76 protein-coding genes (2 of these 76 only partly in view) are annotated in these 115343 nt (G+C 65.2%); 19 read left to right on the top strand and 57 right to left on the bottom strand.

Annotated elements, in window-relative coordinates:
• From JS531_RS02550 to JS531_RS02520, 7 genes are all read right to left on the bottom strand, one after another.
• Positions 1-1166: the start of a S9 family peptidase gene (locus tag JS531_RS02550; RefSeq protein ID WP_240541989.1), read on the bottom strand. The gene continues 1543 nt to the left of window position 1, outside the view; the window shows 1166 of its 2709 coding nt (coding positions 1-1166); the start codon lies at positions 1164-1166; its stop codon lies off the left edge, out of view.
• Positions 1167-1329: 163 nt separating this feature from the next.
• A complete protein-coding gene (locus JS531_RS02545; protein WP_240542001.1) occupies positions 1330-2502 on the bottom strand; it encodes a phosphatase domain-containing protein in 1173 nt (390 codons plus the stop codon).
• Between the two features lie 68 nt (positions 2503-2570).
• Positions 2571-2975: a glycine cleavage system protein GcvH gene (gcvH, locus tag JS531_RS02540; protein ID WP_214312166.1), complete on the bottom strand. Its 405-nt coding sequence runs from the start codon at positions 2973-2975 to the stop codon at positions 2571-2573.
• A 179-nt stretch (positions 2976-3154) separates the two neighbouring features.
• A complete protein-coding gene (locus JS531_RS11230; RefSeq protein WP_214312164.1) occupies positions 3155-4933 on the bottom strand; it encodes a L,D-transpeptidase in 1779 nt (592 codons plus the stop codon).
• Positions 4934-5201: 268 nt separating this feature from the next.
• On the bottom strand, positions 5202-6323 hold the full coding sequence (nudC, locus tag JS531_RS02530) for an NAD(+) diphosphatase (protein ID WP_214312162.1): 1122 nt from the start codon (positions 6321-6323) through the stop codon (positions 5202-5204).
• A gap of 115 nt (positions 6324-6438) precedes the next feature.
• Positions 6439-7275 carry an alpha/beta hydrolase gene (locus JS531_RS02525; RefSeq protein ID WP_214312160.1) on the bottom strand — a complete coding sequence of 279 codons (837 nt, stop codon included), beginning with the start codon at positions 7273-7275 and terminating at the stop codon, positions 6439-6441.
• A complete protein-coding gene (locus tag JS531_RS02520) occupies positions 7272-7889 on the bottom strand; it encodes an NUDIX hydrolase family protein (RefSeq protein ID WP_214312314.1) in 618 nt (205 codons plus the stop codon). The genes JS531_RS02525 and JS531_RS02520 overlap by 4 nt, the downstream gene beginning before the upstream one ends.
• Positions 7890-8048: 159 nt before the next feature.
• Between JS531_RS02520 and trxA the strand changes: the two genes are divergently transcribed.
• From trxA to JS531_RS02495, 5 genes are all read left to right on the top strand, one after another.
• Positions 8049-8417: a thioredoxin gene (gene trxA / locus JS531_RS02515; protein WP_214312158.1), complete on the top strand. Its 369-nt coding sequence runs from the start codon at positions 8049-8051 to the stop codon at positions 8415-8417.
• A 145-nt stretch (positions 8418-8562) separates the two neighbouring features.
• The gene (locus JS531_RS02510) at positions 8563-10221 is read left to right on the top strand and encodes a hypothetical protein (RefSeq protein ID WP_214312149.1); all 1659 of its coding nucleotides are present in this window, start codon (positions 8563-8565) and stop codon (positions 10219-10221) included.
• A gap of 321 nt (positions 10222-10542) precedes the next feature.
• Entirely contained in the window at positions 10543-11151 is a 609-nt protein-coding gene (locus tag JS531_RS02505) for a hypothetical protein (RefSeq protein ID WP_214312147.1), read from the top strand.
• A gap of 135 nt (positions 11152-11286) precedes the next feature.
• On the top strand, positions 11287-11859 hold the full coding sequence (locus tag JS531_RS02500; protein ID WP_214312146.1) for a hypothetical protein: 573 nt from the start codon (positions 11287-11289) through the stop codon (positions 11857-11859).
• Entirely contained in the window at positions 11856-13415 is a 1560-nt protein-coding gene (locus JS531_RS02495; RefSeq protein ID WP_214312144.1) for a hypothetical protein, read from the top strand. Before JS531_RS02500 ends, JS531_RS02495 begins: the two co-directional genes overlap by 4 nt.
• A gap of 28 nt (positions 13416-13443) precedes the next feature.
• Here JS531_RS02495 and JS531_RS02490 read toward each other — a convergent pair whose 3' ends face one another.
• The gene (locus tag JS531_RS02490) at positions 13444-14805 is read right to left on the bottom strand and encodes an ATP-binding protein (RefSeq protein WP_214312142.1); all 1362 of its coding nucleotides are present in this window, start codon (positions 14803-14805) and stop codon (positions 13444-13446) included.
• A 534-nt stretch (positions 14806-15339) separates the two neighbouring features.
• On the opposite strand from JS531_RS02490, the gene JS531_RS02485 reads away from it, so the two are divergent.
• The 4 genes from JS531_RS02485 to JS531_RS02470 all read left to right on the top strand — a co-directional run bounded on the left by JS531_RS02485 (position 15340) and on the right by JS531_RS02470 (position 19877).
• Positions 15340-16338: a hypothetical protein gene (locus tag JS531_RS02485; RefSeq protein WP_214312140.1), complete on the top strand. Its 999-nt coding sequence runs from the start codon at positions 15340-15342 to the stop codon at positions 16336-16338.
• A 230-nt stretch (positions 16339-16568) separates the two neighbouring features.
• Positions 16569-17657, top strand: coding sequence for an acyltransferase family protein (locus JS531_RS02480; protein ID WP_214312138.1), 1089 nt, complete (start codon positions 16569-16571; stop codon positions 17655-17657).
• Between the two features lie 48 nt (positions 17658-17705).
• On the top strand, positions 17706-18692 hold the full coding sequence (locus JS531_RS02475; protein ID WP_214312136.1) for a DUF6625 family protein: 987 nt from the start codon (positions 17706-17708) through the stop codon (positions 18690-18692).
• 27 nt (positions 18693-18719) lie between these two features.
• The gene (locus JS531_RS02470) at positions 18720-19877 is read left to right on the top strand and encodes a glycosyltransferase (RefSeq protein WP_214312135.1); all 1158 of its coding nucleotides are present in this window, start codon (positions 18720-18722) and stop codon (positions 19875-19877) included.
• 20 nt (positions 19878-19897) lie between these two features.
• Here the strand turns inward: JS531_RS02470 and JS531_RS02465 are convergent, their stop codons facing one another.
• From JS531_RS02465 to JS531_RS02455, 3 genes are all read right to left on the bottom strand, one after another.
• Positions 19898-21418, bottom strand: coding sequence for a lipopolysaccharide biosynthesis protein (locus JS531_RS02465; RefSeq protein WP_214312133.1), 1521 nt, complete (start codon positions 21416-21418; stop codon positions 19898-19900).
• A gap of 5 nt (positions 21419-21423) precedes the next feature.
• On the bottom strand, positions 21424-23220 hold the full coding sequence (locus tag JS531_RS02460; RefSeq protein ID WP_214312131.1) for a thiamine pyrophosphate-binding protein: 1797 nt from the start codon (positions 23218-23220) through the stop codon (positions 21424-21426).
• A 66-nt stretch (positions 23221-23286) separates the two neighbouring features.
• The gene (locus JS531_RS02455) at positions 23287-24465 is read right to left on the bottom strand and encodes a polysaccharide pyruvyl transferase family protein (RefSeq protein ID WP_214312123.1); all 1179 of its coding nucleotides are present in this window, start codon (positions 24463-24465) and stop codon (positions 23287-23289) included.
• A gap of 105 nt (positions 24466-24570) precedes the next feature.
• Between JS531_RS02455 and JS531_RS02450 the strand changes: the two genes are divergently transcribed.
• Positions 24571-25548, top strand: coding sequence for a glycosyltransferase (locus tag JS531_RS02450; RefSeq protein WP_214312121.1), 978 nt, complete (start codon positions 24571-24573; stop codon positions 25546-25548).
• Between the two features lie 73 nt (positions 25549-25621).
• Here the strand turns inward: JS531_RS02450 and JS531_RS02445 are convergent, their stop codons facing one another.
• The 10 genes from JS531_RS02445 to JS531_RS02395 all read right to left on the bottom strand — a co-directional run bounded on the left by JS531_RS02445 (position 25622) and on the right by JS531_RS02395 (position 38745).
• Positions 25622-26665, bottom strand: coding sequence for a glycosyltransferase (locus tag JS531_RS02445; protein ID WP_214312306.1), 1044 nt, complete (start codon positions 26663-26665; stop codon positions 25622-25624).
• The gene (locus JS531_RS02440) at positions 26662-27780 is read right to left on the bottom strand and encodes an acyltransferase (protein WP_214312119.1); all 1119 of its coding nucleotides are present in this window, start codon (positions 27778-27780) and stop codon (positions 26662-26664) included. The genes JS531_RS02445 and JS531_RS02440 overlap by 4 nt, the downstream gene beginning before the upstream one ends.
• A gap of 3 nt (positions 27781-27783) precedes the next feature.
• Positions 27784-28887, bottom strand: coding sequence for a glycosyltransferase family 4 protein (locus JS531_RS02435; RefSeq protein WP_214312117.1), 1104 nt, complete (start codon positions 28885-28887; stop codon positions 27784-27786).
• Complete coding sequence (locus tag JS531_RS02430) at positions 28884-29486, bottom strand: serine acetyltransferase (RefSeq protein ID WP_240541999.1); 603 nt, start codon at positions 29484-29486, stop codon at positions 28884-28886. Before JS531_RS02430 ends, JS531_RS02435 begins: the two co-directional genes overlap by 4 nt.
• A complete protein-coding gene (locus JS531_RS02425; protein WP_214312115.1) occupies positions 29486-30670 on the bottom strand; it encodes a hypothetical protein in 1185 nt (394 codons plus the stop codon). Before JS531_RS02425 ends, JS531_RS02430 begins: the two co-directional genes overlap by 1 nt.
• Complete coding sequence (locus JS531_RS10945; RefSeq protein WP_240541988.1) at positions 30667-32475, bottom strand: glycosyltransferase; 1809 nt, start codon at positions 32473-32475, stop codon at positions 30667-30669. The genes JS531_RS02425 and JS531_RS10945 overlap by 4 nt, the downstream gene beginning before the upstream one ends.
• Entirely contained in the window at positions 32472-33656 is a 1185-nt protein-coding gene (locus tag JS531_RS02410; RefSeq protein ID WP_346427750.1) for a glycosyltransferase, read from the bottom strand. Before JS531_RS02410 ends, JS531_RS10945 begins: the two co-directional genes overlap by 4 nt.
• Positions 33653-35158 (bottom strand): polysaccharide biosynthesis tyrosine autokinase, encoded by a 1506-nt coding sequence (locus tag JS531_RS02405; RefSeq protein ID WP_214312113.1) that lies wholly within the window; start codon positions 35156-35158, stop codon positions 33653-33655. Before JS531_RS02405 ends, JS531_RS02410 begins: the two co-directional genes overlap by 4 nt.
• A 171-nt stretch (positions 35159-35329) precedes the next feature.
• Positions 35330-37300, bottom strand: a complete 1971-nt coding sequence (locus JS531_RS02400) for a DUF4012 domain-containing protein (RefSeq protein ID WP_214312097.1) — start codon at positions 37298-37300, stop codon at positions 35330-35332.
• Positions 37301-37305: 5 nt separating this feature from the next.
• Positions 37306-38745: a sugar transferase gene (locus tag JS531_RS02395; protein ID WP_214312299.1), complete on the bottom strand. Its 1440-nt coding sequence runs from the start codon at positions 38743-38745 to the stop codon at positions 37306-37308.
• 480 nt (positions 38746-39225) lie between these two features.
• Here JS531_RS02395 and JS531_RS02390 point away from each other — a divergent pair, with 480 nt between their 5' ends.
• Entirely contained in the window at positions 39226-40227 is a 1002-nt protein-coding gene (locus JS531_RS02390) for a phage tail tip lysozyme (RefSeq protein WP_214312086.1), read from the top strand.
• A gap of 689 nt (positions 40228-40916) precedes the next feature.
• Here JS531_RS02390 and JS531_RS02385 read toward each other — a convergent pair.
• Entirely contained in the window at positions 40917-41846 is a 930-nt protein-coding gene (locus JS531_RS02385; protein WP_240541987.1) for an endonuclease domain-containing protein, read from the bottom strand.
• Between the two features lie 298 nt (positions 41847-42144).
• Here JS531_RS02385 and JS531_RS02380 point away from each other — a divergent pair, with 298 nt between their 5' ends.
• Positions 42145-42588: a hypothetical protein gene (locus JS531_RS02380; RefSeq protein WP_214312084.1), complete on the top strand. Its 444-nt coding sequence runs from the start codon at positions 42145-42147 to the stop codon at positions 42586-42588.
• A 167-nt stretch (positions 42589-42755) separates the two neighbouring features.
• Here JS531_RS02380 and JS531_RS02375 read toward each other — a convergent pair whose 3' ends face one another.
• The 14 genes from JS531_RS02375 to JS531_RS02315 all read right to left on the bottom strand — a co-directional run bounded on the left by JS531_RS02375 (position 42756) and on the right by JS531_RS02315 (position 72373).
• A complete protein-coding gene (locus JS531_RS02375; RefSeq protein ID WP_346427751.1) occupies positions 42756-44015 on the bottom strand; it encodes an Nramp family divalent metal transporter in 1260 nt (419 codons plus the stop codon).
• 335 nt (positions 44016-44350) lie between these two features.
• Positions 44351-45187, bottom strand: a complete 837-nt coding sequence (locus JS531_RS02370) for an HNH endonuclease family protein (RefSeq protein WP_214312082.1) — start codon at positions 45185-45187, stop codon at positions 44351-44353.
• Positions 45188-45269: 82 nt separating this feature from the next.
• A complete protein-coding gene (locus JS531_RS02365) occupies positions 45270-46124 on the bottom strand; it encodes an aldo/keto reductase (protein WP_214312074.1) in 855 nt (284 codons plus the stop codon).
• Between the two features lie 285 nt (positions 46125-46409).
• The gene (locus JS531_RS02360; protein WP_214312072.1) at positions 46410-53111 is read right to left on the bottom strand and encodes an Ig-like domain-containing protein; all 6702 of its coding nucleotides are present in this window, start codon (positions 53109-53111) and stop codon (positions 46410-46412) included.
• A 540-nt stretch (positions 53112-53651) separates the two neighbouring features.
• Positions 53652-56375: a glycosyl hydrolase 53 family protein gene (locus JS531_RS02355; protein ID WP_214312066.1), complete on the bottom strand. Its 2724-nt coding sequence runs from the start codon at positions 56373-56375 to the stop codon at positions 53652-53654.
• Positions 56376-56587: 212 nt separating this feature from the next.
• Positions 56588-59392: a family 43 glycosylhydrolase gene (locus tag JS531_RS02350; protein ID WP_214312064.1), complete on the bottom strand. Its 2805-nt coding sequence runs from the start codon at positions 59390-59392 to the stop codon at positions 56588-56590.
• Positions 59393-59705: 313 nt separating this feature from the next.
• Positions 59706-60761 carry a LacI family DNA-binding transcriptional regulator gene (locus JS531_RS02345; RefSeq protein ID WP_214312062.1) on the bottom strand — a complete coding sequence of 352 codons (1056 nt, stop codon included), beginning with the start codon at positions 60759-60761 and terminating at the stop codon, positions 59706-59708.
• A gap of 65 nt (positions 60762-60826) precedes the next feature.
• Complete coding sequence (locus tag JS531_RS02340; protein WP_214312060.1) at positions 60827-62965, bottom strand: beta-galactosidase; 2139 nt, start codon at positions 62963-62965, stop codon at positions 60827-60829.
• Between the two features lie 190 nt (positions 62966-63155).
• Positions 63156-63281 carry a hypothetical protein gene (locus JS531_RS11225; RefSeq protein ID WP_276313098.1) on the bottom strand — a complete coding sequence of 42 codons (126 nt, stop codon included), beginning with the start codon at positions 63279-63281 and terminating at the stop codon, positions 63156-63158.
• Positions 63278-64267: a carbohydrate ABC transporter permease gene (locus JS531_RS02335; RefSeq protein WP_214312052.1), complete on the bottom strand. Its 990-nt coding sequence runs from the start codon at positions 64265-64267 to the stop codon at positions 63278-63280. Before JS531_RS02335 ends, JS531_RS11225 begins: the two co-directional genes overlap by 4 nt.
• 55 nt (positions 64268-64322) lie before the next feature.
• Complete coding sequence (locus JS531_RS02330) at positions 64323-65246, bottom strand: sugar ABC transporter permease (RefSeq protein ID WP_214312293.1); 924 nt, start codon at positions 65244-65246, stop codon at positions 64323-64325.
• 296 nt (positions 65247-65542) lie between these two features.
• Positions 65543-66892 carry a sugar ABC transporter substrate-binding protein gene (locus JS531_RS02325; RefSeq protein ID WP_214312050.1) on the bottom strand — a complete coding sequence of 450 codons (1350 nt, stop codon included), beginning with the start codon at positions 66890-66892 and terminating at the stop codon, positions 65543-65545.
• A 394-nt stretch (positions 66893-67286) separates the two neighbouring features.
• Positions 67287-69635, bottom strand: a complete 2349-nt coding sequence (locus JS531_RS02320; protein WP_214312048.1) for a beta-galactosidase — start codon at positions 69633-69635, stop codon at positions 67287-67289.
• A 212-nt stretch (positions 69636-69847) separates the two neighbouring features.
• On the bottom strand, positions 69848-72373 hold the full coding sequence (locus tag JS531_RS02315; RefSeq protein ID WP_214312046.1) for a glycosyl hydrolase 53 family protein: 2526 nt from the start codon (positions 72371-72373) through the stop codon (positions 69848-69850).
• Positions 72374-72490: 117 nt separating this feature from the next.
• Here JS531_RS02315 and JS531_RS02310 point away from each other — a divergent pair, with 117 nt between their 5' ends.
• Positions 72491-73426 carry an AraC family transcriptional regulator gene (locus JS531_RS02310; protein ID WP_214312044.1) on the top strand — a complete coding sequence of 312 codons (936 nt, stop codon included), beginning with the start codon at positions 72491-72493 and terminating at the stop codon, positions 73424-73426.
• A gap of 123 nt (positions 73427-73549) precedes the next feature.
• Positions 73550-75760: a sugar porter family MFS transporter gene (locus JS531_RS02305; RefSeq protein ID WP_214312036.1), complete on the top strand. Its 2211-nt coding sequence runs from the start codon at positions 73550-73552 to the stop codon at positions 75758-75760.
• Between the two features lie 127 nt (positions 75761-75887).
• On the opposite strand, the gene JS531_RS02300 is transcribed toward JS531_RS02305, so the two are convergent.
• The 7 genes from JS531_RS02300 to JS531_RS02270 all read right to left on the bottom strand — a co-directional run bounded on the left by JS531_RS02300 (position 75888) and on the right by JS531_RS02270 (position 87749).
• Positions 75888-79811, bottom strand: a complete 3924-nt coding sequence (locus JS531_RS02300) for an ATP-binding cassette domain-containing protein (protein WP_214312034.1) — start codon at positions 79809-79811, stop codon at positions 75888-75890.
• Between the two features lie 102 nt (positions 79812-79913).
• Positions 79914-80789 carry a dipeptide/oligopeptide/nickel ABC transporter ATP-binding protein gene (locus JS531_RS02295; RefSeq protein ID WP_214312032.1) on the bottom strand — a complete coding sequence of 292 codons (876 nt, stop codon included), beginning with the start codon at positions 80787-80789 and terminating at the stop codon, positions 79914-79916.
• Positions 80786-81808: an ABC transporter ATP-binding protein gene (locus JS531_RS02290; protein WP_214312030.1), complete on the bottom strand. Its 1023-nt coding sequence runs from the start codon at positions 81806-81808 to the stop codon at positions 80786-80788. Before JS531_RS02290 ends, JS531_RS02295 begins: the two co-directional genes overlap by 4 nt.
• Complete coding sequence (locus tag JS531_RS02285; RefSeq protein WP_214312028.1) at positions 81808-82713, bottom strand: ABC transporter permease; 906 nt, start codon at positions 82711-82713, stop codon at positions 81808-81810. The genes JS531_RS02290 and JS531_RS02285 overlap by 1 nt, the downstream gene beginning before the upstream one ends.
• Positions 82710-83678 carry an ABC transporter permease gene (locus JS531_RS02280; protein ID WP_214312026.1) on the bottom strand — a complete coding sequence of 323 codons (969 nt, stop codon included), beginning with the start codon at positions 83676-83678 and terminating at the stop codon, positions 82710-82712. The genes JS531_RS02285 and JS531_RS02280 overlap by 4 nt, the downstream gene beginning before the upstream one ends.
• A 112-nt stretch (positions 83679-83790) precedes the next feature.
• Entirely contained in the window at positions 83791-85365 is a 1575-nt protein-coding gene (locus JS531_RS02275) for an ABC transporter substrate-binding protein (RefSeq protein WP_214312024.1), read from the bottom strand.
• 749 nt (positions 85366-86114) lie between these two features.
• Positions 86115-87749, bottom strand: coding sequence for a sugar porter family MFS transporter (locus tag JS531_RS02270; protein WP_214312017.1), 1635 nt, complete (start codon positions 87747-87749; stop codon positions 86115-86117).
• A 369-nt stretch (positions 87750-88118) separates the two neighbouring features.
• Here JS531_RS02270 and JS531_RS02265 point away from each other — a divergent pair, with 369 nt between their 5' ends.
• Positions 88119-89942: an AMP-dependent synthetase/ligase gene (locus JS531_RS02265; RefSeq protein ID WP_214312015.1), complete on the top strand. Its 1824-nt coding sequence runs from the start codon at positions 88119-88121 to the stop codon at positions 89940-89942.
• Between the two features lie 489 nt (positions 89943-90431).
• Here JS531_RS02265 and JS531_RS02260 read toward each other — a convergent pair whose 3' ends face one another.
• Entirely contained in the window at positions 90432-92975 is a 2544-nt protein-coding gene (locus JS531_RS02260; RefSeq protein WP_214312013.1) for an InlB B-repeat-containing protein, read from the bottom strand.
• A 521-nt stretch (positions 92976-93496) separates the two neighbouring features.
• Between JS531_RS02260 and JS531_RS02255 the strand changes: the two genes are divergently transcribed.
• Complete coding sequence (locus tag JS531_RS02255) at positions 93497-94330, top strand: gamma-glutamyl-gamma-aminobutyrate hydrolase family protein (protein ID WP_346427749.1); 834 nt, start codon at positions 93497-93499, stop codon at positions 94328-94330.
• 245 nt (positions 94331-94575) lie between these two features.
• On the top strand, positions 94576-95376 hold the full coding sequence (locus JS531_RS02250; protein WP_214312009.1) for a hypothetical protein: 801 nt from the start codon (positions 94576-94578) through the stop codon (positions 95374-95376).
• An 18-nt stretch (positions 95377-95394) separates the two neighbouring features.
• On the opposite strand, the gene JS531_RS02245 is transcribed toward JS531_RS02250, so the two are convergent.
• The 12 genes from JS531_RS02245 to JS531_RS02190 form a co-directional block, all read right to left on the bottom strand.
• Positions 95395-96351 (bottom strand): CTP synthase, encoded by a 957-nt coding sequence (locus JS531_RS02245; protein WP_217625615.1) that lies wholly within the window; start codon positions 96349-96351, stop codon positions 95395-95397.
• 450 nt (positions 96352-96801) lie between these two features.
• Positions 96802-98319 (bottom strand): L-arabinose isomerase, encoded by a 1518-nt coding sequence (gene araA / locus JS531_RS02240; RefSeq protein WP_214312007.1) that lies wholly within the window; start codon positions 98317-98319, stop codon positions 96802-96804.
• Positions 98320-98487: 168 nt separating this feature from the next.
• A complete protein-coding gene (locus JS531_RS02235; RefSeq protein WP_214312005.1) occupies positions 98488-99180 on the bottom strand; it encodes an L-ribulose-5-phosphate 4-epimerase in 693 nt (230 codons plus the stop codon).
• Between the two features lie 164 nt (positions 99181-99344).
• Positions 99345-100988, bottom strand: coding sequence for an FGGY-family carbohydrate kinase (locus tag JS531_RS02230; RefSeq protein WP_214312003.1), 1644 nt, complete (start codon positions 100986-100988; stop codon positions 99345-99347).
• Between the two features lie 389 nt (positions 100989-101377).
• The gene (locus JS531_RS02225; RefSeq protein WP_240541986.1) at positions 101378-102493 is read right to left on the bottom strand and encodes a LacI family DNA-binding transcriptional regulator; all 1116 of its coding nucleotides are present in this window, start codon (positions 102491-102493) and stop codon (positions 101378-101380) included.
• Between the two features lie 260 nt (positions 102494-102753).
• On the bottom strand, positions 102754-103509 hold the full coding sequence (locus JS531_RS02220) for a ribonuclease HII (protein ID WP_214312002.1): 756 nt from the start codon (positions 103507-103509) through the stop codon (positions 102754-102756).
• 87 nt (positions 103510-103596) lie between these two features.
• The gene (gene lepB, locus JS531_RS02215; protein ID WP_240541985.1) at positions 103597-104475 is read right to left on the bottom strand and encodes a signal peptidase I; all 879 of its coding nucleotides are present in this window, start codon (positions 104473-104475) and stop codon (positions 103597-103599) included.
• A gap of 228 nt (positions 104476-104703) precedes the next feature.
• Positions 104704-105078, bottom strand: a complete 375-nt coding sequence (gene rplS, locus JS531_RS02210; protein ID WP_214312000.1) for a 50S ribosomal protein L19 — start codon at positions 105076-105078, stop codon at positions 104704-104706.
• Between the two features lie 300 nt (positions 105079-105378).
• Positions 105379-106209, bottom strand: a complete 831-nt coding sequence (locus tag JS531_RS02205; RefSeq protein ID WP_214311998.1) for a hypothetical protein — start codon at positions 106207-106209, stop codon at positions 105379-105381.
• Positions 106210-106706: 497 nt separating this feature from the next.
• Positions 106707-107213: a DUF1893 domain-containing protein gene (locus JS531_RS02200; RefSeq protein ID WP_214311996.1), complete on the bottom strand. Its 507-nt coding sequence runs from the start codon at positions 107211-107213 to the stop codon at positions 106707-106709.
• On the bottom strand, positions 107206-107793 hold the full coding sequence (locus JS531_RS02195; RefSeq protein WP_214311994.1) for an ECF transporter S component: 588 nt from the start codon (positions 107791-107793) through the stop codon (positions 107206-107208). The genes JS531_RS02200 and JS531_RS02195 overlap by 8 nt, the downstream gene beginning before the upstream one ends.
• 31 nt (positions 107794-107824) lie before the next feature.
• A complete protein-coding gene (locus tag JS531_RS02190; protein WP_214311993.1) occupies positions 107825-108754 on the bottom strand; it encodes a DUF362 domain-containing protein in 930 nt (309 codons plus the stop codon).
• A gap of 677 nt (positions 108755-109431) precedes the next feature.
• Between JS531_RS02190 and JS531_RS02185 the strand changes: the two genes are divergently transcribed.
• Positions 109432-112137 carry an alpha-L-arabinofuranosidase C-terminal domain-containing protein gene (locus JS531_RS02185; protein ID WP_214311992.1) on the top strand — a complete coding sequence of 902 codons (2706 nt, stop codon included), beginning with the start codon at positions 109432-109434 and terminating at the stop codon, positions 112135-112137.
• 56 nt (positions 112138-112193) lie between these two features.
• On the top strand, positions 112194-113243 hold the full coding sequence (locus JS531_RS02180; RefSeq protein WP_214311990.1) for a LacI family DNA-binding transcriptional regulator: 1050 nt from the start codon (positions 112194-112196) through the stop codon (positions 113241-113243).
• Between the two features lie 428 nt (positions 113244-113671).
• On the opposite strand, the gene pgi is transcribed toward JS531_RS02180, so the two are convergent.
• Positions 113672-115343: the 3' portion of a glucose-6-phosphate isomerase gene (gene pgi / locus JS531_RS02175; protein WP_214311988.1), read on the bottom strand. 29 nt of this gene lie beyond the right edge of the window; the window shows 1672 of its 1701 coding nt (coding positions 30-1701); the start codon falls outside the window, past its right edge; its stop codon occupies positions 113672-113674.

The following is a 115343-nucleotide window of genomic DNA, read 5'->3' as shown; positions in this document are numbered from 1 at the left end:
TGTTCGAAGCGTGCGAAGCTCACGTCGTATTCGACGCCGTCCTTGCGGGGGATGAACGCGCGGAATTCGCCTTCGGGGTCGTCGGCGGACAGCATGAGCACTTCGGTGGTGGTCTTGGATCCGGTGCCGATGACGATGTTGCGTTCGTCGAAGCTGAGGCCCACGCCCAGCCAGAAGCGTTCGTCGGCCTCCCGGTACACGCACGCGTCGTCCTCGACGGGCGTGCCGACCTTGTGCCGCCAGACGGCGCAGGGACGCCAGGCGTCGTCGACCTCCACCCAGAACACGTAGCGTCCGTCGGGGGTGAGGCATGCGGAGCCGACACCGTCGAAGCGTTCCGGCAGGTCGGCGGACGCGTCGGACACGAGCGGACCGGCTGGCTGGCCGTCGCCGCCGACTCGCGTCATCGCGTCCAGGTCGCGGATCCGGTAGTCGTAGCGTTCGTCGCCGTCGGTGTCGACGCCGTACAGCATCCATCGGCCGTCGCGGCTCAGGTCCATGCCGCCGAGGCGGAAGAAGTCGTGGCCTTCCGCCTCCTTGTTCATGTCGAACACCACTTGTTCGCCGGGCAGGGAGCCGGGTTCGGCGGCCGGGTCGACCTTCGGCGGATCCCAGTCGTCGACGCCGCGCACGGGCACGCGGCACTGCACCGCGTATTGGCGTCCTTCGCGCGTGCGCGCGAAGTACCAGTAGTCGTCCATGCGCACGGGCACGGACATGTCGGTCTCCTGGACGTGTGCCTTGAGTTCGTCGAACAGGGTGTCGCGCAGGTGTTCGAGGTGCGCGTTGCGTGATGCGCACAGTTCGTTCTGCGCGTCGATGTAGGCGCGTACGCGCGGCGACTCCTTGTCGCGCAGCCATTCGTAGGGGTCCATGAACACGTCGCCGTGGTGTTCGCGCCGCGTGGGTTCGCGCAGTGCCTGCGGCACCAGCGGCGGCAGGGTCAGGTCGACGTCGTCGCTTTCCCGTTGCGTCTGTTCGTGGCGTTCGGCCGATTCGCGGGCGGCTTCGGCGAGTTCGCGCACCGCCTGCGGCATGTGCGCGATGCCGTCCGATGCGGGCGTTCCTCCGGTTTCGTTGGTCTCGTTGGTTCCGGTCGTCCCGTTGGTTTCGCCGGTTCCGTTCGATTCGGCCGTTCCGATGGCGTCGGCGCCGTTGCCCGTCATGCTCTTCTCATCAGTCATAACGGCGATTATAAGCCGACCGCAATCGTTTGCGCACCTTGGGGTACACCGCGGTACCGCATGGAGCCGCGACGCGCCGGAACAGGCCGGCACACGCCGGAACGGGTCACGACCGCCGTTCCGGGCGGCGTGGCCGTCGGCCCCGCTATCCGCGGTGCGCCTTGAGGTACGGGAGCATCGTCTTCATGAGGTTCGCACCGGTGGGCCCGGTGAACACCGGCACGTCGGTCACGGGCGTGGGCTGCGTGGGCGTCATGCCGGAGGGCATGACGATCGGTCCGGCCTCGCGCGGGGTGAGCTGGCGGATGGCGATGGCGAGCACGCGTCCCGGGTAGCGCCGGGCGATCGTGGCGTACGTGGTGGGGTCGCGTTGGCCGTCGTCGCCCACCAGGATGAACTTCATGTCCGGGAAGTCGGCCATGAGCTGTTCGGCGAACTCGAGCTTGTGCTGCGGGCCGGAGGGGATGAACGTCTTCGGTCGCGGGTCGAGGTCGCGCAGGAGCAGCGGCCCCTCCGGGAACCCGTGGTTCTCGATGAAGTGGCGAATGGAGCCTTCGACGTTCCACGGTGAGGTGGACAGGTAGAAGAACGGCGCGTCCGGGTACAGGTCGGCGAGCTTGGTGAACAGCACGCTCATGCCGGGCACAGACGCCTTCTTGTCCGGGTTGAGGAACAGCAGGTTCCAGGCGGCCTTCCACAGGACGGGCGCCTGGGTGATCATGATGGTGTCGTCCACGTCGGAGATGACGCCGACCTTCGCGTCCTTGGGGATGGTGAACAGCTTCGCACGCACCGGCTTGCGTCCGTTCACCCGGTAGGACACGTTGTGCACGCCGGATTCGAGCCGGTGTTCGGCCACGAGGTCGAGGTAGCCGGAGGTGTCGGAGATCGCGTATTCGCTGTCCATGTCCGGATGCGCGTCCACGGCGTCGTACCGTTCGGAGGCGCCCACTTGGACGGTCTCCAGCGGCACGCCGTCGATGCGGATCTTCACCTGCGTGTGGGGCGAGGGGATGGCGAGCATGCCGCGGATGCCGCGCATGGCCGCGCCGTACATGCTGTGCTCGGGCGCGTAGACGGTGCGGCAGATGAGACGGGAGTAGTCGTTGGTGCCGTACCCCACGTAAGGGTCGACGCGGGGGAACCAGTCGAGTTTCCTGGCGCCGCGCGTGGCGAGGCGCACCCACGTGTTGAACGTGCGCGTCACCACGCGTCGCATGAGACGCTCGAGGGGCGGCTGCACCTCGAAGCGTTCGCGACGGGAGGCCGCGTCGAACGTGGTGACGGCGTGGCGCGCCGGAATCGGCACGGTGGGCATGTCGTCCGCCGCGCCGGCCGTGGCGTCGGGGCCCCGCACCGCGGCGTCGTCCGGTTCCCTGCGGTCGGTCATCGGACGACCTTCGCGTATTCCTCGGCGCTCAGCAGATCGGGCTCATCGTCGTCGAGCTCGATCTTGAGGATCCAGCCTTCGCCGTAGGGGTCGGAGTTCACGACGCTCGGATCGTCGGCGACCGCTTGGTTCACGTAGCGGATGGTGCCGGCCACGGGGGCGATCAGCGGCTCCACGGCCTTGGAGGATTCCAGTTCGAGCACTTCGTCGCCCGCCTCCACGCGGGTGCCGGGCTCGGGGAGGTCCACGTAGACGAGTTCGCCGAGCTTCTCCGCGGCGTAGTCGGTGATGCCCAGCACGGCCGGGTCGAGCGTGGTGTCCACCCAGACGTGGTCCTGCGAGTATTCGAGGTGTTCGGGCACGTCGAGGTTCAGCGGCTTGTCATCGAATTCATCACTCATGGCACCAAGAGTACCAACCCTCGCCGGACACGTCCTCCGCCCACGGGATGAATCGGACGTCGCATCGCGGAACGTCGCCGGAACACCCTACGGCACGACGAGGCCCCCGACGCGTCGGACGCGTCGGGGGCCTGAATCGGACGGAGGCGCACGCCTCGCAGGCGGTGACGGAACGGACGTCAGCGCACGGCGCTGGTCGGCTGGGAGCCGACGACCTGCACCACGGCGCCGTCCGGGATGTTGGTGTAGATCCAGTTGGCGTCATCGTCGTACATGTTCACGCAGCCGTGGGAGCCGTGGTTCACCGGATCGCCCCTGGCGATGGCGCTGTAGTTCCACGGGGCGGAGTGGAAGCCCTCGCCGCCGTTGAAGTAGGTGACCCAGCGCACGTTCGGCGTGACGTAGTCCTCGCCGCGCATGGTCTGCGTCTTGTACTTCAGATAGACGTAGAAGGTGCCGTTGTCGGTCTGGGTGCTGGCCTTTCCGGTGCACACGTTGAAGGTCTTCACCACGTTGCCGTTCTGGTAGACGGTGACGTTCTGCGCGCTCTTGTCCACCACGAGACGCCATTCGCTGACCTTCTGCTTGGTGTCGAACTTGGTGACGTCGGCGTCGACCTGCACGGTGGCGCCCTCGCCCTTCTGGAGGGCGGCGAGCACGGCGTCGGCGGCCTTGTCGGTGTCCTTGATGGTCACGCCGTTGACGCCCTTGGTCTCGGCGGCGATGATGACGGTGCCGTTGTTGTCGACGATGTCGGTCTGGGAGACCATCTCCTGGTTGAGCTGGCCGGGCAGCTGCTGGGACAGGTACTGCCTGATGGCGTCCGCGTCGTAGCCGAGGGTGATGGTGCCCTTGGCGGGTTCGCTTTCGGCCTTGATCCACTTGGCCACCTCGTCGACGGGCAACTCGACCTGCTTGGCGTCGCCGTTGGTGAGGACGATCTTGTTGTTGAGTCGCGCGTTGGCCTGATCGGCGGTCTGCTGGGCCGTCTCGAGGGAGATGGGCGCGTCGACGGTCTTGTCGGCGATGGTCACCGTGGCGGCGGCGCCCGGCTGGGCGACGGCCTGCTTGACGGCGGCGACGGCCTTGGTGGCGTCGGGCGTCTTGCCTGCGGTGCCTTCGGACGCTTCGAACGCCTTGGTCTCGGCGTTGTAGGCGATGGAGGCGGGCACGGCGCGCTCGTTCTCCGCGATGAGCTGTTCGGAGAGGTAGTCGGCGAGCGCGGCGTCGTCGGTGGTGGCGGCGAGCGCGACGTCGGCGTGGCTCAGCGGGTTGACGCGGGAGACGTCCTCGAGAAGGTTGGAGGACGATTTCGCGTTCATGAGGGCGTCGACGGTCTTGTCGACGTCGATGCTCACGCCGAGCTGTTCGAGCGAGGCGGTGGTCTTCTGGCCGCTGGTGGAGTCCTTGACGGTGATGGCGGTGTCCTTGATGGCCTGCTTGACGCTGGCCTTGGCTTCGTCGCGGGTCTGGCCGGCCATGGTCACGGAGCCGAAGCGCACGCCGGGGGCCACGCGGTCCGCGTAGTACCAGCGAGCGCCGAAGAACGCGCCGATGAGCGCGACGAGCAGCACGCCCGCCACAATCAGCGTGATGATGAGGCCCTTGCGGGAGCGGCCCTTGGCCGCGGTGTGGCCGCCGGTCATGCCGGTGTGCGCGCCGGCGACCGGGGTGAACCCGTCCGCGGGCGAGGCGGTGAACGTCGGTTCGGCCGTGATCTTGGCGGCGGTGGTGAAGCCACCCTTCGCGGTCGTTCCCGCGGCGTCGGTGGCTCCGACGAGTCCGGCCAATCCATTGGCGCCGGCCTCCGCGCCGGGCACGCGCACCTGCGCCGAGGGCCCGGTCTCCCCCATGCCGAGGGGCGCCATGGTCTGCGTGGCTTCGAAATCCTCACGCATGGCGCCGTATTCCGGCCGCATCGCGGGCCGCTGCGGCTGCTGTCCCTGTCCGTCAGTCATTTCTGTTCCTTAGCTCTACTGCCGTCACCCCTGTGGTGACTACTGCTCCGGTAACGAACTGGACGCCACTGTACAGCACCTACCCCCCATAGCCGGTTACGTGAATCCGCATGATTCCAGTGCATTTCCCGAAAACGGCATGTCCTGTGACCAATATCACGAATCGATATATGTCTTTTCGTCACTTTCGCCGCCGACGCCCCTGACGACACGCCGGGCGTACGGCCGGGCGTGTCGTCACGTCAATCCAAGCCTTTCGACCCGCACGTCACGGCAGGTCGTGCCCGAGCCACTCCTCGATCATGTACCGGGCGATGGTGGCCCTGCCCGGAGCGGCCATGCGCCCGGAGATGAGCGCCTGCGTGTATTCCTCGGGGCTCACCCACACGGCCTCACGGGTCTCCACGCCGTCGACGTGCACGTCGGTGGTGAGCGCATGGGCCTTGAACGCCACCATGAGTGAGGCGGGGAACGGCCACGGCTGGGAGCCGAGGTAGCGCACCTCGCCGAGTTCGATGCCGACCTCCTCCTTGGCCTCGCGCCGGGCGGCGTGCTCGAGGTTCTCGCCGGCCTCGACGAATCCCGCGGACACGGAGTACAGCGTGGGGTTCTTCCACGCGTTGTTGTGCTGCATGAGGGCGCGGCCGGCGGAGTCCACGATGATGGTGATGACGGCGGGCTCCACTCGGGGGAACAGGAGGCGGCGGCCGTCGGCCGGGTTGGTGCAGCGCTGCGCCCAGCCGCCGTTGGCGGTCTCGACGGGCGCGCCGCAGGTGGGGCAGTGCCGTTGGCGGGTGTGCCAGATACTCAGGGAGATGGCGGTGGTGGCCTGTCCGGCCTCGCGTGCGCTGGCGTGGGGCGCGAAGCCGCGCAGGTCCACCCAGTCGAACCGGTCGATCGACTGTTCGAGCAGGCCTCCCCTGCGTGCGGCGCCGCGGCCGGTGCCGGCCGCGGAGGTGAGGACGCCGCCGTCGGTGCCGTCCTCGGGTTCGTCAAAGGCGGCGTCGGCGCCCTGTTCGTCGGTGTCGCCGATGCGCGTGATGCGGGTGACGTCGACGGCCACGACGTGTTCGTCGCGGCGTCCGCCGTAGCTGCCGAGGAACATGGGGACGACCTCGGGGTGGGCGGCGAGTTCGCCGGCCACGTAGGCGCCCGGCAGGGTGGCGAGGCGCAGTTTGACGTTCTGGTAGTCGACGAGTTCGCCCTGGCCGCGCGGCACGGCGATCTTGCCACCGCGGGTGAGGATCACCTTGGTGGCGGGTTCGGCGAGCGTGTCCGCGATGACGCCCGGTTCCGTGCGGCGTTCGGTCTGGTAGTCGATGTCGCCCTGTGCGAGCGGCAGGAACGGCAGCGTCTGCGTGAGCGCCAGCGGATTGAACGAAATGGTCATGTCTTCTCTTCCCTACATTGTTCGCGCATTGTTCGCGCACTATTCGCGCACCGTTCACGCACGCCCCGCGCAGACGGCACGCCCCCACGCCGGCCGGGCCGGCGCGGGGCACCGGTCAGACGCGCCTGACGAGGTCCACCAGGGCGCGGGCCACCACGTCGGGGTGTTCCACGGCGCTGAAGTGGCCGCAGTCCGGGATGGCGGTGAACGCCGCGCCGGGGATGCGTTCGGCGAGCGGCTTCATCACCGTGGGGTTGCTGGTGGGGTCGAGCTCGCCGGAGACCACGGCCACGGGCACGCGCATGGTCTCGGGCACGCCGGCCAGTTCGGGGCGCCCGTAGGTCATGCGCTGGCGCCAGGCGAGGCCGGCGGGGTTCTGGTCATTGATCCACCGGGTCATCTTCGCGATGAACGTGGGGCTGCGCTTCACGGTGGAGTCGCCTTCCGAGGGCTTGGCGAAGTGCATGACGGGCTCGACGCTGTCCGTGGATTCGCAGGCGTCGGAGGTGGCGAGGCGGGCTTCGCCGCCCACGCCGTCGGATGCGGCCATGGTGTCGCACAGGGCCACACCGGCCACGGCCTCCGGATGCAGGCGATACAGGTCGGTCACGAGGTAGCCGCCCATGGACAGGCACACCCACACGGCCTTCTCGTGTCCGGCGGCGTGGAGCAGGGCCACGTACGATTCGGCCATGCGGTCCAGCGCGTCCGGGTAGGAGCCGTTGGCGGCGCGACGGCCGGAGGCTTCGTCGCCCGGTGCGGGCGAGAGGCCGGAGCCCGGCATGTCCGGGGCCCAGATGGGGAATGGCGGCAGGCCGGCCTCGTCGGCGAGCGCCATGATGTGTCCGGCGCACTCCTCCCACATGCGTCCGTCCACCGGATAGGCGTTGACGAGGATGAGCGGGGTGCCTGCGCCCTTGCGCAGGATGCGGTTGTGAATGTCGAAGGTCATATCGCGATCCATTCCAATGCTTTGCGGACGATGCGGTCGTGCCCGTTGCCCATTTGGGCGAGGAACGTGTCGAGCACGTCGGAGTGGGGGTCCACCCATTCCACGTCGAGCGTCTCGTCCTGGGGACGGCAGTCGCCGGCGATGGGCACCACGTAGCACAGCGCGATGGCGTGCTGGCGCGGGTCGTAGTATTCGCTCAGCCCGGGCGTGGGGAAGAATTCGGCCACGGTGAAGGGCTGGAGGTTGAGGGGCAGGATGGGCAGGGCGATGTCACCCAGGTCCTTGGCCACGTTGCGGGCGATGGCCTCGCGCAGCGTCTCGTGGAACAGCACGCGTCCGGAGATGAGGGCGCGTTCCACGGACCCGTCCTCGGTGACGCGCAGCAGGGATCCGATCTGGTTGACACGTCCGAATTCGTCAGTGCGCACGGGGACGATCTCCACATAGGCGATGGGCATCTGGCTGCGCGCGCGGTTGATGTCCGCGGGGTCGAGCCATCCGGGGGGATTGCCGTGGCCGGAGCCGCGGATGAAGTCCTCCGGGGTCACATGGTCGAATTCACCGCGCCGACGGCCGGCGTCGAAGTCGCCCTCGTCGGGCACCTCATCATTCATCACTGGCATGCGTCCCATTATCGCGCGCGTTCCTGACGGCGCAACGGGCGTCCCACGCATCCGAATCAGCCGTGGGCCCAACCCCTTGCCTTTGTTCGCCCATGCTGGTTTGCTGGACCTCAGCAGTTTCGCCCATCAGCGTCAAGGAAGGGACTCCCCATGGCAACCACCACCATCACCTCGGCCGAGTTCGAGAAGACCATCACCGACAACGAGCTCGTGTTCGTCGATTTCTGGGCCACCTGGTGCGGCCCGTGCCGCGCGTTCGGCCCGATCTACGAGGCGGCGAGCGAGCAGCCGGACAACCAGGGCATCGTGTTCGCGAAGGTCGACATCGATCAGAACCAGGATCTGGCGGCGGCCGCCGGCATCCAGGCCGTGCCCACGCTGATGATCGTCAAGTCCGGCCAGGTGGTGTTCCAGCAGGCGGGCGCGCTGCGCGCCGAGGACCTGGACGACCTCATCGGCCAGGCGAAGAAGCTGGATGTGAAGGCCGCGCAGGCGCAGGCCGCCCAGTCGCAGGAGTGAGCCCTGCACGAACAGCGATGAGCCGTGACGGCCGCCGGGGATCGGCGGCCGTTTTCCGTATCATGCCGCTTTCCGCACGGCGACGCCGACACTATGATGGTCTGTGGTTTTCGAGGGGCAACATCGCAGAGGGGTCGGATCACGCATGGCTGAATCGAACATCGAACCACATACCAAGCCTGACGCCGCATCGGACGGAAGGGATCCGCGCGGACGGGACACGCGGACGGACGGACACGTCTCGTCGCTGCTCAACGCCGGACAGGACACCGATTGGGACATCCCGGAGCTCACGTTCCCGAGGCTCGGGGACGCGCACGCGCCCACGTCAGGCGCGCCGGACGTCAACGCTTCGTCGCACGGCGCCGTCGCAGGAGCAGGCGCGGGAACCGCACCGGTGCCGACGCCTCCCACGGACGCCGGATCGCAGACCATGGTGCTGCCGTTGTTCACCGACGCGGCGGAGGCCCGCGCGGACGAGGCGGCGGGCACGCGCGTCATCCCGCCGATCATCGGGTCGTCGGACCATATCTCCGCGGCCGCGGGTTCCGCAGGACGGGATTCCGTGGAGGACGAGCTGGCCGACGTGGCCGACCTCACCGAGGAGGAGACGCTTGCACTCGGGCCGGGCGTCGGCGGTGGCCCGGCCGCCGGTCCGGCGAAGGCCGGGGCGGCATCGGACGCGCCGACCGTCGTGGGCATGGCCGGTACCGGCGGATCCGCATCGGACGGAACGGACGCCAAGGAGCCGTCGCACAGGACGGACGACGGACGCGAGCCCCGCACGACGTCGAAAGGCCGCACACGTGCCATCGGACGCAAGCCAATCATCATCGGCGTGGCGGCCGCATTGGCGGTCGCCGCGATCGCCGCGGGCACGGCGCTCGTCGTCCGGCATCAGAACCAGGTCACGTTCGACAACGCGCTCACCAGCTGCCGCGAGGCGGCGCAGTCGGCCCGCAAGGCGGACGCCACGCTCAAGGCGGCACTCGACAAGGCGGACAAGGACGGCACGCTCGCCACCTCCGACGTGGCGGACGCGAAGACGCTCAGCGACCTCAAGACCACGGTGGCGCAGGCCCGCCGGGCCGGCGCGCCGCAGTCGTGCGGCGCGGACCTGTCGCTCAACGAGCTCAATGCGCGCGTCACACGCAACGGCACGCTCACGGACACGCTGAACGCGCAGGCCGCCGCGGTGGACAAGGCGGTCAAGGCCGTGACGGACAGCCGCGACGCGAAGACCAAGGCGGACACCGAAGCCGCACGCTCCGAACTGGCCACGGCCGTGACGGACGCGCAGACGCTGCTCGACGAAAGCGCCGGCCAGGTGGCGGACGATTCCACGCGGCAGACGCTGCAGGAGGCCATCGACGCGGCGAACGCCCTGACGGGCGGCACCGGAGCCTCGCTGGAGGACCTCAAGGGAGCCATCGAATCGCTGTCCACGGCATCCGGCGCGGTGCACGAGTCGATGGACGAATACACGTCCTCCCTGTCCAGCCGAGGCACCGGCTCGAACGGATCCGGCTCGTCGTCCGGCTCGTACGGCACGTACCGGCGCGGCACCGGCTCGACCGGCGGCACGGCCGGAAACGGACAGAACGGACAAAACAGCCAGAACGGTCAACACGGGCAGAACGGCGGGCAGACCGCGCAGCCCTCCACGCCGTCCACCGGTGATGGCGGGCAGGGCGGCCCGGGTAACCAGGGAAGCCAGTCCACGCAGCCGGGTCAGGGCGGGCAGAACACGCAGAGCGGGCAGAACACACAAAGCGGGCGGACCGCGCAGACCGACATGTCGTGAGCGCTTACGACACGCGCAGGCGCAAAGCGTCCCCGCCGACGTCATGACATCACCCCGAATCCCCCTCGGCAACCCCCGTCATCCACGAGATTCCAACGATTCCCGCGATTGTGACACAATCGGCCGCATGCCGGTGCACTCGAGCGGCACGCCGATACCGCCGCGCACGCGCGGAGACAGACGAACGCACAACATCGGGGGTATCTCCATCGAGGGTGTAGAGTAAGGGCCTGCCGCAGGACGAGAAGAGGCCGGCATCGGACGCGCCCGCGCGACGCGCTCATGTCCTGCACCGACCAACCGCTCTGCAGGAGGTAAGAGATGAAGAAGCAGTTCATGGCCGCTTTGGCCGCCATCGCCGCCGTGCTCGGATTCGGTTTCGCCGCCGACGCCGCGCTGGCGGCCGACGCCACCTACGCGCCGACCATCGTCACCAGCGGCGTGCGCTACAACCCGACCACCGGCGTGCTCACCGTGCCGATCGACGCCGACGAGGCCGTGGCCCACGACTACACCTACGTGTACGCCGGCTACGACAAGGAGCAGGTCTCCGACGTCAAGTTCGCCGCCAACATCAACACCGTCAAGTACGTGGGCCATACCGACAAGGGCGACTTCAACCTCGGTCTGACGCTCACCAAGGCCGCGCGCGAGACCGCCGGCACCGTCAAGCTGCAGGTGTTCCTCACTAAGGACAAGGTGGACGCCTCCGAAGTGCAGGGTCTCGCTGACAAGTACGTCGTGACCGCCGACGGCTCCGACTATCTGGACTACCGTATCCCGGCCACCGGCGACGGCTCCGACGCGACCACCGGCGCGAAGATCGCCAAGACCGGCGCCGCGCTGATGCCGTACATGATCGCCGTGGCCCTGCTGGCCGCCGCCGGCATCGCCCTGTTCGCGGTGCGTGCCAAGGGCCGCCATCGCTGAGACGCCTGGCGTCACGTCATGACGTGATGTGACGCGACGCACCGATTCGGGGATCCCGCCCGCGCGGGGTCCCCTTTCCGTATCATCGCCGTATCATCGCCATATCATCGCCTGCAGAAAGGTTGAGGGTTCCATATGCGCGTTCTGTTCGTCTGCCACGGCAATGTATGCCGTTCCGCGTTGGCCGAGTATCTGCTGCGTGACGCGCTGCACGCGCGCGGCGTCGCGGCTTCGGCCGTGACCGTCTCCAGCTGCGGTCTGCTGCGATTGGACGGGTATCCGATGGATGAGCGGTATGTGCGGCTGCTCGCCGCGCGCGACGTCGACGGCACCGTGCACCGTTCCACGCCGTTCTCCCCCGCGTTGGCGTTGGACGCGGATCTGACGCTGGTGTTCACCAGGGACCAGGCGGACGAGCTGCTGGGATATGCGCCGGCCGTGGCCCGACGGACGTTCCTGCTGGACGATTTCGCGAACCTGTGCGCCGCATGCGTAAGGGACGGCGACCTCGAGGACGTCGCCTCCCCCGACGACCGCCTGCGGGCGATGCTGCTGGCCGCGCCGTTCAAACGTCCGCTGCTCCCCCGCACGCAGGACATCCAAGACCCGCACCGGCAATCCGACGAGGTGTACGCGCAGGTGGCGGACGAGATCGCCGCGCGCGTCGCGGTCGTCGCGGACGCGCTGGCCGGAGCCGCCGCGGCATGAGCATCGCACGCGCGCAACGTGGGTCCGGACGGTTCCGTATGACGTCGCCGGACCGTAAGAACGCGCACGCGCCGCACGACCCGACGGACCTGCTGTTCTACGCGGCGCTCATCACGTTGCCGGTGGACGGCACGGTGTTTGGCGTGCAGATGCCGTACTACTCCCCCATCTCGCCCGTGTTCTTCGCGTTGTACGCGTTGTGCAACGCACGGCGGCTGCCGGCGCTGTTCCTGCGTCTGACGCGTCCGATGCATCCACGCACGGATACGGCCTCTGCAGGCTCCACAATCTCCACTGTCTCCCTGTCCGGATCCCCGATGTTCCCGCATACGCTTGCGCTGCTGGCCGCACTGTGCGCGGTGAGCGTGTTCGGCTGGGTGACGGTGGGTCTCGACGCGACGTACGCGCCACGCACGCTCATGGCCGTGGGGTTCGCGTTCGCCACACTCGCCTCGTTCGGTATCGCGTGGTCGGTGAAGCGGCTGCCCATGCGTATGGCGGTGACGGTGTTGGTGGCCGCGTATGCGGCGGCGTTCCTGTTCGGCGTGTTCACGTGGGCCGTTGAACCCGCACATCTGACTGCGTTGTCCGAGACGTTGGGAGGCTGGTCATCCGGATTGGCGGGCAAAACGGTCGCCGAGGCGACGTCCGTCCTGTCCGGTGCGCGCAACCGGCTGTCGGGCGTGTTCCTGCGCCAGTACTTCGTGACGCGTCCACAGTTCCTGTTCGCGGAGCCCAGTTATATAGGTATGCACTTGTTCGGCGTGCTGCTGCCGGTGTATTGGCTTTCGCGCGACAGGCGTCTGCCGTCGCTGATCGCGGTGTTCGCGGGTGGTTCGGTGCTGATGGGTTCCGGCGTGCGCATCGTGTTGGATACGGCCGTGGCGTGCGTGCTGTGGGTGGCGGCGGATGTGCCGTGGGGACGCGTGTGGCGTGACATGCGATTGCGGTGCGCGACGTTCGGTGCGGCGGCGGTCGCGTGTACGTCCGGTGCGGCGGTGTTCGTCACGCAGCCGCGGCTGCGTGCGTTGGCTGCGGATGGCCTGTTCGCGGGCGACGCCTCGATGTCCGCCCGATTGTTCCGTTCGGTGGCGCCGTTGGATGCGGGATTGCATGACGTGCCGCATCTGTTGTTCGGTTTCGGCGCGGGGAGCGTGGCGGAGGCGATGCGCCGTAGGTATGCGGACGCCTTGGCCTGGTACGCGGCGCATGGCGGCGTGATGACGGCGGAGATCGGCGAGTTGCGCAATCCGTTGGGTCCGACCGGCAATCTGGCGGGCAACGCGTTCACGATGAACGCGTACGTCTCGTTCGTCACCGAGTTCGGCCTGGTCGCGTTCGTTGCGGCGCTTGCGCTGCTGCTGTGGCATATGACGCGGAATCGCGCGTGGAGCCGGCGGACCGTGTGCTGGCTGCTGCTGCTCGCCTACCTGTACGTGCAGTTCGAGGCGTACGCGTTCCCCGCGTTCGCGTTGTTCGTGTGGGCGACGGCGAGGGAACGGGACGGACGGCCGAATACGCATGCAGCTTCCATGACGGACGGAATGGCTGACTGAGGTTCGAAACGGTCCATTCGATGACGCTCTACTGGCGTAGGAACCATTTCCAGGCAGGCACCTGTCTGATGACGGCGTCACCCCTTCGATACTCGCGTTCCTCTCCTTCACCCACGATGAGGGTTCCTTCGGCCAATTGCTGTTCCTCCATGAGCTCCCAGAGAGCTCGCGTCTCGCGTTCCGCCGTTGCGGCGTCGTCCATGCGGACCGTAACCTGAATCGGTTCGTATTGCTCCTCTTCGAGGGCATCTCCCACTACGAAGTCGACTTCATAGCCATGCGTCTTGGTCCGGCATGACGATATACCGTCTCGACGGAACCCCACCGTTCTGCGCCGCAGCTCGAGATATACGGCATTCTCCAACCGTTGCCCGTCATCCCGAACACTTGCGGTGCTTGTCGCCGCTGCCAATCCGGGATCGACCGCATAGACCTTCGGCATGGAAGTGGATCTTTCCCTGAGCGACATGGAGAATTCGCGCACCCGGAACAGCAGATACGCGTCTTCGAAATATTCCATCAGGTCTCCTAGCATCTCCCTACTGGTGTTCAGACCAATCGACCGCATATCGTTTTCGATTCTGCGGATGGACAAGGTCTTGCCATTGCAGCCAAGCGCGCGTCTTGCAAGCGTCGATGCGACTCGAGGCCGCGTGATGTCATGACGTTCCACGACATCACGGGAGACCACACGCTGCACATACGACTGCAGCAGCGACACCCGCTGCGGGACCGGCAGCCCCTGGACCGCGGGGAAGCCGCCCTCTTCCAAGTACGCGCGCATGGCGGTCGACAACATCACCCGCTCTCTTGTGGAGTATCCCCCGGTCTCATCCCGGTCCAACAGGTCCTCCCCGACGAGTCCGTTCGCATGCAGGTACTCGCGGAAGGAGAACGGCAGCAGTTCGAAGTCCAGAGCACGACCACGGAACTCGGTGGAGATCTCCTTCGACAGCATCTTCGACGAGGAGCCGGTCACGTAGATCGTGGCCTTGGTGGTGTCAACGATCCGCCGCAGCCATGCACCCCATTCACACATCTCCTGCAGTTCATCGAAGAACAAGTACAGTCCTTCATCCAAGGCCTCCGGATGCATTGCGATGAATGTCTCAATCGCATCGTCGCCGACCGCCGGCGTGACGTCGCCCAATCTGTCGTCTTCGAAATTGATGTAGCAGATACGGTTCCAGCCGATTCCGGATGCATTCAGGGACTCCATCTCCTGAAACAGACGATAGCTCTTGCCGCTCCGTCGCATGCCGACAATCACCTTCACCAGATTCCCCACCTTGGGCGGCAACGGTCTGCCCAAATCCAATTCACGCGGCGTGATTGGTTGATAGTCCTCGATTCGGAAACCCCGAAGCTTCTCCGCAATAATCGGGTTCATGGCGTCACCTCCACAACTGGTAAGAGCATTTTACCAGTTTTTTCGTTTTTGGTAGCACGTCCAAGCCAGTTGACATAAATGGCATACGACACAAAACCAGGTCACATCAAATCTTGCGGGCAACGTGTTCTCGGCGTTGACGCCCGACGGTGGGGTTTCAGGTTGGCGCAGTTGCGAATGCCCTTGCGGGCATCCCCCGGTGTCTGTTGGCTACCCTGTCGTCCTTCACAGCCACGGTACGGGCCCGAAAGGCACGTCCATCGTTCTTTTGCTTTTAAAAGCAAAAGAAAAGCATAAGAACACACAAGAGGTTTTCGTTGGAAAATGGCCATTCCAGTGCGGCAACCACCACTGTGGACCCTTCCCGAGGCAAATGACAGGCAAATGAACGGACAGGGCACGTACGCGCCACGCTCTCCACCGCGACACGCTACGGATTCAGGTACCACCTACGTTGTTTTTCTGAGAAGATTACTGGGCATCAGCTGGAAAGAACCAGCATACGGCCAGCGACACCACAGAAAGAAAGAGAAGATGAGCAATCCCGAGATGCCGCCGACACCAGATGACGCCGTCCGACACGACGAGCCCGGCCCTTCGGCACCGGACAGCCAGTCGAACGCATATGCCGCACCGGCGGCGAGCGCCGCGGAACCGTCGACCTGGAGCGGGACGACCCCGCCCCAGAACCCCGAACAGCTGCACCCGGAATCGCAGACGCCTCAGCAGCCAAATCCGCAGGCTCCACATCAAAGCGCACCCCTACAGACCATCCTCCCTCGCAACACCATAACCTTGAAGAAGTCGGCATTCGCCACAATGATTGGTGCGATAATACTCGCGCTCATCAGCGGTTTCTTCATGGGCAGCAGTTTCATGGTGAATCAGTCCAATGCCGATATCCAGGCGGCACAGGCCTCCGCAAAGAAGTGGAAGAAGCAGTACGAGCAGCAGAAGGCGTACAACGAACTGAGGGACATGGGTATGCCGGGACCGAACGATTCCGATGACACGGGAACCGACTCCGGCACATCCTCCGACGACGACGCCAACAGTGTCACCGGACTCAACAAGCCCGCCGTCAACGGCGGCATCGAGATGAAGGTACTCGAGGCCAGCGAACAGGCGACCATCAGCTACGATACATGCGGCGATGGGTGCAGCAACCACGAGTACGCGCCCAAGTCCCCAGATACGAACACGAAGTATTGGGTCGTCAAGGTCGAAGTCAAGAACAACACCAGCAGTCCTCTCGACATCACATGCGGCTACCCGTACGAGATAGTCGCGTTCAACTCAAAGAGCCAGCAGTACACCCCCATCAGAAGTCTCTACCAAGTCGAAGGCAATCCGGAATGCAACGCGCAGCTGCAGCCGGGTCTTACGAGTACAGTCACCTACCCATTCCAGACACCGGCCGACGCGACGATGGTCGGCATCGGATTCCGTGATGTCGGCGACATTCTTAATGGCAAGGCCGGCGAAGACGACCCCACCTACATCATTACCGACGACAACTACACAATCAACTGACGCAATATGGCGCCACCGGCGGAACTGTCTATTTGATGTGTCTCGGTTCTTTCCCACCTCATTGCGGGTAGGACGGGAATCGGGACATATCAATTTCAGGACAGTACCGGCATACTTATCCAATACCCCCTATAGAATGGCCGACCGCCCCCGATAGGGTGATGCAACGAGGGTGACGCAACGTCTCCACGCCGGAATACACGACAGAAAGATGAGCGCCGGAACCGCCTATGCCGAAACGACGTAACTCCAGCCTCGAGCTGCTGCGCCTGCTAGCGATGCTCGCCATCGTGTTCCATCATGCCATCGTGCATAACGGCGATGGCCTCGATATGATCGATAGTGTCCCAAGTCGCGTTTTTCTCGAATTCGCAGGCATCTTGGTCGGCAAGACGGCGGTCTGTCTATTCTTCATCATCAGCATCTGGTTCCTCGCGGACCGTCAACTCACGTTCAGGGGTTCATGCCGCCGGGTATGGATTCTGGAACGTGAGATTCTGTTCTACAGCGTGCTGTGTTATCTCGTCTGCGCCCCGATGCTGGGGACCTTCTCGCCCACGACATTCGCCGCCCGTCTCTTTCCCGTGATTACGGGTGAATGGTGGTTCGTCAGCGACTACGTGCTGCTCATACTCGCGCTGCCGTTCCTCGTTACCGTGCTGAAGGCGCTACCGGCACACGAACATGGCGTACTCGCCATCTTTCTGGCTGTGTTCTTCGGGTTCGTGCAGTATCTGCCGTATGTCGGCTGGGCCTTGAAGGATTCCTCCGACATCATGGGATTGCTGGCATTGGCCACCCTCACCTGCTACATCCGCTGGTACGCCTGCAGGACGCAACGACCCAGCTCCTGCGTCCTGCTGGTCGCAGGAGCGCTGTCACTGGCATTGCTCATCCTCCTATACGTCTTGCGCATGGACGTCCGCATAGCCGGTCGTCTTTGGACGCCCATGCAGGATTGGCATAGTCTTCCTGTCATCGTTCTGTCCTTCGTCATCTTCCTTGGCGTCAACCGGCTTACGCCACATCATTGGCCGATTATCGACCGTATGGCCTCAGGAACATTCGCCATCTATCTGATCACGGATACACCTGAAGCCGAGTTCCTCCTTTGGACGAAGCTGTTTCCGCTCCACCGCATCGCAGATACGCCGATGCCAATCGCCATCATCACACTCATCAGCATCGGTCTGTATACGGCTTGCATCGGTATCGATCTAATACGTCAGACACTGTTCCGTGCAACCATCGATCGGAATCCAGGAGCATGGTTCGACATAATCGCTCCTCAATCTTTCGAACGGCACGGCGCATCTTAAACAATCTTATCAGCATTACGCAATACAACTGCCAAAAGGACGACCCCAGTGAATAAATGCGCATTCATCATTCCTTACTACGGTAAGTTCCCCAACTATTTCCAGCTTTTTCTGGACAGTTGCGACAAAAACTCGGACTATGACTGGCTCATCTTCACCGACGACCACACGGATTACAACTACCCGGATAACGTGCATGTCCACTATGAGACGTTCAAGGATATGCAGGAACGCGCACGACGATGCTTCGACTTCCCCATCAGCTTGGAAAAGCCTTATAAGCTCTGTGACTACCGACCGGCATACGGGCTGCTCTTCGCCGATTATCTGACCGAATACTCGCACTGGGGGCATTGCGACTGTGACCTGATCTTCGGCAAGCTCAGCGATTTCATCACTGACGATATGCTGGATCGGTACGAGAAAATCTTCGCGCAAGGACACTGTTCCATCTACAAGAACGATGACGACGCCAACAAGGCATTCATGCTGCCGCTGAATGGCGAACTAATCTATCGCAAAGTGCTCGCAGAGAATCGGGCATTCACGTTCGACGAAAGCTATCTGCCGACGAACGTGAATCGTATCTTCGACCAGAACGGCCTTCCCATCTTCAAATGCGATTTGTCCGCAAACACCGACTCTCGCAGCAGCATATTCCAGCTGACCCATTACGATGCAACGTTGGATGCCTACATGACGGAGCGTCCAATGCGCGCGGTCTACACATGGAAAGACGGTGTGCTCAGCCGCTCATACTATCGTCTTGGTGAATTCAGGACGCGCGAACTCATGTACATGCATCTGCAACGTCGCCATATGGACGTCGACCCCACATTGGCTCGCAGGAGGGGGGGGGATGCGGTAATCCAGATTCTGCCCGGTCTGTTCACCGTTCTTCCGGTCAATAACGTGACCAAAGACAATTTCAAAACCATCAAGTGGAAACACCGCACCAATCATCGGAGAACTATCCTCATCGGCGATTTTAAATTCCAATATCGTCGCATCAGGCGCAAGCTCTTCCACAAATAAACAATTAATCATGTGAAAGGCTCTTTCATGTCCACCTCCGCACCCGTTCGAATCCTGCAATGGGGGATGCTGTCCGGTCTTGGCGGCATCGAAACATTCATGATGAACCTCTACCGGAACATCGACCGGTCGAAGGTGCAATTCGATTTTCTCGCCAACCACGCGGCATCGCCTCTTGCGTTCGAGGACGAAATCCTCTCCATGGGAGGACACATTCACCGGGTGATGTACACGGCCTCGGAGAAACCATTCGGAGCGAACAAGGCCTTGCTTGAATTCTACCGTTCCCACCCGGAGATAGCCGGTGTGCACGTTCACGCGAATTTTCCCTATGCCACACCGCTCGCTGTGGCCCAAAAGGCCGGCATTCCGTTGAGGATCCTGCATTCACATAATGGTGGCAGCCTTGATTTCACTTCCGGTCAATCAGCGTTGCATCGGTTGAAAGCCGGGTTGCATACGATAATCGCCAATCATGAGATCAGGGCCGACGTCACCGACTATTTCGCGTGCTCTGACACGGCGGCGGAATTCATGTTCCCAGGCAAGCCCTACACGTGGATCAGGAACGGCATTAACACCAAGCACTTCGCCTTCGACACGGCGACGCGCGACTCGATTCGTGCCGAATGGGGAATCGGCGGGAACACCACGGTCATCGGGTATTGCGGCCGGTTGAAAGAGGAGAAGAATCCCCTGTTCCTCATCGACGTGTTCGCCGAATATCATGACATGAATCCCGATTCCGCACTCGTCGTCGTCGGCGATGGCATACTATGCGATCAGGTCACGCAGCGCATCGCCGAACGGCACCTCACCGACCATGTGAAGATGCTCGGAGGGAACCACAAGGACGTCGCACCGTACTATCAGGCCATGGACGCCTTCATACTGCCCTCCCTGCATGAGGGATTCCCCGTCGTACTGCAGGAGGCGCAGTGTTCCGGCCTCCCCTGCCTCGCCTCAACCAATATGACTGCCACGGCGAATACCGTGGATCTTGTCACGTTCAGGAATCTGGATGACGGGGCAAAGGCGTGGGCCACCCAACTGCGCGACATTCTGGCGTCCGTGCCGCGCACCGACCATTCAGCACAGCTGCGGGAGGCGGGATTCGACATGGTCGATGTCGCACGTTCCATGGAACACTTCTATCTGGAGAAGGCCGCGGTCAGGCGTGGGTGAGGGCAGCCAATCCGCCGACTTCACCCACGCCTGCGGCGGAGGAACCCGAGCAACCGCTTGCGTTCCTCCCTGTTCAGCATGATGAGGCAATTCACCGCCAAGGCGACCGACATGCAGACCGCCGCCGCGATGAAGAAGTCCAGCCAGCTCGTCACCGCGAAGATCTGCTCGTACACCATGCAGATGAGCACCACGGGAATCAGGCACAGCGTGCTGCGGGTCAACGTCCAGAACATGCGCGGGAACGCGTAGTCCAGGCATCTCGCCGCGTACCACGGCAGGAACAGGAAGTTCTTGAGGGTGTCGAGTATCGCCTGCACGAGGATGATCGCCCAGATGCCCGCATCGGTCCATGCGAGCAACGGAATGACGATGACGATGTTCAGCATGCCGCACACGAGGAACGCCAAGGCAGGCACTTTGAGCTTGCTCGTGACGATGAACACGTTGTTCAGCACCATGCCGCCGCAGGAGAACAGGGTGGGGATCAGCGTCAGCACGGACATCCATTGCAGGAACCCCACGTTCTGGCCGGGAACCCACAAATCGAAGAACGACGTACCGAAGACGATCAGGAAACCGACCGGCAACGTGTACATGGCCGCCGTTGTCTTGAGGGAGAACGCCATGAACCGGTGAAAATCCTCCTGCCGGTCCTTGGCATAGTACTGCATGAGCTGCGGCGCGAATACACCGACCATGGTGCTGCCCAACGACACAAGCACGCTGGGGACCATCTTCGCCAGCGAATATTCGCCTCCGATCTGCGGACCGACGAATAGATTCGCCAGGTACAGGCTCAATGTGACGAGCAGCGTATAGCTGAGTGAGTCGATGGAGTTCCACACGCCGGACGACAGCAGTTCCTTGACCGCCTTGCCGCTGAACCGACCTTTGCGCACGCCGAGTTCCGGCGTCAACGTCCTCGTGTAGTGGATGTTCGCCACGCAATTGTATACGGTGACGATCAGCATCGTGGCGGTGATGTAGTAGATCTTCGGCTGGAGCGCCGCGAACAGACCGATCAGAACCGCCGCGCGCAACAGGTTGGATTCGATGTTCCTCAGGGAGGATTTCTCCAACCGGTTGCGTACATAGTAGACGCAGCCGAACACCGATAGCACGAGCGAGATCTCCGCTCCCAGCATGGAGAAGAGGAACGCCCACCGTACATCGTCCAGCAGGTTCGCCGGCACGTTCATAATCCACTGCGGGAACGCGGAGAACAGGAATCCCGGCACGGCCAGTACGACGGCGAGCAGCGAGTTGGCGATGAACACCGACTTGAAGTACATGTTCGCCTTGTCCATGTCATCACGGTTGTATGCCAAGGCGATGTACCGGCTCGCCATGGAGTTCAGCGCGGTGGTAAGAATCGTCGTGTAGCCGATGATGTTGTTGATCAACGGCACGAACCCGTAGGCGGTCGTCCCCAGCGTGCTGACAATGTACGGTGTCAGGAAGAAGTTGACGCCGAACTGCACCGCAAAGGCGATGGCCGTGGCCGCCATGTTCACGGCCAATCGTTTCTTCTCACCCATATCGGCTACTTGATGGCCTTCTTCAGCTGACGCAACGCGTTCGTGGGGAGCACCTTCTTCAGCGCCTGCTTCGCCTCCCCCTTCAGTGTGCGCGTATTGTCGATATGCAGCACCATCTCATGCGCGGCGTCCTCGTCCGCCGCCGTGGTGAAACATTCGAACAGAATCGGGCGGTCGCCGTCCTCGGCAAGGAACTCGTCGCTCACGGCGAGGAACTCCTCCTTGCTTCCGGCCGACAGGTAACGGAATCCAAGCGACTCGGCCCACGCCTGCGCCGGCGACGGACCATGTCCCGGCTTGCCTCGGGTGAGACGATCCTCGAAATGATCGATGTTATGCCGTCCTGCGGCGATGAAATCATCGGTCTGTTCGCCGAACTGGGAGCCGATGTGGGTGGATACCTTGAATTCCGCACCGACATTGTTATTGACGAGCAGAACTCGGACATTTCGTCCCACGTAACGATTGCCAAGCGAATTCATATCATAGAAGAACGCGAGGTCTCCCAGTACCACGAAATGCAGTTTATCGGGACGAGCAAGGTTTGCTCCGATGAGTGTGGATAATGCCCCATCGATACCAAAACCGCCGACATTGCAAGCCGTCTCGACGGAAGAATCAAATTCGAAGTTGTTCCATGACCGTGCCGAGTTCAGAATACCGAAATGGACGACGCTATTCGATGGTATCTTACCGGACAGTTGCTTGCCAATCCACAAATTCGAGAAAGGAAAGTCCGGAATCGTCTTACGCAGTCTCTCATCGTATTGTCTCCACGAAAACTCATACGGATTATCCGAGAAGCTATCGCCCTGAGAATAATGCTCAAAGAAGGTTTCCTTGGAGCACTGGAACACCGCATCAAGCCGCTTGAATCGTCTCCTGAATTCACCATCATCGGATACGCGCCATACCTTAATCGGTTTGCCATCCAGATAACCCATGATCTCATACGAACTGCTTTGTTCCCCCAAGTGAATGATAAGATCCGGAAGCAGTTCCTGCGCTTTCGGATTACCTTCCACAAGCTGCTGACAGGCAAGCGCGCCACGGACAGCATGCTTCCCACGGTAACCGCTCACATTGTTAGTCAGGACAACGGCGTTATGGTGCTCCACGAAAGCGTCGAGCACCGCCTCCTGCTGTTTGCTATAGGCACGCTCGGCTCCCATCACAATCGCGATTCTGCTATTGGAATCCAATTGTGGCCACTCGTTCTCCATGGTGTACCGCATGATCCTGCGCACCAACGGAAGTGTGGTAGTGGTGAACGTCGCTGCATAATTGCTGATCAACTGGATATGAACGGGACCGCCACCATTACGTGACAATTCGGAAAGGGCACGGTTGACCAGCAGTTCTGCATAGGAAGCGTCGGCAACATTATTCACAGGGTCGAGATTCACCGAATACTTGGCGATGTCATGCGGAATCTGAGAACGATCCAGAGTCTGCTCAGTGAGGTTGCCGACGTTTCGGGAAGAATTCATTGAGGTAACCGCCAGAACCGGAAGTTTTCGGTAATAGGCTTCGGTCAATCCCGGCATATAGTTGCGGGAAGCGGTGGCGCCAGTGCATGAGAGCACCACAGGTTCGCCCGATTCATTGGCAAGACCGCAGGCCATATATGCCGCGGAACGCTCATCATAGGCGGAATACGTCTCGAAATACGGGTCGTTCTGGATGCTGCCGGACATCGGGATATTGGTGGTTCCCGGCGAGAGAATCACCTTGCGGATGCCGTATTCCTTCAGGAGCGCAATCAGGATCTGCGCGTTTCGTTCATCCGTATATCGGACCATTGTCGTTTCCTCCGTCTCTGCCAATTGAAATGTCTTATTGGTTACAAGCACGCACCTCATCCGCTGTCAGCGAAGCGCCTGCTCCAACCACGTGCGGGAGATGGTGCGCTGCCGGTACAGTTCAGCGCTGATGCGCGCATAGTCGAGTTCCGGCATCGTCACATCCGCTCCGCTCTCGATGGACGCATCGAGATCGAACAGACGGAACAGCGTCTCCATGCGCGAGTTCATCTTGTCGTTCTGCTTGATACCTTCGCGCGCGAATACGCGGAACGGCTTGTCGAACAGCAACGAGAAGCAGCAGGCGTGATAGGAGTCGGTACACACATACGCGGCCTTGGAGAACAGTTCGACAAAATCCTGCGGTCCGGCGATATACGTCTCGGGATCGGACGGATCCAATATCCTGCGCACCGTGCAACCGTGCGCCTTGGCGAACGCCTCGATGGCGGCGCCACGCTCCTTGGAGATGCCCCCCAAGAAGTATGTGAGCACATAGCGCTCACCCTCGGGAACGAAGCCGCGCGTGATTGTCCGCCACTGTTCGGCGGGAACCATCAACGTCGGGTCAAGCACCACGGTGGCTTTCCTACCGGACAATTCCTCCACCAGTTCCTTCGCACGGAATTCACGCACACCAATCATCGACATGCGTTCCAATGCCAGACGGAAGATGCCCTCGTTCTCCTCCCTGACATGATCGACGCCGAAGCTGGCCGCATACGACATCACCCGTTCGGACGGGGCGAACATACCCAGACGAATCTTCAGATCCGCTTGGGACAGGTGACGGTCGTTCCACACCTGATCGGAGCCGAGTACGATCTTGTCGAGATCCCTTCCATTGGGGGAAAGCCCCTTGGCCTGCGAGATCGTCACCGGCGATTTGCCGATGTACTTCGCGGTGAATCTGAGTTCCTCCCACCGCCGCCGGTATTCCAGATTAGCGGGATTCGGCACATGCCCCAGCACCGCCTTCTTCACTTCCGACAGGTTCCTGCGCGCACTGATCTTCGCAAGAGAACCACCGTCCGCCGCATCCAGATAATGCTGGATCGTCGTCGCCGTGCCGTAGCTGGACAGCAACGTCTCCAACGCGTAGTTCTGGAGACGGTTGCCGTAGTTACTCGCGGTATCATTGATGGTTAGAATTCCGTATCGTTTCGCGGTATCAATCAGAGCCATATGAGTCTTGTCCTTTGAGAAACAGGGGCAGGGCTTGTGCGGCCGAAGACCGTCCTTCAATATATCTGACACCCCCTACAGCCACCACGCCCCATCCCCGTCCATCCCCCCGAAGACCATGGTTACCTGCAACAGTTATGACCCCGCTGGTAAAAGGAGCCAACCATGTCGCAGTCCCCTTTGATTTCAATCATCGTCCCCGTATACAACGTCGAACGGTATCTGGATGCGTGCATTTCCAGCATCGTCAATCAGACATATCGGAATCTCGACATCATCATCGTCGACGACGTCTCCCCCGACCACTGCCCCGAACTGTGCGACCGGTGGGCCACGAAGGACACACGCATCCGTGTGATTCACCGCGAACGCAACGGCGGCCTCTCCGCGGCCCGCAACAGCGGCATCGATGCGATGAGGGGCGCATACGTCTCCTTCGTGGACAGCGACGATGTCATCGCGCCGGAGATGATCGAGACGCTGGTGTCCGATGCTCTCGCGCATGACGCGGATATCGTGTCCTGCGGCGCCAACAAGGAGACAGAGGATCTCGGAACCGTCATCGCCCCGATGGTGCCGCCGACCCGCACCCTCACCGGCGAACAGGCCTTGGACGAGTTCCTCCACTGCACCGGGAACATTCTGGATTGCGCATGGGGCAAGCTGTACCGGGTCACGCTGCTGGAACGGTCCGATGCTCTCCGGTTCCCCATCGGACTCAACAGCGAGGACTTCTATTTCAACGCCATCGCCTTCCATCTCGCCAATCGGGTGCATGTCGAGGGCAAGGCCCTCTACCAGTACCGCATGCGCCCCGGATCCATCACCAACGGCACATTCTCGCAACATTCCTTCGACCGCATCACCATCGGCGAGATGATCGTCAAGCAGCTTCGTACTCTGGGATGCGCCAATACCGCGGGTATGGCCTACTACCGCATGCAGAAGCATTATGACGTGCTGTTCTCGCTGGTGCGGTCGCACCGTCCCAAAACCCAGATCGGCGAGTACGCCGCACGGCTACGAAAGACCGCCGGCCCCGTCTATCGCGACACGAAGGTGACGTTCGCGCGCAAGGCGCGCATCTTCTGCTTCAGCCACTGGCCCCGCGCCTATTACGCGCTGAATCGGCGCATCCGCTAAACGCGGCATCTCGCAGAGCCGGTGGCCCGCGGGGAATGGACGCCCGTCATCCACCGGCTTCGATGTCGCCCCATCATCGGCGTCGAAGCCGTTTCAGTGTGGCGATCGACCAGCCGTAGAAGCGGCAAGGCACGGTTCCGCCGCGCAGGCACATCGCCGCCAGCTTGTTGCGCGATCCGATGGGTCTGACTTTGCGCACGAAGTCCCTCACCGTGGCATCGTCCGCGATGGCGCGCACCTGCCCGCGCCGATACCGGCCGCTGCGGGAATGATCCTCATACAGGAAGTTCAGGCACAGTCCCACTCCCCCCCCCAGAAACAGGTTGTCGAACACGACGGCGAACGGGGGGTTCCATCGGGCGATAATCGGCGAGACATACTCCCATACGGCTTTATGGCTGTCGAACAAGGCCGGCTGATAATGTCCGGCGGCACTTCCTGAACGCACCACATAATGGTAGAGCCGATCCGGCACCACGCTCACCCGTTCGACGGCGGCGTATAGGGGGAAATCGAAATAAGAATCCTCGTCGGCCACCACACCCACGGGAAACCGTGCGCCGACCGTGCGCACGAAATCCGTGCGGAACAGTTTGTTCCATGAGGGATACGCGTAACGCTCCGCGGCGAGTTCCGCGAATCCCGCCGCGAAAACCGTGTTCTCCGCGAATGTCAGATTGAACGAACGCGTCTCGTCGGTCTTCGTCAAAGAACCGTCCGGCTGCAGCGTATTCGTCTCGTACCCACAGAACACGATCTGTGCGTCGTCAGCGATGGCTCGTGCGACCAGTGTCTCGACGAGATCCGGTTCCACGAAATCATCGGCGTCCACGAAATACAGGTATTCGCCGTGCGCCTCGTCGATGCCGTGGTTGCGTGCGGCGGACACGCCGGCGTTCGTCTGATGAATCACCGTGACACGCACATCCTTCGCCGCCCACTCATCGCACATCCGCGGGCAGCCATCCGGCGATCCGTCGTCGACGAGGATAATCTCCAGATTGCGGTATGTCTGGTCGACGATGCTGCTCACACACCGGTCGAGATACCGTTCCACGCCATATACCGGCACGATGACGGACACCAAGGGCTGCTGCTCACTCACATGGCAGTTCATACGGTCTCCTTGCGATTCGCGAATCGTGCGTCGATAGCGCCGGTCAGCTTGTCGAACCATTTGCCCCTGTTTCTGTCCACGGTCACGCGGAACAGCAACCCGCGCGCCTGATCCAGCACCATGCAGGCGAGGAACACCACGCACCCCGCGCCGACGAGTGCGGGAATCAGCGCGATTGGATGGTCTGCGGCGAGCGCGGCGAAGTCAAACAACGGGTTGTGCCAAAGCCATTGGCGCACCGTCGGGTATTCGGAGATGAGGTACACGCCGAACGTGGAGGACGCAATCGTGTTGACCACTGCGTTATGGAACTCGTGCCGTTCGAACAGCACGAACAGCGCCAACCCGACCACGAGCACAGGCAAACGGAACTCCACCTTGCCGAGATACACCTGCAGCACCTGCAAACGGCCCGTCATCGCATACAGGACGCCGCCGCCAACGGCTCCGGCGGCGATGAGCGCGTAGCCTCCACCGAGCATCCACCATGCGGTGACGTCCCGCATCGGTCTCATATGCCAGCGGTAGTACGTGATAATCACATAGATGTAGACGAAGCTCAGATAGTTGCCGCCGGGCAGTCCCACGGCGGACAGCGGCATGACCATGTCAAGGCCGGTGAACAGCACGAACATCACGATGGCCAACGCACCGTGCGCGGTCTTATCCAACGCGCGCAGTCCGGCAACCAGGAACGGGAAGAACAGCAGGAACACCGCGTAGGCGGCCGGATACCACCACAGTCCGGTGATGGTGGGGAACAGCGAGGAAGTGGCCAATCGGACACCGGCCTGCGACCGGTCGAACGCCACCGTCGCCGCGAGCAGCACGAGCGACCAGAACAGCATCTCCCGTTCCAGAATCCATACGCGACACAGTCCTGCCTTCACTCCCCCGGCTTCGGACAGGTACCATGCAGAGATGGCGAAGAACGCGACCACGCCCACCTTGCCACCGGAGTACAGGAACGTCTCGATGAGCACCTTGTTCACGCCGAACGGCAGTGCGAGCGCATCAAGGTTCGTGAACATCACGCAATGGCTGGTGACGATCATCAGCATGGCAAGGATGCGCAGCGTCTCGATGCTGGAGTTGCGTTGTGAGTGTGACGCCATAGGTCACCTACCTTCCGCGACGAGTCGGGACAGCAGATCATGCCATTGGTCGAGGATCTCGTCCATGCTGAACCTGTCGGCGTCGTCGAGAGCGTGGGCGGAGTAGCGTTCCCGCCTGTCCGCATCGTTGATAAGACGGTTCACAGCCTTCGCCGTGGCGTCGATATCCCCTTCCGGCGTCAGATCGCCGTTCACGCCGTCGGTCACGATCTCCGCCGGGCCGGTCATGCAGTCGAAGCTCACGATGGGCAACCAGTACGCCTTGGCTTCGAGAAGCACCATCGGCAGGCCTTCGAAGCGGGAGGTCATGACGAACATGGCGGCCTTGCGGTAGTAATCGGCCATGTTGTCGACGCGCCCCTTGAGAACGAGCCGACCGCCGAGTCCTGCCGCAGCGATCTTCTCCTCCAGCATCGGGCGATCTTCGCCTTCGCCGAGGATGAGCCACCGCCAGTCAAGATGCTGCGGCAGCACCTTGGCCGCCACGTCGACCAGCATGTCGAAGCCCTTTTGGTAGGTGAGACGCCCTGAACTGATGATGGTACGGGATTCCACGTCATACCGCGGTTCCGGGGTGACGGTCCTCATCGGGTTGGGGATGGCGATGACCGGGCACTTCGGGTGCGCATTGCTCTCATAGAGCTGCTTATCGGCCTCAGTTAGCGTGACGATGGCGTCGGCCTTACGTGCGGCCCACCTGCGGGTGAGCTTGCGGTACGGTACACCCGGATTCTGCAGATAGTTGAAATGCTCCCAGGAGACGACCTTCACACCGGTGTGGCGCCTCAACGGCAGCGAATACATATCGAGGATGCCGTCGATGTCAATGAGTACGTCCACGTGATGGTCCGCGACCAGTTGGTGCAACCGCTTCACCGTATCGAAGTAATGCTGGATGCCGTGGGTGACGGTCGAGTACACCGTACAGCGTGCGATCCGCGGATCGATGGCGAAGAACGGCTCGTCGGTCTCCTCGAACAGGCTGATGAACGAATACCGCATGTCCGCATCGGCCTGCGCGGCCAACGCATTGGCGATCAAGATGGAGACGTTCTCGGTGCCGCCGGAACGGGTGATGTCCCCGGAGAAGAATGCGACATGAGTCATCGTGCACCTCCATCCATCACCGAGTACTCCTCGTCGGGAACAAGGTCCGACACCTGATTATGGCAGTAGCCTTCCGTCGCGTTCTCGCGGTGAATCACGCGAGCCGGATTGCCGACGACGATGCTGTGGTCGGGAACGTCGAAGTTCACATAAGCGTTCGGCGCCACCAGCACATCGTTGCCGATGTGAATGCCGCCGACGATGACCGCGTTGGAGCCGACCCACACCCGGTTGCCCAGTTGCGGCACTCCCTTACGGCGGCCACGGTTCTCCTGTCCGATGACCACACCCGGACTCAGGTTCACATTGCTGCCGAGACGGGCCTCGCCGTTGACAATCACGGTGCCGCGATGACCGATGAACAGGCCGGTACCGATGCGGGCGCCATAGCCGATCTGGAAGCCGGTCTGCTTCGACATCCGCAGCAATCGCAGCCTGTACCAGTAATGCAGGAGACCACCGCGATGGGCCTGTGCCTTGCGCAGCACGGTGGTGTAGCGGAATCCCATCTGCATGAGACGCTGTTTCGCCATGGTGCTCCACGACGATTGCGCCGCATAGCGGAAGCAATCGGAACGAATCAATTTATTCACGTTCATCACACACCTCCATCAATCAGCACACGTTCCTTCTGGGTGAGCGGAATTTTCTGATAACGGTTGAGCACCAGCAGATGCAGTACCGGGAACGTGGCCGCCTCATGACGTGTCCAGGAACCGAAATCGGGTTCGAAGATGAACGAGCCCAGCATGTAACCAAGGAACACACACACCGCAAGGAACAACGTCGACTCGTCAATCCGGTTAATCTGACGCAGCAGGTTCACCATGTAGGCGGTCACCATGCACTGGAAGGCGAAGAACGGCAGATAATACGCGCCGCGCATCGTCAGCTCCACCGGAATCATCATGCGGAACGCGTTGATGACATAATTCACCATGAACAGCGGAAGGCCGTCTCCCGGAATCAGATTGAGAATCAACGTGGCGGAGTCGGCGCTGTCGCCGAATGCGGTGTCATATCCGGCACGCAGATTCATGATCTGCTGATACTCGGACGGCATGATCCGTTGAGCGGTCATCATCATCGCGTAGATCACCGCGAACAGCAGCACGATGATGAGCAGCACCGATCCCACGCCCAGTTGGCGACGGCTGCGGAAGAACTCTAGAATCACGTACACGGCGAGAATCAGTGCGGCAATGAGGATGTAGTACTCGCGGAAGAACGTGCTCTCGTAATACAGGATGCCGGCGCTCAGCAGCACCTTCACCAGCGCGTTGTCCAATGGGAGCAACAGCACCACGTACACGGCGAAGAAGAACGCGAACTGGATGATATCCTTGCCGATTGTGAATATGTAGATGTTGAGCAGACCCACGGTCGCCAGGATGAACAGCGACTGCAGCAGGTCCGGCGCTTCGGCCCGCAGAATCATGAACGCCACCAGAGCGGTGAAAATGATGCCCAGGCAGATGGACCAGTCCACCATGGTCTCCAGGTCCGCAAAGTTCAGACTGCGGAACAGGTCCGCGGCGATCTCGTAGCTGCCGCCCCACGCGTTGTCGCCCGCGGTGCCCAGCATCATGGCGAGCATGCGGTTGTTGTCATAGAAGTACTTCGGCGGCAACAGGTACGCCACCATGACCTTGGCGGCGATCATCACCGGGAGGATGAGCGCGAGCAGCGCGTTCTTGTTGCGCAGCTCCATCGCGAGACGACGCTGGCGACGCTCCTTGCGGCTCATCCTCGCCGCGCGTGCGGCGGAAACGGTGCCGTTCATCGGACATCACCCGCCTTCACACGCACGGTATCGCCTCCCGAAGCCTTCGCGAGCGCATCCAAATAGAAGTCCTGCAACCATGCCGCGTTCTTCGTGATGTCGAAGCCGGCCTTCGTCACCAGTTCCGGTCCTTGCGTACGATCGGCGATCTTCGGCGCAGCGGCCTGCGCCAGCACGCGCTTCGCCCACTCGTCCGGGTTTGCGGCGAGCGGCACGATCTGCACGTTGCCGGTCACGTCGCACTGCTTGGGCACGCGGTCGGAGATCGTGCACGGCAGACCGGAGGCCTGCGCCTCGATCATCGTGAACGGCAGACCTTCGAACAGGCTCGGCAGGATGAACGAATCCATGCCCTGCATGATGCGGTTCACATCGGAACGCACGCCGAGGAAGCGCACCGCGTCATGCAGGCCGAGCCCATCGGCCTTCGCACGGATGCGGTTCTTGAGCTCGTCGTTCAACTCGCCGCCGCCCACCAGCCACAATTCGCTGTCCGGACGAATCTTGTGCAGGGCGGCGAAGATATCGATGAGGAACTCGTGGTTCTTCTGCGGGAAGAACCTGCCGACATGCCCGAGCACGAACGCGGAATCCTTCACGCCGAACTCCCCACGCACCTCGGCGCGCACTGCCGGATCGAAACGGTACAGGGACGTGTCGATGGCATTGCGCTGCTGGATGACGCGGCCACGGTTCTTCACGCCGAACAGCCAATCGCCCGCCTCCTCGCCGCACGCGAACATGTGCGTCACATACCTGGGCAGACGCAGGCGGAAGTATTCGCGGAACACGGACTTCACATCGAAGCCCACCGGACGGTTGTGCGCGTGCGCGATGCGCACCGGCACACCCAGCTTGTACGCCTCGCGCAGGCCGAAGTAGCTGCGCTCCTCAAGGTTCGAGTGGATGATCCGGTATTCCGGATGCGCCTTGAGGAATTCACGGAACTCCTTCTTGTACCGGCCGAAATACTGGGGGTACATCGGGCACATGCGGTAGATACGCCCGCCGAGACGTTCGATCTCGTCCTCGTAGGCGGCGTGGTAGTCGCGGTTGACGAGGAAATCGTACGTGACCTTGCTGCGGTCCATGTGGCGCAGATAGTTCATCATCATGGTCTCCGCACCGCCGCGGTCCATCACCGTATCAAGCACGAGCACGCGCACCGGACCGTCGCCGGGAACGTTCGATTCTATAGAATCGGACGCAAGACCGGACTCAGCACCGCCGAAACCGACGGATTCTATAGAATCGGACGCCACGACGGACGTACCAATCACCTCGCCGGAAACCGCCGCGCCACTGGAACCCGCCGCCTTGCGGCGAATCGGCGTGACGGACAGCGCGGCGTCCATACGAACCACGGAATCGGCCGGAATGTCGCCGGAGATCACGCAACCAGCGCCGATGACCGTGTTGTCCCCGATATGTGCGCCCTTGAGGATGGTCACGTTGGAGCCGATCCAGCAGTGGCGGCCGATCGTCACCGGCGCCTCGGAATACCCCTGGTCCTTGATGGCGATCGTCGGGTCGGCGAAGCGGTGGTTGTGGTCGTACACATGCACGTTCTCACCGAAGATGGTCTCATCACCGATCGTGATGGACTTGCGGGCGTGCAGCCCACACCCGTTGTTGAAGAACACGTTGTCGCCAAGCGTAATCACGCCGCCGTTCTCCACGGTGGCCTGGAATCCCCTGCGCATGTGGAAGCCCCGACCCCAGCGCATATGACGGCCGTAGATTGCACGGTACAGGGCCTTGAGCATGAGACCGGTGAACCGGTACCAGACCTTGATGAGGATCATGCCGGCACCTCGCCCTCATACCGCGCGGCGATCGTATCCAGCATGCGGTCCAACGTGAACCGTTTGAGATACGTGCCGCGCACCTGTTCGGACGGCAGCGGGTCCGCGAGCAGATCCAGCACGGCCCTGGCTCCGGCCTCCGCATCCCCCACGGGGAACAACGCGCCGTTCACGCCGGGCGTCACCACCTCGCTGTTGCCGGTGGTGTCCGTGGCGGCGATGGGCACGCCGGCACGCAGCGCCTCCACCAGCGAATACGGCATGCCCTCGTACAGGGAGGTGAGCAGATACACGTCGAACGCGGAGACCACATGCTCCGCATCCGAGCGGTAGCCGAGCAGATGCACGTGGCCGGCGATGCCCGCCGACTCGACGGCCTCACGCACGGTATCCTCGAGATCGCCGTCGCCCACCATCACCAGGTGCGCGTCCGGACGGGAGGCGACCACCTTCGCCATCACGGCGACGGCCGTCAACGGATCCTTCTGCTCCACCAGTCGGGCGGTCACACCCACCACGGGAGCCCCGGACGGGACGCCCAACTTGTCCAGGCCGAGCAGCGCACGCGCCTCGGCGCGGGACGGCACCGGAGCGTCGGCCACGCCGTTGTACACCACCTCGAACTTGCCGGGCTCGTCGAGCCGCTCGGCGAGCGCGGCCTCTCGCTCCCCCGCGCTCACGTTGAACGTGAGCGCGGTGGCGTGGCGGCTCATCCACCGCTCCAATCCCACGAACACGAAGCGCTTCCTGCCGCCGAACTCCGGCGCCTGGAAGGAGTAGGCGTGCGGCGTGTAGAACACGCGGCGCACCCCGTAGCGTCGCCCGCACAGACGCACGGCCATGCGGACGATCACGCCGGCCTTCGAGCTGTGGCAGTGCACCACTTCGGGACGGACCTCGCGCATCACGCGCATCACGGCGCGCAGCGCGCGCAGCTCGCGCGCAGGGCTGATGGGCCGCACCAGATCGTCGCAGGGGATGAGCCGGGCGTGCTCGGCCATGCGCGGGATCGCGGCACGGTAGTAGTCGTCGATGCGGGAGGTGCCGTACATCACCGTGACGTCGAACCGTTCGCGGTCGAGTCCGGTGACGAGGTCCACCACGTGACGGCCGCAGCCGCCCATGGCCTCCTGGATGATGAGTACACGTCTGGGTACACGGCTGGGTACAGGTCGGGTCACGCGCGCTCCTTCCTGCCGCCCTTGCCGCCCGAATGGCCCGGACCGGCCTTGGCCGTCCTGCCGCCCTTGCCGTCGCCCGCGTAGTCGCCGTAATAGTAGTAGCTGTTCTTGCCGCGGCGGACGTGGTCGTTGTTGAACACGGTGCCCACCGGCTCCACGCCAATCATCGTGAACTCCTGCATGATGTCCCTGAGCTGCTTCTTGACGGTCACGCCCTGGCTGGCCACGAGGATGAGGCGCGCGCCCTCCTTCGCGAAGACGGCGGCATCGTTGGCCACGCGCATGGGCGTGGTGTCGATGATCACGTGGTCGTAGGAGGAGGCCACCTGACGCATGAGCTCGCGCATGGCGTTCGAGTTGATGAGGATGCTCGGGTTGGTGGTCTGGTCGCCGGCGGGCAGCACATGGAAGTTCGCCTTCCAGTACTGCTGGATGGCGTCCTCGGAGGACGCCTGTCCGGCGAGCAGGTGGCTCAGGCCCACCTTGCCGTTGATGTTCAGCGCCTTGGCCACGGAGGGGCGGCGCAGGTCGGTGTCCACGAGCAGCACCTTCTCGCCCTTTTCGGCGAGCGCGGCGGCGAGGTTCACGGCCACGGTGGTCTTGCCTTCGTGCTGGCCGGCGGAGGAGATGACGATGACATTGGACTGTTCGGTGCGATCCGGCGCGATGAACATGAGGTTCAGGGCGAGGCGGCGGATGCTTTCCGCGGCGCTGCCGGAGGGTGCGGAGATCGCCACGGGGGCGCTGGCCTGGAACGCGTTGTCCTTGAGGATCACGCCAAGCGTGGGGGCGTCGGTGATGCGCTGCAGGTCGGCGATCTGGCGCAGGCGCTTGTCCGCGGCCTCGATGGCGAGCGCCGCGCATGCGGCGGCGACCACGCCCACGAGCGCCATCTTGAACATGAACGACTTCACGTTCGGCGAGCTGGGATTCTGCGGCACTTCGGCCTGACGCACCACGGCGAGGTTGAGCAGGCTCAGCACATACGTCTTTTCGGAGGCGTACGAGTCGTCGGAGATCTGCTCCTTGAGGCTGCGGCTCACCGCGTTGGCGGTCTTCGCGGCGCGCTTCGGGTCCGTGTCGGTCACGGAGACGTTCACGAAGTACGTGTTCTGCGCGGTGACGGCGATGCGGGCGCCCAGCGCGTCCACAGACGTGTCGAGGCCGAGGTCGTCGATCACCGGCTGGAGTACGGCGGGCGTGGTGACGAGCGTGGGCAGGGCGCCCACCTGGCCGGAAATGTAGCTGGTGTCGCCGGAGGCGTCGGCCGTGGGGCTGGATTTGGCGGAGGATCCGTCGCCGTCGGATCCGTCGCCGGACGAGGCGTTGGACGAGCCGTATGCGGCGGAATGGTTCACGCTGGCGAACATCTGCGTGGTGGCGGTGTATTGCGGCGTCTGCCGGCTGACGTAGGCGTAGCCGCCGGCCAGGACGGCCAGCAGCACGACGAGTTCCACGGCGAGGTGCTTGCGCAGCGCCTCGAGGATGTCGGCTACGGTCATGGTCTGCTCCTTACTGGTCGCGTGTGCTGTGGTGTGCCTCTGGTGTTTCATGCGTTGCGTATGGTGTGTTCTGCTTGGTACGGGATAGGGGCGTTGTGGCCGCTTCCGGTTCGTTTCTTTCCGATGGCCGATCGGATCGGGTGCGGCCGTCCGATCGCGACGGCCTTGCGTTTATTCGTCCCTGATGCGCGGCGTCTGGCGGATGGCGAGCCCCCGGTCCGCGGAGGCGGCCGTGCCGTCGGCGGCCATGGTGGAGGTGCGGACGCGCACGGTGGCCTCGAACGTCTCGCCGGGCGTGAGCTCCACGCGTTTGACGGCCACGGTGAGGCCGTCCAGGGTGACGAAGTTGTCGAACTCCGATCCGTCCGCGAGCGTCCAGGAGACGAGCCGGCCGTCGGCCGGCGCCGTCACGTACAGGAGGGTGGCATTCGTGCCGCCGGTGAGGCTGTCGATGCCGTCGCCGAGTACGTACTTCGGGGTGGAGGCCGCGTCGGCGGCGTCGAACGTGTTGGTCATCGTGATGTGCACGTCGTAGTCGCGGCTGCCGTCGGCCCGCTCCCCCACGTAGGTGGCGGTCGTCTCGCGTTCGAGATACCAGTCCATCTTCGATTGGGAGGCGTTGTTGACGTACACGCCCACGGTGGGCGTGCCCTCGGCCGTGCCGAGCGCGCCGCCGAGCGTCGTGTTTCCGAGGTGGCGTTGCAGCCCCTCGTCCGCCAGCCACAGTTTCACGTGGCCGTCGCCGGCCGTGGAGGACAGGGTGGTGAGCAGCCGGCTCAGGTCCAACGCTCCCGAGGTCATGGCCTTGCGGAACGTGGAGGAGGCGGCGTCCGCGAAGAACGCGTCCTGTTCGGCGTAGTCGTCGGTCCGATGGTATTCGTCGTGCAGCAGCATCCGCACGGTGTTGGAGCCGTCCAGCGTGGTGCCGTCCGTGAGCGTCACCGGTCCGGTGATCGTGAGGAGCCGCTGGAGGAACACCGGGTCGACGGCGAGCACGCCGTCCACGGTCCGCCCCTGCGTCCGCTCCCACATGGCCCGGGCGATGCGCCCGGTGCGGGTGAAGTCGGGGGTGATGTTCACGTCGTGCGCGATGGTGGCGAGTTTGTCGCCGAACAGTGACCGTTCCTCGTCCGTGAGCGGTATGACGGGTTCCTGCTGCTGTTCGATGGCCGTGTCCGAGATGAAATCGGAGATGGAGACGACGCCTCCGTCCACGGTCATGACGCCCCAGGAGGCGGGCAGGCCGCCGCTGGCGCGCACTTCGGCGTTGTTCTCGCCGATGATGAGGTACGTGCGCGGGTCGGATCCGTCCAAGTCAAATGCGGAGGGTGCGACCTGCGCGAACCGGCTGATCGTGTCCGTCACCGTGGCCACGTCGTCGAGCCGGTCCTTCGCCGTGTCCAGCATCGCGGTGAGCTGCGGCACGTGCGTGCCGCCGAGCCGGCGGAACTCCGCATCCGCGCGGGTGATGGTCTCGTTCGCGAGCCGCAGGTCGTCGGCGGCGTCCTCGAGCCCCGGCAGCGACACCTTGCCGTCGCGTATGCCGAAGTCCTTCACCTGCATGGTGTCCATGGCCGTCTGCAGCTGCGGCACGGCGTTGTCGGACACGTCCGCCATGATGCGCACCGCCTCGCGTACGGCCTTCACGTCGGACCCGTAATAGGGGATGAACTCCAGCGGCTTCCACAGCGGGTTGCCGGTCTGTGCGTACGCGGCGTCAACGTGTCCGGACAGCCGTTCGAGCGTCGCGTCCACGGCGTCCGTGTCACCGGACGTCATGGTGGCGCCCAATCCCGATGCGGAGGCGACCGCCGCCTGCAGCTCACGCTTGGCCGTCACGGCCGAATAGGCGAGGAACGCGGCCCACGCCGCCAGCAGCGCCACCGCCACCAGCAGGGCCAGCAGGATGCGGTGCCGACGACGCCGACGCTTCAGCCGAGCGACGCTCTCCTCGCTCATACGCCGCCGACGCCCACGATGGGAGCCTTCGGGCACATGGCTCAGATCGGGCGCCACCACGAACGACGGCTCGGAGGAGCCGGTGGCGGAAGTCTCGGGAACGGGCGAGGCCGTGTTCACGGAATCGGAGACGGAGCGTCCGGGCTTCCGCTTCGGAATACGGTTGGGAGACTCGTTCGTCATGGGGATCAGTACGCCCCCTTATGGCCGAGCACGGCGCCGACGGTACGGAACATGAGCACGACGTCGCCGCCGATGGACCAGTTCTGCACGTACGCCACATCCAGACGCTCGCTCTCCTCCGCGGAAAGGTCAGACCTGCCGGACACCTGCCAGGGGCCCGTGATGCCGGGCTTCACCAGCATGCGCGTGGCGTACACCTGGTTGTATCGGGCATGCTCCTCCGGCAACGGCGGGCGCGGGCCCACCACGGACATGTCGCCCCTGAACACGTTGAGGAACTGCGGCAGCTCATCGATGGAGAACCGGCGGATGAACCGGCCGACCGGTGTGATGCGCGGATCGTTCTTCATCTTGAAGATGAACCGGTCCTCCTGGCCGGTCTGCTCGGCCAGCTTCGCCTTGAGCTCGTCCGCATTCGTCACCATCGAACGGAACTTGATCATACGGAACGGACGCCCGCGCAGGCCGATGCGCTCCTGCGTGTAGAACACCGGACCACCGTCCGTGAGCTTGATGGCCAACGCAACCGGCAGCGTGACGATCAGCGAGCACAGGATCGCCAGCGACGAGACCACCAGATCGAACACGCGCTTCACCATGCGCACCGCCGGAGAATACTGGGACAGACGGATCGTGAGAATCGTCGTGTCCTGGATGGAACGCACCTGCGTTTCATGGCCCGCCACATCCGCGGCGGAGGAGATCAACGCCAGTTCAAGACCCAACGACTCCATGCGCACGGAGAACGTGTTGAAATTGTCCGAGAAGCGGCGGAACACGTCCGCCACCATCACCGTCTGGATCTGACGGCGCACGAACCCCTCGGCGAGCGCATGGCCATCATCGTACCTGATCAGCTCCACGCCACGGCCGGCTTCGGGCACAAGCGCGCGCAGACGCTCCACGTCATCGTCCGCCACGATGAGGTTCGTCTCCGGATCGAACCTCACCGGGCACACCGCCACAGGGCGGTAGTTCAGCTGCTCGCGCTTGTTCAGGAACCGCATCACGCGCTGGATGCCCTCCGGGGAACCCACCACCACCGTGGCGTACGCGTACGCGCCGTTCCCGCGATCGCGCGTGATGAACGCACGCGCCACCACACGCTCCGCCATCGTGAGCAGCGCACCGAACAACGCCACCAAGACGACGCCCACCAGCGTGAACCGCAGGTCGAGGAAGAACGTGGCGGTGCACAGGCCCACCCAGCAACGGCACAAGCCGGCGAACAGCTTCATGTTCAGCTGGTAGCCGTCGCCCATCACATGGCGGTGGTACACGCCGGAAAGCCGCAGACACCACACCCAGACCGCCGCCGCGACCACCAGATACGGCGTGAGCCCCACATCGAAGCCGAAACGCTCGGAATAATAAGGTCCCACCTCATCACGGACGTTCAGCACGGTCGCACCGGCGATGATGAACATGGACGCATCGCACAGCATCAATGCCAGATTGACGAAGAAGCGCCAATACAGCACACGGGACAGCTGCGCCTGGCGCAATATCGCTCAACTGTCTGACGGCATCGCTTGCGGTCTTCTCAGCCAGAGGGACGGTCTGACTCATCGGGCCTGTTCCACCTTTCTCCTTGCGTGTCTCCCACACGCAGCCCCGATAACCTCCACGGGGCGCAAGGCGACCATGGTACCGGGGTCGGGGGAACAAATACCCCCTATCGCGTGGCGAAAGGGCTTACAACGGCCGTACGGTGCCATCGGGGGCCACGACGACGAACCGGCCCCTCGCAGCGGAACCACGGCAGGCCGCACCACCTTCCCCCATCGGTTTCACGGACCCAGCCAATGTTCATCTTCACTACTACAATGGTGGATTAGTGAGTGCCAAGTAGTCGAACAATCGAATAGTCGAATGCGACGGACGCCGGACGCGGCGGACCGGACAAGGCTCAAGTAAGGAGCAACATGGCGAATCATCGCAGGAACACGCCCACGCTGAAATCCCTGAGCAAACGCCAGTGGATGCGCGCAGCGGGAGTCGTGGCCGCAGTGGGACTGCTCGTGGGGGCGGGCTTCGTCTCACGTGATTTCTACCAGCAGTCCCAGCATGACAATCCCATCACCGCATACTCCGCGACGGACGCCAACGCGCTGGACGTCTCCCGCGGCGGCGCACGCGGCGCCATCGACGGCAAGACCACCTACGTCACCGTCAAGATCAACGGCAAATCCCGCACCGTACTCGGCTCCGGCTTCACGGACGTGAAGTCCGTGCTCGACGCCGGCGAGATCGTGCTCGACCCGAACGACACCGTCGAACCGTCCCTCACCAGCAAAGTCACCGAATCCACGGTCATCACCATCGAACGCGCCGGCGCCACGCTCGAGACCTCGGACAGCGAAATCGCGTTCAACACCGTGAAGAAGGAGACCGACGCGCTGCCCAAGGGCCAAGAGAAGGTCGAACAGGAAGGCAAGGCCGGCACCATGGAGACCACCAGCCTCGTCACCCGCGCGGGCGGCAAGGTCGTCTCCTCCAACGTGTTCGCCTCCTACGTGAAGGAAGCCCCGACGGACAAGATCGTGCTCGTCGGCACCGGCTCCACCTCCTCGTCGTCCTCTTCCTCGGCAAGCGGCTCGGCCTCGCTCGGCACCACCGTGCCCGCCTCCGAAATGCAGTCCTGGGCGCACGACTACCTCATCTCCAACGGCTACAGCGAAGAGGACTTCACCGCCGCCGTGTACATCATCAACCACGAATCCGGCTGGAACCCGCAGGCCACCAACGCCTCCTCCGGCGCCTACGGCCTCCCGCAGGCACTGCCCGGCAGCAAGATGGCCTCCGCAGGCGCGGACTGGGCCACCAACTACCAGACCCAGTTCAAGTGGTTCGTGGGCTACTGCAACGGCCGGTACGGCGGCATCACCAAGGCGTACAACTACTGGCTGACCAACCACAGCTACTGATTTCACGTACTGATTCCTCGTACTGATCCGTTCGGCTGCGGCGCAGTCGGCACCATCGCCCCGTGGAGATCTCCGGATTCCACGGGGCGATACCGTATCATGCGCCAGACGATGCCCCGGACACATCTCCCTCCTTCGGTTCGCGGTCCTCCCAACCGAGGCCCTCCAGGAAATGAATCATGACACGGAGACCCGCCACGGCACCATGGCAGGCCTCCCTCCGCTCCACATGAGGACCACGCGCACCGGATTGTCCGTACACCATTCGAGCTTTGCGGGAGAAAACGGACGATGATGGCAAAAACCCGCGCCACCATTCCGGATTTTCAAGGATAATCGACAAATCGCGACGGGGACCAATCGGCATTCCTTCACCCGCCGACATTCCCGCAATACAAAACCCTTGGAATATCAAGGATTCACGCGCGGAGCCGCCGGCTCGGCGATGCCATCATAACCCGTTTCAGCACCACAACCCAAAATGCCGACGACATCGCAGTCGGCATTTCATGGAAAAACCCTGAAACGCGGAACGCCGACACGGATTCATGCCATCATTCCACTGGATCCTTCGAATCAGGCGAATGATGTACACGCATCCACGGCCGTGCACACCACATCCGCGGCCACGCACAGATACACTCCAGCCGACCACATCGGAACCACACCCAATCGGGCAGAGGCGATACTCACCGCAACGCACGGGCGGCAAGTCTGGACAACCGTTCCAACGGCATGGCGACGACATGGAAGTCGAACACCGCACCGCGCGTCGCAAGGGCCCGGGCGACATGGAACGAGAATTCCGCCTGCGAGGCCTCGTCGGCGAACGTGGAGGCATTCGCCTCCAGAATGATCCAGCCCCGACCGCGCAACGGATTGCGTTTCGCCTGGTCTCGCCGCCATTGCCGCTTGTCCACGCGATGCTGGTCGCCATCATACTCGACGGCCACACGGTGTTCCGGCCACGCCACGTCCAGGGTCATGGCGGCTCCGGATTCGAACCGCATATCCGGCACCACATAATTGGTCCGCATCACGGGGATGCCATGCCGGCGCAGCATGAGATGACCGCGCGATTCCTGCGGCGACGCCACGTTCGGCATGATCAACGGCAATGCGAGCCGGCACCTCGCGATGCCGTTGAAATGCGTCATGCCGTCGACCAACGTCACGAACGACCGATGCGCATCACCAGCGTCGGCATCATGGGCGGCCAGCCGCTTGGCCTCGATCACGGAATCACCGAGAACGATCAGGTCTTCGAGGGAGACATGGACCGCCATCTGCGCCCACGTCTGAAACAGATCCAGCGCGTAGACGTGCCGGTTGATCCTCACGATGGCGTCATCGCCGACGCCCTTCCATACGTGCGCCTGGGCGTACGGCGTCTTTACCCGGTTCCTGCGCCGCTCCGAGCTCGACACCGTGTGCAGCATCCGCGGGTCGAGGTCGAAACTCGCCGGCACCGGCACCTGCTGCAGCATCAGCGATGTGGTCATGCCGAACAGCAGCCGCCGGTCGAGACGCATCGCCTCTTCGACGCACAGCCTTGTGACCTCGCGCTTGCGCTGCGCCAGGCTTTCCTGCATCGACGCCGCAGCATCGACGGTGTTCATGTCATCCATATTCGGACCGTATCGGTTCGCCGCCATCCATCATGATGATTTCAACGAATGTGGATAGAGCCCTCGTAAATCTTCACAATTCGGTTGACGGCCTGAACCGGATGCCATGTGCCTCGAAGGCACCACCCCCCGGAGACACCGCCCCTTAAATACCCACCCGTTAGCACTGAATACACGAGACAAAAACCATGTATTTAACAGACAATATTCCATCCATATATGCCATCATCTGATATACAATTAGCCTTGTAATTACTTAGGAAATAGACAAACAATCAGGGAGACTATTATGGCATCCGCATTGCAGGGATTCGAGGAAGTGCAATTGGTCAAGCCGATCGGCAAGACCGTCATGACCTTCACCAGCAGCGCCATCCGCTTCAACAAGGCCACCGCGGAGATTCTCGGATACCCCGCCTACGTGAAGGTGCTCGTCAACGAGAAGACCCGTCAGGTGGCGATCGTCCCCACCACCGCCAAGGCGGAGAACGCGGTGAAGTTCAGCAAGCCCGAAGGCAAGCAGGCCAGCTCCGTGAACGTCAAGGATTCCGCGCCGATCGCAGCCCTCGCCAAGTTCTTCACGCTGCCCGAGGCGCCGGAGGGTGAAATCGCCTACCAGCAGGTCACCGGCACGTTCCATGCGGACGACAAGGCCGTCATCTTCGACGCGGACGCCGCCGTGGCCGGCACGATGAAGCGCCGCGGCCGCAAGAAGGCCTCTTCCGCCGCCTGATCGGAACCCACCCAATACCACAAGTATGACTGTTGCCCGCCGACGCAACCACGCCGGCGGGCAACGGTCGTAAAGCCCCGGACATCCGGCCTGTGAACCGCACCGGCCTGTGACACATCCGGCCCATGAACCGTACCGCCCCTAGGCCGCCCCTAGGCCACACCGAATCACGCCATGCCGGCGAACGTCAGCCCGATGAGCAGCACATTCAACGCCACGATCAGCGCGGCCACACCCACGAAGATCGCATGCTTCGCCGGCCCATCCACGTACCGGCCCATGAGCTTCTTGTCATGCGTGTACCGCAGCAGCGGGATGATGGCGAACGGAATGCCGATCGAAAGAATCACCTGGCCAATCACCAACGCCTCCGTGGGGTTCGGCGCGAACCACAGCACCACGAGCCCCGGCACGAGCGTGACCACGCGGCACGCCCACATCGGCGCCTTGATGCGCAGCAACCCATGCATGATCTCCGAGCCGGCATACGTGCCCACGGATGTGGAGCTCAGCGAGGAGGCAAGCAGTCCCACGGAGAAGATGGTGCCGATCACCGGGCCCAGCACCGAGACGATGGCCCGCTGCGCCCCCTCGATGGAATCGGTGCCCTGCACGCCGTACAGGGAGTTCGCGGCGAGGATGAGCAGCGCCAGGTTCACGGTGCCGGCGAGCAGCAGCGCCCACACCACATCGATCTTCGAACCGTGCAGCAGCTCGCGCGTGGTGGGCCGTTCCTGACCGCCCGCGTAATGGTCGTTCACCAATGTGGAATGCAGGTAGATGGCGTGCGGCATGACCGTGGCACCCAGCATGGACGAGGCCATGAGCACCGAATCCGTGGTGGTGAACCGCGGAATCAACCCGCCCAGCACATCCGTGGGGTTCGGCGGCGCGATGAACAGGCCGGCGATGAACCCGAACGTGATGACGAGCAGCAGCGCAATCACCATCTTCTCGAACATGCGGTGCGTGCGACCGCCCTCGAACATGAGCAGCACGGTGGACACGGCGCCGATGACCAGACCGCCCACGAACAGCGGCAGCCCGAACAGCAGCTTCAACGCGATGGCGCCGCCGATGAGCTCCGCCAGATCGGTGGCGATGGCGATGACCTCCGCCTGCATGAAGAACATGAACCGTCCGCCGTCGCTCATGCGCTCGCCCAGCAGTTCCGGCAGCGATTTGCCGGTGACGATGCCGAGCTTCGCGGACTGGTATTGGATGAGCACGCTCATCGCATTGGCCACCACGAGCACCCAGACGAGCAGGTAGCCGTATCGTGCGCCGGAAGTGACGTTCGCGGCCACGTTGCCCGGGTCCACGTAAGCGACGGCCGCCACGAACGCGGGCCCCAGGATACTGGCGAGCGAATGTCCGTGACGGACCACGCCGGCCTCATGCCGCGCCGCCTGCCGTTCCTTCTCGATCTCCGATTCCACCCGTTCCGGCCCGCCGGCGAGCACGTAGTCGCGGTGCTTGTCCGCGCTATGCCGGCGCCCATAGCCTTTACCGGCGGCCCCCGTGGCCGCGGCACGCACCGCGTGCCCACGCCCGTAGCCCACGCCCTGACGTCTCGCGTTCGCGATGGTCGGATCGTTGGTGTCCTTGGCGCCTTCCACCACACGGTCGTCGTTCAGTCTCTGCTGTTGCTTCTGCACGTCCACATCCCCTCATGTATCCGCGCAACGGTATAGCGCACCCGTGTTACCGGACGCAACCGACGGACCATCGCACATCGCACGACGCGACGCGACGTGCGGCGTCACTGGTCCTTCGGGACCTCCTCGCCAGGGCAGCCGTGCAACACGGCGAGCATCGCATCCTTCTCGGCGGTCGTGACGGACAGGCCGTACTTGGCCTTCACGCCGATCTGACGCGCCACGTAATCGCAACGGTAGTCGCCGTTCGTCGGCAGCCAGTACGCGGCGGAAGCCGACCCCTTCTCCTGGTTGGCCGGACCGTCCACGGCGAGCAGATTGTACGGGTCGTTGCCGTACCGGTAGCGTTTCGCCGTGTCCCAGTCGCGCGCGCCGGACTGCCACGCGTTCTCCAACGCCACCACGTGGTCGATCTGCACGGCGGTGGACGTGTGCACGCCGCGCGTGAATCGGATGGTCTTGCCGGTGTATGGATCGTCGAGCGTACCGGATTTCACCGTGCATGCGTCGTGTCCGGTCAGGCCTTTGAACGTGACGTCCTTGAGGTCGCGTGCGAGGATGTCCTCGCGGATGTCGCAGCCGTTGCCGTCGTCGTCGGTCTCGCGATAGCCGAACGCGTCGCGGTCGTAGCCGGACGCGTTCTGTCCGTCGTCCACGGCGAGCGTGTTCAGCACGTCGACGGCGGGGCCGGCGGCGGCCGTCTCCCCCGTCACCTTGGCGAGGGTCGGGCTGATCTTCGGCAGCCCGATGCCGGCGCTCACGCCCGCGATGACGGCGATGACGAGCAGGATGAGCAGCCGTTCCGTCAGGCTCGTGCCGGTGAAGCGGCGACGGCGGAAATGCGTGCGGCCGCCGCGCGGGCCGTACGAACCGTACGTGCCGCGGCTGCGGGAACTGCGGGAACGGTAGGAGTTGCGGTAATTACGCGAGTTACGGGGCATGGTTCCTTGACTGTAGGCGTAGAGGTGTCCTGAACGACGTGCGCCCCGGACGGGACCGGGGCGCACGGAGGTGAATGATACGTCACGCGTAGGTGAAGGTGAGCGGATCGTGGCCGGCGCGGGTCGGGCCGTCGAGCTCGTCGATGGCGGCGTGCTCCTCGGGCTCGAGCACGAAGCCGAACAAGTCGAGGTTCTGCTTCTGACGGTCCGCATGCACGGACTTGGGGATGATGATGGTGCCGTTCTCGATGTGCCAGCGCAGGATCACCTGCGCCGGGGTGACGCCGTGCGCTTCGGCGATGCGTTCGATGGTGCCGTCGCCTGCGTTGAGGTCGGCGCCGCGCGCCATCGGAGAGTAGGCTTCGACGGCGATGCCATGCGCCTTGCAGAACGCGACGACCTCGCGCTGCTGCCACGTGGGGTGCAGCTCGATCTGGTCGACCGACGGCCATTCGCCGGTCTCCTCATGCAGACGCTCGAGATGCTCGGGCAGGAAGTTGCACACGCCGAGGGTCTTCACACGCCCCTCCTCACGGAGCTTCGTGAACGCCTTCCAGGTCTCGCCGCTGCGCCAGTCGAACGGGGTGGGCCAGTGGATCATGTACATGTCGACGTAGTCCACCTGGAGTTTGGCGAGGGAGTCATCGAACGCCTTGAGTGCGGAATCGTAGCCCTGCTGGGAGTCACGCAGCTTGGTGGTGAGCCACAGCTCCTTGCGCCGCTCGCCCGTGTTGTAGCCGGTGGCGGCGAGTGCGCGGCCCACGCCGGCCTCGTTGTTGTAGCCGGCGGCGCCATCGATGTGGCGGTATCCGGCGGCGAGCGCGCTTTCGACGACGGGCGTGACGCCGTCGTCGTCGATGCGCAGCACGCCGAGACCGATCTGCGGGATGAGATGTCCGTCGTTGAGGGTGATGCGAGGCACATGGATGGTGGTCATGAGAACTCCTTAGGTCTTGTGCTGCATATGACTGTACTGCATCGGACGGTCAGCGCCTGCCAGCACCCCATTGGCGAAACAACCAGTCAACAATCCGCCAGCCTGCTTCGCGGAATGGCTCCCCAGCGAAACGACACGGACATATGATGACGGCCCGTTTCGCGGAGATTCCTCCCCGCGAAACGGACCGTCATATCAGTGCCGGAGCGAATCGGCAATGGGCCCGGCGACTGTCAGACCAGTCGCCGATCAGCCCAGCCAACCGCCAATCAGGCCAGTCGCCGATCAGTCCAACCGACTGTGACCACGGCGACGCACCGCCAGCGCGGCACCGCCAACGGCAAGCGCAGCCAGCACGAACGACGCAACGCCTATCACGGACGCGCCGGTCCTGGACAGGCCGGCCGGACGTTTGCCGGCGTCGGTCTTCCCATTCGCACCGTTGCTCGAGCCGGAACCGCTGCCGCCCGAACCGGCCCCACCGCCGGGATTGTCCGTACCGGGCTTATCCGTACCGGGCTTATCCGTACCGGGCTTATCCGGATCCGGATCCGTCCCGGACTGCCCGTCCTTCGCCTTGACGGTGACGGTGCGCTTCGCGGTGGCCTTGTTGCCGGCCTTGTCGGACACGGTGTAGGTCAGCCGGTATTCGCCGGCGGTGGCGGTATCCACCGCGCCCTCAACGGTGATCGAGCCGGTCAGGTCGCCGTCCACGTCGTCCTTGGCACTGACGCCGGCGAGCGGATCGAACGCCGCGCCGACCTCGATGGTCGCGTCATCCACGCCCGTGAACACCGGCGCGGTCGTGTCCTTGTCGGACGGATCCGGCTTATCCGGATCCGGCTTATCCGGGTCGGGATTATCCGGGTCGGGATTATCCGGGTCCGGCTTATCCGGATCCGGATCCGGCGTCGCATCGTCCTTGACGGTCACTTCGAACGTGGCGGACACCACGTGCTTGGCGTCGCCGCCCACGGCCATGGACACGGTGACGGTCTGCGTCCCCGGCTTGGACGGGTCGTAGCCGCTGTACGTGAGCTCGCCGTCCGTGGCGGACAGGGGCGCGGTGGTGCCGCCTTCGAGGAGCCGGCGCACGGCGATGCCGTCCGTGGAGAGTTCCTCGCCCTTGGCGTATTCGGTCTTGGTCGGGCCGCTGACCAGTGTCAGTCCGGTCACGGCGGAGTCCGGGGCGTCGACGCGCACGAGCGAGAAGTCGTCGAGCACGGCCCATCCGCCGCCGTCCTGCTTCACGCTGAAGCCGACGGTGACGACGCCGTCCTCGCCCACGTGCACGGGCTGCATGGTGGGGTTCTTCCACTCATATCCGCCGTTCACCTGGCCGGGCAGTTCTGCGCGCACCGCGTCGCCCAGGGGCGAGCCGTCGGCGGATTTCGCGTACAGGCGGATGTCGTCGTTCTTGCCGGTATCGCCGGTGAGCCAGCCGGAGAACACGTACCAGCCTTCGGCCAGTCCGGTCACCTGCTGTTCCATCGTGAAGTCCATGGCGGAGGCGTTCCATGCGTCGAGGCTCTTCTTGCCTTCATGCAGGTTGTTCGCCTTGTTCTGGGCCTTCACCCTGACGGAGCCCTGCTTCTGGTTCCACGTGGGCGTCCAGGAGTCGAGGTCGTTCTCGAAGCCGCCGTTGGCGAGCAGGTTGTCGCCGGGCAGCGTGGGGTCGGTGACGGTCACGGTGAACGTGGCGGTCTTGCCGGCGGTGTCCGCGGCCTTGGAGGTGACGGTCACGGTCTTGTCGCCGGGCAGGTCGGCGTCGAAGCCGCTCACCTCGTACTGGTCGTCCGCGAGCGTGCCGAGCGTCTTGCCGCCGGCGGTTTCGGAGACTTCCAGTCCGGCGGTGTCGAGCCTGTCGCCGATCACGTACGCGGTCTTGGAGGGCTGCTTCGTCACGGCGATGCCGTCGGCGGCCGCGGGCGCGTCGCCGGTGACGGTGACCTCCACATCGGCTTCGAGCGGCTTGTCGCTGTTGTAGAGCGTGGCCTTCACGTGGATGGTGGCTGTGCCGCCGGCGAGCGCCTTGACGACGCCTGTCGTCTTGTCGACCTGTGCGACCTTGGGCGCGTTGGTCGTCCATTCGACGGACTTGAGCAGCACGTCGCCGTCGCCGCCGGTGCTCTTGGCGGTGAGCGCGAGCGTGTCGCCCACGTTCAGGTTCGCCTTGCCGCCGGTGAGGTCGTTGCCGTCGCCGTCGGTGACGACGAAGAACTCGGAGGCTCCGGGCGTGTTGGTGATCTCCACGGCGATGTCCGCGTATACGTTCGGCGACTGCTTCGAGGCGACGCGCACGGTGGCCTTGGCGGGTTTGACCGCGTCGAGTCCGTCGTAGTACGTGACGGGCGCGATGACGCCGTCCGCACTCACGGTGACGATGTCCGGGTTCAGCGACGTGTAGGTCACGTCCTGGCTGTATCCGGCCGGTTCCACGGTGGCGGTGACCTTGTGCGTGGCGCTGAGCGTGTCCTTGATGGGCACGAGCTTCACGCTGGTCGCGCTGGGTTTGACCGCACTGGCGGTGGGCTGGGCCGCGTAGACGGCGAGGTTGTCGAGCCTGGTGGTCCAGTTGAGCGTGCCGGCGCCGCGAGTGCCCCACAGCTGGATGCCGGCGAGGGAGCCGTCGTAGTCGATGCCTTCGGCGAACGGCACGGTGTGGGTGGCGGTGAGTTTCGCGTCGCTCTTCGACGTGACGGTGAACGTGATCTTCCGTGCGGCGAAGTCGAGTTCGACGTGCACGTTGTACCATGTGTCGTTCTTGTCGAATCCGCTGCCTACGGCGGTGGCGTCCGTCAGCGGGCTGTTCGTGTCCTTGGTGGACGACTGGCCGCCGGTGGCGTAGACGAGTTCCGCGCCCGCGTTGGTCTGCAGGCTCAGGTAGCGGTGGTTGGAGCCGTCGACGAGCGTGAGGAACGCGCCCTTGGAGCCGGCGGGTGCGCCCACGTTCCAGTCGGCGTCGAACACGACCTTGTCGTTGGAGACGGCCGTGGCGAACGTCTTGGACGTGGCGCGGCCGCCGGAGCCGCCGCCGGAGATCTCAAGCACGTGGCCGGAAGCGTCGTCGGAGTCCGCGGAACCGTCGACGACCTTGGCGCCGAGCTGGCCGCCGTAGTTGGCGAACCTGCCGAATCCGGCGTTGCTGCCCGCGTCGCGGTTGTCGAAGCTTTCGGACACGGTCGGGACGTAGACGGTGGCCTTGTCGCTGTGCTTGCCGTCCTTCGTGGTGGCGGTGATGACGGCGACGCCGGGCTTCGCCGCGGTGACGATGCCGAACGCGTTGACGGTGGCGACGGATTCGTCGCTGGACGTCCAGTCGACGTCGGTTTCGGTGGCGTCGTCGGGCGTGACGGCGGCGGTCAGCTGCACGGTGGCGGTCTTGCCGTCGGGCTGTTCGCTGAACGCGTCGGACTTGAGCCACACCTCGTGACGGTCGAGCGTGACGCCGGTGGCGGCGACCGCGTCCTTCTGCACCTTGACGACGAGACTGTCGGTGTAGCCGCCGTTGACCGTGGTGACGGTGACGGTGGTCTCGCCGATCGCACGGCCGGTCACGGTGCCGTCGGCGGCGACGCTGGCGATGGACGGGTCATCGGACTTCCAGGTGACGGACTTGTCGTCGGCGTCGTCGGGCGTGACGAGCACGTCGAGACGCTTCGTACTCCCCTGCTGGAGGGTGAGCTTGTCGCGTCCGAGCGAGACGCCCTCCACCTGGACGGGCACGGCGTGGACGAGCACGCTGGCCTTCGCGTCCGGATTGTCGTCGGACGTGACGGTGACGGTGGCGTCGCCCTCGCCCACGGCGGTGACGTTGCCGTCCTGGTCAACGCTGACCGCGTCCGGATCGGACGAGCTCCACGTGACTTTGTACAGGGTGGCGTCCTTCGGGTTCACGGTGGCCTTGAGCTGCGTGGAGCGGCCGTGGCTGAGCGTGATCGGGTCGGTCTTGTCGAGCGTGACGGACTCGACGGGCGTCTTGGTGGCGTCGACGGTGAACGTAAGGCTCGCCTTGCCGTCCGCGGAGGTCACGGTGACCTTGGTGGAGCCGGCGTTCTTCACGTCGAGCTGCACGACGGAGCCGTCGTCGACGCGCTGCTCCATGCGGCCCTTCGCGGTCTGCCAGGTCTCGCCGAAGAACGTGGCGACGTCGGTGTCGGAGGAGGTGAACGCGACGTTCCGGTCGCTCACGCCGTCGGCGAGCGCGGCGGACATGTCGACGTGGTCGAGGGCCTTCGCGGCGACGACGTCGCCGTCATGCACCTGCTTGCCGCCGACGGTGACGGTCAGGTCGTCGGCGGACGCTTCGGTCGCGTCCTTGACGGTGACGCGCGCGGTGGCCTTGGCGCCGCCGATCGTCGCGGTGACGGTGGCGGTGCCGGCCTTCACGCCGGTCACGAAGCCCTGCGGCGAGACGGTCGCGACGGACGGGTCGCTGGACGCGTACGCGATCGCGTCGTCGGACAGCACCGCGCCGGTCGGCTGGACGGTCGGCTGGAGACGCCGGGACATGCCGCCCGCGGTGAGCGTGAGCTCGGATTCGTCGAAGCCGATGGCGGTCGCCTTGGCGGGCGTCACCTCGTAGCGGCCATCGGCGTAGCCGTTGTCGTTGCTCAGCGGCGTGGTCACGTCCGCGGTCTTCGTCTTGGCGACGCCGCGGATGAGGTACGCGTACATGGAGTCCATCATGTCGCCGGCCTTGCCGGCCTCGGCGCTGCCCATCTCCTTGATGTTCGGGTCGCCGTTGTTGAACATGATGCGCTGGTTGACGTCGGCGGAGCTGCCGTCGGCGCTGGCGGCGCCGGGCGTGGGGATCCAGTCGGTCTCCCAGTAGTAGAATCCGCGCGTGCGCCCGTACGGGTTGGCGGTGTCGAGCGGGGCCTGCATGTAGTCGAGCAGCCAGTTGTACTGGCCGTTCGGGCTGCCGTCGTAGGCGGCCTGCGTCATCTGGCTGGTCTGCTGGTCGAACGTGGCCTTGTAGCGGGTGAAGCTGTAGCCGGCCTCCACGTTCACGTAGTCGTGCCGACGGTGGGCGTCGCTCGCGTTCATCGCGTTCGAGAACTTGATGATGTTGCCGCTGGAACGGCCGCCGTACAGGGAGTGCGCCTCGCCGTCGTATTCGGCGCCGTTGGCGGACAGACCCTCGTACAGGTTGAACGCGTAGGTCGGATCGTAGCCGTTGTTGGTGTGCACGTACGTGGGGATGCCGGGTGCCACGTCCTTGATGGCCTCGTAGGAGGCGGTGATGATGGCCGCATGGCCTTCGCTGGTGGCGCCTTGGGCGACGGGCCTGATGAGGCCGCCGTCCTGCTCGTTGCCGGTCTTCACACCGGCGAGGTTCACATGCCTGTCGACCAGTTCGGTCATGAAATCGTGCACATAGTTGTACACGATGGCCTTCATGTGCTTGAGGTCCGAGTTGGTGTAGGTGCCGTCATAGGCCTTGTTGAGCCATTCGAGCGGCGTGTACGCCTTGGCGGCGCTGATCCAGGAATCGGAGTAGTGGAAGCTCGGCAGGTAGCTCATGCCGAGTTCGGTGGCGCGCACGCCCAGTTCGGCGGAATGCTCCTTGTCGAAGTAACCGCCCTGCACCATGCGATACGGCATGGGGTTGCCGTCCGGGCCGTTCCAGCTCTGGTACATCTTCTGGGGCTTGGCCGTGCTCGTGTAGGTGTCGTTGCCAGCCTGCACGAAGATCATGTTGGTGATCGAGTTGACGCCGTGGTTGGCGAGGATGTTCAGGCAGTCCTGCTGGACGCCGTTGGCGAAGTACTTGCCGCCCTTGTCCTCGATGATCGGCAGGAACGAGACGTCCGCGCCCTTGGCGACGTTGGCGTCATGCATGGTGAACAGGTCGAGGTTGTCCACCCACGCGCCGTCCTGGCCGTTGCCGGTCCACGGGTCCTCCACGTACGTGCCCTTGCTGTTGTGCAGGGTGACGGATTTCGTGTACGCCTCGTCGTGCACGGTGTTCGCGTACACGGTGACCTCGTCCGTGTCGCCGGTGGTGAACACCACGCTGACGAGCGAGTAGCCGGTGGTGCCGGAGGGCGCCTGGCGGAGCACCGTGCCGTCCGCGCCCTTGACGCCGATGTTGATGCGGTCGCCGGTGGATTCGCGGTTGACGAGCAGACCGTCCTGGCCGCGCCAGTTGCTGTGCGTCTCGGTGGAGAACGTGTCCTGCCTGTCGACCTTGGTGCGTGCGGTGAGCACGTACTTGGTGTTCGGCGTGACCTTCACGGTCTGGGCGAGGGTGGCGCCGGCGCCGAGGCGCATGGCCTTGGAGCCGGTGTCCGCGTCGGTCTTGTCCGCCACGGTCACGTCGCCGGTGGTGGTCCAGCCGTCCGCGCCCTGTTCGAAGTCCCAGTTGCTCACGGTGTTGGAGTCGTCGGAGTCGAGCTGGAGGTTGAGGGCGTCGACGGCGAGCGCGCTGCCGCCCGCGGTGATGGTCACGGTCATCTGGCCGTTGTACACGAGCACGTTGCGGTGCGAGGTGGCGGTCCACTGGCCGGCCTTGAGGTAGGCGTCGAGCTTGAGCACCGAGTTGGGGCCGCCGGTGTCCGAGACGGTGAGGTTGGCGGTGTTCCTGCTCGCCGAGCCCTTGACATTGAGGTTCAGCGAATAGCTGCCCTGCGGGATGCCGGTGATGGTGCGGGTGATGGAGGCGCCGGCGGCGAGGTCGGCGTAGTGGTCGCCTTCGGAGGCGCCGCCCTCCACGGTCTGGACGTCGCCCTTGGCGGTCCAGCCGTCCAGGCCGGATTCGAAGCCCATGTTGTCGACCGGGCGGACGGTGGCGCCGGCCGCGGTGTTGGTCACGTCGGCGTTGGCGTTGGCCGCGGTGCCGACGGCGAGCATGGCCAGCGCGGTGGCGGCCGCGGCGATCACGCCGATCGCCTTGCGGGACATGCGCGGCGCGGCGGCGATGGCGCTGGTGGCGGCGCCGTGGGTGGTGGCGTGCGGAGCGCCTCCGCGGGTTGATGCCGCCACGCCCGATGCCGATGCGTGGTCGTGGCCAGATGGCGCGGACGCCATGAAGCCCGTCGCATTCCCGATCCGCCGTCTGATGTCGCGCAGCCAACCTCCCGATCGACTGTGTTTGGGTGTTCCGTTCATTGCTTGTCGCTCCCTCGTCGTCGTGCCCATAAGGTGCGTCATGAACCGGCTCGACACCGTCATGTATGTCCTGATTCCCTTACGAGCTCCTGTTGCTCTCCTCCGATGCACCCGGCGGTCACTGCATTGCCCGTCAGGTGGTACAGCTGTGTACCATACGGGACTTCACTCTAGCAGGGCGACGCCTTAAGGTCAACCGGTGTACCACCGTAGCGATTCACAGCCGCCAAGCCTCCCCAGCGAAACAACCCGTCACAACCCGACCAGCCTGCCTCGCGAACAGCCTCCCAGCGAAGCAACCCGGACATACGATGACGGTCCGTTTCGCGGAGACCACTCCCCGTGAAACGGACCGTCATATCAGCGCCGGAACGAATCGGCGATCAGCCCAGCCAATCGCCGACCCATCAACCGCTACCGGCTGCGGCCGCGACGACGCAGCTCCAGCGCAGCACCGCCGGCCGTGAGCGCGGCCACCGCGAACACCACGGCGCCCGTCACGGACGCACCGGTCCTCGAAAGCCCCTCGCCCTTGGCGGACGGCTTCTTCCCGGCGGACGGCTTCGGCTTGTTCGCTTCGGTATCCGAACCGTCACCCGAACCGTTCTCACCCGAACCGGAACCATCCGTACCAGAACCGTCCGAGCCCGAACCGGACTTGGCGACGACCTTCACCACATACGATTCGGACACGTCCGGGTTCGACTTGAGCGTGACGGTGACCTTCGCGGCGTCGGAGGCGGCGGAGAAGTCGTACGAAAGCAGGAACTCACCGGAGCCCAGCTCGACGTTGCCCATGCCGGCCGGATAGTTGCCGACGACCTTGAGGTCCTTCGCCGGGTCGATCGCCGCACCCACCGTGTATTCCGTCTTGGACGGCGTGACGGTGAGGCTGGTGATCTCCTTGGTGGAGAGCGAACCCAACGCGGCGTCGACGAGCGCGGTCACGTCGGCCACGTCCTGCGCGGTGTAGGCGCTGCCGGCGAGCAGCACGTCCGCGGCGGCGAGCGCCGCATCCAGCTTGGCGAGCGACTCGTTGGTGTACCGGTCGCGGTCCACGGCCTTCGCCTTGGCGACCGCTGCGTCGAGCGCCGTGGTGTCCGGCTTGGCCGGGGTTTCGACCTTCTTGACGAGCGACACCTTGTCGACGTTGCCCCACGCCTCGGCGGGCAGGTCGCCCTTGATGGCGACGGTCACGGTGCCGTCGGCGCCCACGGTGACGGGCACGGTGGCGGTGTCGAACTTGATCCAGCCGTTGAGTTCGAGCGCGTCGGACGTGGTCTTGCCGCCGGTCGTGGCGGACAGAGTCAAACCGTCCGTGATGGACGAGTTGTCCTCGGCTGCGCCCTGGCTCATGGCGCTGAGCACGTATTCGCCGGGTTCGAGGCCGGTGATGGTCTGGGATGCGGTGAACGAGAACGCCTTGTCGGCCCAGAATTTGAGCGCGCGGGTGCCGTCGGCGGTGTTGCCGGTGTCGGTCGTGATGGAGGCGCCGGTGCCGGTGATGGTCCAGTTCTTGTCGTTGGCGGGGTTTTCGAAGCCGCCGTCGACGATGTAGTCCGTGGCGGAGGCGGCGGTCACGGTGATGGTGGCCGTCACGTCATGCCCGGCGTTGGTGATGCCGGACACGGTGTACGTGCCTGCGCCGCGGATCCAGTCGAGCGCGTCGGCCGACCAGGTGACGGTTTCGGTCTCGCTGACGCCGTCCTTGTACCATGCGGTCACCTCCTTGGGGAGGCGCGCCTTGATGTCGGCGACGGGGTCCGTGTCGGCCGCGACGATCGACACCGGATCGATCTTGGAGAACACGTGGTCGGTCACGGCGCCGGTGTGGATGTAGCTGAAGATGGGCAGGGAGGCGAGGGCCCTGCCGTCGAAGTCGAACAGCGCCTGGTTGTCCACGCCGGAGCCGCCCCAGTATTTGCCGGCGTCGTTGGGATCGTATTCGCCGGCGGCCTTGGTGGCCCAGCCACCGCCGTACGTGTTCCACTTGGCGACGAGGTCGGCGTTGTCCTTGCCGCCGGTGCCGACGGGCACCCAGGCGGGCTCCCAGTAGAAGACGCCGAGGCCGTCGTTGGCGCCGTCGCCGTCGTTGTCGCCCACGTTGTTGACCGCTTCGGCCACGGCGCGGATCTCGTCGGCCTGGCCCTGCGGGCTGATGTCGTACTTCTTCAGGTCGGCGGCGGCGACCTTCTCGGGCACGGTGTTGGAGTCGCCGTCGCCGTCGTCGAGCGTGTACGCCCAGGAGGTTTCGGCCACCATCACGTCCTTCTTGTATGTGGAGGCGACCTGCTTGAGCACCTTGGTGAGGTTGTCGGTGGTGCCGTGCCAGAATGGGTAGTAGGAGCTGGCGAACACGTCGTAGTCGACGTTGTGGCTGTCGAGCTGCTTGGCGTATGTGGCGTAGGTGCCGGCCTTCTCCGGGTTGGTGAAGTGGATGGCGACCTTCGCCTGCGGCAGCACTTCGCGCACGGCCTTGGATCCGGCGGAGAACACCTTGCTCATGCCGTCCCAGCCGGAGATGCCGGCGATCTTGGCGGTGGTCTCGTTGCCGACCTGCACCATGCCGACGTCGACGCCCGCGTCCTTGAATTCGGTGAGCGTCTGCTTGGTGTAGTCGTAGACGGCCTGGGCGGTCTTGTCGGCGTCACCTTCGAACGACTTCCATGCCTTGGGCGCCTGCTGTTTGCTGGGGTCGGCCCAGAAGTCGGAGTAGTGGAAGTCGACGAGCACCTTGAGGCCGGCCTTGGTGGCGCGTTTGGCCATGACGAGGGCGCGCGCGGCGTTGACGTTGCCGCCGCCGTAGCCTTGCCCGTCGGCGGTGAACGGGTCGTTCCACACGCGCAGGCGCACGTAGTTGACGCCCGATTCCTTGAGGAGGGTGAAGAGGTCCTCCACCTGTCCGTCCGCATTCTTGAAGGTGACGCCGCTTTCCTCGAGCGAGAGCATGGAGGAGACGTCCATGCCTCCGATGAAGTCGTCGCTCAATCCGTCGATGGCTTTGACGGTCACGTCGGCTTTGACGGGTCCGTTTTCGGCGGCGTTGGCGGGCAGGATGGCGAAGGCGCCGCCCGCGCAGAGCGTGGTGGCGGCTACGGCGGACGCGACGATGCGTCGCCATGTGGTGCGTTGGTTCATGGGGTTCCTTTGGTGCGTGATGGTTGTCGGGTTGTCGATGGCTGACGACGGCCGCCAATGGTCGCCGTCATCAGGCAGTTGTGCAGGGGTACGGGCCGTACGCCCGTGAGGTCTCCGATTCGGATGGCCCGGTTGGTCCGGCCGCAGGAGGACCGGGTTCCGGACCGTCCGTCATCGGGCGGTCCGGAATCCGGTTCTTCGGTTGGCTGATGTCAGTCGCGGACGCGACGACGGGCCACCAGCGCGACGCCGCCTGCGGCGAGCGCGGCCATCGCGAACGCCACAACGCCCGTCACGGACGCGCCGGTCTTCGGCAGGCCCTCGCCCTTGGCGGACGGCTTCTTCGACGGCGTCGGCTTGGCCGCGTCGTCGGCGGAACCGTCGCCCGCGCCATCGCCGGAACCCGGCTTGGACGGGTCGGTAGAACCGCCGTTGTCGCCGGAACCATCACCGGTGCCGTCACCCGAACCGTCGCCGGAACCGCCGTCGGACTTCGCGGCGACCTTCACGGTGAACGTGACGGTCTTGGACGGATCGGCCTTGGACGCGACGGTGACGGTCACCGCATCGGACACCGCGGAGGAGTCGAAACCGGACACCGTGTACTCGTCGGAGGCGAGCGGCAGGCGCACCTCCTTGCCCTGGCCGTCGAGGTAGACGGCGGTGACGGCCAGACCGGACGGGTCGAACGCGTCGCCCACCGTGTACTCGGTCTTGGAAGGCTTGGACGCGAGCTCCAGCGCGGAGACGGCGGGTGCGGCGACCTGCTTGAGCGAGAAGTCGTCGAACGACGCCCACGCGCCCTTCGTGGCGGTGCGGACCGACAGACGTGCGGTCAGGTCGCCGCCGGCGAAGTACACCATCGTCTTGGACTGGCCCCACACGTACGCCTTGGGGTTGGACGGGTCGGTGCCGGACAGCGCGACCTTCGAGGAGCCGAGCACGTCCTCGCCGTTCAGCAGGTCCAAGGTGATCTCGTCGAACTGGGCCGGGTCGCCCTCCGACCAGCCGGACAGCTCGTACCAGCCGGCGGGCAGGTCCTTCGCGGTCTGGGTGAGCGCGTAGTCCTGCGTGCCGGAAGTCCAGGAGCCGAGCGCGTAGCCGCCGTCATGGGCGTCCTTGTTCTTGACGCCCACGGCCGCGTTGTTGACGCCGTTGCGGCCCGTGATCGTCCATGCGCCGTCGCCGAGCGAGCCCTCCTCGAAGCCGCCGTTGACGAGGCGTTCGCTGGAGTCGATGGACGGGGTGTCCGGATCCGGGTTGTCCGGGTCGGTGGTGCCGCCGTTGTTGCCGTTGTCGCCGCCGTTGCCGTTGTCGCCGTCGGAGCCGTCGGCGCGCACGAGAGTGACGTCGTCGGCGCGCAGCAGGTCGCCGGCGTTGCCGTCCACGCTGATGCCGACGACGGCCTCGCCGCCGGAGACGGTGACGGGCACGCTGGTCTCCACCCACTTGCCGCCGGTGGATTCGGCGAGGCTTGTCTCATAGGTCTTGCCGCCGGAGACAGCGTACAGCTTCGCCTCCTTGAGGTTCTTGGTGCTCATGTGCTGCACGGACAGCGTGTATTCGCCGTCGGGGAACGCGAAGCGCGCGGGTTTGACGGTCTGCTCGATCTTCGCGGTGTACGCGGAGGCGGAGTTGAACTGGAGGTTGTAGTCGCCCACGCGACCGGCCTTGTCGGCGTCGTTGTAGACGGCGGCCGGGTTGGTGCGCGTCCATCCGGCCAGGTCGGGGATGTTCTTGCCGTCCTTGTCGTTGTAGCCGTTCACGCCGAGCGGGACGCGGTCGGCCTCGAACGAGCCGTTGAGCACGTAGTTGTTGTCCTTGCCGACGGCCCATTCGCCGGTGGCGGCGTCAAGCGACCACTGGCTCATCGAGTTGAAGCTGGGCGTGCCGTCCGCGGAGAAGGAGAGCGGGTTCCACTGGTTGTAGCCGAGGCCGTTGCCGGCGAAGTCGGCCCAGCGGTCGCCCGCATGGATCACGGTCTCCTGCTTGCTGCCGTGCACGGTGTAGTAGAAGCCGGTCTGGATGATGTGGCCGAAGTCCTCGCGGCTACCGTCCATGATGACGGTGCTGTTCGTAGGCGTGTAGGGGCCGTAGATGTTGTCCGCCACGAGGTAGTGGATGCGGGAGGAGTCCCAGCCAAACAGGTCGGAGGACGCGTAGTAGTACTTGTTCTTGTACTTGAACATGGCGTTGCCTTCGCGGCCCCTGCCTTGGTAGACCTTCGTGGGGTTGAGGAGGTCAACGCGGCCGTCCTTCTCGCCGATCTGCGCCACCCACTGGGAGCCGCGTCCGGAGCCGTACGAGTAGATGAGGTAGCCGGTGCCGTCGGTGTCCTGGAAGACCGACTGGTCGCCGGTGTTGGTGGTGCCGAGGCCGTAGTCCTTCATGTCGAGGCGGCGTTCCGCGGTGAACGGGCCGGTGGGCGTGTCCGAGGTGGCGAGGAGGACCTTCTTGTCGAATTTCTTGCCGGAGTCGTCGGTGGGCATCTCATGCTGGATGAGCATGGCGTACTTCTTGAGCGACTTCACGTAGGCGACGCCCATGCGGCACACCCAGCCGGCCTTGCGGCCGCCGAAGTCCGCGGAGAAGGCGTCGGCCTGCTCGCGGGTGAGCGCCTGGCCTTCGTTCTTCCAATTGACGAGGTCGGTGGAGCTGTAGACGTCCACGGACACGAACGTGTTGTTGTTGATCGGGTCGGTGGGCTTGGCCGCGTAGGTCTCGGCCTCCTTGAAGTGGACGCCGTACCAGTAGTGGAGGGTCTTGCCCGTTGCGGGATCGGTGAAGTCGAAGATGCCGCCGCCCTGCGAGTAGATGGGGTTGCCGTCCGTGTCCTTCCAGAACGTGTCGTTGGTGATGGTGGGCGATGCGGTGGCTGCCGTGGTTGCGGCGGCGGCTGCGGCGGCTGTCGCAGATGCGCCGCTTTCGGCGGCCGTCGCGGCGCCGGCGCCGGCGAACGCCATGCCCGATGCGATGGCGAGCGCGGTCACCGCCTTCATGAGATGCCGTAATGTCATGGTGTGATTGCTCCTTCGCGCACGATGGCGCGGTTCTCCTCCGAACACCCGGCCGGGAGCGCCTCTCACTGCATTGCGAGGCACCTCCGGTCGAGTGGTACAGCTGTGTACCATACGAGATGGAATCCTAGCAGTCCCCGCCTCTATGGTCAACCGGTGTACCACCGTGTTGCGCAGCCCTGCCGAATCAACACGTCACGAAACCGACCAATTACCTCGCAAAACCGCCCCTCAGCGAGGCAAGTAGGACAGAATCGACCGAACCGTTTCGCGGAGAAGGTACCCAGCGAAGCAACCCGTCAGCCCACCGCACCTACCGCGTCGAGGCGCGAGCCACCACACCGGACTCACCGGTGATGAGCTGCGGCTTCACCACGTCGCCGCGAATGCGCCCGAGGATGCGTTCCACGGCGGTGGGCGCGATCCATTCCAAGCGGGAGTCCATGGTGGTGAGCGGGATCTGCAGGTATTCGGCCTCTTCGGAGTTGTCGAATCCGATGATCTGCACGCTGCCCGGCACGTCGATGCCGGCGGCGCGCAGCGCGGCGATGGCGCCGATGGCGAGCTGGTCGTTCAACGCCACGATGCCGTCGAACGGCACGCCGGAGTCGATGAGCCGCTGGGTGACGCGCGCACCCACGCCGATGGTCCAGGTCAGGTCGGTGGCGCCCACGAGGCGCGGGTCGAGCGTGATGCCGCGTCGCATGCTCTCTTCGAGAATGCCGCGCAACCGCTGCTGTGCGTTGCCTTCCTTGGCGGCGAGCAGGGCGGCCTCGTCGTAGTCGCCGCGCGCGCCGACGACGGCGAGTCGTGTGGAGCCGCGGTCGTACAGGTATCCGGCGGCGGTGGCGGCCGCGGCCACGTCGTCGGTGGTGACGCGGTCGGCGAGCCCCCATGTGGTGCGCGAGCCGACCACGACGAGCGGGAAGCCGACGTCGAGGTCGTCGGGGGTGATGGTCTCCACTTCGCTCATGGAGAGGATCATGCCGTCGGACACGGTGGTGTTGAACCGTTCGAGCAGGTTGCGCGCGCCTTTGGCGGAGCCTTCCGCGTAGGTGGTGACGTACACGGAGTAGTCCTGCCGGCGTGCGGCGTCGATGACGCGGTTGGCGAGTTCGGCGAGGTATGGGGGCGTGAGGGAGGGGACGGCGAGGGTGATGAATCCGGTGTGGTCACGGTTGAGGTTGCGTGCGGCCACGTTGACACGGTAGTCGAGGTCTTTGATGACGCGCTCGACTTTGGTGCGCGTCTCCTCGCTCATGCGCCCGGTGTGGTTGATGACGTTGGAGGCGGTTTTGAGCGAGACGCCGGCGGCCTGCGCCACGTCGCGCAGCGTGACGCGCTTTCTGGCCGTCTTCGTCTCACCCATGCCGTTCGCCTCCATTGTTCTCGCACCGAACATCGGACCACGCCATTCTACCCGTTCGCAGGCCGTCAGCCTAGGGGCGTCGCGGTTTTGGTGACGAGCACGCCGTTGCGTCCGATGACGTAGGCGCCGGATGCGTCCGGAGCGTTCTCACAGGGTTCGCTGCGGTGGGCGACGACCGGTTCACCGGCGACGCCGGTCACGGTGACGGGCCGTCGGGTGCGGTTGACGCGGAAGTCGAAGCGGACGGAGCCGTCCGGCGACACGCGTGTGGTGTGGATGATCTGCGCGGCGAGGTCCACGCCCGTCGCATCGTCGCCTGCGACGAGGCCGCGCACGTCGGCCTCGTCGAGGAGACGCGCGATGTCGTGGCGGTCGAGGTCGCAGCCGACGTACAACGCGACGCCGTCGCCGTAGGGGTGGCGGACGATGGCGGGCGTGCCGTCGAGCTCCCATTCGTCGGCCGCGTCGCCGGCGTAGGCGGCGATGACGGTGGCGTCGGGCGCGACGGAGGTCACGTCGTTCTGCCAGAGTCGGGTGGTCAGGCCGTTCGTGAGGGTGATGGCGTCGGGTTCGCCTTCGGCTTCGGGCCCGAGGATGTTGCATTCCTCGGAGCGGATGCCGAGCATGCGGCGCAGGAGGCCGTCGCCGGCGCCCGGGTAGCCGCCGAGCCAGGTGCGGAAGTGTTCGTCGATGAGTCCGGTGGCGTAGCCGACGACGACGTTGCCGCCCTGTTCCGCGAACCGTGCGATGCGTCGCGCGTCTTCGGCGGACAGGACGAGCACGGTGGGCAGCACGATGGTGCGGTAGCCGCTCCAGTCGTAGGCGAGCGGGACCACGTCGGCGCGCAGGCCGGCGTCGAGGAAGCCGCGGTACCAGTCGCGCACGTCGTGCCAGTGGTTGAGTTTCATGCTGGGCAGGGTTTCGGAGCGGGTGGCCCATTCCGATTCGGCGGAGAAGAGGATCGCCGTGTCCGCATGTTCGAGTTCGGCGCCTTGCAATCCGGCGGCGGAGAGGGCTTCGAGCGCCTGCCCGAGTTCGCATACGCCGCGGAAGACCTTGCTGTCCTCCCCCGCGTGCGGGAGCATGGCGGAGTGGAACGCTTCGGCGCCGGAGGCGGATTGGCGCCATTGGAAGAAGTTGATGGCGTCGGCGCCCATGGCCACGTGGGCGAGGGCGTCGCGGACGAGTTCGCCGTGGCGTTTGCGCGCGTTGAGCGGCTTCCATTGGACGGCGGACGTGGAGTGTTCCATCACGTACCAGGGTTTGCCGAGTGCGAGGGAGTCCATGAGCGCGTCGGAGCAGGCGAGTTCGTCGAGGTGGGATTCGCCTTCGTGGAAGTAGTGGTCGTTGGAGACGAAGTCGACCTCGCCGGCCCACTGCGCGTAGTCCATGGTGCACTGGTCGGTGGAGACCATGAAGTTCGTGGTGAACGGCTTGTCGGGGCAGATGGCTTCGATGGCGTCGCGTTCGGCCTTGTAGAAGTCGAGGAGCATGTCGTTGCCGAAGCGTTCGTAGTCGAGCTGCTGGGCGGGGTTGACCATGCTGTCGCCGCCCATGTGGCGCGGCAGGAGGACCTCCTGGAACGTGTTGGCGTGCTGGGACCAGAACGCGGTGCCCCATGCCTGGTTGAGCGCGTCGATGTCGCCGTATGTGCGTTCGCACCATGCGCGGAAGGCTTGGAGGGCGTTGTCGGAGTAGTCGTAGCGGTTGTTCCAGCCGTATTCGTTCCCCATGTGCCATGCGGTGACGTAGGGGTTGTCCTTGTAGTGTTCGGCCATCTCGCGGCACAGGCGCAGCGCGTACTCCTTGAACACGGGACTGGTGGGCTGCCAGGATTGGCGGCTGCCTGCGTTGACGACGTGGCCGTAGCGGTCGATGGGGAGGACTTCCGGGTGCGTCTCGTACAGCCAGAGGGGCGCGGAGGCGGTGGCGGAGGCGAGGTCGACGGCGATGCCGGCCTTGCCGAGTTTGTCGATGACGCCGTCGAGCCAGTCGAATGTGAATTCGCCGTCGCGCGGTTCGATGCGGTCCCAGCTGAAGATGGCGAGGGCGACGGTGTTGACGTGCGCCTGCCGCATGAGGCGGATGTCGTCGTCGATGACGTCGTCCGGCCACTGGTCGGGGTTGTAGTCGCCGCCGTATGCGATGCCTGCGCCGTTGGGGGTGAGCAGCGCCGGCCAGCGGAATGCTCTGCGGGTTGTCATGTCGTGTCCTTCGTGTGCGCGTGACGTCTCCGGGGTCCGATGCGTTTGGTCCGGCGGGGACGTGCGATGCGTGTGTGGTACGGGAGTGCGGCGCCGAGGCCGTGCGTCTCCGTGCGATTGGTGGTCCGATGGCGTGGGGCCGTCGCCTTGGCGGCGGCCCCACGCTGCGGTCCGATTGTGTATTGTGCGGTCATTCCTTGACGGCGCCGGCGGCGAGGCCGAGCCGTGCAGCGGACGGTCCGGTGGACCGTCCGCCGGCGAGGGGGCCGATGGCGCCCATCGGCCCTTGACTGCTGGCCCGCGTGATGTCCGTCATTCCTTGACGGCGCCGGCGGCGAGGCCGGACTGCCAGTACTTCTGCAGGCACAGGAACGCGATGACCAGCGGGATGATCGTGATGAGGGATCCCGTGATCACGAGGTTCTGGATCGCCTGGCCGCCGGCAGTGCTGGCCTGGTCCTTCCACTGGTTCAGTCCGATGGTCAGCGGATACCAGTCCGCGTCCTTCAACATGATCAACGGCAGGAAGTAGTTGTTCCACGTCGCCACGATCGTGAACAGGGCCGTCGTCACGATACCCGGCGCCAGCAGGGGCAGGCTGATCGTCCAGAACGTGCGGAACTCCGACGCCCCATCCACGCGCGCGGCCTCCAACAGCTCGGTCGGCACGGCCTGCTCCGAGAAGATCCACATCAGGTACAGGCCGAACGGCGAGATGAGGCTCGGGATGATCATGGCCCACGGCGTGTTCGTCAGGCCCAGCTTGGCGAACAGGAGGAACTGCGGGACCGCCAGGGCGATGCCCGGCACCGAAATGCTGCCGATGATGACCGCGAACACGGCCTTACGCCCGGGGAACCGGAACTTCGCCAACGCGTACCCGCCCATGATCGCCAGCAGGGTCGCGCCGCCCGCGCCCACCACCACGTACAGGATCGTGTTGATGAGCCAGCGGCCGAAGATCCCGTCCTGGTAGGTGAACACGGTCGCGATGTTGTCCCACAAGGCGAACGAACGGCCGAACCCGAGACCGAACGTGGACGTGAAGTCCGCCTGGGTCTTCGTCGCGTTGATCATGAGGTACACGAACGGGAACAGGCAGTACACCGCGAAGATCGCGCACACGACCGTCATCCACGTACTGCGGCGCGGATTGTTCACGTTCGCGAACCCGCTCTTCTCCGCGCGCCTGCGCTCCGCCGCCTCGTCACGGGCGACGCGCTTCTGGCGCGCCTTCTCCGCCTTCCTGGCGGCCCTCTCCTGCTCGCGCAGCGACTGCGCGGAAGTGGTTGCAGCACTCATGTTCACAGCTCCTTACCCATCGACACCGTCATCGAAACCAACAGCACGGGACCCGTCACTTCATCTGCTCCTTCATGCTGTTCAGCTGCACCGCGTACGCGATCGCCATCGTGATCACCGCCATCACGATCGCCAACGCCGCAGCATAATTGCTCTGGTTGCCCGAGAACGACAGGTTGTACGCGTACATGTTCGGCGTGTAGTACGTCGTGATCGCATTGCCCGGCACCATGTTCTGCAGAATCGAAGGCTCGTTGAACAACTGGAACGAGCCGATGATCGAGAAGATCACCGTGATCGCCAGCGAACCCTTGAGCTCCGGCAGCTTGATGCTCTTCACGATCTGCCACTCCGACGCGCCGTCGATCGACGCCGCCTCATACAGCGAATGCGGGATCGTCGACAACGACGAATAGAAGATCAGCATGTTGTAGCCCGTGAACTCCCACGTGTTGATGTTCCCGATCGACGCCAACAGCACGTTCGGGGCGAACATGTCCAAATGAGTGCCCAACGCGCCGTTCAGGGAGCCCACCAGACCATACTTCGCGCCATACACGAAACCCCAGATCAACGTGGACACCACCGCCGGCACCGCATACGGCAGGAACGTCGAGATACGGAAGAACTTCGTGCCATGCAGCTTCATCGAATCCAACGCCAACGCCATCGCCGCCGCCAGGAACAACATGATCGGCACCTGCACAACAGTGAACAACGCCACACGACCCACCGACGACCAGAACTGCTGATCACCAAGCAGACGCGCGTAATTCTCCACGCCAACGAACCGCGTACCACCGATCATCTGCTTCTTGAAGAAACTGATATAGATGGCGTACACGATCGGGATGATGAACACGAACACGAACACCACCGCGAACGGCCACATGAACTTCCAACCACGCCAATCCGCCTTATGCCTATTCTCTCGGGCCGCGGCGGTGTGCCGGTCCGCTTGTGCGGGCAGGACGCCCATGGGGGCCGTTCCTGCGGTCGCTGTCTGTGCTGACATGATGGTTCTCACTTTCTGGAGGCCGGTCCCGTCATGTCGTTCACGGAGCCGGGGTAGTTGATGATGGCGGCGGGAACCGTCGCCGGGCATGACGAGGCGGGGACACCCCTTTGGGGAGCATCCCCGCCTTCGGGTTGTGGAACGTGCCGGCGTTGTCGGCGGTACGGGAAGGAGGACGACCGGAGGGAGAGGAAGGAAGGTGTGTTGGCCCTCCGGTCGCATACCGTGCCGATTGGAGCGGGCGCCGGCCCGTCACGTCGTTACTTCACGGTGACGGTGTAGCCCTGCTGTTCGCCCTGCTCGGCAAGCTTCTTGCCGTAGTTGGTCAGGGCCTGCTCGAGGGTGATCTCCTTGGTGTAGGCCTTGGAGACCTCATCACCGTAGGCGGACTGCGCGAACGGGTTGTACGGCAGGTACTGGAACTTCTCAGTCGGACGCTGGGCCGCTTCGGAGAGGACCTTGTTGACGTTCTGGCCGCCGAAGTAGTCGTTGGTCTTCTTGTTGCCCTCGGTGGTCGGGTCGGTGAAGGAATCGGACTGGAGGATCTTCTTCAGGGACGGGAAGGTACCGGTGTCGGCCATCTCCTGGGCGCCATCGCCGTGGGTCATGTACTCGACGAACTTGTAGGCGGCGGCCTGGTTCTTGGAGAGCTTGACGACGGAGAGCGCGGAACCGCCATCCTCGGCGGAGACCTCCTGGCCCTCCTCCCACTGCGGCAGCTGCGCCACGCGCCAGTTGCCGGCCTGGTCGGGGGCACCGGTCATGAGGTTGATCGGCATCCAGGCGCCGATGGTCAGGGAGGCGAGCGTGCCGTCGTTGAGCTCACGGTTCCAGTCGTCGGACCAGTTCGGGGTCTTGGTGTCGACGAGGTCCTCGTCGATGAGCTTCTGGACGAACTTGATGTAGCGCTGCATGCCCGCGTCCTTGGTCATGTTGATGGTGATCTTCTCGCCATCGACCTTCCACGGCTTGGCACCGGCCTGCCAGATCTGCGCGGTGAACGGCTGATAGTCGCCGGAGGTGCCGGCGAGGTTGGTGATGTAGGAGCCGGTGGCGCGGATCTTCTTGGCGGCCTCGTAGTAGTCGTCCCAGGTCTTGATGGACTCGCCGTCCACGCCGGCCTTGTCGAACACGGCCTTGTTGTAGAAGAACATCTCCGGGCCGGAATCGATCGGCAGCGCGTACGGCTTGCTGTTGTACTGGAGCTTGTTCCACGGACCGGCGGCGAAATCGTCCGCGAGCTTGTCGGCGCCGAACTCGGAGAGGTCGACGAGTCCGTCGGTGACGGCGAACTGGGTGACGGTCGGGTCCTCGAGCATGACGACGTCCGGGGCGCCGTTGCCGGCGGCGATCGCGTTGGAGAGAGCCGTGGAGGTCTTCTCGGCAGTGCCGGTGTTGTTGAACTTGACGGTGATGCCGGGGTTGGCCTTTTCGAATCCGGAGATGATCTTCTTCATCGAGTTGCCGGAGTCCCATCCCCAGAACACGAGTTCGGCCTTGTCGGCGTCGCCCTTGTTCGCGTCGGCGCCGTTGCTGGAGCCGCAGGCGGCGAGGCCGACAAGGGTGGCTACGGCCGCGGTGGCCGCCACGATCTTCTTGATGTTGCGCATGATGTGTTCTCCTCCGTGAACCTCGGGCCTCCGCCCCGCCGCCGTCCGTCGCGCTTCCGTGCGCTCCGGTGCCGGTGCGGCCGATGTCCTTGGCTGACTTCTTTGTGTTTGTCCGGGTGTCTGCTGTGGTACACCCGTGTACCAACAACTCCTATGATACAACCGTGTACCAATTTGTCAAAACAACGCGACACGCCCGAATTTCCAAGGATTTCGCAGCTTTTCCCACATTCGTCACCACATAGGAATCGACATGCATCATCGAAAAACGACAACCATGAACCTCGTCCCCACCATGCGGAACGCCCATACCCAGGCCCCTCCCCCGATACGACGATGTCCGACGCACCAGCCTGAGCCGGTTCGCCGGACATCGTTCACCGCATCGCCCCGATCACCGCCGGAGCACGTCATCCAACGGCGCCTGATACACGGGCACCAAGTCGACCCGCTGCAGAGCACCCGTCAACCGCTCGACACGTTCCATGCGCGCGGCCATCGCCGATTCCACATCGACGGTGACGCCCTCCTTCACCGGGGTGATGGTCAGCACCATGCGGCCGCCATGCCGCGCCAGGATCCGCGCATGCTCGCGCAACCCGACCTCCCAGACGTCGCCGTTGGAGAAGTCGTCATCCACCAGCGTTCCGCCGCACCACAGCCATCCGACGTCGCCGGCATAACGGATGCGCAGACGCGCATCGACGACGTCCCCTGCGCCTTCCGCATCATCGGAACCCGTCAGCGCATCCACCACCCCTTCGGGCAGCGTGATCGCATACCGGGTGTCGGACAGACGCTCCACGGTCGGAGCGGCGTCCGCCGCAAGCCCGCCCCGAGAGAACCGGAGGACGGAGGAACGCGTCACGCCGCCGGCCGAACACACGCACGCCCCCACATCCGGTTTCACGGATTCGACCACAAGACGTCCGTCGGACGCGAATACCGCCGCGGCATCGTTGGCGATGGTGCCGTCCCGCATGTCGCGGAACGCGTCGGCGTCGACGAACACCAGCCTGCCATCGCCGTCCACGCTCATCGCCTCGGCGTACGCACGCGACAGGCAGACGACGTCGACCGTCCCATCCCCCTCGCGGACCGTGAAGCGGTCGATGTCGCGATCCGGCGGCACGACATGCGTCAGCCCGTCCGCGAAACGGAACCAACAGCGGTCCATGCCCTCGGGACGCAGGAACACGGCGGTCCGACGGCCCGCAACGGCCTCGTCGACGACGGTGACCGGCTGCGCGGTGGCGGCGTCCAACGTGACGCCGCCCAGGTCGAGATTGAACGGCAGTATGCAGTTCTCCCCCGAAGCGAGGCCGACGCCGTCGAAACGGATCGTGCGTCCGGAAGCAAGCGTCACCTCGATGGTCTCGCCGTGCTTGGCCGGCGCATCGGCGTGATCCTGGAAGTTGCAGATGAAGACGAAGCCGCGTTCGCCGTCCGAGCGGACGCACCAGCGCAACGGCTCCACATCCTTCGGGACGATGCCGCGCTGGTCGTCCGGCACCACCGTCGGCAGCGGGCAGAGCCGCTCGCCGAACGCGGCGGCGAACCGGTGCAGCGGCTTCAACCGTCGATACGATTCGCGCGTCTGACCATACGAACCGAGTGCGGCCTGGAAGTCGTAGGAGATCTTCGTCGTCTGGCTTTCGTTGAGGTACACGCCGTCGCCGATGGGATTCGTACCGCCGTGGAACAGGTAGTAGCCGAGGAAGTTGCAGCCGGACGCCATCTTGATGTTGGCCATCGCGTCCACGGACCGCATCGGCAGCACGAACCGGTACCGGTAGGAGCTGAACATGCCGCCGCCCATCTCGCAGCAGGCGTAGGGCTTGCTTTCCGGCTCGTAGGCGGGATCGAACTCCTCGTTGCGCGGGCAATCCGCCGCGTTGAAATCACGGTACAGGTATTCGTCGGTCACCGGATGCTCGCCGGGGCCTGCGTAGAACAGCCACGGCCGGTACGGGTATCCTCCCCACAACGGCAGCACGTCGTCCGGCACCGCCGCGCCGCCCCACGCGGTGGCGGTGAAGAACGGCACCGCCACGCCCTCGTCGAGGGCGATGCGGCGCAGCGCGTCGATGTAGGCGACGCCGTCATGCCCTCCGGGAACCCACTCGTCGGAGGTACCGGTGGTCATCTCCCACGGCGCGGACGAATGCATGTACTCGTTGTCGAGCTGCGCGGCGATGACCGGACCGCCGTCCTTGAAATACAGCCCCTCGAGCTGACCTGCGATGTGCCGGTACCAGTCCCGCACCCGTTCCAGGAATCCCGGATCCAGGGAACGCACCTCATACGGCTCGCCGTACAGCCAGTCGGGCAGACCGCCGTTGCGCGCCTCGCCGTGCACGAACGGGCCGATGCGGACGATCACCTTCAGCCCGTGGCTCGCGCAGAGTTCGACGAACCGGCGCAGGTCGCGGCGTCCGGTGAAGTCCCATACGCCCTCGTGCTCCTCATGGTGGTTCCAGAACGCGTAGGTGGATACGACGTTGACGCCGCCGGCCGCCATCTTGGCGAGTTCGGCGTCCCATCCGGCGGGATCCAGACGAGAATACTGGCATTCGCCGCTCACCACATACCACGGCCTGCCGTTGAGGGTCATGTACCGGTTGGTGAATCCGATGACGTCACCGTCGGGAGCGGTGGCATACCTCGGATCCACGATGGGGAATGCGGAGATCCGTGTGCCGGTGGCACCGCGGAGATCGCAGGTATGGATGGATTCGGACATGATGATCACACTTTCCTTGTCGTTGTGCTCGTTGCTGCCTGTCATCGCATGGACCGCTCGCCGTCCTGCGCATGCCGTGCCATACAACCCAGGGCGGGCGCCCTCGTCGGATGACGAAGACGCCCGACCTGGGGATTCGGTCGGCGACCGACCTGCCGGTACCCGATCGGCGCGGAACCGATCAGCGCGTCGCCCGACCGGTGCGGAACCGATCAGCGCGTCGACCGGCGCCTGCGCCAGGCCATCAGGACGAGACCTGCCATGGCCGACAGCCCGCATGCGGCGGCCACGAGCGCGACCGTGGCACCGGTGCGCGACAGCTCCTTCGTCCCGTCGGTCTTGTGCTTCGGGTCCGCGGTGACGGCGCCGCCGGAACCCTCACCCGCGGAGCCGTTACCGGAACCATCCTCGGAACCGGGCTTCTGCGTGTCCGTGCCCGGACCGGGCGTCGGATCCGGCGTCGGCTCGGGATCGGGGTCGGGGTCGGGCGTCGGCGTGGTGGAGACCAGCGCGTCGAGCGCCCCATTCACCAGCGTGGTGGCCTTGGCGATCGATTCGGAGGTGGCGGCGGATCCGGCCGCGACGACCTTGGCGATCTCGACCGCCTCGTCGAGCTTGGTGAGCGATTCGGCGGTGTATCCGTCACGGTCGATGCCTTCGGCCTTGGTGATGGCGGCGTTCAGGACGTCCATGCCTTCCGGCTTCGAGGCCTGGGTGAGGGTGAAGTCGTCGATGGTGCCGTACAGGCCGCCGGCGAGCGCGGCGTCGAGGGTGATGGTCACGGTGCCGGATTCGCCCACGACGATGTTCGTCACGGTGGCGGTGGAGTCGAGTTCGGTGTTGATGGCGGTCATCGGATTGCTGTAGTCCTTGCCGTCGGCGCTGGCCTTGAGGGTCATGGCGTCCGTGTCCGACATGTCGGTGCCGCGCACGGTGGCGGTGAGCTGGTAGGTGCCGGGCTTGAGTCCGGTCACGGTCTGCGTGGCGCTGAACTTGGCGCCCGCGCCGCCGTCCTTGCCGGACCAGTAGTACAGGCCGTAGCTGCCGTCGGAGGAGTTGCCGCTCTTCTTGCGGAGGAATTGGGCGTCCGCTTCGGAGGACGGGTCGAGCGTGACGGTCCAATTGGTCATGTCGTCGTCCTCGAAGCTCGGGTTGGCGAGATGGTTGGTGGGGGTCACGGTCACGACGGCCTTCGCGGTATGGCCGGATGCGGTGATGCCGGTCACGGTGAACGTTCCGGAACCTTGCGCCCAGTCCAGCGACTTGCGCCAGGTCACGTTCTCCTGCTCGTCCTTGCCGTCCTTGTAGGTGAGGGTGACCTGCTGGGGCAGGGTGACGGGTTCGCCTTCGGCGACGGTGATGTTCGTGTCCTCGACGCCGAGGAACGTGTGCGGCGCCGCGGCGCCGGTGCGGATGTAGTTGAATGCCTGGAGGGATCCGAGCGCGTTGCCTTTGGCGTCGAACAGGGCCATGTTGTCCCATCCGGAGCCGTCGGTGGTGCCGGCCCAGCCGCCGGACTTGTAGTAGCCCTTGGCGTATTCGCTGATCCAGCCGGAGCCGTACTTGCGCCACTTCTCGCGGTTGGCTTCGATCTGTTCCGGGGTGTCGGCCGGGCCGACGGCGATCCATGCGGGCTCCCAGTAGAAGAAGCCGAGGCCGTCGTCGTGTCCGTCGCCGTCGTTGTCGCCGATGCCGTTGACGGCGGCGGCGACGTCGTGGATGTTGTCGGCCTGGCCTTGGGCGCTCACCGGGTAGGCCTTGAGCTTGTCGGCGTTGTGGGGGCCGTAGTTGTTCTTGTAGCCGTCGGTGTCCGCGATCTGGTAGGGCCAGGCGGTTTCGGCGATCATGACGTCCTTGTGGTGGGTCTTGGCCACGGTCGTGAGCACGTTCGCCACCTGCGCGATGGTGGTGGAGCCCCAGGCGTAGAAGGACATGGCGAAGACGTCGTAGTCGATGCCCTGCTGTTCGAAGTTGTCCGCCCAGGAAGCCTTGGCCTTCTGGTTGAAGTGCAGCGCGACCTTGGTGGTGTGCTCGCCGTTGGCGTCGGTTTCGGGGTAGACCTCGCGGACGGCCTGGCTGCCGGCCTTGTAGATCTTGGCCATGTTGTCCGCGCCGGAGATGCCGGTGATCTTGTTGTTGGATTCGTTGCCGACCTGCACCATGCCGACGTCCACGCCGGCGGCCTTGAACTTCTCCAGGGACTCCTTGGTGAAGTCGTGCACGGCCTGGGCCATCTTGTCCGGTTCGGAGACGTACTGCTTCCACGCCTTCGGCGCGGGCTGGCCGTCGGGCCAGAAGTCGGAGTAGTGGAAGTCGACGAGGACCTTCATGCCGGCGGCGGTGGCGCGCTTGCCGATCTGGATGGCCCGGTTGACGTCCACGTTGCCGGCGCCGTAGCCGTTGCCGTCCGCGTCGAACGGGTCGTTCCACACGCGCACGCGGGCGTAGTTGACGCCGGCGTTGCGCAGTATCGTCACCGCATCCTGCACCTGTCCCTGCGGGTTGCGATAGGTGACCCCGCTTTCCTCCTCGCTGAGCAGCGAGGAGAAGTCCGCGCCAGCGATGAAGTCGGATCCGAGTCCTTCGACCTTCTCGACGTTCACTTCGCCTTCCGGCACCGCGTCGGCCGCGAAGGCCGGGAGCGCCGTGCCGGTGAACGCCATCGCCGCCGCGACGGCGGCACCCAGGGCGCGTCCCCATCCCGTGCGCCGTTGCCGGTTTGCTGTCCGTTGTGTCATTGTTCCTCCGTTCCATTCCTTCCGCATAGATGCACCGGTGTATCTATCGCGGTACAATCAATCACACACGCATCGACGCCGCCACACACGCACCATCACACCGCAAAAGAGACAACAATGACCAAGAAAGCGACAACCGCCGCATCGGCGCATACGGCGCCGACGATCATCCATCCAGTGGAGCAGGGCGTCATCCCCAAGGAATCGACGCTGCTCATCACATCGCCCGGCACCGACGCCAGACGCACGCTGCTCTACCCGCTGCGCATCGGACGGTTCACCTACCGTCCGGGGTTCCGCCTCGAACGCCAACGCTTCGACAGCTTCCTGCTCGGCGTGGTCACGGAGGGCACGCTGCACGCGACCATCTGGGCGGACGACGTCCCCCACCACTACGACGTCGCCCCGGGCCACGTCTTCCTCTTCGACACCTACCTCCACCACGAGGGACGGGCGGACACGCTCACCCGCACCAGCATGATCCACTTCGACGGGGCGCCGGCCCGCACCTACTACGAACGCATCACCGCATCCTCCGGCAACGTGTTCCCCATCGACAACCCCGCCGCGTTGGAGAACACCATCGACGGACTGCTCGACGCGTACTCGAGCGGTTCCGGGAACATCGACCTCATCGGCGCACGCGTCCTCACCGACCTGCTCACCGACCTGGCCATACGCCGGACACCCGGCGAGAGCGACGCCCTGTCCGCCGTGCGAGAGACGCTCACGTTCCTCGCCGAGCATTACGCCGAGGACGTCACCGTCGACGCGCTCGCCCGCCGCGCCATGATGAGCTCGAGACAGTATCTGCGTAAATTCAAGGCGCTGACCGGCACCACCCCGTACGCCAAGCTGACCGGCATCCGCATGGACCATGCGCGGGAGCTCCTCACCCGCACAACGCAGCCCGTACGGCAGATCGCGAAAAGTGTCGGATACCCCAATCCGAACGCCTTCACCACCGCATTCAAGAAGAGCGTCGGCATGACGCCGGCACGATACCGAAGCATCGAAAGCGACACGGGCGGCGACGCGCGGCCGCTTCCATGATCGGGTGGCGACGGACCGTATCGAATTCGGCAGCCGTGCGTGAAATACGCAATGACGAAACAACCTCTCCCCGCTAGTATGGGCGGTAATCCCCCATCGCTGTGTTTTTGAGAGGAAGAGCATATGGCGGGTCTGTTTCATGCTGTCTCGAAACAGCAGAACCCCCTGGGAACCGCGATCCAGATGAACGGCTCCGGCCGCTACACCTTCGGCCTGGCGCTCAGCGCCGGCCTCGCCGGCCTGCTGTACGGCTACGACACCGTATCCATCTCCGGCGCCATCGACTTCCTCCGCATGCGATACTCGCTGAGCACCACCATGGAGGGCCTCGTCATCTCCTCCATCATCATCGGCGCCGTGGCGGGCGCGGCGAGCGCCGGCTTCCTCTCCGACAGGTACGGCAGGAAGCGCATCCTCATGCTGGGCGGCATGTTCTTCCTCGTGGCCGCGCTGTGGAGCGCGTTCACGTACGGACCGTACGACCTCATCACCGCACGCGTCGTCGGCGGCTACGGCATCGGCCTGACCGCGGCGCTGGCCGTCACCTACATCACCGAATCGGCCCCCACCGGCATCCGCGGCACGCTGGCCTTCTCCTACCAGCTGCTGGCCGTGTGCGGCATCTTCATGACGAACGTCATCAACTACATCATCGCCTCCTACGGATCGTTCTTCTGGGACATCGGCTTCGGCTGGCGCTGGATGCTCGGGCTCGGCGCCGTGCCGGCGGCCATCTTCCTCGCCGCCATGTGGCATGCGCCGGAAAGCCCCCGCTTCCTCATCCAGAACGGCCATCCCGAACAGGGCTTCGCCATCCTCGAGCAGATCATGGGCACGGAGAAGGCGCGCGTGCGCACCGACGACATCCAGGCGTCCGTGCAGCTCGAGAAGGAGATGTCCAACGAGTTCACCGACCTGTTCCGCCCGGGCCTGCGGAAGGCGCTCGTCATCGGCGTCTTCCTCGCCGTGTTCAACCAGGCCATCGGCATGAACGCGATTTCCTACTACGGCCCGGTCATGTTCTCCCGCATGGGGTTCGGCGGCGACACCGAATTCCTGGCCTCCGCGTGCGTGGGCGGCGTGGAGCTGGTCTTCACCGTGGTGGGCCTCTATCTCATCGACTCCGTGGGCCGCAAGAAGCTCCTGGAGTACGGTTCGATGCTCATGTTCCTGTTCGCCATGGGCATCGCCGGCTCGTACTTCTCCGGTCGTTCACTGCTCACGCTCGTGTTCGTCATGCTGTTCACCTCCGCGTTCGCCATCTCCATGGGCCCGATCCCGTGGATCGTCATCCCGGAGCTGTTCCCCACGTTCCTGCGCGGCCGCGCCACCGGCCTGTGCGTGATGTGTCTGCTGGTCACCAACGGTCTCATCGCCCAGTTCACGCCGCTGATGATCGACCGGCTCGGCGGGGGCGTCACGTTCCTCATCTTCGGCGTCATCGACCTCCTGTGCCTCATCGGCGTGCTCATCCTCGTACCGGAGACGATGGGACGCACGCTCGAGGAGATCGACCACCTGTGGCAGCCGCGCACCCCGCTGGCCGCCGCCAAGTACACGCTGAGCTCCGCGGACGCGAACATCCGCCATGCGGAGGCGACGCTGGCCCGCGTGGAGAACGAACGCCTGCAGGCCATGGGCATCATGGAGGCCGCGGAACGGTCGCGCATCAGCGCGCAGAAGACCATCTTCGCCATCGAGGCGGAGGAACGCGAGCAGGCGGAGCGTCTGTCCGCCGCGCGCCGCGCCGAGGACGCGCGCCGGGCCGCGCACACGGTGGTGGACGACACCACCTCGCAGCCGGCGCCGTACCCGGAGTCCACGGCCCTGCACCGTGCGACGCGCGCCGTGCACGACAGCGCCGGCGTGGACCTGTCCAGGTATGGCGACGACCAGGACACGCTGCTGTCCGGCCCCATCCTGTTCGGCCGGCGGGATGACGCGCAGACCGTCACGCCGGCGTCGGCCACGCCATCCGCCGCACCGGCCGTTCCGGCGCCCGCATCCGCCCAGTCCGCGGCGATGCCGCCCGTCCCCATGCCGGACGCCGGCGCCCACTCCACGGACGGCGACGCCGCCCCGGTTCCCGCGCCGCCCGTGGAGGATTGGCCCGACGACGGCCGCGTGCCGGACCTGTCGGGTCTGCCCGACATGCCGGTGCCGTCCTCGCGCAGGACGCGCACGATCCCCGATTCGGCGATGCCGACGATTCCGTTGCCCGTATCCGTACGCCGTCCGGCGATGTCGGCCGCGGCGAGCGCCGCGGAGGATGCGCGCGAGGCCAAGGCCATCGACGACGCGTTGGACACGCTCGACGCGCTCATCAAGGACTGACAGACATCGTCGCCCATCCCGACGGCCCTGCGCTTGTGCCTGCCGGCCGCCGTACGGCCGCCATATATGTGAAACGCCCCGACGCATCAGCGTCGGGGCGTTTCACGTCCGTGACCGGAAACGTCCGTCACATGCGGACGACGGCATCGGCGATGCGCATCGCGGATTCGCGGTGCGAGACGAGGACGACGGCCTTGGGCGTGGATCCGGCGGCGTCCACCGTCCCCTCGGCATTCCCTCCCGTCGCCAGGTCGCGGATCGACCGGAGGATGACGGCCTCGTTCAACGCGTCGAGACGGCTCGTCGGTTCGTCGAAGAGGACGAGATCGGCGTCGCGCAGGAACACGCGCGCCAGACCGATGCGCTGGCGTTCGCCTTCGGACAGGCGGTCGCCGAGCTCGCCGACGGCCGTGTCGAGGCCGTCCGGCAGCGATTCGACGAAGTCGAGGACGGACGCCTTGCGGCAGGCCTCACGCAACGTCGCGTCGAGCGTTTCGGCCGACGTGGACGCGATGCGCTCCTCCGGCAGGGCGATGAGCAAGTTCTCGCGGATGGTGCCGTCGAACAGGTGCGTCTCCTGGCCCATGAGCGCCTGCACGCGGCGGCGGTGATGCGCGTCCACTGCGGGCAGCGGCGTGCCGGACAGGAGCACGGTGCCGGAACGCGGATCCCAGTAACGCATGAGCAGTTTGAGCATGGTGGACTTGCCGCAGCCGGACGGCCCCTGCACGCCGAGGATGCCGGCGCGCGGCACGTCGAGCGTGACGTCCTCGAACACCGGGCGCGACGCGGGCGGAACGGCGACGGCATCGGACGCGTCGCCGGCCTTTCCATCGGACGCGTCGCCGGACGCTCCCCCATCGGACGCTCCCCCGTCGTACGCGAACGTGACATGGTCCAGCCGCATGCCCTCGTAGGCGGGCGTGGCGGCACCGGTCTCGGTGACGGCCGGCGTCTCGTCCATGAGCGCGAACAGACGGCGGGCGGAGGCGAACGTCTGCGTGAGGTTCGCGGGCAGTGCGCTCAGCGCGAGCGTCGGACCGAACGAGCTGGCGAACAGCACGAACCCGGTCACCAGCGCGGGCGAGGACGCCGGGGTGGCCGCGGCGAGCGCGAGCGTCACGCCGGCGGCGGCCGCGGTCAGGGCGAGCACGAGCAGGCCGTCGATGCCGGCGAACCGGCCGTTCACGCGGCTCAGCCGCGCGTGTTCGCGCCACAGGCGCTTCGTACGGTCCACGATGGCACCCACGCGGTCCTCGCCGCGGCCGAAGCGGATGATCTCGTCGAGGCCACGCATGTCGTCGAGCATCACGTCGTCCAGTTCGGACGCCTGCCGGCGGATGGACGGGCCCAGATTGTGCACGCCGGTGGCGAAGAAGCGCGGCACGACCACGCCGATCACGAGGTGCGCCACGACGAGCGCCAGCGCCATCCACGGGCTGACGGCGAGCAGGACGACCGCGTACGCCACGGAGGTGACGAGGGCGATGACCACCGGGCTGATGGTGTGTGCGAAGAAGATCTCGAGCAGTTCCACGTCGGTGGTGAGCATGGCGATGAGGTCGCCCTTGCCGTGTCCGGCGAGCTTCGCGGGGGCGAGCCGGCGCAGCGCGGCGAACGCCTTCGAACGGAACAGGGCCAGCAGGTGGAACGCCACGTTGTGGTTGAGGTACTGCTCGACGTAGCGCATGAGACCGCGCAGCACGGCGCAGACGACCATCGCGGCGACAGCCGCGGGCGCGCCGAGGCCCCACACCGGGTTGCCGGCGAGCGCGAACGCGGCGGCCATGCCGAACACCGGCAGGAACGTGGCGGACAGGTGGCCGAGGGTGCCGGCCACGCAGGCGGCGGTCATGAGGTGCGCGAGCGGTTTCGCCTCGCCGAGGAGACGCGCGATGAGCTGCGGCGTGGACATGCGGTGTGCGGCGATTGTTTCAGCAGTTCCAGCGGATGCGGCGGTCTCCCCCGCCGTGTCCGATGCCGCGGTACCGGCCGACTCGGCCGTTGCGACGGTTCCGGCGACCGCGACGGGTTCCGTCGCGGCGGTTTCGTCGAGCGCCTCGATGCCGGCCTGGGTGCGGAAGAGTTCGGCGTAGCGTCCGTCCGTCTGCATGAGCGTGTCGTGCGTGCCGGTCTCGACGGTCTCGCCGTGGTCGAACACGACGATACGGTCCGCTCCCCGCGCGTTGGCCATGCGGTGGGTGATCATGACGACGGTCTTGCCGCCCACGGCCGCGAGGTCGCGGATGGCGGCGAGGATGAGCTCCTCGCTTTCGACGTCGACGCTGCTCGTCGCCTCGTCGAACACGATGACGGGCGCGTCGTGCAGCAGCGCGCGGGCGATGGCGATGCGCTGGCGCTGGCCGCCGGACAGGTTGGCGGCGTCCTGTTCGATGGGCATGTCGAGGCCGGCGGGCTGCGTGCGCACGAAGTCGGCGATGCGCGCCTGTTCGAGGGCGTGCCAGAGGCGGGGGTCAACGTCGTCGGGCGTGGAATCGGACGCGACGTCGGACGAATCGTGGACAGGCAGCGCCATCATGAGGTTGTCGCGCAGGGTGCCGGCGAACAGGTGACTGCGGGCGCCGATCCCCGTGACCGCGCGGGCGAGGGCCTCGCCGGAAAGCGCGGAGACGTCCACGCCGTCGATGGTGACGGAGCCGGCGTATCCGGCGATCGAGCCGGAGAGCAGCGCGGCGGCCGTGGACTTGCCGGAGCCGGAGACGCCCACGATCGCGGTGACCTGGCCCGGCAGGGCCTCGAACGTGACGTCGCGCAGCGCGGGGGCGTGCGTCACAGCGTCGGACGCCCCGGACGCGTCGTCGTACGCGAACCGGACGTGGTCGAACCGGACGGGCGGCGCGGCGTCGCCGGCCGGCAGCGTCGCTGTGCCGCGCGCCGGCACGGGCGTGTCGAGCAGCGCGAAGATGCGCTTCGTGGAGGTCATGCCGTTCATCGCCACGTGGAAGAACGAGCCGAGCTGGCGCAGCGGGATGAAGAAATCGGCGGACAGCAGCACGATGAGCATGAGGCCGCTCAACGTGAGCGGATACCCGAACCCGTACGGGAACACGTACTGGAGCAGGTAGGCGACGTAGGCGAGCGGGCCGTGCGCGCCGGCCGCGAGGTCGGCGAACGACCATGCCGAGCCGGAGGCGAACGCGCCGTCGGAGCCGGCGTAGCGCCACAAGGCCACGCCGATGCCGGCCGCGGTGCCGCCGTACGCCACCAGATCCATGGCGGACAGGGAGCGCAGTTGGATCTGCAGCACGCGCATCGTCATCACGCGGAAGTTCTCGGCCTTCTCGTCCATGTCGCGTGCGGCGCGGCCGTCCGCGTCGAACGCCTTGAGCGTCTCCAGACCCTGCATGTCGTCGAGGAACGCGGCGCCCATGTCCGTGTAGCGGCCCCAATACCGTTTGAACACGCGGGCGGCGCTCATCGCCACCATGCCCACCACGAGCACGATGAGCGGCGCGCAGACGAGCATCGTGACGGCCGTGGGCAGGTCCAGCGGCGCGATCACGGCGAACAGGGTGAGCGGAGCGAGCACCGCGTAGAACAGCTGCGGCAGGAACAGTTCGAAGAAGCTCTGGATCTGCTCGATGCCCTCACCGGCGGACTGCACCACGTCGGCGGTGCGCACATGCTGCGCGTAGGAGGGGCCGAAGTCCAGCATCTTGCGGTAGAGGCGTTCGCGCAGGGCGAGCTTGACGCGTTCGGAGGCCTCGGTGCCGAGGCGCGCGGCGAGCGTGGTCATGCCGTACCGCAGCAGCGCGCAGCAGAGCATCATGAGCGCGTAGAACATGAAGTCGCCGGGCATGGGCGTGAGCTGCACGTCGAAATCGAACAGGTTCGTGGGGCAGTCGGCCGGGGAGGCGGCGTCGCAGGCGAACATGTGGGGGTCGGCGGCCGTGAGCAGGTTGGCGAACAGGGCCACCAGCGCGATCATGAAGCCGATGTTCGCGAGCAACCCCACCCACAGGCAGGCCACCTTGCCCGCCACGAGCCGGCCGATGCCGGGCGCCATCCGGAACAGTCGTTTGTCGAACATGTCTCCCCTTCCCTAGCGTGCGGAACCCGTCCAACCGTAGCGGAAAGACGGGGTACGCGCCAGAGGTCTTCGCCGCGGGAAGAGGCGGGGACGCGTGGCCGATCAGAGGGCGACGGCGCGGGCGGCGTCGAGGAGCTCGCCCGAATAGCCGGCGAGCGGCGCGTGGAAGAACAGGTCGGCCGGCCCGTTGGCGACGATCTCGCCGCGGCGCATGACGACCACGTCGTCGCAGATCGCGTGCACGACGCCGAGATCGTGGGTGATGAGCATGAGCGAGAGTCCCCGACGCCGGCGCAGCCCGTCGAGCAGGTCGAGGATGTCCCGCTGGACGGACACGTCGAGCGCGCTGGTCGGCTCGTCGGCGATGAGCACGTCCGGTTCGACGGCGAGCGCCCGGGCGATGGCGATGCGCTGGCGCTGGCCTCCGGAGAAGGCGTGGGGGCGGCGGGAGAGGATGTCGTCGAGGTCGGTGCGATCGGCGTCGTAGGCGGCGTCGCGCTCCCCCAGTCCGACCTGCGCGAGCAGCTCCCGGCATCGCGCGTCGACCGCCCCGCGCGGGGGTCGCGGGCCGAGCGTGCCATGCAGGAGCATGCCCTCGGCGAGGATGCGGCGGATGGTGTGGCTCGGGTTGAGCGAGGAATCGGGGTTCTGGAAGACCATCTGGATGCGTCGGCGTTGGGCGCGCGTACGGCGGATCGGCGCGATCGGACTGCCGTCGAGCAGGATCTCACCGCGGGAGCCGCGCTCGGCGGCCCGGCCGGCCCGTTCCGCGTCACGGCCGGCCCGGCGCCCGACGGACGGCGCGATGAGTCCGGCGGCGACGCGGGCGAGCGTGGATTTGCCGGCGCCCGATTCGCCGACGACGCCGAGCGCGCCGCCTTTCGGCAGCGTCAGCGACACGTCGTCGACGGCGGTGAAGCCGCCGTATGTCACGGTCACGTGACGCAGGTCGAGGATTGGGGTGGGGTCGTCGGTCATCGCGTCTCCTCCTTCCCGTCGTCATCGGCGTTTTCGCCGTCCGTCCGGCCGGCGTCCGACGCGCCGGGGATGGGGAGGATCGCGTCGATGAGGCGCTTCGTGTAGTCGTCGTGCGGTTCGGCGAGGATGCGGGCGGTCGGCCCGGTTTCGACGACGCGTCCGCGGCGCATGACGACGAGCCGGTCGCACAGGTGCGCGGCGACGCCGAGGTTGTGGGTGACGAACAGCATGGTGAGGCCGAGCCGTTCACGCAGTGAGGCGAGCAGGTCGAGGATCTGGCGTTGCACGGTCACGTCGAGTGCGGTGGTGGGTTCGTCGCACAGGAGGACGTCCGGCCGGCAAGCGAGCGCGATGGCGATGCCGACGCGTTGGCATTGGCCGCCGGACAGCTGCCCCGGGTATCGGTCGCGGTCGCGCAGCGATGCGGGCAGGCCGAGGGCGACGAGCAGGTCGGCGGCGGCACGGTAGGCCTCGCGGCGCGCGCGGAGGCCGGCGAACGGGAACGGCCGTCGGCCGGACGTCGGGACGGAGACGGATGCGGCGGCATCGGACGTTCCGTCTCCGAGGAGGGCGGACATGTCCGTCGTACCGTGGGCGCGCATGACCTCGGCGACCTGCCGCACGACGCCGCACAGCGGGTCGAGCGAAGCGACCGGATCCTGGAAGATCATCGCGAGGCGGGGTGCGGACGCGTCGGACGGATTGGACGGATCGGCGGCATCGGACGCGTCGGACGTCGCGGGAAACGCGACGGCCGCGGGGTCCGCGACGCGCACGCCTTCGGGCGGCAGCCCCATGACCGCGCGCAGCGTCAGGCTTTTGCCGGAACCGGATTCGCCGACGATGCCGACGGCCCCGCCGCGGGCGACGTCGAACGAGACGCCGTCGACAAGCGGAACGCCGGTCGCATCGGACAGGACGCGCAGATCCCGCACACGCACGAACGGCACGGGCGTCGGGCCGGACGGAACGGACGCGGCGGACGACGGGGACACGGACGGCACGGTTGGATCGGACATCACGCCTCCCTTCTCACGTCGTTCAACCCGTCGCCGATGAGGGCGAGCGCGACGCCGACGAGGACGACGGCGCAGCCGGGCAGCGTCGACACCCACCAGCGGGTGGCGAGGAACGACTGGCCGTCGGCGATCATCGTGCCCCAGTCGGGCGTGGGCGGGGCGATGCCGAGACCCAGGTAGCCGAGCGTGACGATGGCGACGAGCAGCGCCACCATGTCGCTCATGAGCACGGTCACCGCCTGCGAGAGCACGTTCGGCAGCATCTGGCGGGTGAGGATGGACAGGTCGGAGAAGCCCATGACGCGCGCGGACTCCACCCATTCGGCCCGGGCGAGCGAAGCGGTCGCGCCCTTGACGGTGCGCGCGAAGATGATCCAGCCCATGATGAGGAACGTGAGGAAGATGCCCTTCATGCCGGTGCCGGTCACGAACGCGACGACCGCGACGAGCAGGTAGAACGGGAACGCGATGAGCGCGTCGGACAGCAGCGTGATCGCGCGGTCCGGCCATCCGCCGTAGAAGCCGGCGACGAGGCCGGCGGCGGTGCCGATGACGAACGGCAGCGCCTCGACGCCCATCATGAGCATGAGGTCGATGCGCCCGGCGGCGGCGACGCGCGTGAGGATGTCGCGGCCGAGCTGGTCGGTGCCGAACGGATGGGCCGGGGAAGGTGCCTGAAGCATCGAGGCGATGTCCTCCGCGACGGGATCGTAGGGAGAAAGCACCGGGATGACGGCGACGGCGAGCACGATGAGCGCGAGCAGGACGAGGCCCGCGGCGAGCGTGCGGGAGCGGCGCGGACGGGACGGACGGACGCCGGTGGCGGGACGGGCGGGTCGGACGCCGGCGGAATCGGGGCTGGCGGATTGGACGGGACGGACGCCGGCGGAATCGGGGTTCCTCATCGCGCGCCTCCTTCCCGCACGCGGTAGTCGATGAGCCCGCCGGCGAGCCGCACCAACGTGGAGACGAGGACGACGCCGAGCGCGCAGTACATCGCCACCGCCTGGATGAGCGGGAAATCGCGTGCGGTGATCGCGGCGAACAGGAGCGAACCCACGCCTCTGAGGCCAAAGACCTGCTCCACGACGAGCGTGCCGCCAATGAGGAACGAAACCTTCATGCCATACAGCTGCAACGCGGGCAGAAGGGCGTTGCGCAGCACGTGACGGCGGATCGCACGGCGGGACAGGCCGGCCGCGCGCAGCGTCGTGACGAAGTCGGCGCCGAGCACCTCGAGGATGCGCGTGCGCAGCGAGCGCACGATGAACGGGGTCTGGGCGAGCGCGATCGTGAGGCTCGGCAGGGCCATCGAATACAGCATGCCGTCGATGCCGGGCTGCGTGCCGCCGACCGGGAAGATCCGCAAGGTCACGGCGAAGACGAGCACGAACACGAGTCCCACCCAGAATTCCGGCATGCCGAGCGTGACGGTCGGCACGACGCGCACCAGCTGGTCGATCCAGGAACCCTTGTGCAGGGCGGCCGTCATGGCGAGCGGCAGGGAGATCGCGACGACGAGCACGGCCGAACAGCCGACGAGCCACAGCGAGACGGGCAGCCGGTCGAGGACGAGCGCACGCGACGAGACATGGTAGGCGATCGATTCGCCGGTGTCGCCGGTGGTGACGAGGGTCGTGACGAACGAGACGAACTGGCGTCCGATGGACTGGTCGAGGCCGAGACGATGACGCAGGTCCGCAATCTGCGCGGGGCTCGCCTTGAGGCCGAGCACCATCTGCGCCGGGTCGCCGGGCACGAGACGGACGATGAGGAACACGCCGACGGTGACGAGCGCGAGCACGAGCGCCGCGTGTACGACGACGCCGCCCAGCCATGTGGCGAGGGCGGCGCGGCGGTTGTGGGTCATGAGGGCCATTGTAGCGGCGGACCTGTCTGGAATGTCCGGACTGTCCGGGCCGGCGGGGTCGGCCGGACCGGCGGGGATGTCCGGGCTGGCGAAATCGGCCGGACCGGCGGGACTACTCGAACTTGACGTCCTGGAAGCGGACGGAATCGTTCGGCAGGACCTCGAGGCCGGTCACGTTCTTGCGCACGGCCTTGACGATGTCGGGCGAGTACAGCGGGATGTACGGGACCTCATCGGCGAGGGTCTGCTGGATGCTCTTGTAGAGCTCGGCGCGCTTGTCGCCATCGGGCGTGACCTGCGCCTGCTTGAGCTCCTTGGTGACCTCGTCGTTCGAATAGCTGGTCCAGTAGGACTTGCTGAAGCCGTCCGGATCGGCCTGGAAGTCGATGATCGAATCGGCGTCCGGATAGTCGGCCTGTGCGGAGTTGATCATGATCTGGTAGTCGAACGCCTTGAAGCGGGAACGGAACGTGGCCATGTCCACCGAATCGATGTCGAGCGTGACGTCGATCTTCGCGGCCGCGGACTGGAGCAGCTGCGCGGCCTGCTGGTAGGCATTGTTGCCGGACGGCACGAGGATCTTCGCCTCGAAGCCCTGCGGGAACTTGGACTGCGCAAGCTCGTCCTTGGCCTTGGCCTGGTCGTTGTCCACCGGGGTGATGGAATCCTGCGTGCTGTACTTGATGGCCTTCGGCAGGACGGTCTTCGCGGTGGTCGCGTGGTCGAAGGCGACGGCCTTGGTCACGTCGTCGCGGTTGAGCGCGTAGGCGAGGGCGCGGCGCACGTGGACGTCGGAGAAGTGCTCGTCGGCGGTGTTGAAGAAGAACGTGTGAGTCACCCAGCTGCCGGCGGTCTCCACCTTGGTGTCGGAGCCGTTCTCCAGCTCATCGATGTTCTCCAGCGCGGGGCTTTCGATGCCGTCCACCTCACCGGTCTTCAGCTGGTTGACGGCCTGCGTGCCGTCCTCGACGACCTTGTAGACGAGCTTGGAGATGCCCGGCTTGCCCTTCTGCCAGTAGTTGTCGTTCTTCTTGAACGTGAGGTCGCCGGACTTGTCCCACTTGTCCACGACGAACGGGCCGGTGCCCACCGGGTTCTCGAAGAACGCCTTCTCGCTCTTGCCGCCGAAGTCCTTCGGCACGATGCCGTTGGAGAAGTTGGCGAGTTCGGCGAGCAGCGGCGTGTAGGCGCTGTTGAGCTTGATCTCGACGGTCTTCTTGTCCGGGGCCTCGACGGAGGCGATGTCGGCGGTGAGCGGCAGGGCCGCGTCCTTCTCCGCCTGATGCTGCTTGATGGAGAAGACGGCGTCGTCGGCGGTCACGTCGGTGCCGTCGGAGAACTTGAGGCCGTCGCGCAGCGTGAACGTGTAGGTCAGGCCGTCCTCGGAGACCTTGTGCGACTTGGCGAGCCAGTCGATGATCTTGCCGTCCTTGTCGAAGCTGACGAGCGGTTCGAAGACCTTGTCGATGGCGAACGCGTTGTTCGAGGTGATCTCGGTCCACAAATTGAGCGAGGTCACGGCCGCGGAGCGCGCGTAGGTGAACGTGGTCTGGCCGGAGACGCCGTTCGCGGTGGACGTGGTGGAGCCGCCGGTCTGCGAGCATGCGGCGAGCGAGAGCGCGAGCACGCCGGCCAATGCGGCCGAGAGCGCGCCCTTGAGTCCCTTCCTCAGGTTCTTCGTCTTCATTTCTGCTGTTCTTCCTCTTGCTTTTCGTGCGATGCGGCGCGCGCCGCGACGGGCGGCGGACGCCATGAATAAGCGCATCAATAGTAAACGCCCATGATGTTACGGTGCAATCGCGGCATCATAGGCGTTGGTTCTAGCGGGTTATCGGTCCCGGCGCCAAAGCGGGCGGACCGGGCGAACCGGTCAACGAACCAGGCGAGTCCCCGTCGTCCCGTCCGATTCTTACGTATCGGACGGAAACGGGGCGCGGATCACGGACGGAACGTCCGTTCCTGCAGAATCGGACGGAACCGCACCCACCAACACGGTCCAAGTGTCCGTTTCTACAGAATCGAGCGCAACAGGGCGCACACGGCACTCCCAAACATCCGAACCTACAGGAACGAACGCAGCGGGGGCTCGCATAGGGACTCAAACGTCCGTTTCTATAGGAACGGACGAAACCGGACGCTCAGGAGCCCACCAAACATCCGTTTCTACAGAATCGGACGAAACGGGGCACACGTACAGGCCCACTCCCGTCCGATTCTTAAGAATCGGACGAAACCGCACCCACCAACATAGTCCAAACGTCCGTTTCTATAGGAACGAGCGAAACCAGCCTCTCGGAAGCCCACCAAACATCCGAACCTATAGGAACGGACGCAGCGGGGCGAACACAAGGGGCCAGAACGTCCGTTTCTATAGAAACGAGCGCAAGGAGGGGCGGAGGACGGGAAGGGCGGACCGGGACAGTCCCGGCGGACCGGTCAGCGGGACTTCTGCGCGGCGACGAGCGCCTCGGCGGCGGCCTTGGTGGCGATGGCGCGCTCCTTGGCGCGGCGGGCGCGGGCCAGCTCGGCCTCGGCGGCCTTGATGTCGGCCTCGGCCTGCTTGAGGTCGGCGGTGGCGCGCACGACCTCCATCTGCGCGTTGGACCGATCCTGCTTCGGCTTCCACAGCTCGGCGATCTCCTCGAGGGTCTTGTCCTTGGTCTCGGGCACGAAGGTGATGACGCCGAGGAAGCACAGGAGGTTGGTGCCGGCGAACACGAGGAACGTGCCCATGCCGCCGATGGAGCTGATGAGCATCGGGGTGAACTGGCCGATCGCCCAGTTGGTGCCCCACAGGAACACGGTGCAGATGCCGGTGGCGCGGCCGCGCAGGTAGGTCGGGAACAGCTCCGGGATCATGATCCACGGAATCGGACCCATCGAGAACGCGAACGCGGAGGTGAAGCACATCACGAAGATGAGCATGAGCAGCTGGTAGTTGTTCGCATACGCGAAGCTGATGCCGAGCGCGAACAGGACCATGAGGCCGGAGCCGACGGCCATGAGCTTCTTGCGGCCGGCGGTGTCGATGAGGTACATGCCCACCACGGTGAACACGAGCTCGATGCCGCCGACGAGCGAGGAGGCGAGGAACTCGGTGTTGCCGCCGAAGCCCATGTGGCTGAACATGACCGGTCCGTAGTAGGAGATGGCGTTCATGCCGATCGCCTGGTTGAAGATGGCCAGGAAGATGCCGATGAGCAGGGCCTTCCTCAGGCCGGGCTTGAACAGGTCGGAGAAGCTGGCGTTGGCCTTACGCTCCTCGGCGATCTGCAGCTGGATCTCCTCGACGTCGCGACGGGCCTTGTCGGAGCCGTTGATGCGCTCGAGGACCTTGTAGCCCTCCTCGACGCGACCGGCCTGCACGAGGAATCGCGGCGACTCCGGGGACAGCCACAGCGCGGCCACGAAGATGGCGGCCGGGATGGCGCCGATGCCGAGCATCCAGCGCCAGCCGTTGGCGACGCCCCACGCGTGGGAGCCGGAGGAGGCGATGAAGTAGTTGATGACGTTCGTCAGGAAGATGCCCGAGATGGTGAGCAGCTGGTAGGCGGAGGTGAGCGCGCCGCGGATGTTGGTCGGCGCGGATTCGGTGATGTAGGTGACGGCGAGCGCCGCGGCCAGGCCGATGCCGACGCCTCCGATGACGCGGGCGAGGATCAGCGTGAACGGGCTGAACGTGAACGCGCTCCACAGGGCGGCGACGAAGAAGAACGCACCGCCGAACATGAGGATCCTGCGGCGACCGTACTTGTCGGACAGGAAGCCGGAGAAGCCGGCGCCGATGACGCCGCCGATCATGATGGAGCTGATGACGAGGCCCTGCAGGGCGGGGCTCAGCGCGTACTTCTCCTGCAGGAAGTCGATGGCGCCGGAGATGGAGACGGTGTCGTAGCCGTAGAGCAGGCCGGCAAGGCCCGCGCTCAGCGCGAGGCCGACGATGTAGCGGCCGGAGCCGCGGCGCTGGTGCTCGTCGGCCTCCACGACCGGCTCCACCGGCTCGGCCGGTTCGGCCGACTTGACGCCGGCCGCGCCGGCGGATGTCCTCAATGTTTCTACTGCTTGGTTCATGGCAGCGTCCTTACGTGTGCTCTTCCTCTGCTGTTCTTGGCGAAAGCGCTTTTTTCAGTGTTTGTTAACGCTAACGTTCATCCGCCGGAGCAGTATCGTAGCCATCGGGCGGGACCTGTCGGCGACACGCGCCGGATTCCGCCGCCGCACGTCTCCGGCGCGTACGTCGCCGACACGTCGCTGGCACGTCACAGGCGTGCCGCGGGCGTGTTGTGGGCATATACAAAAGTCGTCGTCGCGCTTATGGCATTGCGCACAAAACAAAAGAACCTACGGACACGTAACCTCGTCGACAGACTGGCCGAAATCGTCACCTCCCCATCGCAGGCGATCATCACGGCCACCGGAACACGTAAGGAACACGGCATCATGCTCGACCACTACACCACACCAGGATCGTCCGTCGAACTCAAGGACGACCAGACCATCTACTCCCTCCTCACTGACCGTCTCGCACGCACCGGAGAGGACACCGTCATCGCCGAGAAGAAGCTCGGCCCCGGCCGCTGGCAGAACGTCACCACCGGCGAATTCCACCGCATGGTCGTCTCCGCCGCGCGCGGCCTCATCGCGCTCGGCGTCGCCAAAGGCGACGCGGTCACCATCTTCTCCTCCACCCGACTCGAATGGGGCGTGCTCGACTTCGCCATCGCCGCCATCGGCGCCGTCAGCGTGCCGATCTACGACACCGACTCCGCCGCCCAGGCGCAGCGCATCCTCAACGACGCCGACGTCAAGCTTGCGTTCGCCGACGACCGCACGCGCTTCGACCGTCTCGACTCCGTCAAGGACCACTGCCCGTCCCTCAAGCAGATCCTCATGATCGAAGGCAACGCGCTCGGCGCGCTCGAAGGCCTCGGCGTCACCGTCTCCGACGAGGAACTCGACGAGCGCATCGCATCGGTCCACATCGACGACCTCGCCACCATCGTGTACACGTCCGGCTCCACCGGCGCACCCAAGGGCGCCGAACTCACGCACCGCAACTTCGTGTCGATCACCATCGCCGCAAGCGAGGCGCTGCACGAGATGATCCTCGACGACCATCCGCGCCTGCTCCTGTTCCTGCCGCTCGCCCACTGCTTCGCACGCTTCATCCAGTACGCGTCCATCGCCTCCGACGACGGCGTCGTCGGATACCTGCCGGACACGAAGTCCCTCCTGCCCGACCTGCGCTCCTTCCAGCCCACCTACCTGCTGGGCGTGCCGCGCGTGTTCGAGAAGGTGTACAACGCCGCCTCCCGCAAGGCCGGCGCCGGTTGGAAGGGCCGTCTGTTCCTCAAGGCCGCCGAGGCGGCGATCGCATGGAGCAAGGCCGAACAGGCCGGCGAGAAGCACACGCTGACCGAAATCGCCGAGCACGCCAAGTACGAGACACTCGTCTACCGCACCGTGCGCGGCGCGCTCGGCCCGAAGATCAAGTACGTGGCGTGCGGCGGCGCGCCGCTGTCCCTCGATCTGGCGCACTTCTACAACGGCATCGGCCTGCCGATGATCCAGGGCTACGGCATGACCGAAACGGCCGCGCCGTTCGCCGCGACCCGCGTCGACGACAACGTGATCGGCACCGTCGGACAGCCCGCGCCCGGCTCGTCGGTGCGCATCGCCGAGGACGGCGAGCTGCAGGTCAAGGGCCCGAACGTGTTCCGCGGCTACCACAACCTGCCGGAGAAGACCGCCGAAGCGTTCACCGCGGACGGATGGCTCAAGACCGGCGACCTCGCGTCCATCGACGACGAAGGCCGCATCACGATCACCGGCCGCAAGAAGGACATCATCATCACCGCCGGCGGCAAGAACGTCTCCCCCATCCCGCTGGAGGAGGAGATCACCAAGTGCCCGATCGTCGAGCACGCCGTGGTGGTGGGCGATCAGCGTCCGTTCATCGGCGCGCTGGTGACCCTTGACCCCGAGGCGCTGGAGACATGGCTGCCGCAGCACGGCCTGTCCCTCGAGACGCCCATCGACCGCCTCATCACCAACGCGGCCGTCCACGAGGAGATCCAGCAGTACGTCGACCGCGCGAACGCGACCGTTTCGCGCGCCGAATCCGTGCGCAAGTTCGTGGTACTCGACACGCAGCTCACGCAGGCGAACAAGTGCCTGACGCCGTCGTTGAAGGTCGTGCGCCCGGCCGTCAACCGCGTGTTCGCCGACGTCATCGAGCACGAGCTGTACGCCGGCAAGCGCTGAGGGTGCGGGAGGTTGGGTCGCGGTTGCGGGGTGCGGGGCTGCCGCAAGCATGGCACGCAACCGACGGTCGGACCTACCGGCCCGCTGACAGGGCTCCTAGCGTCGTATCCGTGCCAAACCTGGCAGGGATACGACGCTCACATAGCCGTTAGCGGTGTTTCCGTACCAACCTTGGCATGGATTCGACGCTGACAAGGCCTTGGCATCGTCTGCACGCCACATTTGGCGCGAAACCGACGCTCACACAGGTCTCAGCGTCGGTTCGATGCCAACCTTGGCGCGGAACCGACGCTCACACAGGTCTCAGCGTCGGATTCGTGCCATCGATGGCGAGGAAGCGACGCCCGAACCATGGACGACAAGAGGCCGGCATCTCCGGAACGGAGATGCCGGCCTCAATGCGTTCCGACCAGCCAAATCAGCGGGCCGGAATCGGGTCAGCGGCCGAACCGACGCGACGAGCGCGCGGCCCGACCGGAGAACCTGCCGTCAGTCGCGGTTGCGACGGACGGCCAGCGCCATGGCGGCGGCCGTCAGCAGCAGCATGACGGCGACGCCCATCACGGCGATGGACGAACCCGTCTTCGACAGACGCGCGGTCTTGGCGGACTTGGCGGAGGACTGCTTCGCGTTGTCCTTCTTGGCAGCGTTCTTCTTGGCGTCGTTGGAGGGCTTCGACTGGTTCGGCTTGGACGGCGTGGTCGGCGTGGAGCCGCCGTTCTCACCCGGCTTCTCGCCAGGCTGCTCGGCGTTCTTCGTCCACTGGGCGTAGAGGGTGAGGCCACCGGACACGGGCGTGGCGAAATCGTACGCGGTCTTGCCGTCCTTGTCCGTGGTCCAACCCGCGAACGTATAGCCTTCACGCGTCGGATCCGCAGGCTTCGTCACGGTCTTGCCGTACTCCACGGTCTGCGCGTCCACGGCCGAACCGCCGTTCGCATCGAACGACACCGTGTACTCGTTCACCGTCCACTGCGCGTACAGCGTCAGGTCGCCGGAGACCGGCGTGGCGAAATCGTACGCGGTCTTGCCGGCCTCATCCGTCGTCCAACCCGCGAACGTATAGCCCTCACGGGTCGGATCCGCAGGCTTCGTCACGGTCTTGCCGTACTCCACGGTCTGCGCGTCCACGGCCGAACCGCCGTTCGCATCGAACGACACCGTGTACTCGTTCACCTTCCACTGGGCATAGAGAGTGAACGCCTTGTTCACTTTCCTCGTCGCGACGAACTCCTGGTCGCCGGCGGCGTCATACGTCCAGCCAGTGAACGTGTAGCCCTCGCGCGTGGGCGTGGGCAGGTTCGTAAGTGCATGGCTCGTGGCGGCTTGGACCGGGGCGACCGCGTCGCCGCCCTGTGCATCGAACGTGACGGTGCACAGGTACTGCGGGTAGATGGAGAAGTCGCTCTCCTCGTCGAGCGGCTGCGACGGGTCGAACGTGCCGTAGTCGTATTCGCCGAGCGACCAGTGGTCGAACGTGCAGCCGTCCTTCGCGGGCGCCACGAGCTTCGGATCGTTGGCGGGAACATCACCATAGTTCACCGTGACGTACTTGCCGCTGGTCTTGCTGCCGATGTAGATGCGGACCGCGATGGCCTCCCACTGCGCGTACACGGTCATGTCCGAGGTGATGCCGTCGGGCTGCTTCCAGACGGTGCGGAGGTTGTGCGTGCATTCCACGTCGTCCTTCTGCGTGGACCAGCACTGGAACCGGTAGCCGGTCTTGGTGACGTCGGTGTTGACGTGGTTCACCCATTCGGTGTCGTTGTGCGTCGTCGTGTCATTGGCCCACCATTCCGCGGTGTGGCCGACTTCGGAGCCGCCCTGCGAATCGAAGGTGATGGTGTACTTGGCATTCTCTTTCCACTGGGCGTAGAGCGTGAACGCGTTGCGGACCTGACGGGTGTCGAAGAACCGCTGGTCACCGGCGGCGTCGTACGTCCATTGGACGAACGTGTAGCCGCTGCGCGTGGGGGTCGGCAGGTTCGTCAACGGCTGGCCCGTAGGCGCCTGAATCGAGGCGATCGGATCGCCGCCCTGCGTGTCGAACGTGATGGTGCACAGGTACTGCGGATAGGCGGACATGCTGGCCTTGGCCGAGGCGAGCGGCTTCGTCGGATCGAACACGACCGTGCCGTCCTCATCGGTGGACCAGTGGTCGAACGTGCAGCCGTCCTTCGCCGGGGCGACGAACTTCGGGTTATCGGCCGGAATGTCACCGTTGGTCATGTCGACGAAGTTGCCGCTGGTCTCGCTGCCGATGTACACGCGGACGGCGATGCCCGCCCACTGCGCGTACACGGTCATGTCGGAAGTGATGCCGTCGTTCGAGAACCAGAGGTTCCAGAGGTTATGGTCGCAGGCCTTGTCCGACTTCTGGGTGGACCAGCACACGAAGCGGAAGCCTTCGCGGGTGGGCTTGGTGACCTTGTCGGACCACTCCTCGCTGTTGCTGCCGGTCGCGTCGTTCTTCATCCACGTGGCGGTGTGGTCGACCGGGGTGCCGCCCTGCGAATCGAAGGTGATGGTGTAGCCGTAGACCGGTTCGGCCGCTGCCTTGGGTTGCGCCTGCTGGGTGGTCGGCTGGGACGGCTGCGTCTTCTGCGTTGCCTGCGTCGACGGCGCCGCCTTCGAAGTCTGGGCCGACGTCTGTGCGGGCTGGGCCGCCGACGACGCGGACTTGGATTGGCTCTCGCTGCTTTGCGGCTGCGCCGACGCGGCGGTCTTGCCGGACGTCGCGGCCTTGGACGCGGCCGCACCCGATGCGGCGGCTGCCGACGTTCCGGCCGCGGCGGTCTTGCCTGCGGACGCGGTTGCCGACGCCGACTGCGTCTGGTTCTTGGATTGCGCCGCATCTGCGGCCGATGCGGCCGACTGCGTCTGCTGCGACGTAGTCGTCGACTCGGATTGCGCCGATGCGCCTTCGGCGGCGTTGGCCGCAGGGACGCCCACCATGAGCGTCGCTACGGCGGCCGGTATCGCGAGGAGTTTCATCCACCTGCCGGATGGACGCGGATTACGGTTCATTGTCATCGCTAGCTTCCTTCCCTCTAGGACTCCTGAACCTCTATGTCACGTGGCCCGCGCAAGCACCGTCTTCGCTGCATGTTTACGTTGCCAACGATTCCAGTGTATTGCCGCGGAACATCATGTGCAAGGGAGATGCAGCCCCCAATGAATGCCCAGGCATCGCATCTCCCAGTCATCATTCATCCAGCGAAACAAGCCGGCAGCATCGCACCGATCCGCATCACCGAGAGCCCACCCAGCGACATAACTCGGATGACCACCGACCAATCGCTTCACGGATACCCTCCTCGGCGAAACACCCAGTCACCACAACACCAGCATGCTTCACGGACAGACCTTCCAGCGAAACAATCCGACACCGTCGCGCCACGCCCAATACGGCGAATACCGAGGATACGGCGAGCATGCTACGGATTCCCTTGACCTGACGACCATCGGCTCGGGTTCACATCGGTCCGATAGAGTGACGGCATCGTGCGAATCACATAATCGCCCGTTCGCGGGATGACGGAAATAAGGGGTGCGTGATGACCGATCGGCCGATGATCGCAGTGACGCCACTGATGGATTACGGGCGGGACAGCCTGTGGATGCTGCCCGGATACATGGATGCCGTGCTGCGCGCGGGTGGCACGCCGGTGATGCTGCCGCTGACCGACGATGCGGACGTGGTGGAGCAGTGCGCCGAACGGTTCGACGCGTTCCTGTTCACGGGCGGACCGGATGTAGGGTCGTCAGTCGGTCTCTTGGCCAATCCCGGGAACAGGACCGGCATCGGCGCTGCAGGCACCGACGAACCGATGGACGGCAAGAGAGATGGTGCAGCCGGGCGGCGAGACGATTCCACGGCCGCTGACGCGGATGACGCGACCGGCCGCAGCGAAGCGCTCTCCCCCGAGCGCGACCGCATGGAATCACTGCTGCTGCCGGCCGTGATACGACTGGACAAGCCGATTCTCGGCATCTGCCGCGGCATCCAGTTCATCAACCGGTTCCTGGGCGGCACGCTATGGCAGGATCTGCCCACCGAGCATCCCAGCGGAGTCGAACATCATATGAATCCGCCGTACGACGCGTTCGGGCACACCGTGACGTTGACGCCCGGCACGCCGCTGGCCGAACTGTTCGTAAGCCAACGGGAAATCGCCGTGAACAGCTATCACCATCAGGCCGTGCGCGAACCGGCACCGGGGCTGCGCGTCATGGGCGTGGCTCCGGACGGGGTGATTGAGGCGTTGTGGCGGCCGGCGAGCCGGTTCCTGTGGGCCATGCAATGGCATCCCGAGTTCCTGTACAAGGTGGACCCGCGTTCACAGGCCATCTTCGACACGTTCGTGCGCGCGGCGCGGAGCGAGTAGCCGCACGCTCCACTCCCACCATGCCGCGATGACCCACCCCAACCGGCAGCACCCCAATCGACGACGCATCTCGACAAACCCGGCTGAAACCCCCGTTCTCTGGTATTTACAGCACCACATGGATGAAACCACCCTTCTCAAACGGGCATTTGACGCTGTAGACCGGGAATAATGGGGATTTCGGCCGTAACATGGAATGGAATCGGCATATCGAACGGGTTGGGCGGAAAAGGAGGGCATCCGTCATGGGGATTTTGTCCAGGCTGATACGAACCTTCGCTGCGTTCCGGACGATGCGCACCTCCGAAACAGCACGGCAGGTACGGGCTCCGAAGACGTCACGTTCGATGAGGGCACACGGTCCGGCGCGAACGACGCGGCCAAACGATTATGATGACGGCAACCCCGCCGGCCAGAATGACATCCCGCCCGGTCTCATTGATGCCGGTACGGCCGGACGAAATCATGAATCCCCCGTACTGACCGTATTGCGCGCCCACAGCGGCGAAAACACGGAAGACGGGACGTACGAGGACTTTCTCAATCGCCCATCGGTCCGCAAGGCGATACGCGACGATGCGAGGCTTCGCGGTTATCCTCCCATGGACCGAGACGCCACACTTGAATTGGCGAACCGGCTCCGAACCATATACGGCAAGCGATTGCGGGAAATATGCGGAGGCCGCGACGACATGGATCCGTTTGCCGCCAACCAGATGATGTTCGAAACGCCTTGGTCGCGCTATGACGGCACCTATCTGTGGGTGGGCACCGATGGGGACATCCATCGCACGTATCAGGAGCGCGGCCGAATCAATCCCGTGGAATCCATCGACGATGAGGATGACTTGGCCTACGACCTGGTCACGACCATCGTGCAAACCCGCGCATACCGCATCATGACGGCCGGACCGCACGAGCCGTGGACGGACAGGGAATGGCCCATGCGGCTCAGTGCGCTGCAGGAGGCCCTGATGTCATGCTTCGGCGACAAGTGGCGCAATCGTTTCGCCGAGGAGAACGAACGGCTGTTGCGCCATCGCTGACACCGACGACGGATCCCGCTACGGAATGCGGCGAACACCCAGGCTTTCCAGATCGCGGAGGATTCGTGCCGGGCTGTCCAGTTCGTTGGCATACATGCGTATGACGGAGACCCTCTGCCGTTCCAGACACTGCTGTCTACGGCGTTCACCATCGACCACCTCACGAATCGACCTGCCTGACGTCATATTCGGATCCACGTATTTGCGCACACCGTCGAATTCCATCACCACGCAGGTTCCATCCTGCTTCTTCCAGAGAAAATCCACGCGATGTCTCCTGCCCGGATGATCCAGACACGGGAATTCCGTCTGGATGTCGTCGGGAGGATACCCCATCTCATGCAGCATGCCACGTGCCGACGATTCACCGCCGTTCTCGCTGCGCGCGTCGGACAGGGTGAACGCCCGCATGACGGTACGACGGCGACGGGAATATTTCACCGATGATGGGTATGCCAGCAGAACATCTTTGTCGACGGAATTGGCCCGCAATGACGAATCGATGGGAGCCAGCGAATATCGCAGGCTCAAGGCGGCGGCACAGTCGAACAAGGTGCGCAGCAGCCCCGTCACCTTCACGCCTTCCACCTCAGCGATCTCGGGATTGGAGATGACGTGTCTCGTCAGCTGCCCGGAGTTGCGATAATGCGTGCCTGGTGCGACGGCGATCCAAAGCGGACACGACAACCGATAGGAACAATCCAGCCGATGCATGATGGCTGCCGTCGGCCCGCAGAACACCCAGTCGGGATGGCATCGGGACAACGCCCGAACGACATGACGGACCTGCTCATAACGGTCAAGGGCATTCCAATAATCGGTCTGCGCATAGAGCCCACGAAACGGCTTCACGATGCCGCCGGAGCATACACGCCGCTGAATCGCCTTGAATTCGGTGTCCGTGGGAGCCACGACGCAACGCTTCTCCCGACGCGCTTCGGCGAACAGCGCATCAACCGCATGATGCCTTACCATGTCCCCATTGTAGAGGGGCCATCCGTAACGAATCCCGGGGCCGAAATCCCCGATATCCAGAATCTACAGCACCAAACACCCGTTTACATGGGGACGTTTCGGGGGTTTGACGCTGTAAACCGGAAATAACGGGGGTTTGAGCAGGAGGAACCGGAACACGCGGAAACGAACAGGGCCCGTCACGAACCGACCAGCCCGCTTCGCGAAGAGGCCCACCAGCGAAGCAACCAAGCACCGTCGCACCAACCCGCTTCGCAAACGGCCTCCCCAGCGAAACGATCCGGCAGCATCGCACCAACCCGCTTCGCAAACAGCCTCCCCCAGCCCTTCTCCCCCAGCCCGGCACAAACGAAGGGCCCGACTCCCCATTGGGGAATCGGGCCCTCTCATGGCCATTGACGCTCACCGTCCGCTAAGCCCGGCGAGGCGTCAAGGCATGCCAGCCGTCAATCAGTGACGGTTGTCGAGACGGTGAACCATCTCGGACAGCTCCAGCTCCTTCTCGAACTGGCGGGCGGTGGTGTTCTCGTCGATGACGGCGAGCTCGACGCCGGCGATGCGGGCGAAGTCCTCCCAGGCCTCACGACCGACGGAGGTGGTCATGCAGGTGTGGTGCGAGCCGCCGGCGGTGATCCAGCACTGGACGGCGGTCTTCAGGGACGGCTGCGGCTTCCAGACGGCGCGGGCGCACGGCAGCTCCTTCAGGGAGCCCTGCGGCTCGACGACGTCGACGACGTCCATGAGCAGGCGGAAGCGCTCGCGCACGTCGGACATGGAGACGACGACCGCGTCCTTCTTCGGCTTGCCGGAGAAGACCAGGCGGACCGGGTCGGCCTTGCCGCCGATGCCGAGCGGGTGGATCTCCAGCTTCGGCTTGGCGATGGTGCCGATGGACGGGGAGACCTCCAGCATGTGGGAGCCCATGTCGAGCTCGTCGCCTTCGGTGAAGTTGTAGGAGTAGTCCTCCATGAGGGAGGCGCCACCTTCGAGGCCGTAGCCCATGACGGCGCCGATGCGCACGAGGACGGCGGTCTTCCAGTCGCCTTCGGCGGAGAAGCCCCAGCCGTACTCGGACGGGAAGCGCTGCGGGCCCACGCCCGGCAGCTGCGGCAGGGCGCCGAGGTCCTCGAAGTTGTCGACGCCGGCGGTGCAGCCGTTGGCGCGCATCATGTTGACCATCGCGGCCTCTTCCTTGGCGGCGATGAACAGGGAGTCGTACTTGGCGTCCAGCAGGGCCGGGTCGACGTCGTACTTGGCCTTGTAGTCCTCGATGATCTCCTTGACCTGATCGTCCTTGACGGCGTCGTACGCGGCGACGAGCTCGTTGACGGCCCAGGTGTTGATGGAGGCGCCGAAGACGCGCTCGGCCTCGGTCTTGTCGCCCTCGGTGACGGCGACGTTGCGCATGTTGTCGCCCCAGCGCATGACCTTCATGTTGTTGGAGGCGTCCCAGCCGGCGCAGGCGCGGGCCCAGGTGCCGACCTTCTCGGCGACCTCCGGGTCGGTGTAGTGGCCGACGACGATCTTGCGCTTGATGCCGAGGCGGGAGACGATGTAGCCGAACTCACGGTCGCCGTGGGCGGCCTGGTTCAGGTTCATGAAGTCCATGTCGATGGTCTCCCACGGGATCTCCTTGTGGTGCTGGGTGGCCAGCTGCAGCAGCGGCTTGGTCAGCACTTCGAGGCCGCGGATCCACATCTTGGCCGGGGAGAAGGTGTGGCACCAGGTGATGACGCCGATGACGTTCGGGTTGGCGGAGGCTTCGACCATGAACTCCTTGACGCCGTCGGAGGACTTCAGGGTGGGCTTCAGCACGATCTTCGCCGGGATCTTGCCGGTCTTGTTGAGGTAGTCGACCATTTCGGCGGAGTGGATGGCGACCTGACGCAGGGCCTCCTCGCCGTACAGGTCCTGCGAGCCGACGCCGAACCAGATTTCCTTGCCCTCGAACGGGTTCTCCATTGCCATGATTGTTTCCTTTACTTCGTTGTGTTGGTTGTTGTTGGTTGGTTAAGTTACGTTCCAGCGTCACAGTGTCGGCGACCCCGGTCTGATGCGTGTGGCTCCAAGGCGCGGGAGACGAAGGCGTACGAAGGTACGTCGAGTCTCCCGCAACGTAGGAGACACACCATCAGATCAGTGCTGGCCGTAGACGTTCTGGTAGCGGTCGTTAAGCTTGTCGATGTCGGCCTGCGGGATCTCGATGATGTCGCCGAGCTGGCGGGCGGCCCACATGGTGTGCGCGACCTCTTCGGTCATGGCGGCGGCCTTGACGGCGGCTTCCGCGTCCTTGCCGATGGTGAACGGGCCGTGGTTCTGCATGAGGACGGCCGGGGACTTCGGGTACTTGGCGAGGGTTTCGACGACGCCCTTGCCGATGGCTTCGGAGCCGATGAGGCGGAACGGGCCGACCGGCACGGGGCCGCCGAATTCGTCGCCCATCATGGTCAGGCCGCACGGGATGTTCTGGCCGGTGGCCGCCCACGCGGTGGCGTAGGTGGAGTGGGTGTGCACGACGCCGTAGACGCCCGGCATGTTGCGGTAGATGTAGGCGTGGGAGGCGGTGTCGGAGGACGGGGCTTCGGAGCCGTCGACCACGTTGCCTTCGAGGTCGGTGACGACCATGGAGTTCGGGGTGAGGTTCTCGTAGCGCACGCCGGACGGCTTGATGACCATGAGGTCGGCGGTGTGGAGGCGCTGGGAGACGTTGCCGGCGGTCCAGACGACGAGGTTCCACTTGATGAGCTGCTGGTGGAGGTTGGAGACGACCTCGCGCACCTGCTTGACTTCGGCGCGGACTTCGGGGCCGTAATCTGCCAGAGTTGCCATTGTTGTGTTCCTTTCGGTTTGGGGGACGTGTTGGGTTGTGTGGTGTACGTTTCGTTTGGGGTCCGATTCGGTTCCGGTCCGGCCGGTTCCGTCCGGACCGTGTGGATCCGATTCGGTTCGGTCCGGCGGGCGATGCCGTGCGTGCGGCGTCGCCCGCCGTCCGGTCACTTGTCTTCGAGGTCGATGCTTTCGATGGCGGTGTGCTCGATGGGCAGGCCCTTCGAGAAGCGGGCGAAGAAGTCTTCGAAGCCGACGACGTCGCCGGCTTCCGGCTCTTCGGTGGTGGACTGCGCGTCCTTGAACACGCGGCCGTCGAGGTAGTCGGCGAGGTTGGTGTGGTCCTCGTTGGTGTTCCACAGGTAGTCGGCGAGCACAGCCATGCCCCAGGCACCGCCTTCGGCCGCGGTGGACATCACCTTGATGGGGGTGTTGAACGCGGCGGCGAGGATCTTCTGGGCGACCTTCGGCGTGGTGAAGATGCCGCCGTGGCCCACGAGGGAGTCGATCTGCACGTGCTCCTGCTTGGTCATGACGTCCATGCCGATCTTGACCGGGGAGAACGCGGAGAAGAGCTGGGCGCGCATGAAGTTGCCGAGGGTCATGTTGGCTTCGGGGCTGCGGGCGAACAGCGGGCGGCCTTCGGGCAGGCCGGCGAGGAATTCGCCGGAGCGGAACGGGTAGTTGAGGAGGCCGCCGCAGTTGGCGTCGACGTCGTCGGCGATGGCGGCGCGGAACAGCGTGCCGTAGAGCGTGCCTGCGTCGACGGGGTGGCCGAGGGCTTCGGCGAACTGGCCGAACAGGCTGACCCACGCGTTGAGGTCGGAGGTGAAGTTGTTGGCGTGGCTCATGCCGGCGAGGTCGCCGGCCGGGGTGGTGACGAGGTCGACTTCCGGGTGCAGGGCCTTGAGCTTGTGTTCGAGCACGACCATCGCGAAGATGGAGGTGCCGGCGGAGACGTTGCCGGTGCGCACGCGCACGGAGTTGGTGGCGACCATGCCGGTGCCGGCGTCGCCTTCCGGCGGGGCGAGCACGATGCCGGGCTTGAGCGTGCCGGTCGGGTCGAGGAGCTTGGCGCCTTCCTCGGTGAGTTCGCCGGCCGGGGTGCCGGCGACGAGCGGACGGGGCAGGAGGTCTTCGAGCTTCCACGGCTGGGCGGCCACTTCGGGCAGCGTGTCGAACTGTTCGATGAACGCGGTCTCGTAGGTGTGGGTGGTCGGGTCGATGGGGAACATGCCGGAGGCGTCGCCGATGCCGAGGACCTTCTCGCCGGTGAGCTTCCAGTGGACGTAGCCGGCGAGGGTGGTGAAGTACGCGACCTTGGAGACGTGCTCCTCCTTGTTGAGGACCGCCTGGTAGAGGTGGGCGATGGACCAGCGCTCGGGGATGTTGTACTGGAACAGCTCGGAGAGCTTCCGGTGGGCTTCGGAGGTGTTGGTGTTCTGCCAGGTGCGGAACGGCACGAGCAGTTCGCCGTCCTCGTCGAAGGCGAGGTAGCCGTGCATCATGGCGGAGAAGCCGATGTGCCCGATGTGGGTGAGCTTCTCGCCGTAGGCGGTTTCGACGTCGTTGGCCATGGCCGCGTACGCGGACTGCAGGCCCTTCCAGATCTCCTCCTGGGAGTAGCTCCACAGGCCGTCCTCCAGGTGGGAGGCCCAGCCGTAGTCGCCGGAGGCGATGGTCTTGTAGGTGTCGTCGATGAGGACGGCCTTGATACGGGTGGAACCGAACTCGATGCCCAGCGAGGTCTTGCCCGCGCGGATCTTCTCGGCGATCGCGGCGACCTGCTCGGAGGCGTTCGTTGCTGCCATGTTGGACTCCTCACTGACCGGCCGGAGGCACCGTCCGATCAACCATTTTAGGTAAGCGTTTTCGCGCCCGTCTTTGGGGAACTGTTAACGCTCACAATTTCCGAGACTATTGTACAAAGCACCCCGACGGAACACAACCCCGACGTGTCTCGCTCTCAAACGTTGTCATAACCGGCCATAAACCGCCCTTTTGACGGCCCGCATGTGCGACACGCCCATCACGTCATCGGGCCCGACACGCAAAAAGGGCGTGCGCCCATCGGACGCACGCCCTCCACACGTCGGCCGAACCTCGGTCGGACCACCTCAGTCTGACCACCTCAGTCGGACCACGTCGCACGAGGCGCCGCAGCGCACCCGGCGTCACGCACCCCGTGCCGACGCGGCGCCTACACGCGCGGCACGGGCCCGAGCGATGTGCGCGCGCACACCGTCGCCGGCACCAATCCCACGCCATGCTGGACGTTCGGCAGCTGCGGCGAGGCGCCCTCGCCGAGCAGACGCAGCACCTCGCGCATCGCCGCCGCGCCGAGCCCTTCGAAATCGGGGCGCACGGTGGCCATCGGCGGATACATGTTGTCCATGGCGGGCATGTCGTCGAAGCCGACGATGCTCACGTCCTGCGGCACGCGCAGGCTGTGCTCGTGCAGCGCGCGCGCCACGCCCACGGCCTGGCTGTCGTTCGCGGTCACCACCACGGTGGGCAGCGGCGCGCCGGTCACGCCGGCCGTGTCGATGAGCCGGTTCATCTTGGCGTACGCCTCGCCGGACTCCCACGTGGAGCAGCGCATGACCTGCGTGCGCACGGATTCGTTCGCGGACAGCGTCTCCCACGCGGTGAGCCTCGTGGCGGCGTCGCGCCATTCCGGCGGGCCGGCGAGATACAGCACGTGACGGTGGCCGGCGGCCGTGACCAGACGCATGACGTCCGCCATCGCGCCCCACTGGTCGAGCCCCACGAACGAGGTGCGCGCGAGGCCGTCCTCCGGGACCAGCGAACGCGCCTCGCGCATGCTCATGCCGCCGTGCGTGGAGGTGACGATGACGCGCGGCTGGTCGAGCTTCGCGCGGCATGCCAGGTCGAGCATCACGTCGGTGGGGGTCAGGAGGATGAACGCGTCCACGTTCTGCTCGTTGAACGTGTCGATGAGCTCGTCGAACTCCTTCTGCGTGCACAGCGCCTCGTGCACCATCATCACGCTCATGAACAGGCCGTGCTCGCGCGCCAGCGATTCGATGGACGTGATGGCGGAGATCGGTCCGTAGAAGCGCAGACCGCCGGCGATGAGGCCGATGGTGCGTGATCGGCTGGAGGCGAGCGCGCGCGCCGAGTTGGAGGGCCGGTAGCCGAGTTCGCGGATGGCGGCCTTCACCTTCTTGCGTGTGGCGTCGGAGACGTCGGGCGAGTTGTTGATGACGCGCGAGACGGTCTGATGACTCACCCCCGCGAGTTTGGCCACTGCGAACATCGAGGGTCGTTTGCTGGCGTTGCGTCCGGAACCCATACTGCTTCTCCCTTCCGCAGGTCGCGTCGGCGCGGTGTGCGCCATCGTGCGTTTCATGTCGCGTTCTGTCGTGTTCTGCGATTCGGCACGTCGTCGTGCGCGATGCGCCCGTGACGTCGCGCGCGGCGTCGCTTCTGTCAGCTTATCGCGATTGCCGACGCGACACGTGAGCGCTCACAGTCACATATTCCGTGTCGTTTTCGTCTCGCGTCCGCTTCCGATGACGTTTGCGGCGTGGAGACGTCGCCGTCCGACGTCCCTCAGACGAGCTTCCAGCTGAGGCGATGCAGGTCGCTCGGGCCGTGTTCCTCGATGGCGGCGCGGTGCGCCTCGGTGCCGTACCCCTTGTTGTGCTCCCACTCGTACGGCGCGTACTTGGGGTCGGACGCGGCGATGCGGGTCATCAGCCGGTCGCGGGTCACCTTGGCGATGACGGCCGCCGTGGCCACGGCGGCGCAGGAGCGGTCGCCCTTGACCTTGGTGGTCACGTGCGCCGGAACCGGTACGTCGGGCGCGTCGAACGTGTTCATCGCCTTGGTGATGTAGTCGTTCGGCCCGTCGAGGATCGCGCCGACGCGCACGGCGCTTGCGTCGACGCCGTCTCGCACCCCGTCCAGCCCGAGCCTGCGTTCGGTTTCGGCGAGCGCGCGCAGCGCCGCCACGCCGAGCGCGTAGGAGATGCCCCATTCGTCGATCTCCACGTTGCTCGCCTCCCCCACGGCCCATGCGGCCGCCCAGTCGGTGAGCTCGTCGTAGATGGCCTCACGGCGATGCTCGGTGAGGAGCTTCGAATCGGCCACGCCGGCAGGCACGTCGAGCGGGACGGACGCACCGGACGGCACGACGCCATCGGACGCATCCGCATCGGACGCCAGCAGGTCGCGCGACCACACGGCGGCGCACCCCACCATCACCGGGCCGGCGAGCGCGCCGCGCCCCACCTCGTCGAACCCGCAGACGAGGTCGTACCCCTCGCGGGCGAGCGAACGCTCCAGGTCGAGCGTGGGCGTGATCATCGCAGGCTCCTTTCAAGAATGCGCATGGAACGCGCGTGAACGAAGACGACATGCGCCGCCGGAGACAGACCCGACGGCGGCGGGACGTCACTTGGTGACGGACGAGACGCCGGGCACGTCGGCGAACACCTCGTTGTGCGCATCCAACGCACCGAGACGGTCCAACGGCCAGTAGCGGGCGAGGCCCACGCCCACCACGTCGCTGACGGGCACGAGCCCATGGTCGCCGTCGTCCTGATGGTAGCGGGAGTCGGCGGAGTTGCCGCGGTTGTCGCCCATGACGAACACGTGTCCCTCGGTGACGGTCACGCTGAACGGGAAGGCGCTGGGCTGCACACCGGCCTTGAGGTAGACGCTTTCGTCGATGGCCACGCCGTTGATGGTGATGGGCTGGCCCGCACCCTTGCACGCCACCACGTCGCCCGGCAGACCGATGAGGCGCTTGATGAGATAGTCGCCGCCCAGCGGATTGCTGGTCTGCTCGCCGGCGAGCCAGTTGGCGGGATCATGGAAGACCACCACGTCGCCGCGCTGCAGGCCCACCACGCGCGGCGCGATCTTGAGCGTGACGACGCGGTCGCCGGGTTCGATGGTGCTTTCCATGGACCGGGTGGGAATCTCGTAGAAGCCGATGAGGAACACGCGGATGAGCACCACGATGAGGATGGGGATGCCGCACCAGATGAGCGTGTCCTTCCAGGAGAAGGAGCCCCCACGGTTCGCCGTGTCCGAGCCGGACGCGGAGCCGGCGCCACCCGCCGCCTCCACGCCGTCGCCGCGCGAGGGCGCACGGTGGGCGCCCCGGCCGCGCGTGTGGGAGGAGCCGGAACCGGGCGCCCCGGACGCGTCCGTGCCGCCGATGATCTCGTCGAAGCCGGCGACGGACGGCATGTCGTCGGGGGCGATGCCATGACCGGCCACCCGGAGCGTATGTCGGTCGCGTTCGTCGCTGTCAAACTGTGCCATCGGCCCTCCTCACGAAAAACTCCGCCCATTGTAGCCATGCGCATGAACGTGCGGGAGTGTGCGGAAAGTGACGAGCGGGACGCGACCTGCGGAACACGACGGGCGGAAGCGGCGGACGGAAGTCCCGCATCCGCCCCGAAGACGGCGATGGCCCGGAGACCGTGAAGGTCTCCGGGCCATCGGTTGACGCGCTGTGGCGCATCCGCCGTCACGAAGCGATCGGAATGATCACTTGGTCTTCTTGGCGGAGTTGTCGCGACGCTCGACGATGCGAGCGGCCTTGCCGCGCAGGGCGCGCAGGTAGTAGAGCTTGGCGCGGCGCACACGACCACGACGGACCAGCTTGATGGAGTCGATGGACGGGGAGTGCACCGGGAAGCGGCGCTCCACACCGGTGCCGAAGCTGATCTTGCGGACCACGAAGGTCTCACGCAGACCGGCGCCCTGACGGGCGATCACCACGCCGGTGAAGGTCTGGATACGGGAGTTGTTGCCTTCCTTGATCTTCACGTTCACGTCGACGGTGTCGCCGGGACGGAAGGCCGGGATCTCCTCGGCCGGCTTCATGTGCTTGGCGTCGAAAGCCTCGATGGCGTTGACCATGATTGTTCCTTCAGTGCTGCCGCATATCAGCCCCAGGTCGGGACCGCGCGTCCGTGTTGTTGCGTTGCCGGAGCGCGATCGAATGTGTTCCCCCGCGGGTCTGCCCTTGGGAGGCCTGCCGATCCGCCGGAAGTCACGCCTCGCGGCGGCCCGGCTGGACCCGTGGAGAGACCGGCTTATGCGGCGGCCCGTCTCTCGACACAGCAATCGTCAAGTCTACGGTCGCTTGTGGACACACGGCTTCTCTACTCGCCAATGGCGGTTCGACAACGCCAATAGCATCTCATCTGCATGCGAACATCATTTGACCTCATTGAGGTCGATCTTAAGGAAATCACCTATGTAATACCACTTTGCGTGGTAATGCCCCCAGATGATTTCACCATCGCTTCCGACCTTCAGCATTTCCGATTGCACATCGGACGGCATGCCGCTATTCCTGGCTACGCAATCGAATAGTTGACGGGTCTTTGTAACTTCGGCTTGCATGGTCAGCTCTCCCTTGGCTTTCCATGTCTTATTCTCAACTACTTCTCCAATGAAATTATCCGCATCCGACAAACTTTTCCCCTCGGTAATCATTTCCGAGTACTTCGAGCAAGTGGCATTGATATATCTGATCGGGTTGGTCACTTTGAGATACACCCTTGCACCCACCTGCCACGACAGAAGCCCAACGACCGCTACCAATACGAAGACAATGACAACGCGCGCATACAGAGGCAATCGAAGGAAACGACGCTTGAAATCATCAACAGCAACCGACACTGGGCTCTCCAAACGCGAAGCCCCTCTCTTTGCCGTATGTTGCGGAACCGTTGCGGCGACAACAGGCTCCGGCGACGTCAGCACCGCTGATGCTTTGGAAACCTCATCAACCACATTGTTCATAAAGACGGTCAAATCATCGAAATATCGGGAAATAATTTCGGCATCATCTCCCGTCACATAAACAGAAACCTCGTTGTTCTTCACTTCAATTTGAAGGACACCATCAGCAGCAGTAGCAATATCGAATTCGGTATTCTCAATTGGAGAGTATCCGAATTGCATGCATGACATCCGGAATCCTCTGACGATGTCCACAAGCTGCGAGTTTGGCACATCGAATCGTTTTGTCTGTTGCACCATCGTCTTCTCTTCTCTCTCGGTAATGCGACAACAATGCAGAAGATTACCTCGCTTAGACATTTCACCACGACTGAAGTATGGCGGAATCCGCTATGCGAAATTGCATGCACTCGAGACGGCAACTGGTACGCAGGACCTGATGTCAGAGATTCGCACTTGCGTACCGCCCTTGGTATGCAACCACAGAACGCCAAGTACCCTGTCTGTGTACCCGAAATCCGCGGTACACAACACGGATAACGGCCATCTTCACGTTTCATACCATTAGCCTTTCGGCTTCCACCTATTACCCATCCTTGGATATCGTTGCAATTCCAATGATTTTCCCATGCCGGACACTGGTACGCAAACTCTGATGACAGGACTCTGCGGTTGCGTACCACGACGGCATGGTACACAACCACGGAATGTCCTGCATACAGTTTGCATACCACGAATCCGTGGTACGCAAACGATTCACCGCCCGCTCGGACGTCAAGTCCCAAAACGGAAACCGCCTACCGGCCCATGAGCCGGGCGACGGCGGCGCGGATGGCGATCTCGGCCTCGTTCAGGTCGCCGACGCCGATGCGCTCGACCGACCGTTCGATCGGACACATGCCGGTCCGCTCCCGGTCGAGAATGACCGGCACGAGCGTGCCGTAGGACGCGTCGATGCCATGCGCGCGCAGCGCGGCGAGACCGGCCTCGCTCATCGTCGCCGCCCAGACGGACCGGACGCCGAGCTTCGCGTACAGCAGGGCCGCGCCCTTGCCGACCACGCGGTCGGCGGCGGAGAAGCCGTCGAGACGCACGCCGGACGCAAGCCACTGGAGCAGCGGTCGCACTCCCCTGCCGGTACCGGTCAGCGTCTCGACGTGGCCGTCCGACGCAGGCCCGTCCGTACGGTAAGCGACGACGCCAAGCGCGTCGTCGCCCAACAGCGCGGCCCTCGCACGTGCCGAATCGGACGCGGCCGTCGCCTTCACCGAATCGGACGCGTCCGCAACCGTCGCATCAGTCACGATGCCGCTCCACGGCGAACATGACCACCGGAATGAGCACCCACTGCAGGACGAGTCCCGGCAGACCGGTGCCGACGGCGGTCCACACACTCGCGACGGACATCTGCGCGTTGCCGAGCACGTACACGGCCACGGCGATGGCGAGCGCGTCGACGAGACGTCCGCCGACCTGCGCGGCGACGAGCTTCGCCAGCCAGCCGAGCGGCGACGGCACGGCGTCGGGCACGCGGACCCCACGCAGCAGCCCGGCGAACAGACCGTAGGAGGCGAGTTCGATGACCATGAACGGGACCATCGGCGCCATCGGCATGCCGGTGAGCGCGAAGCTCGCGATGGGCGCGAGCGCGCCGGTGGCGAGGCCCGCGTACGGGCCGGCAAGCAGGCCCACCAACAGGACGGGCAGGTGCATGGGCAGCAGGGTCTGGCCGATTATCGTGCCGAGGCCCATCGCCGCGCCGGCCACATGGAACACCTGCGGCAGGGCCACGGCGGCGACCACGGCGAGCAGCGCCGCGGCGGTCTGGAACTTCACGGACGGCAGCGCGTAGGCGCGCGCGGTGGATGTGGATTGCGATTGCATGGATACTCCCTTTCTTCAGCTGCTTCAGCGTTCAGCGCTTGTCGAGGTCGACGAGCTGGTATTCGCGGCTGCCGAGGCCCATCTCGACGGCATGTTCGATAGTGTGGATGCCGTGACGGGACTCGATGCGTTCGATGAGCGGCTCCTTGTTGTCCTTCGAGACGTACACCATGTCGACGCACGCCTGGTCCACGGCCACCGGGTCAAGCGAGGCGCAGATGCCGATATCGTCCATGACGGGCGCATGCGGGTGCCCGTCGCAGTCGCAGTCGACGGACAGGTTGTTCATCACGTTGATGAAGAGCATGTTGCCCTTGAGCGTGTTGAACACGGCGGTGGCGGCCTCGGCCATGGCCTCGAGGAACGCGTCCTGGTCGCCGCTGAACGGGTTCGGCAGAATCTCGTCCTGGCCGGAGTGCAGGCGCTTCTTGCCGTTCGAGGAGGCCATGCCGATGGAGATGTTCTTCAGCGCGCCGCCGAAGCCGCCCATCATGTGGCCTTTGAAGTGGGAGAGCACGGCGTAGTAGTCGTAGTTCGGGAAGTGCGAGCCGACGATGTCGCCGGTGATGCGTTTGCCGCCTTCCACCGGGATCTCGATCTCGCCCTCCTCGTCCTGGATGTCGCAGGGGGCGATGTCCGTGAAGCCGTGCTCCCGGATGGTCTTCCAGTGGTGTTCGGACGTGTCGCGCGTGCCGGCGTACGCCGTGTTGCATTCGACGATGGTGCCGTTCAGATGCTGCACGAGGTCCTTGATGAGCGCCGGCTGCAGGTAGTGCGTGTTGCCGCCTTCGCCGGAGCTCAGCTTGACCGCGACCTTGCCTTGCGGATGCGCGCCGAGCGCCTCGTAGACGCGCATGAGCCCGGCCGGGCTGATGTCGCGTGTGAAGTAGACCTTGGCCGCCATCGGATAGTCGGTTTCGTGGGCGCCCGGGGTGCGCGCCTGTGGGGTCGTCTCCGTCATCGTTGCCTCCTTGCCTGTGATGCGATTCATGTTGACTTCCCGCCTTCTAGGATAGTCCGGTTCACGGCTCCCCGACGGCCCCCATATGCATCAGCCCCCGTATGAGTAGGCCGCTGAGAGTGAGTCAGAGACCGATTGCCGCGGCGATAGGCACCGCACCGCGACTATCGGCCGCTGACCACGGGCAAGAGGCCGATTACCGCTGACAATGGAATCCACCGCGAATATCGGCCGCCGAGAGCCAGCCAGAGGCCGATAATCGCGGAAGCAGCCCCGCCAATGCGACTATCGGCCGCTGACCACGGGCAAGAGGCCGATTGCCGCGGGAACTGACGCCCTATCGCGACTATCGGCCGCTACGACGGGGCCGGCCGATGGGCAGCGGAGCCGGGCGACCCGTTCTTTGCGTTTCCTCTATGGTTTTATCGATAAATTTATCGATACACGCATGATATTATCGATAAAGCAGCTTGCCAAAACACGCCGCCGAACACCATGAAAACCGTTGCAGGACAACGCGACACGCCGTATCGCACATGCGGGGCGCCACGATGGCGCCACGCACGCCATGGCGGCCCGCGTCATGGACGACACACGGACCGCATACGCATCGCATGCGGAATATGGACGGCCACGCGGAACGAGGCAAGGACGACACCCAAGGAAAGGACGGAACCATGACGGATCCGACGGACACCACGACGCAAGGCGCCTTCACCGGCGAAGGCAAGACCCACATGCGCCCCGTCTCCGTGCGCGTGCGCAACGGGGAGCAGGGCAAGGCCATCAGCCGCAACCTGTGGGGCATCTTCCTCGAGGACATCAACTACGCGGTGGACGGCGGCCTCAACGCCGAACTCGTCCAGAACGGCGCCTTCGAGTACGACCGGGCCGACGACCCGCACTGGTCGTCCCTGAGCTGCTGGACCATCGGACACGAGGGACCGGGAAGCCGCGACGTCTCCATCCGCACCGACACGCCGGTGGCCGAGGAGAACCCCCACCATCTCGCCGTGCGTCTGGAATCCGGCGTCACCACGCTCGCCAACCGCGGCTTCGACGGCATGGTCCTCCACGCCGGGCGGCGCTACCGCCTCTCCCTCTGGGCGCGCGCGGACGGATGCGCCGCCACGCTCGAGGCGGATCTCGTCGACTGCGACGTGCCGACGGTCCGTCAGGACGCGCGGGACGCCGACGCGCACGACACGAACGCCGACGAACACGACGGACACGACGCCACGACCGACGTCGTCGCCCACGCCGCCACCGTCGTCGGAGACCGTGACGGCCGCACGGCCGCGACCGACGGGACCGCGACGGGTGACGCGGACGGCGCACGCGCCGCACACGGCGCGTGGACGCGCGTCGAACTGGACCTCGTCGCCGCGAGGGACGTCACGAACGGCGCGCTGCGCCTGACGGTCCGCAACGCCGCAACCACGCAGGACGCAGGCGGCGCGGAACGGCCGTCGGCGGACACCGTGCCGATCGTCCCCGCGCCCACGGAACCCGCCGATCGCGCCACGACCAACGCGCCCACCGCACCCGCCACGCTGCGTCTCGACTGGGTGTCGCTGAGACCGTGCGGCGAGGACGGCGAACCGCTCCTCTTCCGCCCTGACCTCCTCGAAGCGCTCAAGGACCTTTCCCCGCGCTTCATGCGCTTCCCCGGCGGCTGCATCACCCACGGGCTCGGCACCGGCAACATGTACCGGTGGAAGCGCACCATCGGGCAGGTGGAGCATCGTCCGCACCAGTTCAACCTGTGGGGCTACCACCAGTCGTTCACCATCGGATTCCACGAATACTTCCTCCTGTGCGAGGCCATCGGCGCCGAACCCGTGCCGATCCTGCCCGTCGGCGTGTCCTGCCAGAACACGCCCGGCGGCGTCACCACCGTGCCGATGGAGGAGATGCAGGACATCGTGGACGACGCGCTCGACCTCATCGAATACGCGAACGGCCCCGCGGACAGCCCCTGGGGCGCCCGCCGCGCCGCGGCCGGACACCCGGAGCCGTTCGGACTCACCCATCTGGGCCTCGGCAACGAGGACTCCATCACCGCGGCGTTCAAGGAACGGTTCGCGCTCGTCGCCGACGCGGTGAAACGCCGGTATCCGGACGTCACCGTCATCGGCACCGTGGGCCCCGTGCCCGCCGGCCCCGACTACGACGCCGGCTGGGCGTTCGCCCGCGAGCGCCACGTGGACATGGTGGACGAGCACGCCTACAAGTCGCCGCAATGGTGGTTCTCCCACCTCGACCACTACGACGGGCGCGACGGCGCGGACGCCGACGGCTCCACCACGCCGCGCATCTACCTGGGCGAATACGGGTCGTGGTCGAACATGCAGTTGAGCGCCCTGTCCGAGGCGGCCGTCATGACCTCCCTCGAACGCAACGGCGACGTGGTGCGCATGGCCTCCTACGCGCCGCTGTTCGGCCGCGTCGGGCACACGCAATGGCATCCGGACCTCATCTACTTCGACGGCGGGCGCGTCATGCGCACCGCCAGCTATTGGGTGCAGCGCATGTTCGCCCGCACCGCCTGCACGCGCACGCTCGACGTCGCGCTCGCCGACGCGCCGCGCCTCACCCCGGCGCCACGCGACCGCACCGGCCTGCGGTTCGCCGTCACCGGCTCCGACGCCGTGTCCGTCGGCGACATCCGCATCGCCGCGGTCGGACCGGACGGCCGCGGGCGCAACGTCGCCGCACCGGACGTCGTCGTCGGCGAAGGCACGCCGACGGTCGACACCGGACTCGACGTCACGGCGGACGACTACCGCATCGCGTTCACCGTGCGCCGTCTCACCGGACAGGACGGCATGACCGTCGACTTCGGCGCGTTGGACGGCCGCGACCACTTCCGGTGGGCGTTCGGCGACTGGGGCAACAAGTACATGATCCTCAAACGCGTGGGCGACGGCATCGCCGACGAGGCCGTCCCCGCCGTGGAGGGCGGCGTCCAGGCGGGCGAGACCTACCGCGTGGAGTTCGCGGTGGAACGGCAGGGCGCGCACGTCACCGTGCGCGTGAACGGCCGTCTCGTCCACGAGTACCGCGATTCCAGCGAGGAGACGCGGTTCGTGGCGGCCGCCGGACGCGATGAGACGCACGGCGAGACCGTCGTGCGTCTCGTCAACGCCACGCCGGACGCGCACGACGTCGCGTTGGCGTTCGACGCGCCCCTCGACGGGAAGGCGACGGCCACGGTCACGACGCTCGCCGCGCCGTGGGACGCGGGACGCCCGTTCGAGGAGTCGCCCGCGCAGCCGACGACGCGACACGTCGACGCGGCGACGCTGGGAAGGACCACGGTGCCGCCGTTCTCCCTGACCGTCATCGCCGTGCCGGACGCGACGACGGCGCGGCGCGCCTGACCGCCGTCCCCGTATCGTCTCCATATGCTGGAACCAGTCGAAAGCGAGAACACCCAATGGTCACCATGAAGGATGTGGGACGCGAGGCCGGAGTGTCGGCCATGACCGTGTCCAACGTGCTGCGGGGCAACGACAACGTCTCCCCCGCCACCGCGCAACGCGTGCGCGAGGCCGCGGACAAGCTCCACTACAGGCTCAACACCACGAGCCTGTCCGCGCGCAGCCTGCGCGTGAACACGAGCCGCAAGGCGGACCGGTACGGCACCATCGGCCTCGCGATCTACGAGCTCGACCGCCCCTACCCCTCGCAGCTCGCCTCGCTCATCTCGCAGGCGGCGGAGGCGCGCGGCTACCAGACCGTCGTGCAGGAGACGCGCATCAACGAACGCAACGAGCGTTCCATCATCCAACGCATGTCCAACCAGTTCTGCGACGGACTCATCTTCAGCTCCAGCCGGCTGACCGTCCAAGAGATCGAACAGCTCTCCAACCACCGGCCCACCGTGCTGCTCGACGACGACCGCCCGCAGCAGGACATCGACACCATCCTCACCCCCTGCAAGGTCGGCGCGTACGACGCCATCCGATACCTGTACGGCAGGGGGTACCGGCGCATCGGCATCATCGGCGGCGACAGCGCCGAATGGGAGTCCGAAACGGCCCTGCTCGCCAACCACGACGTGCGCCACCGCCGTCTGCTCGGATGCCGGCGCGCGTTCGACGAGCTGGGCGTACCGCGCGAGACTGTCCGGCTCGTCGACTGCGAATGGAACGAGACCGCCGCGCGCGAGGCCATGCACCGCAACGAGACGGCCGTGCGCGAATGCGACGCTCTGTTCTGTATGACGGACACCATCGCGTTCGGCACCATCAGGGGCCTGAAGGACCTGGGGATCGGCGTGCCCGAGGATGTGGCGGTGATGGGCTTCGACGGCATCGCGATGGGCGAGATCACCGTGCCCTCGCTCACCACCGTAGCGGTGGACATCGGCGAGGTGGCGCGGCGGGCCATAGACCTGCTCATCCGGCGCATCGTCAGCGAGCCCGGGCTGGCACGCCAACGCGTGATCGTGGGGCATCGCATCGAACGGCGCGAATCGGCGTGAATCGGACGGGACGGCGTGAAACGGACAGGAACGACCTGAAACGGACGGACGCGCCGACCGCACGCGATCGTCCGCCGGTTGTCCGATCGCGACACGTCCGATCGCGACGTGACCTGCCCGATCGCGGCGCGACCCACCCGGAAACGACAGGAGCCCGGCACCATGAACGGTGCCGGGCTCCTTGCCTACCCGAGGCTCACGGCCCTACGGCCGGACGGCCGCAGGAACCATGATGGTCTCTCAGAACTCGCGACGTGAATGGTCGCCAGACCATTCACCAGACAACACAGCTGCGGTCGCAAGAACCGTGAGTTCGGACCGCAGCCTGCGGAGGTCAGAACTCGCGACGTGAATGGTCGCCAGACCATTCACCAGACAACACAGCTGCGGTCGCAAGAACCGTGAGTTCGGACCGCAGCCTGCGGAGGTCAGAACTCGCGGTTCTTGCGGTAGAACTCGATGAGGCTCTGAGTGGAGGCGTCCTGCTTGGCGAGCGCCTCGTCATCCTGGGAGATGGCCGGGGTGATCTGCTTCGCCAGCTGCTTACCGAGCTCGACGCCCCACTGATCGTAGGAGTCGAGGCCCCACACGGTGCCCTCGACGAAGGTGATGTGCTCGTACAGGGCGATGAGCTCGCCGAGCGCGAACGGGGTCAGCGCGACGCCGAAGATGGAGGTGGTCGGGCGGTTGCCGGTGAACACGCGGGCCGGGACGATCTCCTCCGGGGTGCCCTCGGCGCGGACCTCGTCGGCGGTCTTGCCGAACGCGAGCGCCTTGGTCTGTGCGAAGTAGTTGCCGAGGAACAGCTCGTGCACGTCCTGGTCGCCATCCTTGGTCGGGTTCGGGGTGTTCACGAACGCGATGAAGTCGGCCGGGATGAGCTGGGTGCCCTGGTGGATCAGCTGGTAGAAGGCGTGCTGGCCGTTGGTGCCCGGCTCGCCCCAGAAGATCTCGCCGGTCTCGGTGGTGACCGGGGTGCCGTCCCAACGCACGGACTTGCCGTTGGACTCCATGGTCAGCTGCTGCAGGTAGGCCGGGAAACGGTGCAGGTACTGGTCGTACGGCAGCACGGCGTGGGAGGCGGCCTTGAAGAAGTTGCGGTACCAGACGTTCAGCATGCCGAGCAGCACCACGACGTTCTTCTCGAACGGGGTGTTGGCGAAGTACTCGTCGATCTCGTGGAAGCCGTGCAGGAACTCCTCGAAGCGGGCCGGGCCGAAGACGACGGCCAGGGAGGTGCCGACGGCGGAGTCGACGGAGTAACGGCCGCCGACCCAGTTCCAGAAGCCGAACGCGTTGGCCGGGTCGATGCCGAACTCGGCGACCTTCTCCAGGTTGGTGGAGACGGCCACGAAGTGCTTCTTGATGGCCTCGGCCTTCTGCTCCTCGTCGCCGGAGGTGATGGCGCCGTTGGCCTCGAGCTCCTCGAGCAGCCAGGTGCGGGCCTCGCGGGCGTTGGTCAGGGTCTCCAGGGTGGTGAAGGTCTTGGAGACGATGATGAACAGGGTGGTCTCCGGATCGAGGCCCTTGGTCTTCTCGGCCAGGTCGTTCGGGTCGATGTTGGAGATGTAGCGGGCGGAGATGCCGGCGTCGGCGTACGGCTTGAGCGCCTCGTACGCCATGACGGGACCCAGGTCGGAGCCGCCGATGCCGATGTTGACGACGGTCTCGATCTTGCGGCCGGTGATGCCGGTCCACTTGCCGGAGCGGACCTCGTCGGCGAACTTGTAGATGCGGTCGAGGACCTCACGCACGTCCTTGACGGTGTCCTGGCCGTCGACGATGTACTTGCCCTCGTCCTCCACCGGGCGGCGCAGCGCGGTGTGCAGCACGGCGCGGTCCTCGGTGTTGTTGATGTGCACGCCGTGGTACATGGCCTTGATGCGCTCGTCGAGCTTGACTTCCTTGGCGAGGTGCACGAACAGCTGGAGGGTCTCCGGCTTGATGAGGTTCTTGGACAGGTCGAAGTGCAGGTCGCCGGCGTCGAAGCTCAGCTCCTTGACACGGTCGCTGTCCTCGGCGAACCACTGCTTGAGGCTGATGCCCTCGGACTGCAGCTCGTCGTAGTGCTTCTGCAGCGCGACCCACGCGGGGGTCTTG

Source organism: Bifidobacterium sp. CP2, from assembly GCF_018555635.1.
Taxonomy (GTDB): Bacteria; Actinomycetota; Actinomycetes; order Actinomycetales; family Bifidobacteriaceae; genus Bifidobacterium; species Bifidobacterium saguinibicoloris.
The sequence above is the reverse complement of the archived record's forward strand: the minus strand, read 5'-3'. Positions and strand labels throughout refer to the sequence as shown.

Excerpts from the sequence above, each read along its gene's own strand:
- JS531_RS02545 (WP_240542001.1), bottom strand. The coding sequence starts at position 2,502 with ATGCCCACCGTGCCGATTCCGGCGCGCCACGCCGTCACCACGTTCGAC.
- gcvH (WP_214312166.1), bottom strand. The coding sequence starts at position 2,975 with ATGAGTGATGAATTCGATGACAAGCCGCTGAACCTCGACGTGCCCGAA.
- JS531_RS11230 (WP_214312164.1), bottom strand. The coding sequence starts at position 4,933 with ATGACTGACGGACAGGGACAGCAGCCGCAGCGGCCCGCGATGCGGCCG.
- nudC (WP_214312162.1), bottom strand. The coding sequence starts at position 6,323 with ATGACCATTTCGTTCAATCCGCTGGCGCTCACGCAGACGCTGCCGTTC.
- JS531_RS02525 (WP_214312160.1), bottom strand. The coding sequence starts at position 7,275 with ATGACCTTCGACATTCACAACCGCATCCTGCGCAAGGGCGCAGGCACC.
- JS531_RS02520 (WP_214312314.1), bottom strand. The coding sequence starts at position 7,889 with ATGAATGATGAGGTGCCCGACGAGGGCGACTTCGACGCCGGCCGTCGG.
- trxA (WP_214312158.1), top strand. The coding sequence starts at position 8,049 with ATGGCAACCACCACCATCACCTCGGCCGAGTTCGAGAAGACCATCACC.
- JS531_RS02510 (WP_214312149.1), top strand. The coding sequence starts at position 8,563 with ATGGCTGAATCGAACATCGAACCACATACCAAGCCTGACGCCGCATCG.
- JS531_RS02505 (WP_214312147.1), top strand. The coding sequence starts at position 10,543 with ATGAAGAAGCAGTTCATGGCCGCTTTGGCCGCCATCGCCGCCGTGCTC.
- JS531_RS02500 (WP_214312146.1), top strand. The coding sequence starts at position 11,287 with ATGCGCGTTCTGTTCGTCTGCCACGGCAATGTATGCCGTTCCGCGTTG.
- JS531_RS02495 (WP_214312144.1), top strand. The coding sequence starts at position 11,856 with ATGAGCATCGCACGCGCGCAACGTGGGTCCGGACGGTTCCGTATGACG.
- JS531_RS02490 (WP_214312142.1), bottom strand. The coding sequence starts at position 14,805 with ATGAACCCGATTATTGCGGAGAAGCTTCGGGGTTTCCGAATCGAGGAC.
- JS531_RS02485 (WP_214312140.1), top strand. The coding sequence starts at position 15,340 with ATGAGCAATCCCGAGATGCCGCCGACACCAGATGACGCCGTCCGACAC.
- JS531_RS02480 (WP_214312138.1), top strand. The coding sequence starts at position 16,569 with ATGCCGAAACGACGTAACTCCAGCCTCGAGCTGCTGCGCCTGCTAGCG.
- JS531_RS02470 (WP_214312135.1), top strand. The coding sequence starts at position 18,720 with ATGTCCACCTCCGCACCCGTTCGAATCCTGCAATGGGGGATGCTGTCC.
- JS531_RS02465 (WP_214312133.1), bottom strand. The coding sequence starts at position 21,418 with ATGGGTGAGAAGAAACGATTGGCCGTGAACATGGCGGCCACGGCCATC.
- JS531_RS02460 (WP_214312131.1), bottom strand. The coding sequence starts at position 23,220 with ATGGTCCGATATACGGATGAACGAAACGCGCAGATCCTGATTGCGCTC.
- JS531_RS02450 (WP_214312121.1), top strand. The coding sequence starts at position 24,571 with ATGTCGCAGTCCCCTTTGATTTCAATCATCGTCCCCGTATACAACGTC.
- JS531_RS02445 (WP_214312306.1), bottom strand. The coding sequence starts at position 26,665 with ATGAACTGCCATGTGAGTGAGCAGCAGCCCTTGGTGTCCGTCATCGTG.
- JS531_RS02440 (WP_214312119.1), bottom strand. The coding sequence starts at position 27,780 with ATGGCGTCACACTCACAACGCAACTCCAGCATCGAGACGCTGCGCATC.
- JS531_RS02435 (WP_214312117.1), bottom strand. The coding sequence starts at position 28,887 with ATGACTCATGTCGCATTCTTCTCCGGGGACATCACCCGTTCCGGCGGC.
- JS531_RS02430 (WP_240541999.1), bottom strand. The coding sequence starts at position 29,486 with ATGAACGTGAATAAATTGATTCGTTCCGATTGCTTCCGCTATGCGGCG.
- JS531_RS02425 (WP_214312115.1), bottom strand. The coding sequence starts at position 30,670 with ATGAACGGCACCGTTTCCGCCGCACGCGCGGCGAGGATGAGCCGCAAG.
- JS531_RS10945 (WP_240541988.1), bottom strand. The coding sequence starts at position 32,475 with ATGATCCTCATCAAGGTCTGGTACCGGTTCACCGGTCTCATGCTCAAG.
- JS531_RS02405 (WP_214312113.1), bottom strand. The coding sequence starts at position 35,158 with ATGACCGTAGCCGACATCCTCGAGGCGCTGCGCAAGCACCTCGCCGTG.
- JS531_RS02400 (WP_214312097.1), bottom strand. The coding sequence starts at position 37,300 with ATGACGAACGAGTCTCCCAACCGTATTCCGAAGCGGAAGCCCGGACGC.
- JS531_RS02395 (WP_214312299.1), bottom strand. The coding sequence starts at position 38,745 with ATGCTGTGCGATGCGTCCATGTTCATCATCGCCGGTGCGACCGTGCTG.
- JS531_RS02390 (WP_214312086.1), top strand. The coding sequence starts at position 39,226 with ATGGCGAATCATCGCAGGAACACGCCCACGCTGAAATCCCTGAGCAAA.
- JS531_RS02385 (WP_240541987.1), bottom strand. The coding sequence starts at position 41,846 with ATGAACACCGTCGATGCTGCGGCGTCGATGCAGGAAAGCCTGGCGCAG.
- JS531_RS02380 (WP_214312084.1), top strand. The coding sequence starts at position 42,145 with ATGGCATCCGCATTGCAGGGATTCGAGGAAGTGCAATTGGTCAAGCCG.
- JS531_RS02370 (WP_214312082.1), bottom strand. The coding sequence starts at position 45,187 with ATGCCCCGTAACTCGCGTAATTACCGCAACTCCTACCGTTCCCGCAGT.
- JS531_RS02365 (WP_214312074.1), bottom strand. The coding sequence starts at position 46,124 with ATGACCACCATCCATGTGCCTCGCATCACCCTCAACGACGGACATCTC.
- JS531_RS02355 (WP_214312066.1), bottom strand. The coding sequence starts at position 56,375 with ATGAACCAACGCACCACATGGCGACGCATCGTCGCGTCCGCCGTAGCC.
- JS531_RS02350 (WP_214312064.1), bottom strand. The coding sequence starts at position 59,392 with ATGACATTACGGCATCTCATGAAGGCGGTGACCGCGCTCGCCATCGCA.
- JS531_RS02345 (WP_214312062.1), bottom strand. The coding sequence starts at position 60,761 with ATGGGTGAGACGAAGACGGCCAGAAAGCGCGTCACGCTGCGCGACGTG.
- JS531_RS02340 (WP_214312060.1), bottom strand. The coding sequence starts at position 62,965 with ATGACAACCCGCAGAGCATTCCGCTGGCCGGCGCTGCTCACCCCCAAC.
- JS531_RS11225 (WP_276313098.1), bottom strand. The coding sequence starts at position 63,281 with ATGACGGACATCACGCGGGCCAGCAGTCAAGGGCCGATGGGCGCCATC.
- JS531_RS02335 (WP_214312052.1), bottom strand. The coding sequence starts at position 64,267 with ATGAGTGCTGCAACCACTTCCGCGCAGTCGCTGCGCGAGCAGGAGAGG.
- JS531_RS02330 (WP_214312293.1), bottom strand. The coding sequence starts at position 65,246 with ATGGGCGTCCTGCCCGCACAAGCGGACCGGCACACCGCCGCGGCCCGA.
- JS531_RS02325 (WP_214312050.1), bottom strand. The coding sequence starts at position 66,892 with ATGCGCAACATCAAGAAGATCGTGGCGGCCACCGCGGCCGTAGCCACC.
- JS531_RS02320 (WP_214312048.1), bottom strand. The coding sequence starts at position 69,635 with ATGTCCGAATCCATCCATACCTGCGATCTCCGCGGTGCCACCGGCACA.
- JS531_RS02315 (WP_214312046.1), bottom strand. The coding sequence starts at position 72,373 with ATGACACAACGGACAGCAAACCGGCAACGGCGCACGGGATGGGGACGC.
- JS531_RS02310 (WP_214312044.1), top strand. The coding sequence starts at position 72,491 with ATGACCAAGAAAGCGACAACCGCCGCATCGGCGCATACGGCGCCGACG.
- JS531_RS02305 (WP_214312036.1), top strand. The coding sequence starts at position 73,550 with ATGGCGGGTCTGTTTCATGCTGTCTCGAAACAGCAGAACCCCCTGGGA.
- JS531_RS02300 (WP_214312034.1), bottom strand. The coding sequence starts at position 79,811 with ATGTTCGACAAACGACTGTTCCGGATGGCGCCCGGCATCGGCCGGCTC.
- JS531_RS02295 (WP_214312032.1), bottom strand. The coding sequence starts at position 80,789 with ATGACCGACGACCCCACCCCAATCCTCGACCTGCGTCACGTGACCGTG.
- JS531_RS02290 (WP_214312030.1), bottom strand. The coding sequence starts at position 81,808 with ATGTCCGATCCAACCGTGCCGTCCGTGTCCCCGTCGTCCGCCGCGTCC.
- JS531_RS02285 (WP_214312028.1), bottom strand. The coding sequence starts at position 82,713 with ATGAGGAACCCCGATTCCGCCGGCGTCCGTCCCGTCCAATCCGCCAGC.
- JS531_RS02280 (WP_214312026.1), bottom strand. The coding sequence starts at position 83,678 with ATGACCCACAACCGCCGCGCCGCCCTCGCCACATGGCTGGGCGGCGTC.
- JS531_RS02275 (WP_214312024.1), bottom strand. The coding sequence starts at position 85,365 with ATGAAGACGAAGAACCTGAGGAAGGGACTCAAGGGCGCGCTCTCGGCC.
- JS531_RS02270 (WP_214312017.1), bottom strand. The coding sequence starts at position 87,749 with ATGAACCAAGCAGTAGAAACATTGAGGACATCCGCCGGCGCGGCCGGC.
- JS531_RS02265 (WP_214312015.1), top strand. The coding sequence starts at position 88,119 with ATGCTCGACCACTACACCACACCAGGATCGTCCGTCGAACTCAAGGAC.
- JS531_RS02260 (WP_214312013.1), bottom strand. The coding sequence starts at position 92,975 with ATGACAATGAACCGTAATCCGCGTCCATCCGGCAGGTGGATGAAACTC.
- JS531_RS02250 (WP_214312009.1), top strand. The coding sequence starts at position 94,576 with ATGGGGATTTTGTCCAGGCTGATACGAACCTTCGCTGCGTTCCGGACG.
- JS531_RS02245 (WP_217625615.1), bottom strand. The coding sequence starts at position 96,351 with ATGGTAAGGCATCATGCGGTTGATGCGCTGTTCGCCGAAGCGCGTCGG.
- araA (WP_214312007.1), bottom strand. The coding sequence starts at position 98,319 with ATGGCAATGGAGAACCCGTTCGAGGGCAAGGAAATCTGGTTCGGCGTC.
- JS531_RS02235 (WP_214312005.1), bottom strand. The coding sequence starts at position 99,180 with ATGGCAACTCTGGCAGATTACGGCCCCGAAGTCCGCGCCGAAGTCAAG.
- JS531_RS02230 (WP_214312003.1), bottom strand. The coding sequence starts at position 100,988 with ATGGCAGCAACGAACGCCTCCGAGCAGGTCGCCGCGATCGCCGAGAAG.
- JS531_RS02225 (WP_240541986.1), bottom strand. The coding sequence starts at position 102,493 with ATGGGTTCCGGACGCAACGCCAGCAAACGACCCTCGATGTTCGCAGTG.
- JS531_RS02220 (WP_214312002.1), bottom strand. The coding sequence starts at position 103,509 with ATGATCACGCCCACGCTCGACCTGGAGCGTTCGCTCGCCCGCGAGGGG.
- lepB (WP_240541985.1), bottom strand. The coding sequence starts at position 104,475 with ATGGCACAGTTTGACAGCGACGAACGCGACCGACATACGCTCCGGGTG.
- rplS (WP_214312000.1), bottom strand. The coding sequence starts at position 105,078 with ATGGTCAACGCCATCGAGGCTTTCGACGCCAAGCACATGAAGCCGGCC.
- JS531_RS02205 (WP_214311998.1), bottom strand. The coding sequence starts at position 106,209 with ATGGTGCAACAGACAAAACGATTCGATGTGCCAAACTCGCAGCTTGTG.
- JS531_RS02195 (WP_214311994.1), bottom strand. The coding sequence starts at position 107,793 with ATGCAATCGCAATCCACATCCACCGCGCGCGCCTACGCGCTGCCGTCC.
- JS531_RS02190 (WP_214311993.1), bottom strand. The coding sequence starts at position 108,754 with ATGACGGAGACGACCCCACAGGCGCGCACCCCGGGCGCCCACGAAACC.
- JS531_RS02185 (WP_214311992.1), top strand. The coding sequence starts at position 109,432 with ATGACGGATCCGACGGACACCACGACGCAAGGCGCCTTCACCGGCGAA.
- JS531_RS02180 (WP_214311990.1), top strand. The coding sequence starts at position 112,194 with ATGGTCACCATGAAGGATGTGGGACGCGAGGCCGGAGTGTCGGCCATG.